Source organism: Paenibacillus dendritiformis (genome assembly GCF_015845845.1).
Taxonomy (GTDB): domain Bacteria; phylum Bacillota; class Bacilli; order Paenibacillales; family Paenibacillaceae; genus Paenibacillus_B; species Paenibacillus_B dendritiformis_C.
This window is the reverse complement of sequence record NZ_LDIG01000151.1, coordinates 1-115343: the sequence shown is the minus strand read 5'-3', so window position 1 is coordinate 115343 and position 115343 is coordinate 1. Positions and strand designations below refer to the sequence as shown.

Here is a 115343-nt window from a genome sequence, read left to right as displayed (position 1 = left end):
GTCAAGCAAATCCGGAATGTCGAGACCTTCCGGATCGTAAAGCGCGCCATTGACGTCGGAGATGCCAACCACCTTCGCTCCCGCTTCGTGCATGAACTTGGACAGATAGCTGCCGGCGTTCCCGAAGCCCTGAACGATAACCCGGGCATCCTTGAGCGGAATCCCGCGCACCTTGAGGGCTTCGAAAATCATCATGACGACGCCCTGCGCCGTCGCGGTCTCGCGCCCCTTCGATCCTCCGAGCACGAGCGGCTTGCCCGTAATAAAGCCCGGGGAGTCGAACTCCCGAATATGGCTATACTCATCGACCATCCATGCCATCACTTGCGAGTTCGTCATGACGTCCGGCGCCGGGATATCCTTGTTCGGACCGACCATCTGGCTGATCGCGCGAACATACCCGCGGCTCAACCGCTCCAATTCGCCGAATGACATCCGGCGCGGGTCGCAAATAATTCCGCCTTTGCCGCCGCCGTACGGCAAATCGGCAATTCCGCATTTCAAGCTCATCCAAATGGACAGGGCCTTGACCTCTTCCTCTGTCACATCCGGATGAAAGCGCACGCCTCCCTTGGTTGGACCGACTGCATCGTTATGCTGGGCGCGGAAGCCGGTGAACACCTGAACCGTGCCGTCATCCATGCGCACTGGTATCCGCACCGTCAGCATGCGAAGCGGCTCCTTCATCAGGTCCACCATATCTTGTCCATAACCCAGACGCTGCAAAGCCTGTTCAATTACGAGCTGAGTGGAAGCAAGCAGGGAGTTGTGATCATTAGCGGTCATCATTATTCACCTCATAGGTTTATAGTAGATAGACTCATTGAACCCGGGTGTCTGGACATTGATGTGTCCAATGAGAGCAAGCTTGAATATACTGACTGACATATGATGACAAATGAAAACAGGGGACTCGCTCCGTTTCAGAAGCGGGCGCTCCCTGTTAATCAACAGAAACCATTTAAGCGTGCCGAGGAGGGAAATGATTGCATATGACGGCAATCGCATTCTCCGGGAGAATGCAGGTTCCGTACTCCTCCAGAACCGCGGCAGTTACGGATGCGGCTTCCCCATATTCAGCAAGAATAGAGACTAGACCTTGCAGACGGTGAGAGTCGAGATCCGCCGGTTCCGCATAGAATATCCACTGATTATTATATTGGTATAGCGCGCCAGAGACGGAGTAATTCGTATTCACCGTATGGGCGGCCTCAATGAAATGCTCAAAATCGCGGAAAGCGAAAACGATGGTGTCGCTCTCTTCGAGCGTCACTTCCATTTCATACACATCATCCAGCTCGTCTTCATCCGCGCCGCTCGCATGATGCCCCGCGCTATCCCAGCGGGTCCGGGTTACAATGACGACCATGCCTTGGGCAGGCATTGCGAACACTTCTACGGCAAGCGGTCCCGTCGCGTCGAATCCGAGTTCAGTGTAAGCCTGGTCCATCATTTCCGCGAACAGCTCCTGCAGCTTCGTCATCTCGCGCCAGAGATCTTCGCGTTGGATCCCGCGCTCCGACAAATCGTCGAACGTAAGGAAAACACGGATTTTGTCTTGGCTCAGACGTTCGATTTTCATGGACAGGACCCTCCTTTGCAACTTCGGTTATAACAGATTATGAAGCAACATATAATATGTGCTGAAAATGGTTCCTTGTAACCTCATGTTATCATTAATTCAAATGTTTTGCACTACATAAAATGGCCTGTCCGGATCTTCTCAGGTATGTATGGAAAATACCCAAAAAAGCCGTCGATGAACGCTCGACGGCTCTTGTTGCCGGTTGCTCGATCAAGACGGCCCAAATCGGCTGCATGATCTGGCAGCCTTTCCTAGCTATTTCATTAGTGGCGGGCTGGCTGCTGCATGTCCGCTTTGGTCTCCAGCGACTGAACCGCAGTCTTCAATGCGTCCTGGGCGCTCGTGGCAGCAGCCGAAGAATTCATGGATGAAGGCAGCGGAGCCAGTCCGTTCTCGCGCAAAATCGCATCAACCTTGCGTTTGACTTCCGGATCGCTATCGATGAGCTGCTTTACTTTGTCCAGGCTGAACTCGTTCGCGTTCGCTTGGCTGGCCGCTTTGGACAACGCGTTGCCCACATTGGCCAGATTCGTCATCGCAGTGTCCATCACTTTGTTTTTCGCTTGGCCCATTACGTCCTGCATCACGTTGCCAGCCACCTGAAGCTTGGACTGCAGGTTCGCAAGCGATCGGCGATCGGCCATATACATGCCGGCGATTACACCGAGAGCCGTACCGGTAAAAAACGCCCTCATATTCACTGCTGATCCCTCCTTGGTTATTCGGATTCAGTAGTTAGTGTGGTCGCCGTTCACCTGAACCATGCGCAATAAATTCAGGAAACAATGGGGCATGCATCGCAGGAACTGGAAACCCCGGTATTTGTTTTTTAGCGTGCCCGGAGCGTAATGAAATGAACCTCAGGCGGGCTGCACAGGCGAAAAGGGGCGTGCGAGGTCCCATATCCCCTGCTGATGAACAGCCGCGTGCAATGTCCGTTCTTGTCGGCGAACGGATACCAGCCTGCCAGGTATTGGCGGTAAAACTTTCCTGTGCGGACAGGTCCGAGGCCAGGCAAGCAAATTTGGCCGCCATGCGTATGCCCCGACAAGACCAAATCGATGCCCTCCAAACTCTCGCCCCGCAGGGACAACGGATCATGCGTGACGACGATGGTGCAGCCCGGCTGCTCCCTGACGTCAAGCATGCTGATCTTGGCGTTCGTTCTTCCCGTGCTGAAGTCATCCCAGCCGACCAGCCATATCGCGGTTCCGTCCCGCTCCAGCCGCACGGCTTCATTGTCCAGCACCTTCACGCCCAGTTGCCTCAGCATATCGTCAAGCCTGCGGATATCGGCCTTGTAATCATGATTGCCATGGACGGCCATGACCGGGCCAAGCCGCGACAGCATCCGCATGTTATGCCTGCACCGTTCTAGCGGAACGCCGGCTTCCGTCATATCGCCGCCCACAATGACGAGATCCGCCTTGTCATGCTTCAGCAGAGCGGAGAGCTCCCGCTCGGTAATGGTCCGCCGATGAATATCGGAAATAAAAAACAAGCGGGTGCCGTCGAATGATGACGGCAGCCGCCTTAACGACACTTCCTCCTCCACAACGTTACATCCGCTCGCTTCCCGCAGCATGTAGCCCGTAACGGCACAGAAGCCCAATACAACAAGACCGATAACAGCAATCATGGCGAATTATCCTCCCAACGCCATCTTATGCCGCCCCCACAAGAAGAGAGCGATTAACAGCCCGATAAACAGCAAAAACAATATATTGTAAAACCATTGCGTAAGTTTTGCGTAATTGGAAGGATACAATTCTTTGCGAGGCGGCAAATAACGATCTTCATCCTCTTCCTCATCAAGGAGAGCCGCCGCCTGTTCCCGCGGCTCCTCTCCCTGGCGCTTCGATGCTGTTGTCTTGGTGTCTGGATGGGACCCGGCCGCTTCCTTCCCATCGGCCGAAGCCTTGGACGCCGAATCTTCCCGCAGCCGGCGCAGCGCAGCGAGCGCCGGGCTGTCTTCCATGTCGGGGGCCGCGGTTCTGCGTGTGAACCCGCGAAATGACGGGTCAGGCCGCTTCTCGCTCATAATTCCCTCCGAAAGCGTAAAATAAGTCCCATAATCAAATCAATGATAAAGTGAGCCGCAATCGGCGCCCACAATGTGCCCGTCCATTCGTAGACGGTTCCGAGCGCATAGCTGATGAGAAAAACCATCAGTGTCGGCAGCCAATGGCGCAAATAGCGGACATGGATCGCGGCGAACAGAATGCTGGTCCAGTACGAACCGAAAGCATGCTGGACTGCCCCCCGGAACAGCAGTTCTTCGCAGATGCCAACAATCAGGCAAATCACGACAATATGCCACACCGGCCGCTTGCCGAACAGCTTCTCGTTCATGCCCCCGTCGTCGGTCATTTCCTCCGGCACGAATTGCGATACGGCGATGTCGACGAGCACGACGACGACGGCCAATCCGGCGCTCCACCACAGCCACTGCCATCCTTCCGGCAAGGCCAGAAGAGCGAACGGATTTCTGCCCTGCAGCCATATCCATATCAATCCCGCCAGCAGGGTAAGGCCCTGCGTCAGGTACAGGTTAAGAAGCAGGAGGCGATCGTCCAGTTCGTGAACACGAACCTGCCGTTCTTTAAATTGATTCCATTTCTGTTTCATTCAATCCCTGCCTTACCGATATATACACGAACATGCAAGTAAAGTTGCGATGAACCAACAGATGAATCATATCAGAAAAAATGGCTCCGATACAACCTCGGCCAGCGCAATTAGACCGGCGCTCCCTATACGATTAGGTCTTTTTTCTCCCTATTGACACCGATCATGAAGCGTGATACATTAAATGCAATTTCATGATGTAATACGGTGAAGGAAAAGAACAGATGCGAAGGCCTACAGAGAGCCGATGGCAGGTGGGAATCGGCGGCGGACCATCATGTTCCAGCGTTCCGGAGTTGTTGTGCTGAAGCTTGCCGGCGGCAGGTGCGTAGGTCCAACCGGCTAGAGCCCGTTACCGCTCGGCATCTCATTGCGAGATGGTCAAGGTCTGGCGTGCGAGCGCCGGGCGAATAAGGGTGGCACCACGGAAGAAGACTCTCGTCCCTTACTACGGTCGTAGTATGCGGACGGGAGTTTTTTTATAGATAACTATGAGTTAGATATTGGGAGGAGATATCCATGTTCAAAGTACTCGTATCGGATCCGATCAGCGATTTCGGCATCCAGCAGCTCGTCGACGCGCAGGATGTGACCGTCCTGAAAAAAACCGGATTGTCGGAAGACGAGCTGATCGGCATCATCGGCGATGTCGACGCCCTGCTGGTCCGCAGCCAGACGCGGGTGACGGCGCGCATCATGGAAGCAGCCAAGCAGCTCAAGGTCATCGGACGCGCGGGTGTCGGCGTGGACAACATCGATCTGGAAGCGGCGACGAAGCGGGGAATCATCGTTATCAACGCGCCGGACGGCAACACGATTACGACCTGCGAGCATGCCTTCGCCATGATGATGGCCCTGTCGCGCCACATTCCGCAAGCGTATGTAAAGACGATAAGCGGCGTATGGGACCGCAAGTCGTTCCTTGGCGTCGAATTGATGAACAAGACGCTCGGCGTCCTCGGCATGGGCCGAATCGGGAGCGAGGTCGCTAAGCGCGCCAAGGCGTTCGGCATGGAAGTCATCGGCTACGATCCGTTCATGACGGACGAGCGGGCGGAGAAGCTCGGCGTCAAGCTTGGAACAGTGGACGAAATTATCCGCGCCGCCGATTTCATCACCGTCCATACACCGCTTACGGACGAGACGCGCCATATGATCTCCCGCCCGCAGTTCGAAGTGATGAAGCGGGGAATGCGCATCATCAACTGCGCCCGCGGGGGCATTATCGATGAACGGGCGCTTATCGAGGCGATTGACGAGGGCATCGTTGCCGGAGCGGCCTTCGACGTGTTCGAGGCGGAACCGCCGGCTGCGGATCATCCGTTCTTGAAGCATCCGAAAATCATTGTCACCCCTCACCTTGGCGCATCGACGGTAGAAGCGCAAGAGAACGTGGCGGTCGACGTCTCCGAGCAGGTGCTGCATATTTTGCGGAACGAACCGTTCAAAAATGCCGTGAATATGCCGCCGGTTGCGCCAAGCGTGCTGAAAAAGATTCAGCCTTACTTCAAGCTCGCCGAGAAGCTCGGGCAATTCGCCGGCCAAATGGCCAAAAGTCCCGTCCTGGAGATCGTCGTCAATTATTGCGGCGATCTGGCCGAGGTGGATACCCAGCCGATTACGCGCTACATCGTCAAAGGCGTGCTGTCCCGCTATCTTGGCTCCGATGTGAACGAGGTAAATTCGATGCATCTGGCCAAGGTTCGCGACATTAATATTTTGGTCGAAAAATCCCATATCGCCAAAGGCTTCACCAACCTGCTGACGGTCAAGCTGCGCACGAGCACCGAAGAACGGCTCGTGGCCGGCACGCTGCTGAACGGATACGGAGAACGGATCGTTCAGATCGACAAATATACCGTGGATTTGGTGCCGGAAGGCTATCTCCTTCTGATCTCGCATCATGACAAGCCGGGCGTTATCGGGCTGGTCGGCTCCCTGCTTGGCAACAACGGCGTGAATATCGCGACGATGCAGGTGGGACGCAAAATCGCCGGCGGAGACGCGATTATGGTGCTGTCCGTGGACAAGTCGGTGCCTCAGGATGTGCTCGCGGAGCTGAAGGCCCATGCGGATATCAATAAAGCGAAAGTCATCGTATTATAACGAAAAGATACCCGGAGCAAGCAAAGCCCTGCGCCTTGTTCCACGGGCAACAAGATTTTGGTAAAAAATCCGTCTTGCTCTGACATCATTAGCGAATCGCCGCACGACACAAAACTCCCTTCTCCGCCAAGCGGAAAAGGGAGTTTTCTCGTTTCGTCATCCGTTCTCTTTTTGTGACACCGGGATCGGGAGTTGAATGGTGAATGTCGTCCCCTCTCCCTGGACGCTGTGAACCTGGATAGAGCCCTTGTGGGCCTCCACAATATTTTTGACGATGGCCAGACCCAATCCGGTCCCGCCGGTCGCTTCCCGCTTGCGGGCCTTGTCGGCCTTGTAGAAGCGGTCGAAAATATAGGGGAGATCCTCAGACGGTATGCCCTGGCCGTGGTCCTGAACGACGATGCTCAGCGTCTCGCCGCCATCGGCGGAAGGGCCGCGGCTCGTGCCGATGCATATTTCCTCCCCGGCCGACGAATGCCGCATGGCATTGTCCAGCAGATTGGTCAGCACCTGCTCCAGCCGATCCTCGTCGGCGGCGGGCAGCACCGGATCATGCGCTTCGAGCTTCAGCACGATCGGAATCTGCTGCTCCTTCGCGAGCACCGTATATTTGCGGTATACGCGGTGAATCAGTTCATCCACGTCGGTCTCGTTCCAATGCATCTGCATATGGCCCGATTCCATCTTCGCCAGATCAAGCAGATCTTTGACGAGACGCCCCATACGGAGCGATTCGTCATGGATGACCTGGACCAGTTCCTGCCGTTCCTCGGGAGAGGCGGCGATATCGTCCATCAGCGCTTCGCTGTACCCTTGCAGCATCGAGAGCGGAGTGCGAATCTCATGGGACACATTGGCGACGAAGTCCGTCCGCAGCTTCTCCAGCTTGACTTCCTCCGTAATATCCCGCAGCACGGCGACCGCCCCGCGGACGCGGCTGTCGGCATGGAGCGGGCCCATCACGACCGACCACACTTCCTTCTGGACGTGAACCCGCGCCGTCACTTCCTTCCCTTCCTTCACGACCGTGTCGAAATATGGCTTCAACGGATCGGGAACCGCCGAAGATTCGGCTCCCTCCTCTTGAATGTTCCATTCCATCTGATTCCAGGTGTTCAGAATCGCTTCGCCCTGCGGATTCGTCAGCAGCATTTGACCGGCCGCGTCGAACGTAATCACCGCGTCGGTCATGCTCCGCAGCACGCTGGCAAGGTGCTCCTTCTCATGCTGCAAATCCTGAATCGTCAGCTTCAGCTCCTCCGCCATATGGTTGAACGTGCGGGACAGCTCGCCGATCTCGTCGGAGGAGCGTATCGTCACCTTCGTGGAATAATCTCCTTGCCGTATCGTGTCGGCGGCCTCCTTCAGCTTGCGGAGCGGCTGCGTAATCTTCGTGAACAGGAACAGCGCAAAGAATGTCGTCAGCGAGAATCCGGTAATGGCGGTATAGACGAACAATTGCTTAATGTCATTCGGATGCGCGAAGTTGCTGTCAATGTAAGGCAGCAGGTATACGCCCAAGGTCGCCATGACGAAGGCGACAAGGCCGATGATGGTCATCCATAGCTTTCCGACAATGCTTCGCCAAAATTTCACGTTATTTAGGCACCTCTAACTTGTAACCGACGCCCCATACGGTCGTAATCATGGCCGCCGCCTCCGGCGACACCTTGTTCAGCTTTTCGCGCAGACGCTTCACATGGGTATCCACAGTCCGCAGATCTCCGAAAAATTCGTAGTTCCATACATCCTTCAACAACTCTTCGCGCGAGAACACTTTGTCCGGAGATATCGCCAAATAGTGAAGCAGCTCATACTCCTTCGGCGTCAGACTCACTTCCTGGCCTCCGGCCGTGACGCGGTGGGCATCATGCTCGATAACCAAATGCGGGAATACGATATTGTTGCTCGTCTTCGGATCGTTGGTCAAGAACGCCGTCGCCGACGACCGGCGAAGCACCGCCTTGACCCGGTAGATCACTTCGCGCGGACTGAACGGCTTGACGACATAGTCGTCCGCCCCCACCTCGAACCCTTGCACCCGGTTCATTTCTTCGCCTTTCGCGGTAAGCATAATAATCGGCGTCGCCTTGACCTGCCGCAGCCGCGTGCACACTTCGATGCCGTCCATCCCCGGCAGCATCACGTCGAGCAGGATCAAATCATAATCCTCGCTTACCGCTTTGCGGAGCGCGATTTCTCCATCTTCCGCCTCATCAATCGCGTATCCCTCTTTTTCCAGATACATTTTGAGCAGGCGGCGAATGCGTTCTTCATCATCTACCACCAGTATGCGATTCACATGTTCAGACATATACGACTCCCCTTCCAATGGTTATACGCGTAACTGGACAGAACATGGTCCTGTCCAGTCGCATGCGCAGCTGCCCGGATTATACTCCGGCATAGGAATGCAGCCCGGAGATAATGAGATTGACTCCGACCAAAGTAAACATAACGATCAAAAAGCCAATGACGGCCAGCCAGGACGATTTCGTCCCGATCCAGCTTCGCGACAGGCGCAAATGCAGGTAGGCGCTGTAAAACAGCCACGTAATGAGCGCCCAGACCTCCTTCGGATCCCATGCCCAGAAGCGGGACCAGGCAATCTGTGCCCAGATCATCGCGAAGATCAGGCCGCCCAGCGTAAACACCGGGAAGCCCAGCGCGATGGACCGGTAGCTGATCTCATCGGCCAGCTCCGGATCGACGCCGCGTACAAGCGGTTGAATCGACTTCGCGATCGGCTTGCGGATAATCAAGCGGATAAGACCATACAGCACCAGTCCGGTAAGCAGCGACCAGATGACGGTGTTCAGCTTCCGCCCCGCCTGGACGCCCTTCATCCAGCTTGGCGCTTCCATCAGCGGAAGCGATAAGCCGATGAAGCTCGGCACCATCTCCAAGGAAGCCGAATCGCTGTTGTACGGAGCGACCAGAGGCGGCATTTGATACGTAACCTTTTCGAGCCTCGTCTCGATTTGACCGTTCTTGACGCTCTCCACTTTCTGGTCGATGATGACCTCATATCCGGCTCCGCGGAAAATAAACACGATCGAAATGAAGCCTACGACGATTACGATGCTGGCCATCGTGAACTCGAGCCATCGCTGCGGCCGGCGCGGCGCCCCGGCATCCCAACGGATCGATCTCAGCAGATGAAGCAGGCCGGCCAGAAACCCGACCGCGAAGAACGCGTAACCGAGCGCGACCATCGTAACATGGATATAGAGCCAGATCGAGTCCAACTGCGGGATGAGCGGCTGAACTTCGCTCGGAAATACAGAGGCATAGCCCATAATGATAACGGCCAGCGGCACTCCGAACACCCCGAGCACCGTCGAACGGTATATCAGATAGACCACGACGAAAGCGGCAATAATCATCATTGCCAGGAAGGACATAAATTCGTACATATTGCTGACCGGAATATGCCCCGCGCCAATCCAGCGCGTGAAGAAGTAGGCGGCCTGCGCCAAAAAGCCGATAATCGTCACGGCGAACGCAATCTTTCCCCATTTCCGTTCCCGGCGTCCGGAATCCTGGGATTTGCCGCCCCCGAGGGCAAACACGAACAGAATGAACGCGATACAGAACAAGAAAAACGCGACTAAATAGGCGTCCTGGCTAAATTGCAGCAAATTCAAGCCTTATTCCCCCCACGATCTATCATTTTGGAATCCACCTGCACATCGGCGGCCGCCAATGCACGCGCCACTTCATTGCGCAAGCCGAACCAGTTTTTGTTCGTATGCGCTCCCAAAGCCAGATTTTGTCCGTCCAGCCGCAGCCATACGCGGCGGTGCTGCCAGTAGAAGCCCATGACAAGGCCGATCATGCTGATGGCGGCCCCGATCCAGATGAAGGGCATCGCCGTGTCCTTGCGAACCGTCAGGTAGCTCGTGGATTCGGACATCGTCACATCATCCATCGAGGGCACGCGCAGCTCGAACCGCTCCGCCATCTTGCCGTTGATGACATCCTGCTGGAAGCGGACCTTGTCTTTTTGCAGCGGGAAATAGAGATAGGGCTCTCCTTCCTCCGATAAGCCAGGTCCCTTAATCAGGAAAATAAAAGCGGGTGCATTCGGCTCCTGCGACAGATTCGTCGGCTCGCCTTTGCTGTTCAAGCCAAAGTCCATGAATTTGCTCGTTAATTCCAGCGTATACGGGCCTACCTTATACTCGCGTTCCGTCCGGTTCACTTTCAGCTCGAATTGCCCGTATATTTCGCCCGTAGCCGGATTCCGCAGCTCAGGCTTGACCGCCACGAGCTTCGGCGTCAGATCGAAATCGAATTGATACGCCGAGATGCCGTCGTATTCCAACGGCTCGTTCACCCGGATATCATGCTGGTGAACCTTCTCCAGCACCGGCTCCGCCACCGGATCGTCGCACTTGTCGACACAGCGGAACAGGGTCGCCTTCGTCTCGAACAGCTTCGCGAATACCCGGCCTTCCTTGACGAATTGCTCCGGCATCTCGTCTTCCGAATAATACTCCACCGTAAAATGATCATTTTGCAAATAGTACGGCGTATTCGGAATCTCCCGCGGCTCTCCCTGCGGAAATCCGGCGTAATACTCCATATGCCATCCCGGAATGCTTCTTGCCAGCACCGCCAGCAGGAAGACGATAAGCCCGATATGGTTGATATAAGGCCCCCAGCGGCTGAAGCGGTTCTTCTCCGCGAGCAGCGCCCCGTCGTCACGGACGATGCGGTAGCCGCGCTTCTTGAGGGCGTCCGACATTTTGTCCAGCCACGCCTCCGGCTCCTCCTTGATGTCGCCCTGATAGACGACGCGCTGCCGCGTAATGAACTGCTCATGCTTGCGAACCTTTTGCTTATGTAAGGCGCGGTACAGCGGAAGGACCCGGTCCAGACTGCATATGACGAGCGAGGCCCCGATCATGACGAGCAGCGTAATGAACCACCATGATTCATACGTATGGGACAAGCCAAGCAAATAATAGATATGCCCGAGCGTGCCATAGGTCTGCTTGTAGTACGTCGCGGCATCGATCGAGATGAAATTGCTTTCCTGCGGATAAATCGTTCCGAGAGAAGCCCCGATCAGCGTAATGATAATGATGATGATCGCGATTTTGACCGAAGAGAAGAAGTTCCAGATGCGGTCAATCCATGAAGGATTCGCTTTTTGCGATTTGCGGGCGACGCCGTCATATCTCATTTCGAGCACCGCGTCGGACCCGGGCTCCTCGTTCTGCGGTTTGCCGCACGCTTCGCACAGCACCGTTCCTACGGCGTTCTGGTGCCCGCATTCACATTTCGTGTTGACAAACGCCACGTCATTGCCCTCCTTCCATCCGGTTAGGTGCCAGTAATCTGCTGAAGATAAGCATTCAGCTGATCACGGGATAATTCTCCGATATGGATGGCGTGGACCTTGCCGTTCGGCTTAATGAAGAACGTGGTCGGCATCGGCCCGATCCCGAACGCCTTAATCGCCTTCTTCTTCTGATCGAGCAGCATCGTGAAACCCACGTTCACTTTTTTCATATAGTTCTCGACGACCAGCGCATCTTCCCCCGCATTGATGCCGACAACCTCGACCCCCCGTTCCTTCCAGTCATCCGCCGTGCTCTGCAAGGCAGGCATTTCCCGCTCGCACGGCTCGCACCAGGATCCCCAGAAATTCAGCACGACCGTCTTGTCCCGGTAATCGCTTAACTGAACCAGATCGCCCTGCACGCTCTGCAAGGTCAGGTTCGGTATCGCATCCCCGGCTTTTGGCGTCTCCGACTTCTTGAAAGCGGAACTGACAGCGAAGCCGCCGAGCAGAAGGATGCCCGCTAAAATAATGATTTGGACTGTCTTATTGCGTTTCCCCATCATCTACGCCCCTTCCAGAGGTTGTTCAAAAATCCGGTGTTGCTCACGAAACGCCGGACTTTTTTGAACACTCGTTTCTATGACATTTTTCACAATTAGGCAGAGGAGTTGCTACAATTTCCGTACACCATCCACGATCATTATAATTCATTGGTTGAGCGCCCCCTCTTCCTTAATATGAAAATTATGTGTCATAGCAACGGGAAACAAACCCCACTCCTGCCGGGTTCGTTCCGACCGATTCGGGAATCGGTTCAGGCCTCCGTGCGGTTCTCCTTGATTGCCATCTTCAATTCGTTGACCTCGGATTTGGTCAGGTGCCGGAATTTGCCCCGTGGAATCCCTTGCAGGAAGATGTTGCCGAATTGAACGCGCTTCAGCTTCACGACGGGATGCCCGATCGCTTCGAACATCCGGCGCACCTGGCGGTTGCGCCCTTCGTAGATCGTAATGCTGATCGTGGCCGATTTGCGCTCCATATCGACATCATGGTATTCCACCTCAGCCGGCTGCGTCATGCCGTCCTCAAGCTGAATGCCCTCTCTCAGCTTTTCCAGCAGATCGCCGTGCGGAATGCCCTTGACGGTCGCATGATACGTCTTCGCCACATGATGGCGCGGATGCATGAGCATGTTCGCCAGATCGCCGTCATTGGTCAGAAGCAGCAGCCCTTCCGTATCGTAATCGAGCCGCCCTACCGGATAGACCCGCGCCCCGATCCCCTTGATAAAATCAAGCACCGTCTTGCGCCCTTCCGGGTCCGACATGCTCGTAATGACCCCTTTCGGCTTGTGGAAGGCGGCATATACTTTGTTGGCATTCGCGGTAATCGGCTTGCCGTTCACGGTAATGATGTCGGTCGCGGGATCCGCCTTGACCCCCAGCGCGGTCACGACCTCTCCGTTCACCTCCACCTTCCCGTCCAGTATCAATTGTTCACATTTGCGGCGCGACGCAACCCCTGCGTTTGCCATTATTTTTTGCAATCGTTCTTCCATCGATGTCTGTCACCTCAAACCTATGATATCCTTTTGTGAACAAGACCACAAGCCGGAGGTTCAAAATATTGTCGAAATCCATGACAAAGGGGGTGTCCCAAAAGTAGCATTCAACTACATTTGAGACAGCCCCTGATTCTCAAAGCTCGACTCGCCGAAAACCTGCAAAAATACACCTTTCCTTTATGAAGTGTACTCCATTACAGGGATTCCTGCAAAACTGCATCAATTTCAGACTATCCAATTAGTTAAAAGAAAAAATCGATAAAAATAATGTACTATTGCAGGAACTTCATCAAAATCCGGCATAAAGAGCAGAAATTGCTGCATCCACGCAGGATATCACTGCTCCATCCATCTTCCAACGTTTTGCGCGCCCCGGTTTTTCCGAACTGTACATTCTCTTTCCGAGCGTTTCTGTTTTTCCCGCATCCACATTCTCTGTTTACTCGTCACCTCAATCATTTTGGCAATGCCTATGAGACACTCCCTTCCCATGATTCGATTCCGTCATCTCACCCGAATACGAGCAGACAGACGATAATGGCGGCCACAAATCCGACCAAATCGGAGAACAGCCCCACCTTGAGCGCATAGCGCCCCTTGCGGATGCCGATCGCTCCGAAATAGACCATCAGCACATACAGCGTCGTATCGGTGCTGCCCTGAATGGTGGAAGCCATTCGTCCGATCATGGAATCGGCGCCGTATGTCTTAATGAGATCGGTCGTGAATGCGAGCGAACCCGCACCGGTTATCGGCCGCAGGAAGGCAAGCGGAAGCACCTCGCTCGGCACCCCGAACCAGCTAAGCAGCGGAGCGAACCAGCCGACAATCCACTCCATGGCCCCGGAGGCCCGGAAGACGCTGATGGCCACCATCATCCCCACGAGTGTCGGAATGATGTTGATCGAGGTCTGGAAGCCGTCCTTCGCTCCTTCCACGAACGATTCATAGACCGGGATGCGCTTGAAATACGCATATAAAGGGATGAAGACGATAATGGCCGGGATGGCCCATGCAGAAATAAGCGACACTACAGCGTACATGAGCAGCCGTCCTTTCCGAACGAGTGATGAGGTCCCTCTTCAGCCAATGGCGCTTGACCGCATGACCGGCTGCCCGGTCTTAGTCGGGCATCGGCGGCACGCCAGGCCCTGCCTGGCCGGTACCGGCCGTCCGGCTCGGCGGACGGGCCGAGGCCCGATTGCGGTACCACCGATCGGCCGCAATCGCGGCGAGCGTCGCCACCATCGTGGCGAGCAGCGTCGTGCCGACGATCTCGGCCGGATTGGCCGAACCGAAATTCATCCGAATCGCGATGAGCGTCGTCGGAATCAGCGTGATGCTGGACGTATTGATCGCGAGCAGGGTGCACATCGCAGGCGTCGCCGTGTCCTTGTCCGGATTCAGCTTCTGCAGCTCCTGCATCGCCCGTATCCCCATCGGCGTCGCCGCGTTCCCCAGGCCAAGAAGATTCGCGCTCATATTGGACATGATGTACCCGAGCGCCGGATGATTGGGCGGCACGTCCGGGAACAAGAAGCGGACGATCGGGCCAAGCGCCTTCGCGACTTTATTCAGCAGGCCGCCGTCTTCCGCGATGCGCATCATTCCCAGCCAGAACACCATCACGCTTATCAGGCCGAAGCTGACCGTGACTCCGGTCTTCGCTCCGTCAAAAACCGCTTCCGTCACCGCTTCAATCCGCCCTTGGGCGGCCGCCGCGATAAATCCGACCAGCAGCATGAACATCCAGATTGCATTGACCATCGTTCTCCCCCCTTATGACTTCCGGCGCTCCCTTCCCGCTCGGATTAGCGCGCATGGAATAACGCGCCCGCCGCGGTCCGCAGCCCGTGGAACCATCTGGCGGCGGCGGAAGCCTCCTTGCCCGTTCCAGCCCCGTCGCCGCCTGCCGCGGCCTCCTCCAACTGGACTGCGATCAGCGGCTTGCCGTCCAGTTCATAGCGAAGCGTCCCGCGGTAGCCTAACCGGTAATCGAGACTTCCCGCCGGAATAAGCCGGACGGACGCCTTCACCCGGCCGCGCTCATCCTCCCCGAGCGGGTAGGCGACCGAGGCCGAAGCTTGCAGATGCTCATAGCCTTGGATCGGGTCTCCCTGGGCGATGAGCGGAACCGCAGGATAGGCCGAAAACCCGTAATCAAGCAAGCGGGAATGATCGAGCCAGTCGTTGCCGTCGTTGAGCGTCACGACCGCAAGCTGCTGGCCGTGTCTCGTCGCCGAGCTGACAAGACAGCGAAGCGCTTTGGACGTATAGCCGGTCTTCACCCCGTCGGCTCCCTCGTATAACTGCAGCATCTTGTTTTTATTGGTCCATTTATAATCCCAATTCGCATACGGATTCGGCACGGTTTTCACCTTCGTGCGCACGATCTCCTGAAAGGTCGGATTGTGGAGCGCGTACGCCGACAGCCGGGCCAGATCGTTCGCCGTCGTATAGTGCCCGTCGGCATCCAGCCCATGCGGGTTGCGGAACTGCGTCTTTTCCAAGCCAAGCATCTCCGCTTTCTTGTTCATCATGTATACGAATCCTTCCTCAGACCCGCCGACATGCTCCGCGATCGCGACCGCGGCATCATTGCCGGAGCGCAGCATCAGCCCATAGAGCAGATGATGGAGGCTCATTTCTTCGCCTCTGCGCAGGTACAAGGAGGAACCTTCCTTGGCGAATGCCCGCTTGCTCGTCTTCACGACATCGCTCAGCTTGCCGGCTTCAATCGCCACGATGGCGGTCATAATCTTCGTGGTGCTGGCCATTGGAAGCGGCTCCTCGCCGTTCAGGCTGTACAGAATCCGGCCGCTGGCGACGTCGATCAGCGCCGCCGCCTTGGCATGGATGGCCGGGGGCTTTAACCGTTCGGCAAGGCGTTCGGGAGCGTGTTCGGGTTCCGCCTGCGCCACCGTGCCGGAGCTATCGGAAAAGCCCGCGCTTCCGTTGCTTGCCCCGCTGAACGGGCTGAGGACAAGAAGCACGGAGCTAATAAGCAGCAGCTTTTTGGTGAATCCCGCATTGGTGAATCGGATCATAGGGTCCTCCTTTTGGTGATGCCAGTCCAATTGTTACCATGTGTATGCTTGTCTTCTCCCAGGTATGCGGAAGGAAACGAGAAATAACGGAAGCAGACGAGAAAACATGCGAAAGAAGACGCCGTCGCCCCTGCACGACAAACAGCGCCAAGCCCGCTCTCCTTCACACATCGCTAAGCGATGGGGAAGGCAGGTGAACTTGACGCTTCTGCATGGAAGAGCGCATCGCGATATCACGCCTCTTCTTCATTCAGCCCGTCGTGCCGGTCGCGGGTGAACATCGCTTCGATTCGGTCAAGCACGCTCGGGGTGACGTCGATAATCCGTTCGAGCAGATGAGTCTGATTATCGAGCGATACGACATTGATGCCTTGCTGGCCAACGACAAGGAATGCTATCGGGGTCAAACAGACGCCGCCGCCGCTTCCGCCGCCAAACGGCAGTGCATGAGACGCCTTCCGATCCTCATGCCCGTTCCCGGACCCGGCTCGACGCGGATCAATCCGGAAGTCGCTCCCTCCCGCAGCGAAGCCGAAAGCGACGCGGCTGATCGGAAGAATAACGCTGCCGTCCGGGGTCTGAACCGGATCGCCTACGATCGCGTTCACATCGACCATAGCTTTTATGTTCTCGAACGCAGCTTGCATCAATCCTGCGACAGGATGTTCTGCCATTGCCTTAAGTCCTCCTCCGCATATATAAAATAGTGCCGTTCCAATGCGAAAATCGGTTTTACCACACCTATCCCCACATGAGGTATTCCCTGCACGTGCATAGCTTGCGCACAAATAATGCGTAGTATGTATAGCCTACCCCTGCACCTTCCGTGCGTTGGCTTCCGCCATCGTCCGCCGCCACATGCCGATGCCGCCCTCGGCACGCACAATCCGGAAGGCAAGCCGGATCACCGAGCGAACGATATGGCCGAATCGGATCTCCGCAATACCGACGATGCGGGTGGAGAAGTAAGGATAATGGAATTGAGGGGTAATTTCCAGTATCGGATAATCCTGAAAGCGAAGCGAATAGCTTAGCTTCCCGACTAGCCATGACTTGAGGGACCAGGTCGTTCCCGTGGCGATCGCGGTTCCGGCCGGATCGCCGATCCCGATTTCCGTCTCCCAAATGAACAGGCTGCACTTCATATGGTCCATCGTCTCCTCGACCCATTCGACGATGCCTTTTGTATGCCTGGCCAGGCGCTTGATCCGATTGGCGTTCCTGGACACCGCCTCCCGGTTTACCTTCCGCCTCGATTTATCCTGGCTGGCACCGCCGAAGTTCTCCTTCTTCTTCTGCTTCAGATTGAAGCCTTCTTCCATATTAATGAAGCGGATAGAGCGCCATTCATACCGCCAGCGTATCCATCCGTAGAAGGCCCGGATAATAAGGGATACCCGCTCATGCTTCTCCACCTTGTGAATGACCAGCTTGCATTCGACGGTCGAGAAAAGAATCAGGAAGAGCAGCATGGCGATAACCGCTGCGACGCCTGCCATAATCCACATCCCCATAGTCTGCCTCCGATCGGAATAATTTCCTGAACTATCCGTATTATGGCCTTTTATCCAATCAGACATGCAGCGAAGTACCATCGCGGCATTGACGAGGGGGACAGCCGAGCACGGCAAAGCCCGCCGCAGATCGATTGGCGTCGTCCGCTGGCGGGCTTGTGCATGGCCGCTGATTTCCATTTTTATCCATGTCATTATTCCATCTGCTGCTCTACGGACTTTTTCCCGCTATGCCAGCGCAGGTCAGCCCAGTTCCAATTCATCGGTGTCAAGCGATTCTCCCGGCGCCAGTTCGACGCCCTGAATCCCGATCACCTTCAGTTGGGACACGAAGGCCGCGCCGTCCTGTTCAATCGGCGGGAACGTATTGTAATGAATCGGGATGACGACCTTCGCCTTAATCCACTGCGCGGCCAGGAGCGCGTCCTCCGGATCCATCGTGAAGAAGCTGCCGATAGGCAAAAAGGCGATATCCGGCTTATACCGCTCTCCAACCAGCTTCATATCGCTGAACAGGGCGGTATCTCCCGCGTGATACACGGTCAATCCATCCATCTGAAGCACGATTCCCGCCGGGTTGCCCAAATATTGGGCCTGACCGTTCACCGTAACCGAAGAGCTGTGGAGCGCATTGACCCATTTGATCGAGCCGAAGTCGAACGTGCCTCCCCCGCCCAGATTCATGCCGATGGCCCGCGCTCCCTGCTGCTCCATATAGTCGGCCAGTTCCACGATGGCCAGTATGGTGGCGTCATTCCGCTTCGCAATATCTGCCGCGTCGGCGATATGATCGCCATGGCCGTGGGTAAGCAGCACATAATCCGCCTGAATTTGATCCGCCGTGGTCTTGGCCGCCGGATTGCCCGTCAAGAATGGATCGATGATAAGCCGATGCTTCCCGGTATCGATTTCGATGCAGGCATGCCCATGAAACTGAATTCGCATTTAACGATCTCCTCCTTCATCATTCACATCTTCAATCGTCAGTTGCCGTCCTTCTAATTTCTCGAACAACAGCTGCGTCTCTTCCTCCAAGCCTTCACTTTGTTCGAAGGCCGAGGCATCCGGCAGTTCGGACAAGCTGGCGAGCCCGAAATAATCAAGAAACGCGCGGGTCGTGCCGTACAGTATCGGCCTTCCGATCGCTTCGGCCCGGCCCGTTTCTTCGATGAGGTCCTTGTTCACGAGCGTCTGAATGGCCCGATCGGACTTGACCCCGCGAATCTCTTCAATCTCCACGCGAGTGATCGGCTGGCGGTAGGCCACGATGGCCAGCGTCTCGAGCGCTGCCTGGGACAAAGACGAGCGGGAAGGCGAATAGGCCATCCGTTCAAAATAAGGCGCATGATCCGGCAAGGTCGCCAATTGATACATGCCCGCGATGGCCACGATCTGGATCCCCCGCTTCGACCGCTCCATGTCCGCCTGCAAATCTTGGAGCGCCTCCATGACGATTTCCTGCCTCTGATCCGTAATTTCTGCGATTTGCTTACTATTTAAACCTTCATCTCCCGCCATAAACAGGAGTCCCTCAATAATCGACTTCAACGTCTGAAAGTCCATCGTCTTCCACATCCCCTTGCCACTGAATCACGATTTCATCGAATACCCGATCTTGAAAACATCGAATCTGCTTCATTTTCATTAATTCCAGCACCGCTAGGAACGTGACAACGACCTCGTGGCGGGTCAATTGCTCGCTCAGCAGCTTGGAGAACATCAGCTTGCCTCCTCTTCCCACCGGCCGCAGCACCGTGACGATATCGCGAATCCGATCCTTCACCGAAATCTCGTCGCGGTGAATCGTGGCGACCATCGTGCGGCGGGATGCTTTGCGCAGCGCCTTCTGAAAAGCCGCAATCAAATCCGACACATGGAGTCCTTCCACCGGATTCGACGGCTTCGATGGCATGAACGGAGTCAGATCCTCCGGCTCCTTCGTGAACAGCAGGCTTCGTTCCGATTCCTTTCCCCGTAAATGCTCGGCGATTCCTTTATATTTCCGGTATTCTACCAGCTTGCGGATCAGCTCCGCTCGCGGATCCAGTTCCTCTTCTTCGTAGTCCATCAGGTCGTCGTCCCATTCCATGACAGGCGGCTTCGGCAAGAGCTGCTGGGACTTCATCGCTAACAAGGTCGCTGCCATAACGAGAAATTCGCTCGTAATATCCAATTCCAATTCCTTCATGCTATGTAAATAATCCATATATTGATCGGTGATCTCGCTGATCGAGATATCCTGAATGGCAATTTCCGCTTGATCGATAAGGTGAAGCAGCAGATCAAGCGGCCCTTCGAACAGCTCCAGCTTGTAAGTGACGGACACGAACGTTCCTCCCGTAAAAAACAAATGTAGCGCCCGATATAAAGGGTGTACCTCTATAAAGGGCACTACATTAAATAAGCACTATTTCAGCTGATTCGTCAAGTTGGCCATCTCAATTGCCGTTGCGGCCGCTTCCCAGCCCTTGTTCCCGGCCTTCGTGCCCGCGCGCTCGATTGCCTGCTCGATCGAGTCCGTCGTCAGCACGCCGAACACGGTCGGCACGCCTGTTTTCATATTGACTTGAGCGACCCCTTTGGCCGTCTCGCTGCACACATAATCGAAATGGGGCGTTGATCCGCGAATGACGGCGCCCAACGTGATCACCGCGTCATACTTGCCGCTTTCCGCCATTTTCTGGGCGATAAGCGGAATCTCGAATGCGCCGGGAACCCAGGCGATGGAGATCTCCTCATCCTTCACGCCGTGGCGCTTCAAGGCGTCCAGCGCGCCGGACACCAGCTTGGAGACGATGAATTCATTGAAGCGTCCGGCAACGATGCCATATTTTAATCCTTCCGATACTAAATGACCCTCAAATACATGTGGCATAGGTAAAACCTCCCGATGGAATATAGTTTGCTCAGCGAACGGCTAGTTGCCAGTCTTGTGATTCAGGATTCGATTCGTTCGTTCTGCTCGATATCGTCGAATACGAGCATATGACCGAGCTTCGCCGCCTTCGTATGCAGATAACGGGTATTGTCTTCGTTTTCCTGCATCTGAATCGGCACCCGCTCGACAATTTCCAGGCCGTAGCCCTCCAGTCCTTTGATTTTGCGGGGATTGTTCGTCATCAGCCGGATCTGGCGGACCCCGAGATCCTTCAAAATCTGCGCGCCGATGCCGTAATCCCGCAGATCCGCCGGAAAACCGAGCTTCAGGTTCGCGTCGACCGTATCCAGCCCCTGCTCCTGAAGCTTGTACGCCTTCAGCTTGTTAATGAGGCCGATTCCCCGGCCTTCCTGCCGCATATACAGGAGCACGCCGTTCCCTTCCCGCTCAATGGCGCGCAAGGCGGCCGCGAACTGAGGCCCGCAGTCGCAGCGGTGCGAATGGAAGACATCTCCGGTCAAGCATTCGGAATGGACCCGGACCAGCACCGGCTTCGCGCTGTCGATCTCGCCCTTCACCAAGGCGACATGCTCCTTGTTATCGACCTCGTTCGTGTAGGCGATCGCCCGGAACACGCCGAAGTCGGTCGGCATGTTGACTTCGACTTCTCGCCGGACCAGATTCTCCTTCTCGTTCCGATAATGAATCAGATCTTTGATGCAGATGAGCTTCAAGCCGTGCTTCTGCTTAATCTCGATCAGATCGGGCAGCCGCGCCATCGTTCCGTCTTCCTTGATGACTTCGCAGATGACCCCCGCCGGAGACGCCCCGCACAGGCGGGCGAGGTCGACGGCCGCTTCGGTGTGGCCTGCGCGGCGCAGCACGCCGCCCCGCTTCGCGATCAGCGGGAAGATGTGGCCCGGACGGCGGAAGTCCGCCGCTTGCGCCTTCGGATCAAGCATCTTCCGAATCGTCAGCGAGCGCTCATGCGCCGAGATGCCCGTCGACGTCTCGACGTGGTCGATCGACACCGTGAACGCCGTCCCGTGATTGTCGGTGTTATGCGTAACCATCGGCGGCAGATCCAGTTCTTCTGCCCGCTCGGGCGTAATCGGCACGCAGACGAGCCCGCGGCCCTCGGTAATCATGAAGTTGATCGCATCCGGCGTCGCCTTGTCGGCCAACGCCAGGAAGTCGCCTTCGTTCTCGCGATCCTCGTCATCGACGACGATGATCACTTTGCCTTCCATTAAATCTCGGATGGCATCCTCTATCGTATCGAACTGAAATTGTTCACTCATCGCTCTTCCCCCTTTGCATGATGTCACATAAAGCCGTGTTCCGCCAAAAAGGCGCTGTCGATGCGGGAGCTTCCGCTCGTGGCGGAGCGGCTGCCGAAGGCCAGCAAGTGATCGACATATTTGGCCAGCACGTCGCATTCAATATTGACCGTATCTCCCGGCTGTTTGCCCTGGAGCGCCGTCTCGGCAAGCGTATGCGGAATGATCGATACAGCGAACATCCCCTCCTCCGCCCGGATCAGGGTGAGGCTAATGCCATCCACGGTTACCGATCCGCGCGGAATCATATACTTGGCCATGCCCGGATCCTCGGCAAGGAACTCGAACACGACCGCATTCGCCTGCGCCGTCCGGCGCATAATGCGAGCCAGCCCGTCGACATGACCCTGGACGATATGTCCGCCGAAGCGGCCGTCCGCCGCCATCGCCCGTTCCAGATTGACCGGAGCGCCAGGCTGCAAATCTTTCAGGTTCGTATGCCGGAACGTCTCGGGCATAACATCCGCCATGAAGGAACCGGAGTCGCGGGAGACTGCAGTCAGGCATACTCCGTTCACGGCAATGCTGTCGCCGATCTTCATTCCTTCCAGCACTTTCGCGGCCCGGATATGCAGCACCATCGCTTCTCCGCGCTTCGTCACGGCCTGCAGCCGGCCGACTTCTTCAACGAGTCCCGTGAACATCGTCGCTTCCTCCCTTCTCATCCAGCGTTCCGGCAATCCGTTCAAATACGGTGCCGAACGGATAGCCGCTGATGCAAATATTATCTCCCAGCGTTTCCACTCGCGTATGCCGGAGCCGGTAAGCGTCGTTCATCCGGCTTACGCCGTCGAAGGCGAAGTTGGCCGGGGCCGCCGTGCCTCCGACAATCGTCGGCGCATAGAACAGCACGACCCGATCCACCCAGCGCCCTTCCAGCATCGCCCCGTTCAGGCGGCCGCCGCCCTCCAGGAGGATAGATCCGATTTCCTGGCTTCCGCACCATTCCATCATGCGCCCCAGATCGACCTGCGGCCCGTCGCCCGCGGCGATAACCTGCACGCCGCGCGCCTCCAGCGCTTCCCGCTTCCCGGCATCCGCCCGGGAAGTCGTGAAAACGATCGTCGGCGCGGAGCGGTCGGCGATGACCTTCGCCTCCAGCGGCAGCCGCAGCCGTGAATCGACGATAAGCCTTGTCGGATGAAGGCCCGGCACGGCCAGCCGTGTCGTCAGGGACGGATTATCGGCCAGCACCGTGCCGATTCCGGCCATTATCGCCTGATGGCGGTGGCGCATCGCATGCACCCGTTCCCGGGCCTGCTCGTTGGAAATCCACCGGCTGTCGCCCGTATGCGTCGCGATGCGTCCATCCAGCGTGCTTGCCGTCTTGAGCGTGACATATGGCAAGCCGGTCGTGATGTACTTGGCGAACATCTCGATGAGCGCCTCGGCCGCGGGCTGGAGCACGCCCGCCGCCACTTCGACGCCATGCTCGCGCAGCAGCTTGGCTCCCCGGCCGCTGACCGCCGGGTTCGGATCGAGGCAGCCGATGACGACGCGCTTGATTCCGGCTTCCAAGAGCCGGAGGCTGCAGGGCGGCGTCTTGCCGTAATGGCTGCATGGTTCGAGCGTCACATAGGCGGTAGCGCCGCGGGCGGCTTCGCCGGCCATCTGGAGCGCATGCACCTCCGCATGGCCTTCGCCGCGCCGCAGGTGGGCGCCCAGGCCGACGACCCGGCCTTCGCGGACAATGACGCAGCCGACAGCCGGATTGATGTCGGTCTGTCCCATGGCCCGTTCCGCCATATCAAGCGCCAGCTGCATGTAGAACTCATCATTGATTACCGGATGCACCAGAACGTCCCTCCTTCTTTTTACAGCTTGCCCCATCGCAGCAAAAAACCCTTCGGAATCCTCCGAAGGGCTAGGTTGTTGAGCTTACAGGTATGTACTCTTTTTCATCATAGGCACAGTCAAATAAACAGTCCGGAATCGTTGGCGAAAAAAGAGACGGAACGCAACCGCCTTCCCGCGTACGACAAATAAACCGGCTGAATATCGGCAACTGAAAAAAACTATGTGAAAAAAAGAACTAAAAAGAGTTAAAAAGAAAACTCTTCTCCTGACGCCCTTCTCCCATCCAGACTATACTGTCGGCTCTGGAGTTGCACCAGATCCACCGTGCGAACGAAATTCGCCCGGGTCACGGACTAAGGAACCGATAGCCGTCAACAGCGTTATCGTTCCATCACCGCCGGTCGGGAATTGCACCCTGCCCTGAAGGTTCAGCAGATATCCTATTGAGTAATCGACAAAGCGATTACGTAACGGATCTTATCACTTCAAGCGGAAAAAGGCAAGGCTATACCTCACCTTCTCCGCCGGGCCGCAATGACGATTGCATAGGCGGCCAATACGAGCGCCACTCCGATAGAGTCGACCGCAACGTCGGCGAGATGTCCTGTTCGCCCGGGCACGAAGGTCTGGTGCCACTCATCGGAGCAGGCGTATAAGACGGCAATCCCTCCGCTCCACGCCGCTGCCACGCCCTTTGAACGGACGCGGGCTGACAGCGTCAAGATAAGCAGCAGCGTCAGCAAGGCGAACTCGGCGACATGCCCGCATTTGCGAATAAAAAATTCGACAAAATGGTAGGGTTCCCGCCATGACACAAGGCTTCCGTCATAGAGAAATTCCCAACGCGGAAGATAGCCAAGCAGCCGATCTTCCGGGATGAAAGAGCCGAGCGCCGGCTTCATATCCTGAACCGAATACGGTTCGGCCGATTTCATGAATATAAATGCCATCCAGGCGACGGTTAATATGAACCATAGGAGGCCTAATCGGCGTTTCTTGCGCATAGATTCGCGTCCCCCTTTCTCCAGAGAGCGTACAGCCTGCTCAATTCGCCTGTCTCGTGCGCTGAATTCTCATCGTATGAGCCGGCTTCTGCAGCTTCGGGGAAGCCATCTTCGCCCCCGGCTTCTTGCGGGCCGTCTTGACGGCTTGCGCGGCCTCTGCCGCTTCGCGCTTATACAGGGCCTTCGCTTTCAGCACTCTTTTCGTATAGGCGCTGTCAAGCGTGCCTTTGTTCTGAATCCAGCGCTTGGAGCCGTATCTGCCACGATTATAAGCGAGCAGCATCGCTTTTTCCAGTTCATCGCCCTTGTACTTGTCCTTCCAATAAGCTCGGCATTCGAGCAGTTCGGCCAAGCCGAGCAAAATATTGTCTTTCGGCTCGAACATATCGAGATTCGAACGCCCGATCGCTTTGGACAGCCGCGATACGTTGACGGAATTCATTTGCACAAGCCCGTAATCCTTGGTCCCGTTCGGATTGCTGTGCACCAGGTCTGTATCGAAGTTGCTTTCGACTTTGATCAAGGCCAAAAAGGTCATATAATCAATATTCTTTTTGCGCGTTTCCTTCCAGATCAAATCAAGCACCTCATCCGGCAGCTTAATTGACGGAATGTGCGGGCGAACGGGCGCTTCGCTCTTCGCCGCCGATTGGATGCGAACCTCTCTTTCTTTTCCGCTGCTCTTATGCAAATCTGCTTGCCGGGCCTGACGTTCCATTTCCAGCTCGAAGACGAGCGGCACCCGATCCAAATATTCCTGATACGTCGCCGTCTCTCTGTTCAATCCGTCCAGGCTGCAGGATGTGAGAACGATTGCCGCGCCTACGACGGTTATGACACCTTTCCTCATGTTCATCTCCTCTTAATGACCCTACCCCGACACCGCCGGTAGCGATAACCGGTTGCGTTTCTCTCTATCTCTACTTATTCAATCATGGTCAGCTTGAAACAAATCATGGTATTTCCGATTCTCATAGGGGCGAGGTGAGATATACGGGAGAGCGGAAATGATAGAAGCGATGTACTCCGGATGCAATGGATGGGATGGATAAAAGAGGCGTTCATAATGCGGTATCAGTGCAAAATAATCGTCGCTTGCCCGGGATCGAACGATTCCGGGAGCTGATTACCTGTTCGCTTCAACCTGATTTGTTATCAATAGCTTCGGGTCTGTTCTGATTTGGCATAGGCCGCCTGCTTGCGTTGCCGTTTCCGGCCGGCTGCCACAATTTCCAGGGAACGCACGTTCGTTCTTCCCTAGCATTTTATCATCTTCTATGATTATACGCAATATTTTTATCTTGTCTAATGTTTCTGAATGTAAAAAAAACCTGCTCCGCAGTGAGCGGGAGCAGGGAGGCGAATTTTAGCCTTCTACGACGCGTACTTCCTTCATTTTATCGCCTTGCTTGATTTGGTCGACAACTTCCATGCCTTCCACAACTTTACCAAAAACCGTATGCACGCCATCCAAATGCGGGAAAGCGTCATACGTGATGTAAAATTGGGAGCCGCCGGTATCTTTGCCGGCATGCGCCATCGCCAGCACGCCGCGAACATGCTTGTGCGGATTGCCTTGCGTCTCGCACTTGATGGTATACCCCGGTCCGCCCATTCCCGTTCCTTGCGGGCATCCGCCTTGGGCGACGAATCCCGGAATGACGCGGTGGAAGGTCAGCCCGTTGTAAAAGCCCTCATTCGCCAGCTTCTCGAAGTTGGCTACCGTTCCCGGCGCTTCTTTCTCGTGCAATTCGATTTTGACGGTGCCGCCCTTTTCCATCTCAATTTGTGCAAATTTGCTCATTATGTATGAACTCCTCTCTTATGTCGTTGTGGGATGACTATCGTTAACGATTATACGTTATTTGGGCGCAAAAAGAAAACCGCCCCGCTCCGCCAGGTTGCAGGCGAAAAGCGGGGCGCGGAATTTACCGGCCAAGCGGCTGCGATTCGCGTTTTTCCAATCGTGCCGGAATCAGATCGCAGCGGACAATATCTTCATGGGTTTCGCGGCGGACGACCAGATCGGCTTTGCCCTCCCGGACAAACACAACCGCCGGGCGCGGAATCCGGTTATAATTGCTTGCCATCGAATAGTTATAAGCTCCCGTGCAAGAGACGGCCAGCAGATCTCCAGCCGTGACGGATGGCAGCGCCACATCCCAGATGAGCATATCGCCGCTCTCGCAGCATTTGCCCGCAATCGAGACCACTTCATCGGCCGCATCCTTTGCACGGTTGGCCACGATCGCCTCATATTTCGATTCATACAGCGCCGGACGCGGATTATCAGTCATGCCCCCGTCGACGGCAACATACTTCCGAACCCCGGGGATATCCTTAACCGAACCGATGGTGTACAGCGTCGTGCCGGCTTCCCCGACGATGCTGCGGCCCGGCTCGACCCAGATCTCCGGCAATTCGCTGTAGATCGGCCCGAAGTGCGTGCGCACCGCTTCCGTAATCGCCATCACGTAATCCCGGACAGCCAGCGGTGTATCGCCTTCAACATAGCGAATGCCGAAGCCGCCGCCCAAATTCACGACGCGGAAGACGACATTCATCTGGCTGAGCACGTGGGCCGCGAACTCCGCGACGCGCTGTACCGCCATCTGGAATCCTTCCGTCTCGAAAATCTGCGATCCGATATGGGAGTGAATTCCGAGCAGATGCAAGCCTTCCGCATCGGATGCTTGCGCGACGGCCTGGAACGCCGTTCCGTTCCCGATATCGAAGCCGAACTTGGAATCCGTCTGCCCGGTCGAGATATATTCATGGGTATGCGCTTCGACGCCGGGCGTAACGCGCAGGAGCACCGATACTTGCTGACGCCGCATTTTGGCGAGCGCATTCAGCAAGTGCAGCTCTGCGAAGCTGTCAACGACGAAGCATCCGATGCCGGCATCAAGCGCCATCTCGATCTCGGCCGGGGTCTTGTTATTGCCATGGAAATGGATCCGTTCGGCAGGAAAGCCTGCCTGCAGCGCCGTATGCAGTTCCCCTTCCGATACGACATCAAGAGACAAGCCCTCCTCGTCCGCGATGCGGCACATTGCCATCACGCAGAACGCCTTGCTCGCGTAAGCAACCTGGAAGTTCAGCCCCGATTCGCGAAACGCTTCCATATATTCGCGGGAGCGGGTACGAATGAGCGCCTCATCCATGATGTACAGCGGTGTTCCGAACTGGTTTTTCAAGGTGGTTACATCGCAGCCGCCGATTTCGAGGTGGCCGGATTCATTGATTGTGCTTGTTCCATGTAAGTGCATCGTTCTCTTCTCCCCATTTCCTCATCCATACACTGGATCTCCCAGCACCATGAAAAATATTACATCGAGTATACCAGTCCATTCTATATGGAAGAATGGACTTTTGTACATAACGTTTGCATTATATCTTTATCGCGACACCGTGCTACGTCTGCAGCTCGCCATCATTCCGACCGGAAGAGCGATCCGGGGGCATCTTCGTGTTATCGCGGGTCTTGTTGAAGCTCGGCCGGGTTTTCATGTTCAGGACCGGCTGACGGAACAGAATGTTGAACATCGCCTTCGCATTGAATGGAATGAACGGCCACAGATATGACGAATTGTAGGAGCGGTGCAGCGACAGCCAGAGAATGAACACCGTAACGCCGAATACCATTCCCGGCACTTTGAACAAGGCAACCGCCACCAGCAAAAGGAGCCGGACAATCCGATTGGCGAGCGACAGCTCATAGCTAGGCGTAGCGAACATTCCGACCGCCGTTACGGCCAAATACAAAATGACTTCATTGACGAAGACGCCGGTCTTCACCGCGATGTCGCCAATCAAGACCGCCGCCACGAGACCAAGGGCGATCGCCAGCGGGGACGGCGTATGGACAGCCGCCATGCGCATCAGGTCGATGCCGATTTCAGCCAGCAAAAACTGCAGAAAGATAGGCAGCTTCGCCATGGTATGCGGACCGATAATTTGCAGGGCCGGCGGCTTAATCCCGGGCTCGATCACCATCAGCATCCAGAGCGGCAGCAGGAACAAGGACGCAAATATGCCGATGAAGCGAATCCATCGCATATAGGTCCCCATGAACGGCGTCTGGCGGTTCTCTTCGGCATGCTGGCACAGATCGAAGAACGTCGTCGGCAGTATCATGACGGAAGGCGACGTATCGACGAAAATGACGACATTCCCGTCAAGCAACTGGGCCGCCACCACGTCGGGCCTTTCGGAATACCGCACGAGCGGATACGGATTCCAGCCTTTGTTGATAATGACTTCTTCCAGCTGCTTATCGGCGAGCGGCAGTCCTTCCAGATTGGCAGCCTTAATCTTTTTGCGGACGGCTTCCACTTGGGTCATGTCGACGATATCATCAATATATGCAATGCAGACGTCGGTTCGCGTCCGTCTTCCGACCTGTATGATCTCATATTTCAAGCCCGGATCGCGAAGCCGCCGCCGCACCAGCGTAACGTTCGTGAGCAGCGTCTCGGTGAACCCGTCGCGAGCCCCGCGCACAACCTTTTCCAGGGAAGGCTCCTCTGGCCCCCGAGACGGGAACGTCTTCACATCCGTAACAATCGCTTCCGACTCATGCTCGATGAAGAAGGCGCTGCCGCCAGCGAGCACCTTATTGATTACTTCGCTGAGCCTGTCTACCTTTTCCACCTGAATATGCGGGATATAGCAATCAAAAAATGCCTTAAGCGCGTTCGGGGTCAGCGATTTTTTATCCAGGAAGGTAAGACGCGTCAAAATAATCGTCATAACCTCATCCTTGGCAAATCCATTCAAATAAAAGAGGCCGACATGCCGCCCGCCGAATGTCATTTCACGAAAAATCACATCGAACGAATCGGTAAGTCCGACGACCTCCTTCAATGTCTTTTTCGTATCCTCCAGCCTCTTCGGAATATGATCATCATCATTCCAGAACGCGATGGCCTCTTCAATCGTATTCGAGACTTCTACCGGTCCCTGAATGCTATTGACTGCCCCCGCTTTTGCTTTCCCGCGCTTATTGCCTTTTCCTTTCTGTCCGGGTCCGCTCTGCTGGCCTGCATTCCCCATGTCGCGCTGCTGGCCTGCATTCGCCATGCCGTGCTGCTGCTTATGATCCTGAGCTTCGCATTCATTCGAACCGTCCGCGGAAAGCGGAGGCTGCAACTCCCCTTCCGTCTGAGCCGACTCATGCGTCTGCTGCTCCTTCATCGCAAAAACCTCCTGTCGCCATGTTGATATGTACTCTTTAGTATGGTTGAGTTCCTTTGCATTATGAGGAAAGAACCGGGTAGGAAACATTTGCATCGGTTCGAGGGCTTGCTCCTCCCTGCCCCCACCCTCCAATCGGACTATTCATTGGCTAGCCGTTATCCTATCCGAAGCCTTTTCGCCCCTTCGGTCAGTAAGGATGGTTGTAGAGTATGTTGATGTGCGGACAGCCTTATGAGCATTATCCCATTCCGTCAGTACGGGTCGGCATGCAATTTAGTCCTTACGTGCGTTATCCCGTTCAGTCAGAGCGGATCGGCTTGCAAACTAGTTCCTACGTGCATTATCCCGATAAGTCAGGCTGATCATCGGGCAGGCCCTTTTGAAGATATGTAGCCGGTCTTTACGGAGGGCAGTATGCGGACTCTGAGTTAACGGGATAATGGTGTAAAGGGCTGCTCAGCACTTCACTCCCCATTCGACAAATGTACGAGCATCTAACGTTTCGAACTTACGGCAGCAACAGCGCATCCGACGAGACAATCGGCATCAGCGAGTGTCGGCGCATATCGGCGGGCGTCAGTTTATCAGTTGCCGCCACGGACATCGGACGCAACAATTCATACTTAATACGACCTTATTTTCGTTGACCATGAAACAGGCCCTGTCGGAACTCCCCACGCAATCTTGCGAACGGCTCCATTTTTACCCCTGACCTAATGGGATAATGCTGGCAAGGGCTTACCCCGCCCCGATACTTCACCCTCTTTCCCATATAAAGAAGAACATCTGACGTTCTCCCAACACGCCAACAAACAAATAAAAGACACCGCAGGAATATTCCTTGCGGTGTCCGCTTTATTGTGCAATTTGCGCCTTGATGGACTGCAATATTTTTTTCTCCAGCCTGGAGACCTGCACCTGGGAGATGCCGAGCCGGCCAGCTACCTCCGACTGCGTCTGGTCGCGGAAGTAGCGCAAATAGACGATGAGCCGTTCCCGTTCGCTCAAGCCTTCAATCGCTTCATTCAGCGCGAGCTTGTCGAACCAGCGGTCCTGGGAATCATCCGCGATCTGATCCATCAAGGTGATCGGATCCCCGTCGTTCTCGAAGACGGTCTCGTGAATCGAGCTCGGCGGCTTGTTCGCCTCTTGGGCGAAGACAACATCTTCCGGCGTGATGCCCAATTCGTCCGCCACTTCCTTAATGGTAGGCAGACGATCGAGCCGCTTGGACAGCTCGTCCTTCATTTTGCGGACCTTGTTCGCCATTTCCTTCAAGGAACGGCTCACTTTGATCGTCCCGTCATCGCGCAGGAAGCGCTGAATTTCTCCGATAATCATCGGCACGGCATAGGTGGAAAATTTGACATCATAGGTCAAATCGAATTTGTCGACCGATTTGAGCAAGCCGATGCAGCCGATTTGGAACAAATCATCCGGTTCGTACCCGCGGTTAATAAAGCGCTGCACGACCGACCATACAAGCCGGATGTTGCAATTGACCAGCGTTTCGCGAGCCACGGCATCACCCGCTTGGCTCAGCGCTATCAGACGTTTCACTTCTGCGTCGTCCAAATAACTTTGCGACGATTGCTTCACATCAGCTTTCATGGCTTCAACCCCTAATTGTAGAGCGCTTTTTTGGATTCGATCCGCTTTTTCATGCGGATGGTGGTACCGGCGCCCAATTCGGTTGTCACTTCAAATTCATCCATGAAGTTCTCCATGATGGTGAAGCCCATCCCCGAGCGTTCCATGTCCGGCTTGGATGTAAACAGCGGCTGCCTGGCCAGTTCGACGTCTTCAATGCCGCGCCCCCGGTCGGAGACCGTCAGCATAATCTGGTCGCCCTCAATCTCCGCCGTAATCGATACGATGCCTTCCGGATTGCTGTCATATCCATGAATGATGCTGTTCGTGACCGCCTCGGAAATCACGGTTTTCAAATCCGTCAGCTCTTCCAGGGTCGGATCAAGCTGCGCAACGAAGGCCGCCACGGCGACGCGGGCGAAGGCTTCATTTTCCGAGCGGCTGGAAAATTCCAATGACATTTTGTTCGAATGTCCACTCATGATACGTCCTCCAATCCAAGGAGCGCCTGGCGCTCGTTATCGTAGACATGCATGATTTTGAACAAGCCCGACAGCTCGAATAACCGCCGTACGGCAGGGTTCAGGTCGCAGACGGCCATCTTTCCGCCTCTGCCCTTAATCTGCTTGTATCTGCCGAGAATGACCCCCAGACCGGAACTGTCCATGAAGGTCAATTCGCTCAAGCTCAACACCACATGGTTCACCTGTCCGCGCTGAATCGCCTCATCCAACTGCATGCGTACAATTTCCGATGTATGATGATCCAGCTCTCCCCTCAGACGGGTGATCAGTACATTGCGCCGGTGTTCCAATTCCACCTGCAAGTTCATGCGAATCACTCTCCTCCCACGTTGCCGATACCATTCGTCACCGCCAAACCCAATTCCTGCCTGGCGACAAAACTAGAAGAAGCATGCTGTTATTTGACAAAAAACAACTTTCCGCACGTCCGTTTGAACAGCGTCCACCAGCCAGCTTTCGCTATAGACTCGGTTGCTTCGACAGGGTATTCGCGGATCGCTTTATCCCCTTGGTACACGATAATCTTGCCAAGCGACTGGCCCTTCTCAATCGGGGCCTTAATCGATTCCGGCGACTCCAGCTTGAAATGGACGTTATCCTTGGACCCGTCCTTTTTGAGCAACACATGGTAAGGGCGCTGGGCCACCAGATCAAGCGACTCGACCATGCCTTTTTCTACCCGAATGCTGCCAATGGCATCGCCCTTTTTCAGAATCGGGACGTTCATGTATTGGGCAAATGTGTAATCGAACATTTGCGTCACTTCCGCATTGCGCGTCTTCGTATTCGGCTCGCCAAGCACGACCGCGATGACGCGCAGATTGTCCCGCTTGGCCGTGGCTGACAGGCAGAACTTCGCTTCCGAGGTGTATCCCGTTTTGAGCCCATCCGCACCCTGGTAGAACCGGACCAGCTTGTTCGTGTTGACAAGCCAGAACTTTTTGGCCGTGTTTTGGCGCAAGTAATCTTCGTAAGCACCCGTATATTTCGTGACGCCCGGGTATTGAAGCAAGGCTTGAGACATCAGAGCGATGTCATACGCGGATGTATAATGATTGTCCGAAGGAAGACCGTTGCTGTTCTCGAAGTGGGTATCCTTCATGCCGAGTTCTTTGGCCTTCTCATTCATCATCTGCACGAATGCTTTTTCCGATCCCGCAACCTTCTCCGCCATGGCGACCGAAGCATCGTTGCCTGAAGCCATTGCAATGCCTTTCATCATTTCATCGACCGTCATTTCTTCCCCCGGCTCGAGGAAGATTTGAGAGCCACCCATGGATGCCGCATACTCGCTGGTCGTAACTTTATCCGTCGGCTTCAGCTTGCCTTCATCTATCGCTTCCATCACAAGCAGCATCGTCATGATTTTCGTAATGCTGGCCGGCGGGAGCCGATCATGGCTGTTTTTCTCGAAAATGATGGTACCCGTATCCGCATCCATCAGTATGGCCGAGCGTGCATGTTCCGCTAGCTGCACTTCTGCTGCACCCGTTGATGAAGTGGCCTGACTAGGCTCTTCCGTTCCGGTCCATGGCGGCACGTCGGCGAACGCTGCAGCGGCGCCGGTTGTCATCAGGCTGGCGCTCAGCAATGCGGAACATGCCACTCTATATAGCCTATTCTTCAAAGCAGTTCCCCTCCTACAAGAGTTGTGCACAACAGAATGGACGGGTCAAACCTCCGCCAGATGTGCTTAGTTTCAGTCTTGTCTGAATGCAAGCAAAATATTCCACCTATTTCCGGACATAAAAAAGTTTCTAGCAAAACCAAAGGTTTCGCTAGAAACGGTATCCCTCATTGGACTGCCGTTGAGGGAACAAACGGCTTCGTATGGAATTGCGCAGCATGTCACTGTCAGACGAATCTCTCTACGCCGTCCTTCGTGACGATGGCGTATACGAGCGGGGCCGCCGCTTGCGCTTCGGAAGTAATCCGGTACGCTTGGATAATTTTCTGCGCCGCTTCCTGCAGACGCGAAGCGTCGTTGACATGAAGCACGGCCAGCACATCGCCTGCATTCACGGCATCCCCCACCTTGGCGCGGAGATCGATGCCGACGCTCAGATCGATAACGGACTCCTTCGTCTCCCTTCCGGCTCCGAGCAGCATTGCGGCTATGCCGATCTCTTCGGCTTGAATGGCCGCTACCGTGCCGCCGGATTCCGCCTTCACCTCGAAGCGCTCCCGGGCATGCGGCAGCCGCTCCGGATGGTCCACGACCGACGGGTCTCCGCCCTGGGCCGCAATGAGCTCCTTCAGCTTCCCAAGCGCCGACCCGTCCGCAATCAATTGCTCCAGACGGGCTTCCGCTTCGGCCGCATCGCGGGCGACCCCGCCCAGCACGAGCATATGGGCGCCCAGCACGATGCAGAGACGATGCAGGTCGCGCGGACCTTCGCCGCGCAGCGTCTGTATCGCTTCCTCCACTTCGAGCGAATTGCCGATAAGGTGGCCGAGCGGCTGATCCATATCCGAGATGACCGCAATCGTCTGCCGTCCCGTATCCGTGCCGATATCGACCATGGCCTGCGCGAGGGCAATCGAGTCATCCAGCGTCTTCATGAATGCGCCGCTTCCCGTCTTCACATCGAGCACGATGGCATCGGCTCCGGCCGCAATCTTCTTGCTCATGACCGAGCTGGCGATGAGCGGGATCGATTCGACCGTGGCCGTCACGTCGCGCAGAGCGTACAGCTTTTTGTCCGCCGGGGTAATATTGCCCGTCTGCCCGATCAGAGAGACGCCAATCTCGTTCACCTGCTTGAAAAATTGCTCCCGGTCCAATTCGACCTGGAAGCCTGGAATCGACTCCAGCTTGTCAATCGTTCCGCCCGTATGGCCCAGACCGCGCCCGGACATCTTCGCGACGGGCACCCCTGCCGCGGCGACGAGCGGCGCGAGAATTAAAGAGGTCTTGTCCCCGACGCCGCCTGTGGAATGCTTGTCCACCTTGATGCCGCTAATCGAGCTCAGATCGATTTGATCGCCCGAGCGAGCCATCTCCAGCGTAAGGCTCGCCGTCTCGCTCGCCGTCATGCCCTGGAAATAAACCGCCATCGCCCAAGCGGCGATCTGGTAATCCGGCACCTCGCCGCTGCTGTAGCCCTGAATGAGAAAACGAATTTCTTCGGCGGTCAGCTCGTGACCTTCCCGTTTTTTGTGAATGATGTCGACTGCCCTCATCTTCGCTCCTCCTAACCGGATGCTGTGATCAAGCTTACATTTTCGGAATCAGTGCCAGTACCAGCTTCAAGAAGGCGTCCTTCACTTTATCCGCCGTCTCCATCACCTCGTCATGGGACAATGGCTGATCGAGAATTCCCGCCGCCATATTGCTGATGCAGGAGATGCCCAGCACCTCAAGGCCCGCATGACTGGCGACAATGACTTCCGAGACGGTGGACATGCCTACCGCGTCCGCGCCCATCGTGCGAAGCATGCGGATCTCGGCCGGCGTCTCATAATTCGGGCCTAGCAGTCCGGCATAGACCCCTTCGCGAAGCGAGAAGCCCTGCTCCTCCGCCATGGCCTTCGCCAACTGGCGCAGCCGCGGGCTGTAGGCCTGGGACATGTCCGGGAAGCGGACGCCCAGACGGCTGTCGTTCGCCCCGATGAGCGGGTTGCGGCCTGTCAAGTTAAGATGGTCGCTAATGACCATCAGATCGCCCGGTTCATAGCTCGTATTGATGCCGCCGGCCGCATTCGTGACGAGGAGCTTCTCCGCCCCGATCGCCTTCATGACCCGCACCGGGAACGCCGTCACTTCCGGTCCGTAGCCTTCATACATATGAAATCGCCCTTTCATCATGACGACCGTGCGTCCTTCAATCGTGCCGATTAGCAGATCACCCGCATGGCCTTCGACAGTGGATACCGGAAAATGGGGAATCTCACGGTACGGAATCGTGACGGGATTCTCGACAAGATCGGCCAGCACGCCGAGACCCGAACCGAGAATCAGCCCGATCTCCGGACGAGCGCTGGTACGGCTCTGAATATAGGATGCCGCTTCTTGGATGTGTTCATAAGCTTGACTCATTATTTTTCCTCCCCGAATGATGATGTTCTGGCGCGCGGATGCGCGTGCGTGTATACGTCCTTCATGCTCGTTCTTGACATTTGCGCGATATACCGCTGCGTCGTCGCTAATTCGGTATGGCCAAGCATCTCCTGCACCGCGCGGACGTCGGCTCCGTTCTGCAGCAGATGCACCGCGAACGAGTGGCGCAGCGTATGCGGCGTAAGCGGAAACGGTAGTTCCATACGCTCCGCATATTTCTTCATGGTCTTCCAAAACCCTTGGCGGGACATGCGCTGTCCGCGCACATTGAGAAATAACGCCTCTTCCCGCATCTCCGCTCTGGCGCCGTTCCGTGACGTATCGTCTCCGCTGGCGGGCTCTTTGCCGAGCAGTCGGGGCCGCGCTTCCTCCAAGTACCGCTGAATCGCCTCAGCCGCAGCCTGTCCGAGCGGGATGACCCGCTCCCGGTTCGCGGAAGCGCAGCGCACGAAGCCCAATTTGGGCTGAACGTCCCCGACATTGATCGCCATCAGCTCGGACACGCGCATGCCGGTCGCATACAGCGTCTCCAGCATGGCGCGATCGCGGATTCCTTGCTCTGTCGCCAGATCCGGAAGGCGGAGCAGCCGTTCGGTATCCTCCGGCGACAAAATCTCGGGAGGCTTTGCTTCCGGCTTCGGCCGCTCCAGCCCGAGCGTCGGATCCAGGTCCAGCCATCCTTCGCGGATGCAGTAATGGCAGAAGGAGCGAATCGAAGCGACGTGGCGGGAAATGCTCGACGCAGCCCGCCCCTCCCGCTTCAACTGAAAGACATATTGATTTACGTGAAAAGGCCGGATCGACGCAATCGAATCCAACCCGCTCATCGTATCCGCTCCCATGAACGCGCGAATATCCCGCAGGTACGCGGCTCGGGTATGGGCAGACATTCGCCGCTCCTGTGTTAGATGCTGTTCATAACGTTCGATGCACTCTTCTATCGGATGCTCCATGTTAAATCTCCTTGCTGCGTCTTTCTCCCGCTATAGAGGCGGCAGACATGAATAGGTTCCTTTATACTTTCCACGCGGATTCGGCACTTTCCTGCTTCGTGCCGTGTGTCTGATACGTGAACGCAGCGGTTTATTCCCCCAGCCAATAAAACAGACGAAGCCGTTCCTTGAACGTGCGGGGCTCCATGTCCGCCACTCCCTCTGTCTGGAACACCTTCACCGCTTTGCCCTGCGGCTCTCTATATTTGTCGACAGGAGATATCCAGTCGGATACGCTTCCGAGCAGATGGGCCATCGCATACGTCAAGAGCAAAAAAAGCGCCACGAACTTGAGCCGGTCCAATACTTTGCGAAGCGATACGATCATTCTCTCACGTCTCCCTTATCCGAATCGTCCCCTTACTCGTAACGTATGAGACGAGCGGACAGGATATGCCACCGGCATGACGGGAGCTAGGCGGACGGGAACGGCTCCGGACGCGCTTCGTAGCCAAGCGCTTCCGCGACGACGCGGTGAACGATGCCGCCTTCGTACGTCGTGAGGCCGCCTCTCAGCTCAGGGGCGCGCTGAATCGCTCCCTCGAGCCCCAAGGACGCCAGCTTCCGCACATACGGGAGCGTGGCATGCGCCAGAGCCAGCGTCGACGTGCGCGGCACGGCGCCCGGCATATTGGCGACCGCATAGTGGATGACGCCATGCTTGACGAAGGTCGGATGCTCGTGTGTCGTGACGCGATCCATCGTCGCGATCGAGCCGCCCTGATCAATGGCGACATCGACGATAACGGCGCCGGGCTTCATCTGCTTCACCATATCCTCGGACACGATGCGAGGCGCCTTCGCGCCCGGCACGAGAACCGCTCCGACCAGCAGATCCGCGTGGCGGACCGCTTCTTCCACATAGAACGGCTGGGAGACCACGGTCGTGACTCGCCCTTCGAACAAATCGTCCAGCTCGCGCAGCCGGTCGATGTTCAGGTCGAGAATCGTTACCCGGGCACCCATGCCTAGGGCGATTTTGGCCGCGTTCGTGCCGACGGCCCCGCCGCCGATAATCACGACTTCTCCTGGCGGAACGCCCGGCACGCCGCCAAGCAGCACGCCCCGTCCCCCTACATACGATTCGAGCAGATGACTGCCGATCTGGACCGACATTTTGCCGGCGATCTCGCTCATCGGAGTGAGCAGCGGCAGCTTGCCGTTCGGAAGCTGCACGGTCTCATAAGCGAGCGAGCACATCCCGGATTGGATCAGCGCCTCCGCCAGGTAAGGAGCGGCGGCCAGATGCAGATACGTGAAAAGCGTCTGATTGGACCGGAAAAAGGCCGTCTCCTCCGGCAGCGGTTCCTTGACCTTGACAATCAGATCCGATTCTCCCCATGCCGCGGCAGCATCCGGCGCAATCGCCGCGCCGACCCGCACATATTCCTCATCCTCAAATCCGCTGCCAACCCCGGCTCCCCGTTCCACGATGACCTGATGACCATCCTGCACAAGCGCGTGGGCTCCCGAAGGGGTCAAGGCGACGCGGCGCTCATTCGTTTTGATTTCTTTAGGCACTCCAATTTTCATACAGAATCCTCCCTAATGAACAATAATTGGTCTTATCCGGGCAGGCGCTCCATTCGCCCTTGATACAGCAAATGTATCGAGGAGGCTCACCGTCTCTCCTTCGTTCCCATACTCTAATCGTGTGCCCTTATATGAAGGCACAACATAACCTATCCTGAACGGAACGGGAGGGCGGTACGGCATGCGCAAGTTAACCCGCATGTTACAAGCCGTCGTGCACGGGAAGCCTGCCCGGCACACGGTACGGAAAATCATCGTGCTGAAAGATCGAAAAAGCTTCAATGCGTGCGTTCGCGAGTTGAAAAAGCAGGGCATCGTTCCCGTGAAGCAGGTGAAATCGGCCTGCATGCTATGCTGTCATGTTCATCTCCATGCCAAGCTGGCCGATTTAATGAAGCATCCCAGCGTCCGCCGAATCGAAAACGATGCCCGCGTGCGGGCTCATGCGGTTGGTCGGGGTCGGCGTTCTTCTTGCACTAGAGTGCGTTCCATAAAGCGGAACCATTCCACAGCCAAAACTGAAGCGGCTCCTATGCAGCAAATTCCATGGGGTATCAAACGGATTCAGGCGCCCAAAGTCTGGCCGGCAACCCGGGGCAAGGGCATTCGGATTGCGATTGTCGATACAGGTATCTCGCCCCATCCGGATCTTCGGATCTCCGGCGGGATCAACACGATTCGCCCAGGGGCATCCTATGACGACGACAACGGCCACGGCACCCATGTGGCAGGCACCGCCGCAGCGCTCGGCAGAGGGAATCTCCTGTATGGCACAGCTCCTGAAGCGGAGCTGTATGCAGTCAAGGCTCTGGATGAAAATGGCGAAGGTTATGTATCCGATATCGTAGAAGGTGTGGAATGGTGTATTCGGAACCGGATGGATGTCATCAATCTGAGTCTGGGTCTGAACGGTCCCAGCAAGCTGCTGCGCAACATGATCCGCCGTGCCCGCCGCCAAGGCATCGCAATCGTCGCTTCCGCCGGCAATAACGGCAAAGATGCCGAAGCCATCGATGAGCCGGCCAGTTATCCGGAAGTAATCGCGGTCGCGGCGACCGACAGGGTGAACCGCATTGCCGGCTTCAGCAGCCGGGGCAAAGGAATCGATGTCGCTGCCCCGGGCACAGACATTGTCTCAACGAGCGATAAGGGCGGCTTCGCCGCAGATTCAGGAACCTCGATGGCGGCCCCGCATGTCTCGGGCACGGCGGCATTGATGCTGGCGGCTTGTCCCGGCATACAGCCGGAGCAGATTCGCTCCGCCTTGGTTCATACTTCCCACCGGTTGAGCGGGGAGCCGGTGACGGCCCAAGGCGCGGGACTTATCAATGCGCACAGGGCGGTCGCGTATACGGCGAAGGCTAAACACCACATGAAGAAAGCGTGCAGCCCCGGCCTGCCGGCAGCGCTCACAGCAAGCCTGGCGAGCAAGAAGCAGACACCTTCGCGTTCGCGGCGATCCGCTCCATCCGCAGCCGCCGCAGGCGTGCCGGGCGCATGCCAGATGGCGCAAAGACCGTCTCGCACAAGCAACGCTCGGCAAATCTGTCAAGATACTCCATCCAACACAGATTAAATAAGCCTCGACGTCATTGACATCGAGGCTGTATGTTATGATTCATCGTTCGATGAAGATTCCTTGCGAAGGCGCTCCTTCTCCTGGCACTCCCGGCATATGCCCTGGAAGTCAAGCCGATGGTCGACGACGTGGAATTGAAATTCCTTCTCCAGTCGCTCCTCCAGCGGGCCCAGCCAGTCTTCCTGTATCTCTTGCATCGAACCGCATTGGACGCAGATCAAATGATGATGGTGATGCTTGTTGTTGTCGCCGCGCAAATCATAACGGGCTACACCATCCCCGAAGTTCAATTTTTCCACCACGTGCAGCTCATTCAGCAGCTCCAATGTCCGGTACACGGTGGCAAGACCGATTTCAGGGGCCTTTTCCTTCACTAGCATGAATACATCTTCCGCGCTGAGGTGATCCTCTTCATTCTCGAGAAGAACGCGAACGGTTGCTTCACGCTGGGGTGTCAGCTTGTACCCTTGGGATTGCAGTTGTTGTTTGATCTTCTCAATACGCGCTTCCATGATCTCCCCCCTTGCCCGCCAATCCGCAATTCTATTCGCTTCTATCATTATAGGGGGAGAATGCAATAAGTGTCAAATCATTTACGCAAATGAAAAAGGGTCTCATCCTCCGGATACCGCTCCGGCAAGCAGCGGGGCGGCCAGCTTCATCAAGGAGGGGGATACCCAGGTCATGACGGCGGCCACGACGGCCATCCCGGCGGCTGCCGACGTCTGAACGAGCACGAAGCGCCCTAGCGGCTCGCGCAGCGACTGAACCTTGGGCATGAAGACCCGGTTCTTCAATATATACGTCGCGAACGTAATCGATGCGACGCTGGCGATCAGGATAAGCGGTATGGCCAGCAGATTATGCGGGGCGACCGAAGCGAAGGCGAAGAGCATCCCCTTCCAGCCGTACTGGCCAATCAGCGTGCCCACCGTGAAGCCGATGAAGATCCCTTTGGCAAAGACAAGCGCAAGGACAAGCGGAAATCCGACAATCGAAAAGCCAAGCAGCGCGATCAGCCCGATCCATTTGCCGTACAGCATGGCGGATTCGGCGAACATCCCCGCCCGGTCCGGCGCGGGACTGTCGCCGTCCAGCATGACGAAGAAGTGGCCAAGATGGCTGCCAAGATCCTGCTGCTGCTCCAGCGTCAGCGCATTGACCAGCAGCGCCCCGAACACGACGCCAACCAAGAATAATATCGAGACAAAAAGATACAGATGAAGTTGCGCGCGAATCGAATGTGATGCCGGCTTCATGCAGGGAACGGCTCCTTTCCGGTACGATGGACTCACAGCGGCTCTGTGTCATTCCATTGTATGCGGCGGCTCGTCCGAATATGAACGCCGAAGCCGTCCCTTCTTCGCCGCAGGCTTCGCCGTTAAGCGAGGACTTTGCCGTAAGTTCCTCCCCCGCCGCTCGCCAACACCAATTCTCCGCTTCGCGCCTTGACGATATATTCCGCCGTCTTCTCGCCGACCGTCTCCGCGAGCTGCTCGGGGGTCGCCTGATGCAGCACCGCCATCTCGGTGCCGAACCGATCAAGCAGCTTGTTCAGCGTGCGGGGCCCGACGCCAGGAATGAACTCCAGCGGAACCTGCATAATATACGGCGGCCGATGTCCGGGAACCTGGCTGCAATCCCGATCCGAGATGGCGTGAATGCGGTCGAGCACGCCCTGCACCATTTTGCCGCTGCCGCAGGCGGGGCATACGGCGGGAGGCTGCGCCGTCTCGGGCACGGCTCCGCAATCCGCGCAGCGCGAGCGATGATACTTGCCCAGGCTCGGATTCAGCCCGTAATTGGCATTGACGCAGCGGCCGTCCCGGTTCTGAAGCGCCAACGCCCACTCCTTGAAGCTGGGCTCGGCAACCGTCAATTGGTTGTACTCCCGGGCAATCTTGCGCAGCGAATGGGCATCCGAATTCGTCAGCAGCGGATACCGGTCCAATTCGGAGATGAGACCGGCCATCTCGGTGTCGGCGCTAAGGCCCAGCTCCACTGCATCGATAAGCTCCATGTCCAGCACATCCGCCATGCGCTCGGAACAGTTGCCGTAGATGCTCTTGAACGGCGTGAAGACATGCGCCGGAATGAATATGCCGCCGTGCGCCGCCGTCTGCTCCTGCAGGGCCCGTGCCGAGACGTATACCCGCTGGGAGGACAGATTCATGTTGGTCACGTAAGGCGACAGCCAGGCCGAGAAATGGCGCATCGCATCGAAGCTGGGAAGATAGCATAGCACATGCGCCATCCCGAGGCCTTCCGCCCGAATTTCAAGCTCGGCGCCAAGGAGCAGCGTCGTGTTCCGGTAGCGGATGCCGCCGTCGGCCAGCTCCTCCATCTCTCCACTCTCCAGCAAGGCGGCAATATCCTCCTGTACGCCCGGCGCGTGCGCGTCGATAATCCCAATCAGCTGCAAGCCCTTGCGCTCCGACGCTTCCTTCGCGATCGCTTCGAACGTCAGATCCCGGCTTGCGCTCATCTTGCACGGTGCGCCGCGGGACGTGCTGCCGATATGGATATGGAAATCTCCGAAGACGCGCATGCCGGTGAACTTCGAGCCATCCACGGGCGTGATTATACCGGCCATGAGCCCGTCATCTCGTATATTTTCCATGCATAAAGCGCTTGTATGGTCTTCGCATCGCCGATTCGGCCCTGGCGCATCGCTTCGAACGCTTCGTCCATCGTCAGCGCGCTCACCTCGAGGAACTCGTCCTCGTCCGGCTTCATCGTGCCTTCTTCCAATTCCTCCGCCGCATACAGATAGATAATCTCGTCCGCGAACCCGGGAGAGGTCGAGAACGCCCCCAGCGGAATCAAGGAAGCCGCCCGGCAGCCCGTCTCCTCCTCCAGCTCCCGCTTGGCCGCATCCTCCGGACGCTCGCCCGCGTCCAGCTTGCCTGCCGGAATCTCGACCTGCGTCCGCTCGAGCGGCTTGCGGTACTGCTCGACGACGAGCATGCGCCCGTCCTTGATCGCCAGCACCGCGACCGCGCCCGGATGGCGGACAATTTCGCGAGTTGCTTTTGTCCCATCGGGTAAAGTAACAGTAACGACCTGAAGATCGATAATTTTTCCTTCGAAAATGGTGGACGTATCGACCGTCACTTCTTCGAGCGACGGGCGTTTTTTGCCTTGATTGACATCATCGTGCACGCTCATCTCGTGGCCACTCCCTTATTCCAAATGGTTGGCTCGTCCTTCCGGAGCCGTCCGGCACCGGAGCGAGCCATCGCTATGCATACATAATTCCGGTCGATGCAACATACCCATTATACCAAAACGGCTCGTCCGAACGAAATGAGGGTACTGACATGAAACAATATTATTCCAAGCAGGATATGCTGTTCGTAGGAAAAAGCTATGAAATTCGCGCCGAGCTGAGAAGGCTCATGATTCGGGAAGGACGCACCGCCACGTTGTCCATGACGCTCCAAAAGCAGCAGAGCCGGGCCAAAAAGTAGAGGCGCATTGCGTTGCGGCCGGCCCGGGCTTGCCGCAAACCCAAAAAGGGTACGGTCCAAGGCGTTCATGGCCTTATCCGTACCCTTGTCTTACTTGGCGGGATGATGCGCCCGCCCCGCTTCCGAGCACTTCGTCACCGCTTCCCAAATGCCGTTCAAGTAGACGGCGCCGAGCGCCCGATCATACAGCCCGTAGCCGGGACGCCCCTGTTCTCCCCAGATCATGCGTCCGTGATCCGAGCGCAGCGGGCCGGTGTAGCCGATGTCCGCCAGCGCGCGCATCACCGCGGTCATGTCGACGGATCCGGCGGAGGACAGATGGGCCGTTTCCTGGAACGAGCGGTGTCCGGTCACCCGCACGTTGCGCGCGTGAACGAAATGAATCCGCCCCGCGCTGCCGAATTGCCGGATCATATGCGGCAAATCATTGGCCGGATCGGAGCCGAGCGAGCCGGTGCAGAAGCATATGCCGTGGGCGGGATGAACGAACAGCGACAAATAGCGGGCGAACTGCTCCTCGCGGCCCAGGATTCGCGGCAAGCCGAATATCGGCCAAGGCGGATCGTCCGGATGGACCGCCATCCGCATCCCCAGCTTCGCCGCCTCCGGCATGACCCGCTGCACGAAATAAGCGATGTTCTCCCAATACTGCTCCTCCCCGATCGAACGGTACCGTTCGAACAGACGTCCGACTTCCCCGTCAAGATAGCTCGTGTCCCACCCGGGAAGGCGCAGCGTTCCGTCCGCCGGATCCATCCGTTGAATGACGTCATCCTCATAGATAAGCGTCGTGGAGCCGTCCGGCAGGACATGATCAAGCTTCGATCGGGTCCAATCGAACACCGGCATGACGTTGTAGCATACCGTCCGGATGCCTTCCGCCGCCAGATTCCGAAGCGTCGCGATGTAATTGTCGATATGCCGGTCCCGCCCGGCCAGCGCCAGCTTGATATCTTCATGCACCGGGACGCTTTCGATCACGGCGAGCCGCAAGCCGTGTGCCTCCACCGTATCCTTCAGGCCGCGAATTCGTTCGCGGCTCCACACTTCGCCGACCGGAACGTCATAGACGGCCGAGACGATGCCCCGCATCCCCGGAATCTGGCGAATATAGTCAAGCCGGACCGGGTCATCCGCGCCGTACCAGCGGAACGTTAATTCCAAGTTCTCCGCCTCCTTTTTCGAATGGATTCGGAATGACGACTGCATTCGCCTGCGCCGTCAGCGCCAGCTCGGCCGCCTTGAACGCATGCCGCTGCGTCATGGCCCGCTCCGTGCGATGAATGCAATCGGTAATCAGCTCCCCGAAGAAGGGGAATCCGACCTTGCCGGACACCGGAATATAGCGTTCGCCCTCATGGTTGACGAGATAAACATGATCCGGCGTGTTGGAACGGGCGACATCGATATATTTGCGCAGCTCGATATAACCGTCCGTTCCAAGGATGACGGTGCGTCCGTCCCCCCATGTGCCGAGTCCGTCCGGCGTGAACCAGTCGACGCGGAAATAATTGGTGGCGCCGTTGTCTCCCAGCAGCATGGCGTCTCCGAAGTCCTCGAGCTCCGGATATTCGGGATGCGCGTAATTCGCCACTTTGCTGTGCAGCACTTGCGCATCGCGGCAGCCCGCATAGTACAGAAATTGCTCGGCCTGATGACTGCCGATGTCGCATAATATCCCGCCGTAGCGCTCCTTCTCGAAAAACCAGGCCGGACGCTGCTGCGCCTGCAGCCGATGCGGTCCCGTTCCCATCACCTGGAGCACTCTGCCGATGGCGCCATCCTGAATCAACTGCCCGGCATACACCGCGCTTTCCGAATGCAGCCGTTCGCTGTAGTAGACCATATACTTCCGCTTCGTCCCGGCCACGGTGCGGCGCGCCGCTTCCAACTGCCCGAACGACGTGAACGGCGTCTTGTCCGTAAAGTAATCTTTGCCGTGCTCCATCGCCCGGAGCCCGAGCGCGCACCGGTCCGCCGGGACGGCTGCCGCGGCGATCAGCCGCACCTCGGGATCCTCCAAGACCTCCGCCTCCGAACGGGCTGCCCGCACCCCGGGATAGCGGGCCTGGAACGCCTCCACCTTGGCGGGGTCGGGATCGTAGACCCATTTCAAGCTCGCTCCCGCTTCCAACAGGCCGTTGCACATGCCGTAAATATGCCCATGCTCCAGCGCCATCGCCGCAAACACGAATTCCCCCGGCCCGCATACCGGGTTCGGCTTGCCTTCCGGAGCGTAACGCATGCCGTCAGCGCGGTTCATCGCGAGCTCCCCCCGGCGCTTCCGGCTTCCTGACGGGCTGCGGCGCCATGCGCAAGCTCCTTCATCAGGGAGACAAAGCCGCGCAGCATGTCGCCTGAGGAATGGACGCCGCTGAAGTCTTCCACCCCGCAATAGCCGTCGTAGCCGACAGCGGTCAAGTCCTCCATCACCTGCTGCCAGCGGACGAATCCCCGCTCCAGCGGCGACCATTCCAGCTTCGGGCCGTTATTTTCCCGCGCTGCCGCGACATCCGCATTTTTGACATGGACATGCGCCAGGTACGGCCCCAGCATTTCCAGGCCCATGCGGTGGTTCTCATACCCCTCGAACGCCATATTGCCCGGGTCGAACAGCACGCCGATATGCTCCGGGTCGAAGGAAGACGCGATCCGGTATGCCGCGCTTGCGCTTGGCGCGATCGTCATATGATGCGTCTCGATCAGCCCCCGGATGCCGTACTGCTTCAGCAGCGGCACAAGCTTCGCCACATATTCCATCTGCTCGTCATACAGCTCGTTGTAAGGCCGGCTCCGGTTATAGCCATGGACGCCGATCCGCATCATCGGCGCGCCCAGCGTCCGGGCCATGCGCATTACTTCTTCCGCCGCCTCCATATCTCCGACCTTCAAGTAGGGCATGACGGCGGCGCTGTCGAGGCCATGCTCGCGCATCTGCTCGCGCAGGCCCTGAAGCACTTCCGGGGAGGTTCCGGGCTCGATGGTGCACCGATTATTGCCCCAGAAGGATGGCGGCTGGCTCTTCGCTTCCGCCGGCCTCGGGGCGCAGCGCCATTCGATTCCGTGAAGCCCGGCAGCGGCTGCTTCCGGAATGACTTGTTCCACCGACAGATCGGGAACGGCTACGGTAAAGACAGACCATTTCATAGATGCGTCCTCCTTTATACAGAGACAGTTATTTAAGGTTCAGTGACAGTTGTTTAAAGGGCTTGCGGTCCTCTAAATCGTCATCGCTCCGAAGCCTCCATCGACGCGGATCAATGCGCCGGTCACAAAGCCCGAAGCCCGCTCGGACGCCAGCCAGACGGCAGTCCCTTGCAGCTCCTCGGGGCTGCCGAACCTTCCCATCGGCGTATGCCGCATAATCGCTTCCACCCGCTCCGGGGACAGAATCGCCCGGTTCTGCTCCGCCGGGAAGAAGCCGGGGATGATCGCGTTGACCCTGACGCCGTGCGGAGCGAACTCCCGGGCCAAATATTTGGTCATGCTGTTCAGGGCCGCCTTCGACATGGAGTAGGAAAACACGCGGGATAACGGCGGATCCGAGGAGACGGAGGAGATAAGAATAACGGAGCCTCCGCTGCCGCCTTCGATCATGGACTTCCCGAAATGCTGGCACATCCGGATGGCGCCCTTCACATTGACGTTCATAATATGATCCCACTCTTCCATCTCCAGCTCGAAAAACGGCGTCGCGCTGTTCACTCCAGGGCAGTACAGCAGTACATCGGCTTTTCCGCAGCGCTGCATCACTTCGGCGTGAACGCGCTCGATATCGCGCTCGTCCGTCATATCGCCCAGGAACGCCTCGGCGTCCCCTCCCGCCGCGGCCAGCCGCTTAACCACTTCGGCGGCGGCATCCGGGTTGCGCCCGATGATGGCGACCTTAGCGCCATGCGCGGCCAGCGCCTCGGCCATCGCTCGGCCCAGCGTGCTCGTTCCTCCGGCAATGACCGCTGTCTTGCCGTGCAAATCAAACCACTGCGACATATTCAACCTCCTTGCCCATCCTCAAGCTCCGGCCGGCGCGATGCCGGCGAACGTCCGGAATTGACGGTTGAACCATTCATCCGCATCCCGTTCCATCTCATCCCGCGATACCTTCCATCCGGCCCGTGCGAGGCGGATATACTGGTGGGCCAGCACTTCGGCAATCGTGCTGCGCGAATAGTCCCATTTCGTAATCAACTGCTCCAGCACCCGGCAATCCGAATGCTGCGGAATGAAGGAGGTGCCAAGCAGCTCGGTCCGCATCCGGGTCATCTCCGCGATCATCGATTCGGTATGCAGGAACCACCAGCAGCCGAAAGGGAGCAGATTGCGAAATTTACGGGCCAGCACCGCCAGTTCGTGCTGATTCTCGCGGGCGAGCAGGGTTACCATGAACCGCTGGGACGGATGGCGGACAAGCAGCCGCTCCAGCATGCCGACGTCGGTCCGCTCCCCGCGGTCTCCCGCCAGCCGCAAGGCCGGATTGACCTGGCGCTTGACGCCAATCATGAGCGCCAGCGGCAGGTTCAGCTCCTGACAGACGGGGATAACCGCCTCGTCCAGCATGCGGCTGCGCCATCCGTGATCCGGGTACCGGAACGTTCCGGGCAAGGAAGCGGCAATATAGACCGCCTTCATCCGCACCGCCCATTCCTTCAGGAACCGTCTCGCTTCGCGGACATTTTGCTCGCCGCCCGGCCCGTCCCATTCCGCCGTCGCCGCAAAGCCTTCCGCCTGCAGCTTCGGACAGGCCGATTCCCAGTCCAGCAGCAAGGAATCGATCCGAAGCGCCGCCAGGAACCGGGAATCCCGCACGCCGCCGCTGTGCCAGACCGCACGCTCCAACGGATCGAACGGGTCGTTGGTCATCACGACCTGCTTCACATTCGCCAAGCGGAAAATATGATCGATATGCCCCGATAATCTGACCGTCGCCCACGCTTCCCGCAGCGCCTCGATGCTGCGGCTTGCGATTGGCATGCCGAGCCGCTGGCATATGCCGACGACCGCGATCGCCGCTTCGTTGACGGGAGAACGTTCGACGAATAAGGTCTGGAACACGTGATTCGCCTGCCGCTCCTTGCTCCACCCCCAGAACGTTTCCTCCGGAACGGAGGAATGCCGGAACATTTCCGCAATCAGATAATGGTAAGTCAACAGCTCGTCGATCCCCCAGAGCAGCAGGGGACCGAAGTTCTCCGCATACAGATGGGTATGCATATCGGTGACGGCGCACTGCTTCACGACCTCGTGCGCCATCTGCCGAATCGCCTGTTCTTCCTGGTTCATCGCAGTCAACCTCCTTCTCCCTGTTTTTCAGCCGCCGTAACCGGTTCCGCCTGCCCCAGCCTGCTGACCGGCTGCCGGCGGCTACGAGCCGAATGAACGGCTCATATCCGCCGGAGCCCGCGCCTCTTCCGGCGCATCGGGCGAATAACGGGACTGGGCAATCCGTTTCTGCAGCTCCGCATGGAACCGCTCCTCATCCAGCGGGAACGTCACCCAGTCGTCCGTCCAGGTCGACAGCAGCATCGCATTCGACAGCGTCAGGCCGTGGATGCCTTCCTCGCCCGGCGCAAGCAGCGGCGCCCCTGTCCGGATGGCGTCGGTCCAATTCTGAATAATGAAGCGGTGCTCGCCGCCCTGTCCATGGACCGGGATGTCGCATTTCCAGCATTCAGGCTGACCGAACATGCCGTCATATTCCCGGTTGAACTCCGGCTCCGGCACCCTCAGCCGCCAAAACGTCAGCTTTCCGTGCTCAATAACGACCTTGCCCCGATCCCCGGTGATCTCGAAGCGGTTCGTGCCCGGCGCCTCGCCGGTCGTCGTGACGAATACGCCGCTCGCTCCATTTTCATATTCCACATAAGCGGTAACATCGTCCTCGACCTCGATGTCCCGGTAATGCCCGAAGCGGCAAAACGCCCGCATCCGCTTCGGCACAAGGCCGGTCGTCCACTGCCACAGATCTAGCTGGTGCGGATCCTGATTGATGAGCACGCCGCCGCCTTCGCCCGCCCAGGTCGCGCGCCAGCCGCCTGAATTGTAGTAGCTCTGCGGCCGGTACCAGTTCGTAATAATCCAGTTCGTCCGCCGAATCTCGCCCAGCTCTCCCGATTGAATGAGATCGCGGAGCTTCTGATAGATCGGCTGGCTGCGCTGATTGTACATAATGCCGAACACTTTGCCGCTTCGCGCCGCCCGCTCGTTCATCTCCCGGACCTGCTTCGTATAGACCCCGGCCGGCTTTTCGATCAGGACATGCAGCCCATGCCCGAAGGCGTTGATCGCCGATTGCGGGTGATGGTAATGAGGGGTCGCGATCAGTACGGCATCAATTTTCCCGGAAGCCAGCATCTCCTCCTCTGTCGAATAAAACGGGATATGCTCCCCCAATTCGGACTTCGCCCACTCCCGGCGGCCGGGAACGCTGTCGCAGACAGCAGCCAATACCGCCCCGATTATCTCGCCGCGCGCGATGCACTTCGCATGCGCGCTCCCCATATTTCCTAATCCGATAACGCCGATTCGTACGGTATCCACTCGCGTTTCCTCCTTAACTGACGAATAATGAGCTGGAACGCAGCCGGAACGGTTGCATTTGTACGTAGCGTATCACAAGACGGGCTGACTGCGCTTTCATCGGATTAAGCGTTTCCGGGACGCATTTAACTGTGGTTGGCATTCGGAAGAACGAGCAGCCGCATCCGCCGGAAAAAACCTTGCCTTGTTCCGTCCGTTCAGCCAAAAAAAGCTTCCGGTCAGGTTACCCTGACTCGGAAGCTTGAAGCTGCTTGCGGTATTGATCCGGCGAACACCCGACCATTTGCTTGAACAGGCGGGAGAAATGCGATAGATGCTTGAACCCCGCCCGCATCGCCACCTCGGTTACCGACCAATCCGGTTCGGTTAAAAACCAAATCTTCGCCTGATTGATGCGGCGGTGGTACAGATACGTAAAGACCGTGGTACCGGTCACTTCTTTGAACACTTTGCTGAGATAATGCTTGTTCATATGCAGGCGGCTGGCGATGTCCTCCAGCGTAATCTCCTCTTGATAGCAGCCTTCGATGACCTGTATCGCTTCCTGCACCCGGATCTCGGGCTCACCTTCCGCCGACCGTTCCGCTAGCGGCTCCTGGCACCAATCATAGATACAGTACAGCAATTCGAGAAATGCAAGGCGCTGCCGCTGAATGCCGACGAAGTCCCCGCGTTCCCCCATCAGGCTCATGCGGCCGAGCAGCCGCATCGCTTCGTCGACCTGGCCTTCGGACAGCCGCAAGCGGGCGTACTTCAAGGACCGGAACGGGCGCAGCAGCTCCCGCGCGGCATCGCCTGCCGCATGGATCGCCTCTACATAGCGCGGATCGAAGTGAATGATGGAGCGAATATACGGATAACGGGTGTCAATATTCGGCCGGTGCAGCGTCAAGCCGTGCATCAAAATCAAATCTCCCCGCTGAAGGAGATAGATCTGATCGCCGATCAAATAATGAACATGGCCGGAATGGAACAGATAGATCTCATAATTGGCATGAGAATGGAAATACGGCGTCTCGTAAGGCGCCGTATTGCGATATTGAAAATCGAACATCGAGGAATGATGAATGAAGGACAATCGTCTCTCCTCCTTCAGGTGGCCGGGAGCGGCCCGAAGCCTGCCTAACCAGCGCGGCACGGATCGATCCCGGCGCGGTCCGCACGTACAGGCTTCCATCGAACCGCCCGGCCCGGCCGCTTACGCCTTCGCCGCTTCTTCGATCAAGGCTACGACCAGTTCGCTCGTGCGTACCAGATCGGACACGTGAATGCGTTCGCTCGTCGTATGAATATCTTCATAGCCTACGGCCAGATTGACCGTCGGCACGCCCATGCCGTTAAAGATATTGGCGTCGCTGCCGCCGCCGGAATGGAACAGACGGGAGACGGATCCGATTCGCTCGATGGCGCGCTGCGCCAGCTTCACGACCTCATCCTTTTCCGTGAAATTGAACGCCGGATAGACGATCTCGCTCTTGAATTCCGCGCGGGCGCCGTATTCGGCTGCCGCGCTCTCCAGGGCTTCCTTCATCTTCTTCACCTGGGCTTCGACCTTGCTCTGCACGATGCTGCGCGCTTCGGCGTCCAGCTTCACATAGTCGCAGACGATATTCGTGGCGCCGCCGCCCTCGAAGCGGCCGATGTTGGCCGTCGTCTCGTGATCGATGCGTCCCAGCGGCATGCGCGCAATCGCCTTGCTGGCAACCTGAATCGCGCTGATGCCATCCTCCGGATTCACGCCGGCATGGGCCGACTTCCCGAAAATCTCCATCGAAATCTTCGCTTGCGTCGGCGCCGCCACCGCGATAGCGCCGACCTCTCCGTTCGAGTCGAGCGCGTAGCCGAGATCGGCTTGCAGATGATCGGCCGACATGGCGCGGGCGCCGACGAGTCCCGATTCTTCGCCGACCGTAATCACGAATTGAACCTGGCCATGCGGGCGATTCGTCTCCGTGATGACGCGAATGGCTTCGAACATGGCCGCCAGACCGGCCTTGTCGTCCGATCCGAGAATCGTGGTGCCATCGCTGCGTATGTATCCGTCGTCTCCGAGCTGCGGACGGATGCCGTTGCCTGGCTTTACGGTATCCATATGGGAAGTGAAGAACAGGCGGGTGCTGCCTTCCTGTCCCGGCGTTGCCGGCCAGTTCACGATCAGGTTGCCTGCCCCATGCCCCGTCGTCTGAGCCGTATCGTCCTCGGTCACCTGCAGACCGAGCGCTTCGAACTGCTGCTTGAGCACGTCGCAGATCGCGCGCTCGTTTTTCGTCTCGCTGTCCACCTGCACCAATTCCATGAAATGCTTCACTACTCTATCCTGTTGAACCATATTCGCTTTCCTCCTGACGAATTGTTCGTTACAATAGGGGTAATGATCTGAAATTCAGCGTTCGCTGAAGAAAGGAGCTTACCCGTTACATGCAATCCAAAAAGTGGTTCAAAATCATCGTCTATCTGATGCTGGCGGCCATGCTCGTATCCACCGCGCTCGTGCTGATCGAGCCATTGTTGTACGGCTGACAGCCCGCATCCGGAATGGGAGGGACAAGCTGTTCCCCGCAGGACGCCTGCCCTCCCGCTATTCCCGCGCGCCTTTGTTCCGCCGCTCCGTACATGGCCTTTCCGCCTATGCAGAGGCGGGAACCCCTGCGGCTGAAACCGCTGCTATCTGCTCAACGCTTCCAATGGCTCGACGATCGCCTGATCGTACTCCAGCACCTCGGCCAAGTAAGGCAGCAGCAGCCTGCCGACGTCCTCTACCGTAAATTCCATGCCTGTGCAGTCCTCCAGGGAAGTGACTCCATACTCGCTGATTCCGCATGGCACAATGCCGCTGAAGCCGCCTGCCTGGATGCCGCTCTTGACGTTCAGGGCGAAGCCGTGGCTCGTCACGAAGCCCCGGTGCCGGCGGCATTTATTGAACTTGACGCCGATAGCCGCCAGCTTCACGTCGCCGACCCAGACGCCCGTATATTCCGGCTTGCGGCTTCCTGTGATCCCGAACGAAGCGAGGAGCCGAATGATCGCTTCCTCCAGGGAACGCAAGTAGCCGTGAAGGTCGATCCGCTTCCCTTCGAGCAGCAGAAGCGGATAGCCGACAAGCTGCCCCGGACCGTGGTAAGTGATATCCCCGCCGCGGTCAATCTGATAGACGGCGATGCCTCGCTCCTTCAATTGCTCGGGAGAGAGGAGCAAATGCTCCGGATGCCGCTGCGATCCGATCGTATAGGTCGGCGGATGCTCCAGCAGCAGCAGCGTATCGTCGCGCTCGCCGCTATCGACCTGCTTCACGATGCTTTTTTGCAGCTCCCACGCTTCGCCGTAGTCGGTGAAGCCCAGATGATGAACACGAAGTCTTCTCCCGCCTTGTGCAGATTCTGCCGTTCCATTCATCCTGATATCGCCTTCTTCTATAAAAAGTCTTCTCTCGTTCCGCTCATGCCGCGTTTATCTCTCAATACACTTTCGTATCGAGCGTGTAACCTTCCAAATTCTCCTTCACCCGCTGCAGGAAACGCCCGCAAATGACGCCGTCCAAAATGCGGTGATCCAGCGACAAGCACATGTTCGCCATCGAGCGGACCGCGATCATGTCGTTGATGACGACCGGCTTCTTGACGATCGACTCGAACGTCAGAATCGCCGCCTGCGGGTAGTTGATAATCGGGTAGGACAGAATCGAGCCGAACGAGCCCGTATTGTTCACGGTGAAGGTTCCGCCCTGCATATCATCGGGTCTGAGACGTCCTTCTCGCGTTTTGCGCGCCAGCTCGTCGATTTCCCGGGCGAGGCCCGCAATGTTCTTCTGATCCGCGTGCTTGATGACCGGCGTCAGCACCGAGTCCTCCGTGCCGACCGCCAGCGACAGGTTAATGTCCCGCTTGACGATAATCTTGTCGACGGCCCAGACCGAGTTCATGATCGGGTAATCCTTGATCGCGTTGACGACCGCCTTCAGCACGAACGCGAGATAGGTCAGGTTGAAGCCTTCCTTGCGCATAAATTCGTCCTTGACCTTGTTGCGCAGCAGCACGAGATTCGTCACGTCGACTTCAATCATCGTCCACGCATGCGGAATCTCGGAGACGCTTTGCCGCATCCGGCTGGCGATCGTATGGCGGATGGGCGTCACGTCAATGAACGTCTCCCCGCGGCCGGCCTCCTCTACTTCGATGGTTGGTATGCGCGGCGAATCCGCCAGATGGAGCCCTGAATGGCGCACCGGCACTTGAGCCGCATCCGGCAGTGCATCCGATGAAGCCGCCGAGGCTGCCGTGCCGGACGGAGCCGACGGCTCTGCTTGGCGAGGCGTCTGCGCGCCCGCACCGGCTCCTCCAGCAGAGGCGGAAGCGCCCGACTCGACGGCGGCCAGCACGTCCTTCCGCGTAATCCGGCCGCCTAAGCCGGAACCCTTCAAGCGGGTCAAATCGACGCCATGCTCGTACGCCAGGCGTTGGACGGCAGGCGAGTAGCGCCCGCTCATATCTTGCCCGGCGGAAGCTGGCGCCTGGCCGCCGCCCTGCGCGGCGGATGGCTTGTTCGCCTGTCCCGCGTCCGCCGGAACGGCGGAGCCTTCCGTGCGGACGCGGCAGATGACGGCGCCGACGGCGACGGTCTCGCCCTCTTGCGCGATAATCTGTTCCATGACGCCCGCTTCGGTAGCCGGCAATTCGGCGACGACTTTATCGGTAATGACTTCACAGATAGGCTCATAGGCCTCGAACGAATCCCCGGGCTGCATCAGCCATTTGCCGATCGTGGCCTGCACGAGCGATTCGGCCAACTGCGGCATGGTGATTTCTTTCCCATTAACATCAGACATTGAATCTCACTCCCGTTCTTGACAACCGGCCGGATCCGGCGAATTTGCGCTGGCGTGCATGAGCGCATGCCGGCGTTCCGCCAGTCCGGCCGCTTCCCGTCCTTAGAACAACGCCAGCTCGCGCATGGCATCCTTGACCTTATCCTTGTTCAGCATAAAGAATTTCTCCAGCGGAGGGCTGTACGGGCCCGCCGGAATATCCGGGCCGCACAATCTCTTGATCGGCGCGTCCAGATCGAACAGCAGCTCTTCCGCAATAATGGCGGAGACCTCCGCGCCGACGCCTCCCGACTTGTTGTCTTCATGAATGATCAACACTTTGCCCGTCTTCGCCGCCGCTTCGAGAATCGCTTCCCGATCCAGCGGCTGAATCGTGCGCAGATCAAGAATATGCGCGCTGATTCCTTCCTTGGCCAGTTCATCCGCAGCCTGCATCGCCATATGGACCGGCAGGCTGTAAGAGATGACGGTAATATCGCTTCCTTCCCTCACGACATTCGCTTTTCCGATGGGAACGACATAATCGCCTTCCGGCACTTCCCCGCTAATCATGCGGTAACATTTTTTATTTTCGAAGTATAATACCGGATCCGGGTCGCGAATGGCCGCGATGAGCAGTCCCTTCGCGTCATAAGGCGTAGCCGGAGCGACGATCTTCAAGCCGGGAGTTCCGAAAAAGACCGATTCGGGACATTGCGAATGGTACAGTCCGCCGGCCACTCCGCCGCCGATCGGAGCGCGAATGACAACCGGACAGGACCAGTCATTGTTGGAGCGGTAGCGGATTCTCGCCGCTTCGCTGATGATCTGGTTCGTAGCCGGGAACATGAAGTCCGAGTACTGCATTTCCGCGATCGGCTTCATCCCGACCATCGCGGCGCCGATCGCGACGCCCGCGATTGCGGATTCGGCCAGCGGCGTATCGAGCGAGCGCATTTCGCCGAATTGCTCATACAGCCCCTTCGTCGTCGTGAACACGCCGCCCTTGACGCCGACATCCTCGCCCAGCACAAATACGTCGGCATCCCGTTCCATCTCTTCCTTCATTGCCGTTCGTATTGCGTCAATATAATCGATTACCGCCATGTGCCAGCTTCCTCCTCCGCATAGACGTGCCGCAGCGCCTCTTCGCCAGCCGGGAAGGCCGCCTGCTCGGCGTAGGCGAGCTCGCGATCCATCAACGATTTGATGTCCGCGGCGAGCTTCGCGTCCTCTTCCTCCGACCAGAGGCCGCATTCCATCAAATACGCCTTATAACGAGGCAGCGCGTCATTCTTCCAGTTCTTCTCCACTTCTTCCTTCGTCCGGTAGACCATATCGTTGTCCGAAGTCGAATGCGGAGTCAGCCGGTACATGACCGCTTCGATAAGGGTAGGACCTTCGCCCCGAAGCGCCCGATCGCGCGCCTCCTTGACGGCGCGGTACACCTCCAGCACGTCGCAGCCGTCGATGCGCACGCCCGGGAAGCCGTAGCCCAATGCCCGATCGCTGATGCGGCCCGCCACCTGCTTGTCCAGGGGAACGGAGATAGCATACTGGTTGTTCTCCACCATCACGATCATCGGCAGCTTATGCACGCCCGCGAAGTTGCAGCCCTCGTGGAAATCCCCCTGGTTGCTCGAGCCGTCGCCCAGCGTGACGAAGGAGACCGCTTCTTCGTTGCGCATCTTCGCCGCCAGCGCAATGCCTACGGCATGCGGAACTTGCGTCGCCACCGGACTCGATCCGGTTACGATGCGAAGACGCTTGCTGCCGAAATGGCCCGGCAGCTGCCGGCCGCCGCTGTTCGGATCCTCGGCCTTGGCAAAAATGGCCAGCATCAATTCTCGTATCGTCATACCGACGGACAGGACGAAGCCGTAATCGCGGTAGTAGGGCAAAAAATAGTCTTTTTCTTTATCCAATGCAAATGCCGCGCCGATCTGGGCAGCTTCCTGACCGATGCCGGACACGTGAAAATTGATTTTTCCCGCCCGCTGCAGCAGCAGCGCCCGTTCATCATACATGCGGGCAAGCCGCATCTTCCGGTACATGTCAATCGCCTGTTCATCCGAGAGCCCGAGGGACTCATGCCTCGTCTTCTGACGAGTATTCGCTTCCGGCGTCATGAAGCAGACCTCCTTCTACATTCAAGTCTGTCGCGAGTATAATACCTGGTACTAAGACTTGACTCTAAACATATTATACTCTCATCGTTCTGAAAAAGAAAACGTCAGCTATGGTCAAGCTTCCGCGCCCGGATGTGTCAGATATGAATCGCTTTGCCTTCTATGCCAAGCATCGCTTCGGTCATTATCTCGGAAAGCGACGGATGCGGCCGGTTCACCTGCCCCATCTCCCATGCGGTCGCGTTCAGCAGCATGGCTGCCGAAGCTTCCCCGATCAGCTCGGTCGCATGCGGCCCGACAATATGGACGCCGAGCAGATCGCGGGACCGTGCATCCGCAATCACCTTCGCGAACCCTTCCGGCTCTCCGTGCACCAATGACTTGCCGACCGCATGCAGCGGCACGCGGCTTACCTTCACGTCATGGCCGGCGGCTCTCGCTTCACGCTCCGTCCAGCCGATCGAGGCCGCTTCCGGACGCGAGTAGATCGCGCGCGGAATGTTCCGCGAGTCATAACCAACCGACGTATCGCCGCATAGATGGCGCACGGCGGTCAGCCCTTCGGCCGCCGCGGCATGGGCGAGCTGCAGGCCGCCGATCACGTCGCCAATCGCATAAATATGGGACTCGTTCGTCTGCATCCACTCGTTGACGCGGATGAACCCTTCCTCCGTCTCCAGGCCGACATTTTCCAAACCGATATTCTCGATATTGGCCTGTCTTCCTATAGATACGAGCAGCTTGTCCGCTTTTATGCTTACGCTCTCCCCGTTTTCTTCAAGGATGAGATGAACTTCTCCCCGCTCTTCATCTTTATGTATTGCCTCCGGCTGAAGCGCCGCCTTCGTATGGAAGCGGACGCCCCGCTTCGCCAATTGCCGCTGGAGCTCGCGCGCCGTATCTTCCTCTTCCATCGGGACAATCCGTTCTCCCGCTTCGATCACATCGACCTCCACGCCGAAGTCGGTCAGCATCGATGCCCATTCGACGCCGATGACGCCGCCTCCCAAAATGGCGACGCGCTCCGGAAGCCGCTCCCATTCGAGCGCCTGATCCGTCGTAACGATGAGTTCTCCGTCGGCTTCCAGTCCCGGCAGCATCCGCGGACGGGATCCGGTCGCGATAATGAGATGCTTCGGCACAATCGTATCGGCCTCCTTGTCCGGGTACTCGACCGCCACCGAGCCGCTCTTCGGCGAAAAAATCGACGGCCCCATGACCCGCCCGGTGCCGTAAATCACTTCAATCGCATGCTTCCGCATCAGCAGCGAGACCCCTTGATGCAGCTTCTCGACGACGTCCCGCTTGCGGGCCTGGACACGGTCGAAGCGAAGCTTCACGCCCTCGACCTCGATGCCGTAGGCCGAGCCGTTCACCGCCTCCCGATACACTTCCGCGCTGCGCAGCAGCGCCTTGCTCGGAATGCACCCGCGGTGCAGGCAGGTTCCGCCCAGCTTCTCCCGTTCAATGACGACGACCGATTTGCCGGCTTGCGCCGCGGCGATGGCCGCGATATACCCGCCCGTTCCTCCGCCCAAAATGGCTACATCGACTTGCTTTGTCATACCAAGCACTCCTTTATCGTCCGAATCCAATGGTTCTATTGTACTCCCTTTTTCCGGCGCCGCCAAACCTGAATCTGTCAGGCGCCCGCGTTCCAGGGCGCGATCCGAATAGACAATCCCCCGTTTTCCAGGTAAGATGAAATGTAGGTAATAATGAACATATTCCGACAGGTGATCAATTCATGAGACAGGATACGCATGTGATAACCCGCTTTATTGCCATATTGCTGCTCGTCATTCCGGGCCTGCTAGCGACCTTCGGCTTTCTGACGATGAAGAACGTCATCTTCGATTACATCGCCGACCATGGGAATGACTGCCTCGCCGCTCCATCCTTCGGCTGGCTTCCTTTCCTTGGAGGCTTCGCCATGTTCGCCATCGGAGTCGCCTTTATCGGCGGCTGGGTATTCTACCGCGACCGCAAGCGGAATTATGTCGCTCCCCGCTTCCGCAAAAAGAAGGGTCCGCGGCCGGCCTCGTTCAAGCCGATGATCCAGCAGCAGGCCGATGCCCGCGACAATTCATCTTCCGACCCGCCTGCCTCTTCATAGCACAAAACGGTCTCCCCGCCCTTCCGGACGGTCGGAGACCGTTTTTGCTTTTCCTCTATTTATCATCGGACCGGTCTTGATTCAGCTTGGCGCGAAGCCGCGCCAATTCCTTCTCTACCTGCTCCTGCCGGCTCCATTCCTTCGCTTCGCCTTCGGCTGCCGCCTCTTCCCGCTGCGCCCCTCCATCGGGCTCGCCCGAGTCAGCATCCCGAGGCGCCGCGCGTTCTTCGGATGACTGCTCCTTCTCCGGCTCCGCCACGGCATCCGCCCGAATGATCAACTGCGATCCGTCCTGGAACTCCATCGTGCGGCAAACGGGCGGATTCTCTTCCGCATCCTCCTTCGTCTCCTTCGGGTCAGCCGTTCCCGCGTAAGGCAGCATGCGCTCCGGGATCGTGATGACGTTGCGGGTGCCGCTTATTTTCTCATAAAAAAGACGCTTATCCCGGCGGAAAATATGCAGCAGCACATGCAGGCCGACGAATGCATTGAAGACGAGCCATAAAATGATGACGATCGGCGCGAAGCCGCCCAGTTCGACGAGATAGCCGGAATTCAGCACGTAGAAAAACACATAATTGATCCCGCCAATGCCGAAATACAGCAAGCCGTACCGGATGAGCAGACCTTTGAAAGAAAGTTTGTTCGTCCGCACCGGATCCGCCGCCAAGCGGTCCTCGATCAGATGAATGCGCGTCACCCATTTGCCAAATGTCTTCCCTTCCGTCCACAGCGGCATCAGCATGAAATAAACAAAAATCGTGGCCGCCAGCACCCATCCGTTGGACTGCAAATAATTCAGGAAGCGATCCACGTCATTGCCGTTGGCCGCGACCATAAATATGGCGATAATCCAGTAAATAAAGCCGATGCACAAATAGTCGAGCCACAGCGCGATGGCCCGGCGAATGAAGCCGACCGGCCTGCGCGTCAGATCCACGTCCGCATCCAGTTGGCTGCTGTGCGGCAGGAAATACGTAATCAAGGGAGCCAGCAAAAATCCAAGCATCCCGCCGACCGTATTGAGAAGCAAATCATCGACATCGAACAGCCGGTATGGGCATGCATACAGCCCGTACAAGCCCGTGCGCTGCGTCGTCTCGAAGAAGAGGGACACGATAAAGGCAATGAGCGTCGTCCCGAGGAACGATTTCCGGAAATAATAACGCAAATATACCCCGAGCGGCAGCGTTAGAGCGACGTTGAAGGCCGCCTGCCAAAATGCCCGCTCCCCTAATATCTGCACATAGGTCGAAGGCTGTGACCAGACGACATTCGTCTCCTTCATAATGTCACGGATGAATGTAAATGGAATCCACTGCGAAAATACCCCGCTGCCGCCAGGCACGCAGTTGTCGCGATTGGCCGGCAGCGGCAGAATGACGAGATAGTATGCGGAAATAAAATACAGCAGCATCGAGTACAGCACCACTGACCGTACCTTATTCACATAGCCGTATTTGCGGTACTGCACGATTAAAAACGGGAGCGTCAGAAAAAACGCCGCGATCGGAAACGTAATCAACGCGATTTTGATCGGAAATAAATAAGCATTCATCGTTGCTGGCTACCCCTTTATTGCACAGTCATGTTTTGTATGTATATAGCGGATGGCTGCCGCACACGGAAGTCTTATTTTCGACGCAGACGTATACGGCTATTCCTTCAACGCTCGTCTATTTTACCGTATTTCGCCGAATTCTCCAATAAAAATCGTGCAGCGCACATCCCATCCCGGCGAACCGGATTGATTTCCAAAACCTGGCCATTCAAAATTTATTCTTATTTTATAGCCCTTTATCGTCATGCTTTTCCGTGAACAGCCTGATAAAATGGCAGCATGCAACAGCCAAATGGGATAAAGGAGGAATCAAAGAGCCGTGATTCATGTAGGAATTTTGCTGTATAACGACGTAGAGGTACTTGATTTTGCAGGGCCATTTGAAGTATTCGCCGTAACGGAGCATTCGACTAACCCTGCAGCCAGACCTTTTCTCGTCCAAACCGTGTCAGAAGACGGCAAGCTGGTAATCGCGCGGAACGGCTTGAAAGTACAGCCCGATTACAGCTATGACAATGCGCCTCGCTTCGATATTCTCATCGTGCCCGGCGGACCGGGAAGCCGGACGGAAATGTACAACAAGACGACGACTCAATGGGTGAAGAGCCGCATGGATGAAGTAAACATCATGGCCTCCGTCTGCACCGGAGCCTTAATCTTGGCCGAAGCCGGATTGCTCGACGGCAAGACCGTAACCACCCATTGTAATTCCTACGATCGCTTGGAAAAGGACTACCCTAACCTGACGGTAAAGCGGGACGTGAAATATGTCGATGAAGGCAATATCGTCACATCCCGCGGCATCTCGGCGGGCATCAATATGTCCTTCCATCTCGTCAGCCGGCTGCTGGACCGGGACGTTGCCGAACGCACGGCCAAAAGAATGGAATATGACATCGATTTATCGAATGAGCCGGAAAAAACATCGTAAAGCAGCTCTAACTTGATGAGGTTAAAACAGAGACATGCCAGAATCACCCCTGCTCATCGCTCGCATTGAAATGGGGTCAACACCGCACGACTTTTGGATTTCGGTTACATAATGGAAAAAGCCCCCGGCGGGATATTCCGCTTGTGGGGCTTTGCCTTCACAGCATGCTTATATTCATGAAGCGCAACTCCCTGGAGGCCAAATAAGGTCATCCCCCCTCACCTTATTCGCACTCTCCCCATCAGTCAGGACAGACGCATATGGGTTTATCCCGCCTTATAATCATTCTCCCCATGCTTCAGGAGCGCAGATACGTATGAGAGGCGACGAATATCAGTTAAATCCCGTATTATTCAACAGGGCCTTTTTCGTATGACTTGCGGTCGGTTACGCCAAGATACGATTTCAATCCATCTTGAAGTATTCGCGAGAAATTAACATTCGCCTCTTCCGCAGCGTCGTTAAGTGATTATATATTTAATCCAGTACAGCCGGAATAATGCCTTCCTTAATCAGTGTCCAACGATCACGCGGATTCATGCTGAATTCGGATGCAATGGCAACGACCAGTTCCTTTTCCGGAATGCAGCAAATGACATTACCGCCATCGCCTAGTGCCGAGTAGGCAAAAACTCCGTCCTCTTCGCGCAACCACCATAGATAACCGTAATGATTGGGGTTCATCTCCGTTGACTGGTCAATCCATGTCCCGGAAATCACCTGATGATGGTCCCACATGCCACGGTTCAGATACAAAACGCCAAACCGTGCCATATCCCGGGGAGTTAACGTAAGTCCCCACCCTCCCGTGGAGTTGCCATGAGGATCCGTAACCCATCCTTTCACGTTTTTCCCGAATAAGTCGTCAAAGCCGAATGATTTCATTTCGAAATTCGGGATTTCTCTCATGCCGATCGGCTTAAATAAACGCTCGTTGGCAAACTCGCGGGCGCTTTTTCCTGTGCTGCGAGTGATAATGGCTGACAGCAGGTGCGCCCCGGCGGTAGAATATTTGAAAGCTCCGATACTCCCTTTTTGGCCCAGCATATCCAGTGTGTACTTTACCCAATCGGGCTGCATGCACAGCTTGTCAGCGTCCATTTCCAAAGCTGCAAGGTCTGCGGCTTGCCATTCTGTCGTTGGCCAGTAACTTCTTTGCATGATAGGTACCTCTCTACAAGACGTTATTTTTTCTTTACAGGAAAATATACCTCGGTAACGATGTCTTCAGGAACGGCCGCTTGATTGGGGTCGGTTATATACACTTCATAGGGTGACTTCACCAATTCATAGCCTTCATTTTCTATCCATTCCCTCAGTCTGGCATATACCGATGTCAATTCGGAATATGAACCGTGCAGCACAGATTTCGCACAGAGGCCTCCGGGCACATGCCTCGTTCCCTTTACCGCTTCCGCTACCGGGATGGCAAACTCTGTGTCGTTGCCGGCCGGATTGTATTCCGGGCTGTGATAAATCGTCATCGGCGCACCAAGCAGGGTGAGTGTTTCAGTAGCAATCTTTGCATAGAGCACGCTAAAATACGTTCCATAGCCTGCAGCATAATCATCACTGCTCATCAACTGCCGGATAGAAAGGATATTCATTGGCGGCGTTTCAACAAGCTGCACCTCTATATGGTCAAGATGTGCCATCATTGGCATGCCCTTCTCCAAATTCGAAATATCACGGTTCATTTGATTTAGGGCATACGCGAAAGCATCTATCTTTTCCTGTACTTCCCTTCGCTTGCGGTTCAGGGCAGGACGAAGCTTCTCTTCGGATTGATCCTCTTCCCAATCCAAAATGTCTTTAATTTCTTCCAGAGAAAAATAATAAGATTTCAAACGGTTAATCAGGGGCATCTTTTTGAGCTGCTTGATCGAATAATACCGATAACCGTTTTCCGGATTAATCTCATCAGGATGGATGAGTCCGATCTCATCATAATAGCGAAGCGTTTTTGTAGACACGCCACATATCTTTGAGAATTCTCCAATCGATAACACGAGGTCACCTCCATTCTTCGATTTTTACGGACGAAATATTTTACATATCAATCTTTGTTCCATTTCACTGTACGCTTTACCCTACGGGCAAAGTAAACGACAAAATAAAAAAAGTTAAGTCAGGCCCTCTTCGGAAGACATTGCAAAGACTCATAAAAATGCACCCCCTAGAATTCATCGGACCTAGGGGGTCCAATGTCTACTCTAAGAAGTGCATTTGATCAACTTCGGGTTCTTTAATACGCGATTATTATTTTATCATCCATTGAATATACCTAGAATCGCAGCGCCGTATTTCTCCATTTTCGCTTTTCCAAAGCCTTTAACAGCGAGTAATTCTTCCTCTGTTCTTGGATATTTAGCTATCATATCTTCCATCTCATTATTATTGAAGATGTAGTATGCCTTGATGTTCTCTGCTCTTGAAGTTTGGAGTCTATATGTTGTTAATTCCTCACGGAGCTGAGCTTCATCCTTTTTTTGAAAATCATCATTTGCAAGCTGATACTTCTCGACTAAATCTATATTCAATGGTGTGTTCAACTTGACTAGCAAATTTGCAATATTATACAGGTCCTTTTCAGGTAAGCTATATGTATTTGCTTTATCATTCAGATATCTTCCCAGTGTTACTTTGATTTGGTCGTATTTGATGATGGATTTTTCTATTTCTTCAGGGCATCTATACTTGTTGATTATGGTTTTGGGATTAGCCATTACGACGAGCGATAAGATTGGCATATTATTAATTTTCAGTTCTTTTGCCAAAACATATTTGATGATATCGATGTGCCTCGCATTTTGAGTAATAGGACTATAAATTCCCTCTTTGTATTCTTTTCCAAACCTATTCTTCAATGTTCTTACAAAGTTACCATCCTGGTCGATAGTGATATTCCCGCTTAACTTCTTGGTTTCTAAAATACATGTGAACTTATTGGAAATGACGACGAAATCAAGCTGAGCAACATAATCTTCATACACTACCCTAACATCATGTAAACATAATATGGGCAGGAACGAATTTTTTAGTTCGAAGTAAACATTATTTTCACCATCAAGTCCATATTTAAGATATTTAATATCCCTCTCAATGTTATCTTTCTTTTCCCCATCTACAACCTTAGTAAGGAGTTCATTAAGGGCGGACAGTTGATGATTATCTTTTGAAAAGTCCTTGATGAAAATCGGGTTTTGGATTGTCCTTTTTTGTCCGAATAATTGTTTGAAAATAGACATGTACAATTCCCCTTGACAATTTTGTTATTTAATTAGGAGATTAGTAGAAGCGTCGGGACTGGATAGTAAGATTATACCATAGACCCACTTAATTTGGTTAGCATTTCTATATTACATAAGCCTGAGGTACTATATTTTCCTCACTTTTCGATCAAAGCCATCTTTGGAGAAAAATAGTGAAACCGAAGCTTTTTCATTACCCATTACGTGCGGGTATTAAGGGAACCAACCTGAGTTATTTGGATTGGCTGGGGACTAAAAACAACAAAATACCACTCCTTTATTGGTTTGTAGGAACCCAATAAACAAGTGGTATTTGTTGTAGCTATCCATTAAATATTTGCTAAATCAAATCAGCCATTTTCGGATAGTTATGGCCATTCCTGCCATAGGCCTTGGCATGGTATAACTCACACCGCTAATCCTTTCACGACACCTTATGCTCAATCCGCAGCTTATCTGCGACCATCGCGATGAACTCGCTGTTCGTCGGCTTCGACTTGCTGATATTGATGGTGTAGCCGAACAGGCGGCTGATGCTGTCGATGTTGCCGCGGGTCCAGGCCACCTCGATGGCATGGCGAATCGCGCGCTCGACGCGGCTCGGCGTCGTTTTGTATTTCTCGGCAATGGCCGGATAGAGCGTTTTCGTGATCGAGCCGAGAATTTCGATGTTGTTATACACCATCGTAATCGCTTCGCGCAAGTACTGATATCCTTTAATATGCGCCGGAACGCCGATTTCATGTATGATGGACGTAATATTTGCATCCAAATTCTTGGTCTTGCCCAATTGGACGACATTCGACTTGGAGGAGGTCATGTAGCTGCCGGCACTGGAGCTGCCGACGGACGGAGTCGAAGCGACGCCAGCCAACTGCCGGATGCGGTTCGCCAGGATATCCATGTCGAACGGCTTCAGGATATAATAGGACGCGCCGAGCTGCACGGCACGCTGCGTAATGCTCTCCTGGCCGAATGCGGTCAGCATGATGATCTTCGGTTGCGGGGACAGATTCATACTGCGTAAACGTTCTAACACGCCCAGACCGTCCAGGTGAGGCATAATAATATCGAGAATGAGCACATCAGGCACCGCTCTCGTCTGTTCCAGGAATTGAAGCACCTCTTCGCCATTGTAGGCGACACCGGTGACAACCATGTCTTCCTGTTCTGATAAAAAATCAGCTAATAAGTTCGTGAATTCTCGGTTGTCATCCGCTAACAGTATTTCGATCTTTTGCAACTTCTGATCCTCCCTTGTCAAAGTTTAGCATTCCCGAGCATTGATGTCGTTGGCTTTCCTCTACAAGAATAACTTATTCGACACCAATAATGAAATTCCTTCTGTCGAAAACTTTTTTTCTTTATTTTTTTAGGAACATGATTTATAATGTATAGTTATTCATTTTTTCTACATCATTCGCATTCCTTCGACACGCAAAAGGCGAATCAGCGCAGAAAAAAGAAGGCTCACGCAGCGTGTGAGCCTTCTCTGCTGGAGGTCGGGGGCGGCGAGAGCACCACGCCCGCATCCTGCAGCATCCATTCAATGAAGCAACCGTAGCCGGAGCTCGGATCATTGACGAACACGTGAGTAACCGCGCCAATGAGCTTGCCATTCTGTATGATGGGACTTCCGCTCATCCCTTGGACAATGCCCCCGGTCTTTTGCAGCAATCTAGGGTCTGTAATGCGGATGACCATCCCTTTGGTGGCCGGTGACGTCTGCTTCGTCACATGAACCACTTCCAGCTTGAATCGTTCCACCTGCTGGCCGTTGACGACCGTAAGCATTTCGGCGGGGCCCTCCTGCACTTCCTCGCTGAAAGCGACAGGAATCGGCTCCTTGTACAGACTGTGCTCCGGTTGATTCGTCATTTTGCCAAAAATGCCAAACGGTGTATTGCGTTCAATGTTTCCCAAGACGCGGCCTTCCTTGAGGAAATGAGCCCGCTTCTCGCCAGGCTCCCCATTCTGGCTTTTGGAGATGGAAGTTACATTGGACTGAACAATTTCGCCCTGGCCTACCGTGATGGGGGTCTGGGTATCCATGTCGGTAATCACATGGCCCAGCGCGCCATACACCCCTTGATCGGGAGCATAAAACGTAAGCGTCCCTACGCCCGCGGCGGAATCCCGGATATATAACCCGAGCCGCCAGGTCTTGTCCTCCACATCATAGGCCGGCTTCAGCTTCGTCTTAATCTCGGTATCGCCCCGCTGAATGACCAATTCAATCGCCTGCTTCTTCTCGCCGGCTTCGCGAACGATATCCGCCACCTTGGTCACATCGTTAAGGCGGGTCCCGTTCATGCTCATAATCATGTCGCCTAACCGGACGCCTGCTTCTTCACCCGGCGATATTTTGCGCTCAGGTCCGACATGAACAAGATGGTGCCCGACGACGAGAATCCCGGACGATTTGACCTTGACGCCGATCGTTTGTCCCCCGGGGACGACCCGCAGGTTAGGAACGACATTCACCTTCAACGTCTTCAACGGAATGCCGCCGAACAGCTTCAGCTTCAATTCAGCCTGCCCGGTCTGGGAGGACTGGAGCGAGATCGGCTTCTGCAGCGATAAGCGGAAAGAGGGCTCGCTCTGCCCGTTCACCTTCAGAATATCGGGCCGATCCACGGTGGCCTGCGCTTGCACAGGCATGACCAGATTCAGTTCCTTGTGTTCTCCTTCAAAAAGGCGCAGATGATTCGGCAAAGCCGCGTAGGTGCGGAAAGGGGCTATGGTGCAGCATAAACAAACAATAATGGCTAGCATAAGACCGAGCAGCCGTTTTGCGTTGGGGTTCAAAGGTGTCACACTCCTTTGTTGACGGAAGCTTTGACGAAAAAGGGCGTGCCCGTTTCGTAACATTAAGGTAACCTTGACCCCAGCGTTTTATGAGTGAAAATCATTCCTCAAGCCCTTGAATTACGCACCTTTTTGACGTTCAGCCAACTTCAGCATTTCTTGAGCATGATGCAGGGTTCTTTCCGTTACTTCCACGCCGCCAAGCATGCGCGCCAGTTCGGCAACACGTCCTTGTTCCTGCAATTCCGTTACCTGGGTCGATGTGCGCTCGTCCCGAACGAGCTTCTCTATGTAGTAATGATGATCCGCCATGCAGGCCACTTGCGGGAGATGGGTAATCGCGAACACTTGCCCGCTCCGGGACACTTCGGCCAGCTTCTCCGCAATCGCTTGTGCCGCCCGGCCGCTTACTCCGGTATCCACTTCATCGAACACGAGCACCGGAATGCGATCCATCTCGGCAAATATTGTCTTCAATGCGAGCATAATCCGCGACAACTCCCCGCCGGATGCGATCTTGTGCAATGGCCGCAGCGGTTCGCCCGGATTCGGCGAAATCAAAAATTCCGCATCGTCCCAACCGTTCTTTGTGAACCGGACGTTCACTCCGTTCACGTCGAAGCCTTGTCCGTCCTGTAGCCGTTCGAGACGGACATCGAGACGGGTTCGTTCCATATGAAGATGCTGAAGCTGCTTCTCGATCCGCTTCGTCAGCTTATCGGCCAATTCCCGTCTGGCATCGCTTAATGCCTGCGCCCGCTTGGCCAGCTTCGCCAGCCGTTCTTCGCTTTCCTTCTCCAGCGCGGCAATCCGCTCATCCTTGTGCTCGATTTTGTCCGCCTCGGCCTGTATCCGTTCGCCATAAGCGATCATTTCTTCCACGGTCGCCCCATATTTCCGCTTCAATCCATTCAACTGCTCCAGCCGATCCTCGATCTGTTCCAGCCGCTCCGGATTGAATTCGATGTTCTCCCGGTAGTCGCGCAGCTGGTATGCCGCATCCTCCAATTGATAGTAGGCGGTCTGAAGCTGTTCCACCATCGGCTGGAACTTGGCCGGATCATACGGCATCACGTCTTCCAGCTTCGCGATAGCCACGCTGACCGCATCCATCGCGCCTTGTCCATACAACCGCTCATATGCGTGATTGACGTGATCCATCAGCTTCTCGGCATTTGCTAGTTTGCGCTTTTCTTCCGCCAATAATTCATCCTCGCCTACCTGGAGGCCGGCATTGTGAAGCTCTTCAATCTGAAAACGGTACAGATCAAGCATCTGATAAGCTTGCTGGCTCGTCTGCTTCAACTGACTCAGCTCATGCTGCAGCGCCATGAAGCAGCCGAATTCTTCGCGGTACCGCTTTTTGAGCGCAGCCAGCTCTTCCCCGCCGTATGCATCAAGCCAGTCCAGATGCCGTTCTACCTTGAGAAGGGATTGATGCTCGTGCTGGCCGTGGATATTGATAAGCAGCTCCCCCACTTCGCGCAGCATCGTCAGATTGACCATCTGGCCGTTGATGCGGCACATGCTCTTGCCGTTGGCCGTTAATTCCCGGCGGATAATCAGCAATTCTTCCGCATCCGCCTGAATGCCCAGCTTCGCGATCGCTTCCCAGGCCGGATGGTCGGCGGGCAGATCGAAGGATGCCTCCACTTCCGCCCGATCGCAGCCATAGCGCACGAATTCCGAGGAACCGCGGGCTCCCCCGATCAATCCGAGCGCATCGATAATGATCGATTTACCGGCGCCCGTCTCCCCGGTCAGCACATGAAAGCCTTGATGAAACTGGAGCTGAACGGATTCAATGACCGCCAGATTCGTTATGGATAATGCGATTAACATGGACTCCCCTCCCAGGATGCCGTTTACGAAATATACTCTTCAATTTGCGCTACGACTTGATCGCTTTCCTTCTTGGTCCGGCAAATGATAAGTATTGTGTCGTCTCCGCAGACGGTGCCCATAATCTCCGGCCACTCGATGTTATCCATCAGTACGGCAATGGCATTCGCCGTGCCCGGCAGACATTTAATTACGACCAGATTTTCCGTGCTGTCGATGCTGATGAAGTTATCGAGCAGCGACCGTTTCAGTTTTTGGGCCGGATTGAAGCGCTGATCGACCGGCAGCGAGTATTTATACCGCCCGTCTTTCATCGGAACTTTGATTAAATGCAGCTCCTTCATGTCCCTGGATACGGTAGCCTGCGTCACGTGGTAGCCTGCGCTCCGTAAGGCATCGACTAATTCATCCTGGGTTTCGATCTCGTTGTTCATTATGATTTCCCTAATTTTGATATGTCGTTGACCTTTCATGTGAGCCCTCCGTTTTTGTTCCTTCTACTCTTGGCCTTTGGCCGCAGCAAGCGAGCCGGTTGTTGCTATTGTTAGGGTTGTTCCTATTGTTAGTATTGCCTTAATCGCCGTGGACATAGGCTTCCCCCCAGTCCATCCGAATCAGCCGGACCCGGCGTTCCAACATATCGACGACGAGCAGGCCGGCGCTGTCGGGATAGGCGGCGAAGTAAGGCATCCACTGCCGCTTCATGCCGCTGCCGTCCCAATCGAGCTGCATCCGTTCGCGTGCGATACGAACAATATACCATTGATTGTCGCGTTTCGCGATCATATCGATCCAGATGCGGGCATCGATGTCCTCTCCGTCCATCGTGAAGTGAAGGGGCATGCAGAACTTGCCGCCGATCAGCTCATACCCGGCATCCTCGACGAGCTGTATCGCCTCCTCATCTTCCGGAAACCGGTCGCTCAGGCAGACATCCTCCATCGGCTCGGGAGAATGGGCGTACCTCCGCACGCCGGAGCCGATCCAGATCAATATACCGATGAAAATCAATCCCATTACCCAGATATCGCTCAATGGAATCACCACCCCGCCATGATGGAAAGCGCACCGCCGGTGCCTGCCAATACATAAAGAAAGCTCATCCGTCGGATGTCTGTCCCGGATGAGCTTCAGCGGATGGAATCGAACTAAGAGGTCGAGCGGAACGCCGAATTGGCTTCCTGGACGACCGCGTGAATCTGCTCGCGGGAGGCCGCAGGTTCCGGCGAGCCGCCTTCCGGCACGCTCCAATAAGCCAAAAACTCGATATTGCCTTCTCCTCCCGTAATGGGGGAATAGGTCAATCCTTCCAGGCGGAAGCCCAACGATGCGGCAAAGTCCAATATCTCCCTAAGCACCTGTTCATGCGTCCCCGGATCGCGGACGACGCCGGATTTGCCGACCTTCTCTCTTCCCGCCTCGAATTGAGGCTTGATCAGCGCGATGACCCGGCCCGGCTTGCCGATAAGCGCCTGAAGCGGCGGCAAAATCAGCTTCAGCGAGATAAAGGATACATCGATGGTCGCTGTATCCGGAACCGGTCCTTGCAGATGATCCGGCTCCGTATACCGGAAGTTGGTCCGCTCCATGACATGCACCCGCTCGTCATTGCGAAGCGACCAATCAAGCTGGTTATATCCGACATCGATGGCATATACGTAGCGCGCGCCATGCTGAAGGGCGCAATCGGTAAAACCGCCTGTCGAAGCGCCGATATCCAGCATGACGGCATCCGTCATCGAGAGGCCGAAGTGGCGAATCGCCTTCTCCAGCTTCAAGCCGCCCCGGCTTACATAAGGATGGACCGCGCCCTTCACCGTAATCGTTCCGTCCCGGGGAACCTTCGTCCCCGCCTTCTCAATCCGTTCCTCGTTCACATATACCAAGCCGGCCATAATGGCGGCTTTCGCTTTTTCACGACTGTCGTAATAGGCCTGCTCCACGAGCAGAACATCTATCCGTTCCTTCGGTATGGACATGCTGTACTCCTGTCTGTCAATGGGTACTCGGGCTAGGCCCGGCTCATCCGGTTATCGCCATGGGCGAAGAGCATTGTATGCACTTCCTTTACCAGTTGTTCGGCCGTCAGGCCCGCCTCCTGGCGCTGCTCCTTGATGCTGCCGTGCTCCACGAAGCAATCCGGAACCCCGATAGGCTTCACCTTGACGCCGAATACATGATGCTGGGCATAATGCTCCATGATGGCGCTGCCCAGGCCGCCTGCCACGGATCCCTCCTCCAGCACGATCATCGGAAGCTGCTCTCTGGCGAGCATGGTCAGCATCGCCTCGTCGAGCGGCTTCATGAAGCGCGCGTTGATGACGCGCAATTGAATGCCTTCGCGCCGCAGCTGCTCCGCCGCTTCCTCGGCCACCTGAACCATCGGGCCGATCGCGAGCACGGCGGCATGATCGCCGGGGCGAACCACTTCCCATGTCCCGATCGGAATCGGAATCAGCTCGGCGTCCAGTTCGACGCCGACCCCGTTTACGCGGGGGTACCGCACCGCGATCGGTCCTTCGTCGTATTCGAGCGCGGTCTTCAGCATATGGCGCAGCTCGTTTTCATCCTTCGGCATCATCAGCACGATATTCGGAATATGGCGCATAAAAGCGATATCGTATACGCCTTGATGCGTCTCCCCGTCCGGTCCGACGAACCCTGCGCGATCGATGGCGAATATCACGTTCGCGCTCTGGCGGCAAATGTCATGCACCACCTGGTCGTACGCCCGCTGCAGGAAGGTGGAATAGACCGCAAATACCGGCTTCATCCCTTCCATAGCCAATGCGGCGCACATGGTGGCGGCATGCTGTTCGGCGATGCCGACATCGATCATGCGGCCCGGGAAGCGCTCCGCGAACCCGAGCAGTCCGGAACCTCCCGGCATGGCCGGCGTCACGGCCACGACGCGATCGTCCTGCTCCGCCAGCTCCACTAGCGTCTTGCCGAATACCTCGGTGTACATCGGATTGCCTACCGCCTTCAGCACTTGCCCGGATTCAATCTTGTACGGCGAGATGCCGTGCCATTTATGCGAATCGGCTTCCGCCGGCGTATATCCTTTGCCTTTGCGGGTAACGACATGAATAAGCACCGGGCCGTTCACTCGGCTCGCTTGCTGGAAAATATCGATCAGCTTGTCAATGTCATGCCCGTCGACAGGTCCGAAATATTTCAGCCCGAACTCTTCGAACAGCATGCCGGACACGACCAAATATTTGAAGCCGTCCTTCACCCGCTCCGCCGTCTTGGCCAGCTTGCCGCCAATCGCCGGAATCTTTTTGAGCAGCTGCTCCACTTCTTCTTTCGCTTTTAAATAGTTCCGATCGGAGCGTATTTTGCACAAATAATTATGTAGCGCTCCGACATTCGGGGCAATCGACATTTCGTTGTCGTTCAGCACGACCATCAGATTCTTCTTCTCATGCCCGATATGGTTGAGCGCCTCGAGCGCCATGCCTCCAGTCAGCGCGCCGTCGCCGATGACCGCGATGACTTTGTTGCTCTCGCCCTTGAAATCGCGGGAGAGCGCCATTCCCATCGCCGCGGACAGCGAGGTGCTGCTGTGCCCGGCTTCCCATACGTCATGCTCGCTCTCCGCGCGCTTGACGAAGCCGCACAGCCCCTTGTATTGGCGCAGCGTATCGAACCGGTCCTTGCGGCCGGTTAATATTTTATGAACGTATGCCTGATGGCCGACGTCGAATATCATTTTGTCCCGGGGACTGTCATATAAATAATGCAAGACAAGCGTAAGCTCGACGACGCCCAGGTTCGATGCCAGATGTCCTCCGGTCACCGCCAGCTTTTCAATGAGAAATTGTCGAATTTCTTCCGCCAGGATCGGCAGTTCTTCCTTCGTCAACCGCTTCAGATCGCTAGGTTGGTTAATCTGTTCGAGCAGCACGGGAATTCCCTCGCTTTCGTTGTTTCGATTTGCCGCGTTTTTTGGCGAACAGGCGGATATGCAGCTTGCTCTCCAAAAAATAGAAGCATTTGCCGATCAGCAACACAATCGGTGTGGAGTAATGAATCGCAAATGACTTCCCCAACGCTTTGCCTCCGACGGTTAATGCGGATACGAGGCCGGTGAAGGCAACGCTTACCGCCGTCGTCATCCATACGTTCTCCGCATTCATGGACCATAGCAAATTCGTCACTACGATCGCCGTGGCCGAACCGCTGATAACCCCTGTCATGTCACCAATCACGTCATTGCAGAAGTTCGAGAAACGATCCGCGTTGCGCACGATATAGATCGCTTGCTTGGCTCCGCGCACTCTCTCCGCCGCCATCGCGTGGAACGGAGTCTCTTTCGCGGCAGCCGCAGCTAAGCCCATAATATCAAAAAACACTCCAATAAGCACGAGCATCAACACGATCACCATACCGACGCCCCAGCCCGCTTTCCCCAGCATTGACGTGGAGGCAACAGACAATATGACGGCCATCGCGAAGGTGACGAAAAAAATGAATATGCTCCACTTGACGGAATGTTTGAATGAAAACTTCATTATCGTTGTCAACTCATCCTTTTATGAGATGTTCCCGCGAACGAACTCATTCTTATGTGTCTTGATAACCAAAGATGGTTGGAGTGGCAGCTTTCTGGATAAACGCTGTGGCTTAGGTCCAGTAGGTTTTCCCAGACGCCCGCCTCCCCGTCGCCGGACAGGCCGTTTCCAATTAAGGGCGTCTTGACGCCGTCGCCGGACATCAGACTGGATTACCACTTAGACCACACTATAATCCCCACAAAGCCTCACATTGTGAACAGTCTAGGAGTTTTCCTCGAGCAGCCCTGAACCGACCCTTAGCCTCTTTTGCAAATCAGATTTCAAGCGGCATCCGATAGGCAGGTCTTTGGCCGAAGACCGTCATATCTACACATCCGCTATCCCTGCAGACTCACTCAAGGCAGGCTACGCTACATACAAGCCACCTTGACGGAACGATCCGGCAAGCCGGAGAGCGTTCCGCGTGACTCGCAATATAGGTTCATACCCCAAGCCGTAATGCGGCGCGCGAGGACGCCGTACCACGCACTTGGGCCTCCGCGGAAGCGGGGTCAACGCCCACATGCCATTGTGGATCGCCCCACAACCTTAACTCCCAGCATCAGCCCACGACTGGGCGTCGCAAGCCAACACCAGGAACTTCATCGATGTGCCCTTTGGCGAATTTTTAGGCCCGCCTTCGGTGTCGGGAGGCCGACTAGAATACTGCACCACTCTATGTACGCTCTATTATATCACAAATCGGGAAAGCGAATCATGAAATATCATTTCCATGGAAGCCCCGCCCTGAAATGCCGCGGGTAACGTACCGGCGGCCGGATCAGAATTGGCGCTCCATTAAATAATCCGCCAGCTCGTACAGGCGCGCCGGATAAGGGAATCCGGCCTGCCGCACCGCTTGCTTCGCTTCCTCCGTCAGCCGGACGACCTCCCGCTTCGAAGCCTCGAGACCGATAAAATACGGATACGTTACCTTCCCGCTCTTCTCATCGCTCCCCTTCGGCTTGCCGAGCAGCGCTTCTTCGCCGGTGATATCCAGAATATCGTCCTGAATCTGGAAGGCGAGGCCAAGCTTCGTGCCGAATTCGGTCAACGCGTTCAACTGCGCTTCATTCGCCCCCGCCAGATGGGCGCCTGAGCGAAGCGCGAACACGATCAGATCGCTCGTCTTGTGAAAATGAATATATTCGAGCTGTTCCAGCGTCGTTATCCCCTGTTCTCCCAGCATATCTGCTGTCTGGCCCCCCACCATGCCCCGCATGCCGGCATAAACGGACAGCTCTTCGGTGATGGTCAGGGCGATCTCGGCCGGGATGCAGTGACGGCGCGCGCACTGCGCGACCGTGTAGAAGGCGTGCGTGAGGAGCGCATCCCCCGCCAATATGGCAAGGGCTTCCCCGAACACCTTATGGTTGGTCGGCTTGCCCCGGCGATAATCATCGTTATCCATCGCCGGGAGATCGTCATGAACGAGGGAGTAGGTATGTATCATCTCGATGGCGCAGGCCACCGGATCGGCGGCTTCCAGCGGGCCGCCCAGGCTCTCGCATGCGATGACAACACAGAGCGGCCGCAGGCGCTTGCCCCCGGCCATAAGCGAGTACAGCATCGATTCCTTCAATTCGGCAGGGACCTGCCAGCCGGCGGGGAATTGAGCCGGCAACAGCCGCTCAATCCGCGCGACGTGACGCTCGAGATAAGAAGCGAACGTTTCTTCCGCTCCGGCGCTATTCAATCCGATCACCCGCTTCTTCCGACGGGAACGGCTGCCGCTTCAGCTCGCCATTCTGCTCCGACAAGACCTCGATCTTGCGCTCAACCTGCTCCAATTTGCGGGCGCACAGACCGGACAGGCCCATCCCTTCCTGGAAAAGCTCGATTGCCTGCTCCAGCGGCACATCTCCGCTCTCCAACTGCTCGACGATATACTCCAGCTTCTCCATTGCGGTTTCGAAGCTCATTTCCTGATTGGTAGCTTTTTCTTGATTATCCATCGATCAATCGCTGTCTCCTTTCATCGACCAGACGTGGCAATCGAGCTGGCCGTCGTTCAGCTTCACGCGCACGACGTCTCCGAGCTGCACATCTTGAATCGTGCGGATTATGTTCTCTTCCCGCTCATCATACACGAGGCTGTAGCCGCGCGCCATAATCTTCAGCGGGCTCAGGGCGTCCAGATGCTTCAGATGCGCCCCTAGCTTCAGCCGCCGCTCATTCATCTGCATCGCCATCGCGCGGTGAAGCTGGCGTTCGATGCCGTTCAGCCGCTCCCGCGCGGAACGCACCTGATGCACCGGCGTCTGCTCCCGCAGGCGTCCGCGCAGCTCCCTCCACCGCTCGTCCGCTTCCTTGAAGCGGCTGCGCGACCGGTATGCGAGGCGCTCCCTCAGCCGTTCATACCGCTCCTGATGCTTCGCCGTCAGCAGTTCGGGCTTGCGAATCACGGGCGAGCGCTGGGCGCGCAGCAGCCGCTCCTGGCCCTGCTGCACCGTTCGCCGCATGCCGTGCCTCATCCGCTCCGCCAGATGCTGAAGATGCTGGCGCAGCTCCTCCTGATGCGTCACCGCCAATTCGGCGGCCGCCGTCGGCGTCGGCGCGCGCAGGTCGGCGACGAAGTCCGCAATCGTGAAATCCGTCTCATGCCCGACGGCTGAAATAATCGGAATGGCCGATTGAGCGATAGCGCGCGCCACGATTTCTTCGTTGAAGGCCCACAGCTCCTCTAGCGATCCGCCCCCGCGCCCCACGATCAGCACATCGGCTTCCCGGTGGCGATTCATCGCTTCAATGGCCGCCGCGATCGAGGCGGCCGCCTGGTTGCCCTGCACCAGCACTGGATAGAGAACCACATGGACGCCGGGCTGGCGCCGCCGCAGCGTAATGATAATATCGCGCACCGCGGCGCCCGTCTGCGACGTGATGACCCCGATTTTCTTCGGATAGCGGGGCAGCGGCCGCTTCCGCTCCGCCGCGAACAGCCCTTCCGCTCCCAAGCGCTCCTTCAACTGCTCGAACGCCACATACAAGCTTCCGATCCCGTCCGGCTGCATATGCTGCGCATAGAATTGATACTGGCCGTCGCGCTCATACACCGTTACGTTGCCGTGGGCGATGACGCGCGCCCCTTCCTTCGGCCGGAAGGGGAGACGTTGATTGTAGGATGCGAACATAATCGTCCGCAGGCGGCTGTCCGCATCCTTCAGCGTGAAATACATATGGCCGCTGGAATGGTGGGTGAAGTTCGAGATTTCGCCCCGCACCCAGACATCCTGCAGCCGGGCATCCCCATCCAGCTTCATTCGTATATAACGGTTCAGATCCTTAACGGACAGAACCCGTGTCTGATTCGCCATTCCGGCAGCCTCCTCCCCCCGAGACATCCTGCCATGTGAACGTTAACGGCTGCGGCCCGTGCGGCGGCTCCTGCCGCGACTCGTCCTCCGGTTCGCACCGCGACCCGCCGCACGGCTCCCGCCCTGCCGCCGGCTACGCCTGGGCCGAAGCCTTCGCCAAGCGGTGGAACCGTTCCGCCGACTTGAGCGTATTGGACATCAGCATCGTAATCGTCATCGGACCGACGCCGCGCGGCACCGGAGTAATCCAGGAGCACAGCTCCTTGACGTCGTCGGTATCGACATCGCCGACGAGCTTGCCGTTCTCCAGCCGGTTCATGCCGACATCGATCACAACGGCTCCCGGCTTAATAAAGGAACGGTTGACGAAATGCGCCTTGCCGATGGCGACGACGAGAATATCCGCCATTCGGGAGAGCTCTTCGATGTGCTGCGTGCGGGAATGGCACATCGTCACCGTCGCATGCTCGCGCTGCAGCAGCAGCGAGATCGGCTTGCCGACGATATTGCTGCGGCCGATGACGACGGCATGCTTGCCAGCAATCGGAATGTCGTTGCGCTTGAGCATTTCCATAATGCCCGCCGGCGTGCAGGGCAGAAGAGACTCGTCGCCAAGCACCATGTTCCCGACGCTGACCGGATGGAAGCCGTCGACATCCTTCTCGACCTCAATCGCGTCAATGACGGCCTTCTCGTCGATATGAGACGGCAGCGGGAGCTGGACGAGAATGCCGTGAATCGACGCTTGCCCGTTCAGACGGCCTACCAGCTCCAGAAGCTCTTCCTGGGAGGTCTGTTCCGCCAGACGGTGCACTTCCGAATAGAACCCCAATTCGAGACAGGCTTTATGCTTGCTGTTCACGTATACATGGGAAGCCGGGTCGTCGCCCACGATGATGACCGCCAATCCGGGGCGGGTTCCTTCCTCAATCAGCCGTGCCGCCTGCTGCTTGATTTCTTCGCGTATTGTCTGTGATAATGCTTGTCCATTCAAAAGTTGCGCTGTCATGGTCTCTCCTCCATTCGTTCATATAAGCTCGCCTAAGTTCGCCGGTTAGCCCCGCAATTCGCTCTCCATCGCGGTTCCACCCGCCGGATCATCGTCCTTGCGATGAGCGCTGTCGCCCGCGCTCACGCCCGCGTCCGCGTCCGTTCCGTCCTGCTGGCCGCTGCGATCGCGCAGCATCTGGCCGAGCACGCCGTTCACGAATTTGCCCGACTCCTCGGTTCCGAAATGCTTGGCCAAAATGATCGCCTCGTTGATGGCCACCTTCGGCGGCACATCGGTACGGAACGCCATCTCATAACAGGCGAGGCGCAGCACCTGGCGATCGACCCGCGACAGCCGGTCGACCTGCCAGCCCTTCAAATATCGGGCCAGGATCGCATCGATCTCATCCCGCTTCTTCCAGGTATCGCGAACCCATTCCAGCACGTGCTCATGCATCGCCCGCGCATGCTCCGGCTTCAGCCCGATTTCATTCTCTTCTTGATTCGATTCCGAAACGATCATGTCCACCGCTTGTTCAGGCGTCACGTCCGTCATTTCCAGCTGATACAAGCTTTGAACTGCCATCTCTCTGGCAATGCGTCTCTTCATGAAAAAAACTCCTCCTGCATCTATATAGCATCCGAATCGCCACTTCGCACTGCCGTCCGAAGATGGCTTACTTCTCTCTAGGCTTGCCAAGGCCCATCCGGAATCATGCCCAGTCCAAAAAATCCTATGACCGCCCCGATTGTTGCTCCGTCGGTAAGAGACCGGCGGTCAAGCAGTCGTTCGGAGCGTCCATAGGACTACTTAAACCTATCAAACCGTTCTGACAGCCATAATCCGATGCGCCGCCACGGGAACATGGGGCCCAGATTCAAATCTTTTTGCCTGCCTACATTGTATCCGATGAAGACGAGCAGCGCAAAAAATAACATATCCCAAAAGCCGGCGATCAAATAAATGACGCCGAAAAAGATTCCAGCCGCGATGCCGATGATGCGATTCCTGTGACTCTCCCACCATTCATTCCACATCCGGAAAGCTCACCACCTATTCAACTCGCGCTTTGAAGGTCTGCGTCTGGACCACATTCGCCACATACACCGATACGTATGAGACCGGAATCCCCGTAATTTGCTGCACATAATCGCGAACCTGGCGCTGGACCTCCTCCGTCAGCTCGGGAATCGACGTCTCGCCGTCTACGACCGTCCGGATCACAATATCCAGACCGGCATCGTTCGTGCGAATCCGGGCCTTCAGGTCCTTGACTCCGCGTACCCGGCCAGCCGCCTTAAGCGCCACATTCTCTATCGTCTCAATCGAGATCTTGATATCTCCAATCTCTGTCCGCTGATCGATCGAAGGCAGCGCCGCACGCTCTCTCCGGATAGACACATAGAAAAAACGGATGCTCAACAAAAACAAGACGGCGGCCGTCGCGATGACCGTCGACTGCAGCCAGAACGGCTCCGTCAGCTGTATCGGTTGGGCGATGAAGCCTGTAGCGGCAAGAATGACAGCTATGGCAATCGTGCCGATCGCGAAGCTGTATATAAACAGGAAGAACCTGTCCACAATTTTGCTCACGCTAGCCTGCCTCCTTTGAACAAATTCGTATTGAATGGCAGTAAACCCCCTCCAAGAGGGGGTTCCATTTCGATCTTATTTAACTCGCGCCGGATCCGTCTCTTCCACCTTCTCTTGCGCCTTGAAATGGACGTCATGCACATGCACGTTCACTTCCACGACATGAAGCCCGGTCATCATCTCGATCGAGCGCTTGACGTTCTGCTGAATCTCGCTGGCTACGGTAGGAATGCGATGACCGTACTCAATGATAATATTGACATCGACAGCCGCTTCGCGCTGCCCTACTTCCACCTTCACGCCTTTGGACAAGTTCTTCCGTCCGAGCATCTCAGCGATGCCGCCGGCGAATCCTCCGCTCATGCCTTCTACGCCTTCAACCTCGATCGTCGCGAGACCGGCGATAACTGCAATGACCTCCGGCGCAATCTGGATGTTGCCCAAATCCGTGCGCTCAAATTCCGATGCGATTGCCTGATTCATCCGTCACACTCTCCTCGTCTTTTTGTACTAGAGGCAGTTCCTGTCCATGATTAACCTAACTATACCATTTGCCCATGCACAAGACAAACGGGGCCGTTCAGACCAGGACTCCTAGACCTCGTGTTCTTCCAAAAACTTAATGTCAAAATCGCCCTTGATGAACTTCGGGTGCTCAAGCAGGCGGATATGGAACGGTATCGTCGTATGAATGCCCTCGATGGCGAATTCGGACAGCGCCCGCTTCATGCGGTCGATCGCCTCTTCGCGCGTCGGCGCCCACACAATGAGCTTGGCAATCATCGAATCATAATGCGGCGAGATCAGGAAGCCTGGATAGGCGGCGCTGTCGACGCGAACGCCAAATCCGCCCGGCGGCAGATAAAACCCGATCTGGCCGGCCGAAGGCATAAAATTGCGTGCCGGATCCTCCGCATTAATGCGGCACTCTATAGCCCATCCGTCAATGACGATATCCTCTTGACGGAAAGATAAAGGTTCGCCTTGAGCGACGCGAATCATCTCTTGAATGAGATCGATTCCCGTAATCATCTCCGTTACCGGATGCTCAACTTGAATCCGGGTATTCATTTCCATAAAGTAAAAGCTGCCGTCCGGCCCGAGCAGAAATTCCAACGTGCCTGCACCGGAATAATCGACAGCCAGCGCGGCGCGAACCGCCGCTTCTCCCATCCGCTCCCGGACTTCGGGCGTCAAGACCGGACACGGCGCTTCCTCGACCAGCTTCTGGCGGCGCCGCTGCACGGAACAGTCGCGCTCGCCCAAATGAACGGCATGGCCGTGCTTGTCGGCAATGATCTGAATCTCCACATGCTTCATTCCGGTTAAATACTTCTCCAGGTACACGCCCGCATTGCCGAACGCTTTCTCGGCTTCCTGCTGAGCGGCCGTCATCTGCTTGATCAAGGCTTCTTCGTCCTCCGCGATGCGGATTCCTTTGCCTCCGCCGCCCGCGGTAGCCTTGATAATGACAGGATATCCGATATCACGCGCTATCATAAGCGCCTGTTCCAAATCCTCGACCAGTCCGTCCGATCCGGGAATAACCGGAACGCCGGCGTCCTTCATCGTCTGCTTGGCGACGGATTTGTCGCCCATGCGCTCGATGGCGTCCGCGGACGGACCGATGAACGTAATGCCGCACGATTCGCAGATCTCCGCGAAGTCCGCGTTCTCCGCCAAGAACCCGTACCCCGGGTGCACGGCGTCGCATTCCGTCAACGTGGCGACACTCATCAGATTCGTAAAGTTCAAATAACTGTCCTTGGACGCGGTGGGCCCGATGCAATAAGCTTCGTCGGCAAGACGCACATGCAGCGCTTCCCTGTCCGCCTCCGAATAGACGGCGACCGTCGCGATACCAAGCTCGCGGCAGGCGCGAATGATGCGAACGGCTATCTCGCCGCGGTTAGCGATTAAAATCTTATGGAACTTCATCCTTGGACCTCCTTGGCTGGGCATCGTAATGGAATGACGGAATACGTCATTCTGGCTTCACCAGGAATAAAGGCTGGCCGAATTCGACCAATTGGCCGTTCGTTGCTAGCACCTCGACAATCTCGCCCTTGACCTCGGCTTCCAGCTCGTTCATCAATTTCATCGCTTCCAGAATGCACACAACCGTTTTCTCGTTGATCTTGTCGCCCACCTTCACATACGGCGGCGATTCCGGCGAAGGCGCGCTGTAGAAGGTGCCGACCATCGGAGACACGATGCGGATCAAGCCCGCCTGCTCTTCCTTCTTCTCCGGCTGAGGCTCGGCCGCCGGGGCAGCCGCTTCCGACGGAACAGCAGCCGCTGCCGGGGCAGGCGCTGGATATGTAAGAGGCGCGGCCGATGTCTGCACATTGAACACCTCAGTCTTGCCGGGCTTCCGGATCGCGATGCGGCAGCCTTCGTTCTCTATTTCCAGTTCATGTACGGATGTCTGGTCCAGGAGCTTGATCAGTTCCTTGATTTCGCTAATTTTGAACAACTTGAATCACTCCTTGAGACGATATGTATGAGCAAGTAGATTATGTTAACAGGCGGACAATCTACGACGTATGTATTATATCATAATCGTCTCAAATGGAAAGAGCCCAGTTTTTAACCGGGCCTGTTCCGACAACGCCGCATTATTCCGTGACATACTGCACGCTTACCTTATCCTGCGTGATGTTCAGTTCTTTCATCATTTTCGAAATGATGTCCACCGCTTCGGACACTTCCATCTTGTCGCTCTGCACGACGACCGTGAACCGATCGTCTTCCTGGGTAATGACCGCGTTGTTGTAATCTTTCTGCAGCTCGGTTTCCAGATTGGAGATTTTGACCTCGCGTTCTTCCAACTGGTTCATATCTTCGTAGGCTTGCGCCAGCTTGTCGCCCGTCGTTTTGTCGTCGTTGATCATGCCCATCAGCTTTTCCAGCTCCTGCTGGTACTGCTCGTTGCGCTCCATCTGCTTCTGCTCGATCGTGCTGCGCTTCATGACGCCTTCGGCCACGACTTGATCCAGCATCGCCTGCTCCTTGGCCTCCGGAGTCGCCTCTGGCGCCGCCGCATCCTGACCCTGTCCGCCCTCGACGTTGCCCGTAGGGTCGGCCCCTTGCTCTCCTTGCATGCCTTGCTCTCCTTGCATACCTTGCTCCGAAGCGGGCTTTCCGTTCTCCGCCGCCTTGGCCTGCGCGTCCTTTCCGACGGACACCTCGGTGACTTCCACTTGCGGAAGCTGGGCGGCTTCCGTCGCATCGCCCTTCAACTGCTGCTGCTCGGCCGCCATTTCCGGGGCTTTCGGCGTGTCCTCCGTGAACAAATAATAAGCGGACAGCACCACCATCAAGCTAAGCATCGATACCAGCCATATCGTTTGTCTTTTCGTATTCATCGTCTTTTTCTCCTCCTTCACGATTCATGCATTATGCAGGTTGATTTGCTACTCGGCGATTTTGCGCGGCACGACGGAGATTCGATAGGCCGGCACATTCAGCCCTTTCTCGACCGCATCGACGATGAGCGACTTGACGACGGCGTTTTCCGCTCCTTTGGCGACGACGACAACGCCCCGAACCTTTGGCTTGATGCGCTTGGTCACAATCGGCGTCTTGCCGTCGGAAGACTCGTACATCACAATCTCGCCGTCCCGGGTATGCTGCGTCGTATGCCGCTTGCCCCCGTTCGCATCGCTTTCGTCCGTCAACTGCTGATTGTCCTTGAAGTTGCGCTGGACGACAATCTCTTCCGTCGAGTCGATCGTGACCAACACATCGACTTGTCCCACCCCGACAATTTCCTCCAAAATCGACTTGACCCGGGCTTCGAATGTCATTTCCACCGACTCGAAGGAGCCCGGCGCGGCCGGTGTGCCGGACGCGTTCTGATCCGCGCCGTCAAAGACGCCTACCGCCGGCGGCTCACGGCCGACATTGCTTGTGCCCTTCGGCCATCCGCCGCCCCCGGACTGGAACGTGCCGTACAAGAGGAGCGCCGCGCCGGTCAAGCCGAGAAGAAGCAGCCAGCGGAACGCTTTGATCCGTTTGGAACCGTTCGAGCCCTTGCCGATCCACTGTTCAATCTGCTGCAACCATTTCGCCAACGCTATCGACCGCCTTTGCGTAGTATGGACCTGCTCTCACTTGTCCTATTTTCACCTATACGCGCGTGCGGCGATTTTATGACGGTTTGTCCGCATTTTTTTTTATGGCGGCGAGCTGCGTCTATCTTGCGGTTATCTTTTATAGGAGCCGGCCGGGAAGGCGTTCTCCGGCGACCACGACACCGCAATCTGCTCGGGCTTCACGAGCCAGGCGGAGGTCAGGGCCCCGACGGCGGCCGCCTCCATGCGCAGAAGCTCGCCGCTGCCCGCGCCGGAGACCGGCGCGTCTTCCGGCGTTTCCGGCAGCGAGCTGAGGCCCGCCTCGACTGGCTCGATTCGAACCGGCTCGATAGCCGCGACCGGGTTCGGCCCGGGCGGGCTGCCGCTGGCCGGGGCCCCCTCCCCGGCGGCCGGGACCTCCTCCAAGGTCAGCGCAATCCGCTGAATCGCCGGCTGCCCTTGCCTGGCGTCTTGCGTCAGCGTAACCTGCACGGCCGCCACCTGAACGGCCGTTCCCTCGCCGGAACCGGCAGCCCCCGCCTGGAGCAGCGCCCGGTTAATCTGCTCCTTCATGCTCGCTTCCATCTGCGCGCCGGCCAACCGGAGCGCCTCCTGCTCGCGAGCGCGGGCCAGGCGCTCCCCTTCCCGCCGGATCTGCTCCAGCGTCTTCCCTTCGGGACTGTCGGCGGGGGAAGTGGCCAGCAGCGTATCCCATTCGCGGGCAAGCTCTGCCGTCACATTGGAGTCGAACAGGCGCAGCACCGGAGAGAGCAGCGTGAGCAGAATAATCAGGCTGAGCATCAGCTTGACGTAGCGCTGCATCGAACGGTTCGGGAGCAGCAGGTCGATGAAGGCGGCCAGCAAAATCACCATGATGATTTCTTTGAGCCATTGACTGAACCATTGCATACTTCTGCCTCCCTTCTATCACGACTACCTCATCATGACCGCAACATTGCCTGCCGTCAGCAGTATCGTAATGGCCAGGAAGAACATCAGGCCGACGGCCGCGAGCGCCGCGAAGACGTAGATCATGCTTTTGCCGACCGTCTTGAGGCATTCGGCTGCCGGCGTGTCGCCAAGAGGCTGCATGATGGCGGAGGAGACGTTGTAGATGAGCGCCAGCGTCACGATTTTCAACGCCGGGAACGCGCAGATAAACAGCAGGATGATGACCCCGGTCAATCCGACCGCGTTCTTGACAAGCAGCGAGGCGGATATGACCGTATCGGCGGCATCCGAGAAGACGCGGCCGACGACAGGCACGAAATTGCCCGTAATATACTTCGCCGTCCGAACCGTCACCCCGTCGGTCACCGAGCTTGTGGCGCCCTGCACGGAGATGACGCCCAGGAAGACGGTCAGCAGCACGCCCAGCAGGCCGATGCTGATATTGCGCAGCAGATTGGCCAGTTGGGTGACTTTGTACTTGTCCGACAAGGCGCTGACAATGTGCAGCAGCGTCGAGAAGAACAGCAGCGGAAAGACGCCGGTATAGATTAGCGTTCCGATAAGATGCACCATGAAGACGATGAGCGGGTGCATGACCGAGACGGTAACGAGATTGCCCATCGAAGCAAGCAGCGTGAACAGAAGCGGCACCATCGCCATCATGAAATGAATCATGCTCGATATCGCTTCCTTCGCATACCCGATCGCCACATGGAAGCTGTTGATGGCCAAAATAATGATGACCATATAAGAGACGGCATAGGCGATCTTGCTGACGGCATTTCGTTCGAACGCCGATTGCAGCGTCTCCAGAACCATGCTGAAGACGGCTAAAATGACGATAGTCAGAATCAGCTTGCCGTTCAGGATCACTTCCTGCAGCAGGAACTTGCCGAGCGCCTGCAGCACCGCCCCGGTTGTGAGCTTCTCTCCCCCGGGCAGCAGCAGATCGGCAAAGTCGGGAAGCGAGTCTCTCGGAAAAAAGCCGCTGTATTTGCCCAGCAGTTCGTTCCAATAGCGCTCGACATCCCCTGTATCGAGCTTGTCCGCCTGCTCGCGGCCCCACTGTTCGGTCACCGCCTGTACGCGGGAATTCCCCGTGTCCCCCTGAGGGGACTCGGGGGAAGCATGCCCGGACCCGATGAAGGCGAACAGGAAGCACAGCAGTGCCGAGATCCAGATGCGCATCCTCTTCAGCGGCGGCTTGTCTATCCGTCGTAATCGATTCATTCCCTCTCCACCTTATGTTGGCAGCAATCTCATTACGGTCTCGATAATGACGCTGATGATCGGTACCGCCAGCACCATGATAAGGACCTTGCCCGCAAGCTCGATCTTCGAGGCGATGCCTTCCTGGCCGGCGTCCCGCACCACCTGGGCGCCGAATTCGGCGATATAGGCGATTCCGATAATCTTGAGAATCGTCTTCAGATACACCGGCTGAATCCCGGATCGATCCGCCAGATCCTCCAGCACGTGAATGACGATATCGATTTTGCCGATGAGAAAAATAAATATAATAACTCCGGTCACGGCCGAGATCAGAAAGGCGAACATCGGCTTCTGTTCTTTGACCACCAGCACAAGGATGGCGGCAATCAATCCGAGACCGACCACCTGTATGATTTCCACGGAAACCACCTACCCGGATACTGCGGCCGCGCCGCGCTAGTCAACTTCAGTCATTGGAACAAAAATATAGTCCGAATCTCTTGAAAAAGATGATCCAGCAGACGGACGACCATGAACAGGACAACGACGAAGCCGATGACCGTCACCCAGTGCGCCATGTCCTCTTTGCCCATTTGCTTGAGCACGGTATGTATCATGGCCACGATAATGCCGATCCCGGCGATTTGGAAAATGGCGCTGACATCCACATTCATTTCCTGGCACCTCAATACATCAAGATAACGGCCAACAAGCCGCTCAAAACGCCGAGACTGCGGCACATCGTGCCATACCGCTGGTATTCCTCGCGGGCCACGAATTCTTCCTGCTCCAGCTGCTTGATCGCATGGCGGATATGCTTGCGCTGATCGTCGCGATCGCTGATGCCGAGGCTATAGCCCAATTCGAGCAAAATGCGCAGGTCTTCGTTCGCCAGCGCCGTACTTCCGCGATGCCGCTCCCAGGACAACTGCCACGCTTCGCGTGCGGTGAGCGGGAGCGCATCCGCGGCGTCCATCGACTGCGCCGCATCGGCGAAGACGGCGCGCAGCGGAAGCGGCAGCTGACGGCTAATCTCGGCGAAGGCCGCAGCAAGCGGCGTATGACCGTACATGATGGCCGTCTCCAGCCGCTGAAGCGCATGGTTGAGCAGGCGGAGCTGCTTCGGCCGCGCTGCGTAGGAAGCGGACTTGAGCCAGCCGATGCTGGCTGCGGCGGCGATCAAGAGGGCCGATCCGAGGAGCTTGATAATTCCGGACGCCTCCCTTCCATCGGCAGCACGGGCTTCTGCAGCACTCTCCCTTTCTCGTCGTATACTTTGCGCTGCCATTCCCTTTTGGCCCGGCGGAGCGTGACAATGCGGCGGAAAGCCCCTTCCTCAAGCATCTGCCGGATGCCGGGGCGGCGCAGCAGGTCGTCCATATCCTCCGCATGGGCGGTGGCGATCAAGCGCACGCCCGCATGCATCGCCTCCCTCATCGCCAGCATGTCCTCCTCCCGTCCCATTTCATCGACGGCAAGCACGTCAGGCGACATCGAACGGATGAACATCATCATCCCTTCCGCCTTTGGGCACCCGTCCATCACATCGGTCCGATAGCCGAGATCATAGCTCGGCACCCCCTTGATGCACCCGGCAATCTCGGACCGCTCGTCGACGACCCCTACCTTGAGCGCCTTCCACCTCGCTTCGGGATGATGCCAGTTCCCGCTGCCGATCGCCCGCACCAGGTCGCGCAGCAGTGTCGTCTTGCCTTGCTGCGGAGGCGACACGATCAGCGTATGGTGAACATGCGCATGCTTGAAATCAAGCAGCAGCGGCATGACCGAAGCCGCGATGCCGTGCACCTCGCGCGCAATCCTCAGATTGAAGCCGGTAATCTCCCGCAGATGGCTTACCCGGCCTTGCGCGAGCACCGTGCGGCCAGCGAGGCCAATCCGGTGTCCGCCCGGAATCGTGACGAATCCGCGACGCAATTCTTCCTCCATCGTGTACAATGAATGATTCGTTATCAGATCGAGCAGCTGATGCCCATCCTCCCGGCTTGGGCGATAGGCAGCGTTCGGATTATCCGTACGCTCCCCCCGCTCCGTCACGAGCTGGAAGTCACCCATGACGCCGATTTCCAGCGGGCGTCCTACGCGGATACGAATCTCCTCCAGCTCCCGATATGTGCCGGCGGGCAGCCGCATCAGGATTGACTTGAGCATCGGCGGCAGCACCGCCGACCAGCTTAGCGCTTCCATTTGCATTCCCTCCCGTGTCATCATTCGACAGCCGGACAACCTGGGCTTGTATCCCTATATGTATGGCGCCGCGCCGCTTTTTATGCCCCCGCCGGGCCTGGCGCCCCGAATTGCCCGGTTCTTATTTCTTCAAAATGCCGATAAGCAGACAAGACACCCCGGCCGCAATCCAGGCCATTTTGCTCCAGTTCAGCTTGTCTGCGATGCCGATGAGACCGATGGTCGTCGTCGCGATGAGAACGAGCGGACCGACAAGCGCAAGCAGAGAATTGACGGCCAGCGCCTTCTCCGGCTCATTCAGCTTCAGCATAATGAGTGCCGCGGTAATTTCCAGGCAACCCGATATTATGCGGAGCCCTGACATGCTGGCGACAAATTTATCGACGGACAACTTCGCACCTCCTTTCGCTGCAAGGGAAACGTATGGCGGATACATACTTTCCTCTATCTCCGGACCCGCAGGCGTAATCCGTGCGGCCTGTCCTTTTCCGTATATTGACCATTGTATGCGCGGAGCCTTACCATTCATGCTCGTCCCTTCGATTCTTCGATCTTCGATTCCTTCGCCATCTTCTCCCCAAGCGCGGCCTTCCCGTCCCGGTAGGCACCTGTCAGCAGGCGGGAGCATATATTGCTTGCATGATTCGACTAATCTGGGGACATGAAGGGGATTATGTGATGAGTCTTTCCGAACCTCAAATCGAACAATGGCCTGGAGCCATGGTGGATCCGAGCGGAGTACGAACCCACAAGCCAAGAATAACCGGATTGACGATGGTAATGGATAAAGGCTTGGGAGCAAACGCATTTTCCGATCTGCTCTCTTCGGCTCATGAGCATATCGATATCATTAAGCTGGGCTTCGGCACGGCTGCGGTTACGCCGGCCCCGCTGTTGTTATGGAAGCTGGATATGGCGCGGCAGTATGGGATTACGGTGATGCCCGGGGGGACATTTCTCGAATACGCCGTCGCCAAAGGCATGGTCGAACCATTTTTTCATATGATGAAGGAAATGGGCTTTACTGGAATCGAAGTATCCGATGGAACGATTTCGATGCCTCGGGAGCGGCGCAATAACCTCATCCAGCGCGCTCGCGAGGAAGGATTCTTCGTCTGCTCCGAATACGGGAAGAAGGCGGCCGGCTCTACTTTCATTTGGGACGACGTTTTGGAAGCGTTCAATGAAGATATTGCCCATGGCGCCGAGTGGATGACGCTTGAAGGCAGAGAGTCGGGCGCAGGCGTTGGCGTATTCGACGAACGCGGAGGCTGCGATACGGAGATGGTGTCGATGATCGCCGAGGCGGTGCATTCCCCGCACCGGCTCATGTGGGAGGCTCCGCGGAAGGATCAGCAGACCGCCATTCTCCGTACGCTCGGTCCGCAAGCCAATCTCGGCAATATCGCGCCGGACGACATTATCGCTTGCGAGGCGCTGCGGCGGGGATTGCGTTCCGATACGATGGGCCATTTGCTGGACACGGTGAAGTAGAGCCGAATTCTAACGGCATCGCCAACGCGAAGCCGGAGGAAGAGTAAGGGGGGAGCAACTATGCAGGTCGATGTCATAGCTAGCGTCAATGAGGCAAGATCGGTTGAACTGGCGAACCGGACGGTCATCGTCATCGACGTGCTTCGGGCGACGAGCACCATCATTACGGCGCTGGCGCACGGGGCATCCGGCATCCTGCCGGTCGAGACGGTGCAGCAGGCCAAGCAGGCTGCCCGTGACGGGGACATTATGGGAGGCGAGCGCAATTGCAAAAAAATACCAGGCTTCGATGCCGGCAATTCTCCGTTCGAATATATGGGCGAGAGCGTATACGGGAAGCGCGTCGTGCTGACGACGTCGAACGGGACGCGGGCGATCCACAAGGCGTCGAAGGCCGACGTCATTTTGGCCGGCGCCTTCCTGAATGCGTCGGAATGCGCGCGCACCGCCTACCAGCTCCGGAAGGACATTGCGTTATTATGCGCCGGCATTCAGGATGAGTTCGCCTTCGAGGACGGCCTGTGCGCCGGTTTCATCCTCGCCGAGCTGTTCCGGCTTGCCAGCCAGGAACAGGATATGCGAACGAATGACCTCGGAAGCATTCTTGTCAGCGCCTATCGTCACCATGCGGGAGACATTACGGCCGCGCTGCTCGGCTGCTCCGGCGGGATGCGCCTTGCCAAGCTAGGATACGAGAAGGATGTCGAATATTGCGCCGGCATCGACACGGTGTCGGTCGTTCCGGTGTGGGTTCAGCAGATGATGCTCCCGTTCGCGACCTAGATCACGGCTGTTCATGGATGATAAGCAATAATCGTTGTTCTAAACGGAGAAGGCTTGTTCATACAGTAAATAGAGGATGTTCAATACGTCCCCTTTTGATCAATCGGACGGACAAACTTTCTTGTCGAGGAGCAATAATCATGAATGGCGAGTTGGTACTGGTTATACTCATTGTTGTCGGACTGGTCAGCCGTTCCCCGATCATTACGACGGCTGCATGCATCCTACTTATCGTCAAGCTTGTGCATCTGGAACGGTATCTGCCTGCCATCGAGCGGAGAGGGCTGGAACTGGGGCTGTTGTTCCTGACGATAGCCGTGCTTGTCCCCTTCGCCGCCGAGCGGATTACGGCCGAACATCTGTGGAGCACGCTCACATCCTGGCCGGGAATCATCGCGCTGGCCGGCGGGGCCATAGCCACGTCCATGAACGGCCGGGGCCTGGAACTGCTGAAAAACGATCCTCAGATGATCGTCGGCCTAGTTGCCGGCTCTCTGATCGGGATCGTTCTCTTGCGAGGCGTGCCCGTGGGACCGCTGATGGCGGCCGGAATAACGGCCTTGCTGTTGACCATTAGCCGTTGGATTATCGATAAGTTCTAGCCGCTTCCCCCGCCTCTTACTACACCCGCCTCTTACGACACATGACAACAAAGCCGGCCCTTGCGGACCGGCTTATCTTGTTCATATCTTCCTTTATGATCTTCTATTATCTTCGTTCTTTCGGTCCGCCGACGAACGCTTCCTCGATAGCATCCAGGCCGTATGAAGTATGAAGCGCAGTAATAATATCATTCAGCTTGGCGCTGGACACGACGCAGGAGACTTTGATCTCGGACGTGCTTACCATTTTTATGCTGACGCCCGTCTCCGAGATGACGCGGAACATTTGGGCCGCAACGCCAGGATGGCTGACCATGCCGGCGCCGACGATCGAGATTTTGACCAGGTCGGCTTCAGAGGTCACTTCGCGGTAAGGAACTTCGCTCCGGATGTTCTCGAGCACCTGAACAGCCCGGTCACGGTCATGCAGCGCCGTCGTGAACGAGAAATCGGCTTCCCCGTTCGTTACCCCGCTCTGAACGATGATGTCGACATCGATTTGCTCATCGGCGAGCGCGCCGAACATGCGGGCGAGCACCCCCGGAAGATCGGCTACGCCGAGAACACTGATGCGTGCCACATTTTTGTCATAGGCGATGCCGCTAACGACCACCCCTTGCTCCATCTTCGCTTCCTCCTTCACATAGGTCCCTTCATTGTAATTGAAGCTTGATCGCACGACGAGACAGACCTTATTATGCTTCGCATATTCTACAGCCCGGGGGTGAAGAACCGCCGCGCCAAGATTGGCGAGCTCCAGCATTTCATCGTAGGAGATCTCCTTCAGCTTGCGCGCACGGCGCACAATTCTCGGATCGGTAGAATAGATTCCGTCAACATCCGTATAGATTTCGCACACATCGGCTTCAATTGCCGCAGCGAGCGCGACCGCCGTCGTGTCGGATCCGCCGCGGCCGAGGGTCGTGATCTCTCCGTCATCGGTCATGCCTTGGAATCCGGCGACGATGACAATGTTCCCCGCTTGCAGCGCGGCATGCACACGCTCCGGAACAATGTCCCTGATTCGCGCCTTTCCATGCGAGGCGTCCGTTCGAAAGCCGGCTTGCCACCCGGTCATCGACATGGACGCATGGCCCAGCTTTTGAATCGCCATCGCTAGCAAGGACACCGAGATTTGCTCGCCCGTAGTCAGCAGCATATCCATTTCACGGGCTGGCAATTGATCGTTTATACTTTTCGCTTGATCAATCAAATCATCCGTCGTATCCCCCATTGCAGACACAACGACAACACACTGGTGGCCTTCTAATTTTTTCTCTACGATCCGTTCGGCAACCCGCTTCATCCGTTCGACCGTGCCGACGGAGCTGCCTCCGAACTTCATAACGTATAGTGCCACGCTGCCTCACTCCCACCCTCAATGGACTGTATCAATCATTAATTGCATATTATAGCACGTTTTTGGGCCGATGGAAGAAAAAAATACAACAATCACGGACGACTTGAACCCCTATATCCCAATTCGTTCGGATTGAGCCAAATGGTAGAAACTTGTGTCCATGACCTTATGAAGACGATCCCTCTCGCTCAGGAGCTTCTCTGCTTTTATTGGCTCTTCCTTCCGGGCCCCTGCAATCATGATTCCCTTCATTCCCCAGCGCTGTTGTTGAGTCAATTCATGTTTATCACTTAAGCCTTATACTCAAATTCCCCGCCACTCAAGCAACTCAATTGCCTTACAACGAATCTCCCACCCGCTCAGGCGTCTCAATTGCCATACAACGAATCTCCCAAGCATTCCGACGTCTCAATTGCCATACAACGAATCTCCAGTGCCCTCAGGTATCTAAATTGCCTTAAAACGAAGCTCCCATGGGCTCAGGTTGAGTTCATATTAAAAAATCGTTTCCTTATAATGCAATGATCATCCCACAGTCAAATAAGAAGTCATTAGAATTCTTTAGGACCCCATATCCCACTTTCATACTTGATATGGAAACATATGTTTGGTATAATCAAAACAAGAACATTTGTTTGTGTTAGTTTTGTTAGGAGGAGGTTACCGGGATGAATGGCTGGTCGAATGTTGGTACATTAGAAGAGTTAATGGAGCAATTCCCTACAGAAGAATCATGCATTCCTGACCTGTTTACGTTGAAATGGCCCCACGGGTTTCGTTGTCCGAACTGCCGTCATGTCCGCGCGTATGAGATCCGGACACGGCGGCTTCCTCTGTATGAATGTACCGACTGCCATCATCAGACGTCTCTGACTGCCGGAACGATCCTGGAAGGAAGCCGGACCTCTCTGCGGAAATGGATAGCTGCGATATGGCTCGTCTCTCAACCTTCATCTGGAATCAATGCAGTTCGGCTGAGCTCCATCATTAAGGTAACCTACAAAACGGCATGGGCTATGCTGCATAAAATTCGTATTGCGATTAGCTGTGCCGATGAACAAGAAAGGCTTGATCATCGTGTTCTTGGCTTCATTGCCTTTAATGGGCCGCGCCAATATCCCAATATCGATCTCGGTCCGCGCGAACAGCCGTTAATTGTAGCTGCTTCTCACGATTCGAATGGAGGGGAACGGCAATATAAAATGAAGCAGGTTAACCGGAAGCATATTTCTGGCAAGCTGCTGCTTCCGTGCGGCCGCGATCACTTTATCACAGAACATGTCTCTGCACCGGAGTCCATGATCTCCATTATCCGCCAGCGTTTTCAGGTTAAACATAACACTCCTCTCTATGCTGTGTTCCGGCGAGCACAGCGTTGGTTATGCGATACATTCTGCGGGATAGGCGGTAAGTATTTGCAGAATTATCTGGATGAATTTTGCTACCGTGAAAATGCTATCGCCCGCCAGACGACAGGATGGGAACCATTGGCGGCGATTTGCTGTGCCGACAACGGGGCAAGACGTCAATACTTATGGAGAGCAGCCTCCTCTATAAGCCGCAACGGCTATTTCATGGCTGCCTAAATAAATCGGCACGGGAAATTGAGAGGTTACGTGCCAGTTGGACTGATCCCCGCACTCCGTTTTTGCTACATTGTTTAGAGGAGCCGAAGCTGGTTGTTCCATTTCGGGTTGATCGGTTCTTAGGAGTATCAAAACATCTAGGCTTCTAGAAAGGTAGCTTTCCTGAGTTGTTGGGATAACGAGACAAAGGAGAGTGAGTTCGGCCCCTCTAAGAACCCTTCTAAGAACGTAGCTTCTGAGGGACGGGGATATTGAGCATAAGGGAAAGATGGAAAGATCCAAGCCTCGGGAGATGGCCATAGTTTATCCTTCTCATCTCGGCAAAGTTAATGGAAACTGCAGACCGACTTTTTGCGTATTGCAGGCCTAGTTACCGGGCACGTCAGACATATTTTCGGGTCGTCTCAGTTGAAGTCACAATCATGTCAGGCAGAAGCCTGACCTAGCTTCTAGCTTCCTGAGCTACCGGGAGACTCATCATAAGAGTGCCAAGATATGTACCAATGCGAACGGTATTCCCAAGACAACGGTACTTCCAAGGCAAGGGTACTCCCAGGGCAACGGTACTTCGAGGGCAACGGTAAACCTGAGGCATATAAATAGCCCCGGAAGCGGCCTGCTTCCGGGGCTTTGCGGATTCGATGCGCATATCCGCTAATTAGGCGCGGGAAATGTACTTGCCTTCGCGCGTGTCGATCAGAAGGACGTCGCCTTCGTTGATGAACAGCGGCACTTGAACGTTGAGGCCGGTTTCCAGGGTCGCGTTTTTAGTTGCGCCCGTTGCTGTGTTGCCTTTAACGCCTGGCTCGGTCTCGACGACTTTCAGCTCCACGCTGTTCGGGAGATTGATGCCGATAATCTCGCCTTGGTAGCTGACGATATGAACGATCATGTTGTCTTTGAGGAAGTTCAGCTCCCATTCGAGCTGCTCCTTCGTCAGGTTGAACTGATCATAGGTTTCATTATCCATGAACGTATATTCGTCGCCGCTGTTGTACAGGTACTGTACTTCGCGGTTATCGATTTGCGCCCTCGAGAGCGTCTCGCCCGCACGGAATGTTTTTTCGACTGTGTTGCCGTTACGAAGGTTTTTCAGCTTGGAACGCACAAAAGCGGCGCCCTTACCCGGCTTCACATGCTGGAAATCGAGGACCGTAAAAATATCTCCGTCCACTTCAACTGTCAATCCTGTCTTAAAATCGTTAACTGATATCATTCGCTTGATTCCCTCCTACAATTATGCAACCCAGATTCCTTGGACGGAGCAGATCCTTGCAGCTAGCTCTCAATCCTGTCCGACTACATGTCCAATACGAGCAGTTCCTTGGTCGATTGAGTAATAATCTCAATTCCGCTGTCCGTAATGACAATATCATCCTCAATGCGCACCCCGCCGAAGCCCGGCAAATAGATGCCCGGCTCGACCGTTACGGTCATGCCCGGGGCGAGCACATCATCGGACGAAGAGGCAAGACGAGGCATTTCATGGATTTCCATGCCTACGCCGTGCCCGGTGCTGTGCCCGAACTGATCGCCATATCCATGGCGCTTGATAATATCGCGCGCCAACGCGTCGGCTTCCCGTCCCGTCATCCCCGGACGGATGTGAGCCAGCGCATTCAGCTGCGCTTCCAGTACAATATTATAAATGTCCCGGTGTTTATCCGACGGAGTGCCGAGAACGACAGTCCGTGTCAGATCGGAACAGTAGCCGTTGTACAATGCGCCGAAATCAAATTTGATGAATTCGTTTCCTTGAATGACCCGTTCGCTCGCCACGCCGTGCGGAAGCGCCGAACGCTCTCCGGAAGCGACAATCGTATCGAACGAGCTGGACGTGGCCCCATGCTTGCGCATGAAGAATTCCATTTCCAACGCGAGATCCTTCTCACGCACGCCCGGCTTGATGAAGCCAAGGATGTGACTGAAGGTTTTGTCGGCCAGTTGGGCCGCTTCCCTCATTACCGCCAGTTCCTCCGCATCCTTGATCATCCGCAGATCTTCGACGAGTCTGCCGACCGGAACCATCTCGATCCCTTGCAGCTGTTCGCTGTAGGCGGCATAGGTGGAATAGGTCACATGCTCCTGCTCGAAGCCGATTCGAGTCAAGCCCGCCTCCGACAGCAGCTGCTTCAGCGTGTCGGTCATTGACGGCGCGTGCTCCACCACTTGCATATGCTTCGCCTGATCCGATGCTTGCGTCGTGTAGCGGAAATCCGTCATTAAAACCGCCTGATCGGCTGTAATGAAGACGTAGCCTGAAGATCCGGTAAATCCGGTCAAATAGCGCCGGTTCACGGCACTGGTCACAAGCAGTGCTTCCAAGCCGCGAGCTTCCATCGCTTCTCTCAATCGAGTAATGCGGTGTTGACTCATTCTCATCATCTCCTGACATGGACTATTGTCAATCCGTTATTCGGGCCCGCCCGATTATTCCCGCTTCGAATCGCTTACGGCCTGATGAAGCGCCATGAGGCCCAACTCGTAGGACCTCGATCCGAATCCCGCAATCTGACCGAGGACAACCGGCGCAGTTACCGACACATGCCGGAAGGCTTCCCTTTTATGTATGTTCGACATATGGACTTCAACTGCCGGGATGTTCACGGCGCTAAGCGCGTCGCGCAGCGCATAGCTGTAGTGCGTCAGCGCGCCCGGATTAATCAGAATGCCGTCATGCGTGCCGTAAGCGGCATGGATGCGGTCGATCAGCTCGCCTTCATGATTGCTCTGGAAGGTCTCCAGCCGGACGCCCCATTCTTCCGCCATCCGCGTCAGCCTGCCCTCTATCGCCGCCAGCGATTCGTCTCCATAGACTCCCGGCTCGCGAATGCCGAGCATGTTCAGATTCGGTCCGTTCAATACCAGATAGGAAGCCAAGCTGCACACCTCTTTCCCCGTACACGATTACATGAGAATCCTCACGTATTTTAACATACGAAGCGGCAAATGAGAAGCGTAAGCGCAAAGGAGAAGCTTACTTTCCCCCCGCTCGCGGACTACATGACAGGCTGAGGCTGCGAGCGATCGTCGGATGCGTCCCCGCCGCCGTCATTTTCTCCATTCTCCGTCGAATCGTGCGGTTCTCCTGACGCACCGAATTGATTGGTATCTTCCGGCTCGCGCTCCCGCTCTTCATTGAATTCCGTCGCCACGGTGTAGCCAATGAACAGCCCCCACAGCAGCATCGTGCATGATTCCGTCCATATCGTGTTCCAAGTCGTGTGCCGTACCGGCGGAACCAGGCCCAGCAGCGGTCCGGGAGCGACGAACAAGATAACCCACCACGCCAGGCCAAAGATGATGCCCGCCCAAGGCCCGGGCACTTTGCGGAGCACAAGCACATACAGCAGCGCCGCCAGAATCGAGAAGACGATGAATGAGCCCAAGCCGAGAAGCTGGCCATCCACCGTAGTCAAATAGGCATGCTTGTAAAACGGCTCGATCAAAAATCCCGGCACGATAATCGTAAAGCTAAAGATATAGCCGAGCCAATGCAGTCCCCCCCATATCAATCCGGCAAAAAAACCGGTCAGCACGCCGAACGTGAACGGATTCGTCCGTTTCTGCATGCGAATCTGGCGTTCGTTCATATCGTTTGCTCTCCTTTCCTCAGACAACATATATGCGGTAGTATACACCAATCGTGGAAGGGAGATTACAGAGTTCCGGAAAATCATGATGTGGAAAACGCTCTTGAAATTCGTTACAATAATATAACATTCCTAATACATTAGTACTTGATTGCACAACTGTTTTTGAATAAATGAGGATGGTGAACGAATTTGTCTGAACAGCAAAACCGGTCAATTTATGGCGGGCAAGCCGTGATCGAAGGCGTCATGTTCGCTGGCAAGCATGTCAATGTGACAGCGGTCCGCCGTAAAAATAAGGAAATTACTTTTTATGAAGTTCCGCGCGAGGACAAGCCATGGCTTACCGCTCTGAAGAAGATTCCCTTTATCCGCGGGTTCGTCAGTCTTCTGGATGCGAGCGGCAAGGGATATCAGCATTTGACTTATGCGGCGGAAAAGTATGCCGAGGACGAGGAAGGCGAGGAAGCGGCCGAACAAGGCAAAGATGACGGCAAATGGAATCTCGTCATGATTATCGGGGTCGCGGCCGTCGGCATACTGTCGCTGATTTTCAGCAAGGTCATCTTTACCGCCGTTCCCGTCGTCATCGAGCAATTTTTATTCGGAAAAGCATTCGATAATCGGGTCATTCATACGCTGATTGAAGGAATTATTAAGATCATTTTCCTGCTTGCCTACTTGTGGCTGATCGCCAAGACGCCGATTATCCGAAGATTATTCCAGTATCATGGGGCGGAACACAAGGTGATCAGCGCCTATGAGGCTGGGCTGGAGCTGACGGTGCAGAACGTGCAGAAGTTCAGCACGCTTCATTACCGCTGCGGAAGCAGCTTTATCATTTTATCGGTCATCGTGGGTGTCGTCATTTACTCCTTCATTCCATATGATAATTTATGGGAACGGATTTACCCCCGGCTCCTGCTTATCCCCGTCGTCATGGGCGTAGCTTATGAGTTCCTCCGCCTGACCAATGCGCTGAGAGATGTTCCCGTGCTGCGCTGGCTCGGTTACCCCGGTTTGTGGCTCCAGCTGCTGACGACGAAGCAGCCGACCGACGATCAAGTAGAAGTATCCATCGCTTCGTTCAACCGAATGCGCGAGTTGGATCAGGAGCTCACGGCGAAGAAAGCGGCCTCCTGAGCAGCATCGGCTTCTGCGGAAGAAGACAACAGGCGAAAGGAATGATAATATGGGCGCATTTCCAAGATGGGCTCTGGCTGTAATCCTGGCGTTGGCCGGGCTCGGCGTATTGTACTCCGCCCTGCAAAGAGGCATCGCATCGTTGCTCATTCCCGCCGTGCTGATTGCAGCGGTATTCCTCCTGTATAAGCTGGGACCGAAGAAATCAGCCGCCCCCAAAATCAAGAAGTCGGCCCAAACGGAAGCCAAGGCGAAGGGCAACGCGAACCGGCAGCCTAAGCGGATCCGGCCGCGGTCGCAGGCCAATCTGCGGGTCATTGAAGGAAGCAAGCCGAAGGATAACAAGAAGAATACGAAGTAGCGGAACGGAAGCGCTCGCCACGGCGCTTCCTTTTTTATTTCTTAACATTTCATTAATATTCCATTAAATAATGTGTCGAATGGATGCATTGCCGTTCGTCTCCCTGTACAATCAGACCGTAACGCTTCTTTTTTCTTCATTCCGCTCGCCCCCCTCCTTCGCTGCACAAGCATCAGTTGATGCGCAACTTTTTTCCTCAATTGTACGTAAAAGGCTCTGGAATAATTATTTGACAATTATCCAACACACATTTACCCCCTAAGAGAGAAGGAGTGTTCTTGATGAACCGCAACAAATCAGGTAGTGTGAAACTTATCGTATTCAGTACGGTTCTGGCTTGGCAGCTATTATTTCCATTCTCCGCCGCACAAGCCTCCGAAGCAAGCCATGTGCTTGCTTTAACAGCCGATAAAGCCAAGATGTCTCATAATGGACAAGAGCTTATCGCCGATCAGCCCGTGGTCGACAAGGACAACCTGGCTTATATTCCGCTGAAGAGCGTCGCGCTCCTCTATGGGTTCTCGGTAACCTACGACGCCGGGACCAAGGAGACGGTAGCCAGCAAAGAAGAGATGACGCTCCGCTTCAAAGCGGGCGCAAAAACGATTAGCGTAAACGGAACAGAAGTGGAAGCTGCAGGAGAGATTTTCAGCCAGAAAGGCAGTCTGATGGTGCCGCTTCGCACATGGGCCGACATCACGGAGAGCGAATTGAAGGTATCCGGCTCGAAATATACGCTGGCCTGGAAGGAGATCGTCGCCGAGCCCTCCCCTCCGGTCGCCAATTTCAAAACGGACAAGTCCGTCTATCGAATGGGCGAAAATATCCGGTATGAGGATTTGAGCGAGGACGAGCACAGCGAGATCGTGAAGCGAACCTGGACAGGCAAAGCGTCCGCCTTCTTCGAACCCGGGGAACATGAAGTCACCCTTCGGGTCGAGAACGAGCACGGCAAGAGCGATACGATAACTCAAAAGATTACCGTAACCAATGAATCCCTGTATACCCCGACAGAGCACGGGCTTCTCTACGCTGAACCCGGTAGCAAATTCCTGGTTGACCGCAACGACGTGCTTGTCTATGATGCGGTCACTTATACGACGACGACCAGTCCAATGACCTTCGTCCGCAGCAATAGCCCCGAGCATCTGTATGGGGAGGAAGGTATCGGTTACCAGGATACACTTTCGGGAAGCTTCCGGATTAACATCCACAATCAGAACCGTTCGCAGCAAGATATCTCCGTATACTTGGTGGCGACGAATCATGGCACCTCCGATGCCAACCTCACGCTCAACGCCTTCGGGATGGGCGGTCCGACCAAATATGTGTCCACCAGCGGCAAAACCGCAGTCTCGCGTTTCCTGGATTCTCTCGCCAAGGCCGAACCGATCCGGACGATGAAGGTGCCGGCCGGCGAGACGGTCGTGGTCCTGCCCGAGATTAGCAAATCTCCGATGAAGGGCGGATTGACGATGACATCCTATTCCGAAATTCATACGGACCAGGAACTTGAATTCTCGGTTGTCATCCTGGATCCGGACAAGGATCCGATCGAAGCGCTGCCGGAGCTTCCCAAGCTGGATCGGGACGGCAAGCATGTGCGCGGAACATTCCCCGAAGGGAACCGCACGTTCCACGTCAATCAGGTGCTTGGCGCCAAGCCGCAGCGGATGATTATCGGGGATAATGATCTCGACACGTTCGTGACAGGCTCCGATCAGGTTACGGGCCTGGAAGAGATCAATATCGGGAACACCGGGGTACTTTATGATATGGAATTGCAGGTTGCCCCGCACACCGTTGTCGGGCTGAACGCGCGCGGCGGACACTATGCAGGGGCATTCCTCGTGAACGGCAAAGTCGTCAATATGGTGGACGGAAGCATACTTATCAATCCGGAGGAAGTCGGCGTTCTGCACCGGACAGGCGATCGGGAAGAGACGGTTCATCTGACCTTCGTCCTGGCCTCCGGAAGCAACCTGCCGATTCACATGCTCTTCCTGCCGATGCCGGAAGCCAAAGAATAGGGTTGCTTTCTTGCGCAGTTACGCGCATCCTATATAGAGAGAAAAAAATTCGGTTGATTGGCGCGATCAAGACGCCGCCGGGCGGCATGCCCGGGGCGTCTTGAAGCATGTCCCGCCGCTTCCCTGCCAGGGGACATGCCGCATCGCACAATCGTACCTACACTGTAAAGGAGTCAGTCTGATGCCGAAAGAGACCATTCTATTGGTAGACGATGAAAAAGAAATCATTGAGCTAATGGAAATCTATCTAAAAAACGAAGGATATGAGCTGCTGAAAGCGCCAAACGGTCTGGTCGCGCTCGAATTGCTGCAGAACAATAAAGTCGATCTGATTATATTGGATGTCATGATGCCGAAGATGGACGGGATTCAGGCCTGCATGAAAATCCGGGAGCAGAACAACACCCCGATTATTATGCTGTCGGCCAAGAGCCAGGATATCGACAAAATCGCAGGCCTCAGCATCGGAGCCGACGATTACGTCACGAAGCCGTTCAATCCGCTCGTCCTCATTGCGCGTGTCAAATCCCAGCTCCGACGTTACAAGCAGTTCAATACGGCGCGCCCGGCGGACGAGAATGAGATCCAGATTGACGATCTCGTGATTAATTTTGCCACTCACTCGGTGACCGTGGATGATGTTCCCGTGAAGCTGACTCCGCGGGAGTTCGCGATCCTGAAGCTGCTGGCGGTGAATCGGGGAATTGTGCTGAGCATGGAGAAAATATATCAGGAAGTATGGAACGAGCCGTTCATGGAATCCAAAAACACCGTCATGGTCCATATTCGTAAAATTCGCGAGAAAATCGAAAAAGACAGTCAAAATCCGAGATTTATCAAGACCGTATGGGGCATTGGCTACAAGATGGAGTCCCTATAAAACTGGAGCCGATAGGAGTGTCTTGAATGGGAAAACCGAAAAGCGCCAACCTCATCCGTACCGTCCGCTGGAAGTTCCTGCTCGTGTTCCTGGGGAGCGTGAGCCTGACCGCATTCATCATGCTGCTTGGCCGCTTGCTGGCCGGCTATTTGCTGTCGGAGCCGCCCTATAACGGACTGCTCATCTGGACGGTGAACAATATCGGCTCCAAGCCGATTATGATCGTTACCGGAATCGTGTCGTTCATTTTGTTTTATTTTCTGTTCAGCCGTCCCATCATCCGTTATCTGAACGAGATAACAGACGGGCTTCAGGAGATCGCCAAGGGACAATTCGATTATGTCATTCCGGTCAAGTCGTCGGATGAAATCGGCTCTATCGCCTATCGGGTCAACGCGTTGTCAGAAGAATTGAACAGCTATTTGCAAGAGATTACGTTCGGACTGCAGGAGATTGCCAAGGGGCAATTCGAGCATGTCATTCCGGTTAAGCCTGCGAACGATCTCGGTCTGGTAGCCGAGAGCATCAATCATATGAGCGCCCAACTGTACCACTCGATCCAGGAAGAGCGCAATGCCGAGAAGACGAAGAATGACCTCATTACGGGCGTCTCGCATGACCTCCGCACCCCGCTGACGTCGATTCTCGGCTTCCTTGAGCTGATCGAGAACGACCGGTATCACGATGAAGTGGAGCTGCGGTACTATGTCAATATCGCCTATGAGAAAGCGTTAAGCTTAAAGTATTTGATCGACGATCTGTTCGAATTTACGCGCATCAACAACGGACTTCCTCTCGAATTGACCGAGCTGGACATGACCAACTTCATCCGGCAGCTGGCGGAGGAATTCGTGCCGAGTCTGGAGAAAGCCGGCATGATGTGCCGCATCAACGCCCCTTCCGAGCCGCTGTACATTATGGCGGATGGAGACCGACTCGTCCGATCGTATGAGAATCTGATCTCGAATGCGATCCAGTACGGGAAATCCGGCAAGTATGTCGATATCGAGCTCGGCAAAGAAGAGGATCAGATTTATGTGAAAGTAACAAATTACGGCGAGCCGATCTCCGAGAGAGATCTGCCGTATATTTTCGACCGCTTCTATCGGGCGGAGCAGTCCCGTTCCAAGGAAACCGGCGGAACCGGCTTGGGGCTGGCGATTACGAAGAGCATTATTGAAGTTCACGGCGGGAAGATCTCGGCCGCAAGCGATCGCAACAAGACGACATTTACGACTCGCTTCCCAAGCGCCTGACCCGCCGGCGCTTTCTCTTAAGAAAATAATAAGGGTTTCCGCTCCCTTTTCATAAGATACATATTTTATAGTCGGTAATAGGGAATGTTCCACAGCATCTGATACATGGGACTGCTTGAACATCTTCTTATAGATATTTCGCATGGGAGGTATGACATCATGGCAACCGGACGTGAAAAGCTGTCCGAAGTGCAGTTGGTACGCGCGATGGCGATCATCGGAGTCCTGTCCGTTCACTCGACGTCATTTGCGACGCTGCAGATGAAGGATTCCAACTTTTACTGGATGTACAGCTTCATGAATATATTTATGAAGATTGGCACACCAACCTTTTTATTTTTGAGCAGCTTCGTGCTGTTCTACAATTACTTTTCGAGGCCTTTGGACTCGCAGCTCATCGGCAATTTCTACAAAAAACGGCTGAAGTACATTATCATTCCGTATTGTTTATTTTCGGTATTTTACTTTGTCATCTTGCATTTTACTCATTACCGGGACCGTGCCTTGGATGAAACGCTAATCAAATTTTTCACCCAGTTGGCTACGGGCAAGGCGTATACGCATCTATACTTCGTCTTCATCAGCATCCAATTCTATCTGCTGTTCCCGATCTGCCTGTGGCTGTTCAAGCGGAAGCCATCCATCGTCAAGTGGAGCATTCCACTCGGGTTGGCCATTCAATGGGGCTTTATCCTGCTTAATAAATACGCGCTTCAGGTTCCTAACAAAGGGAGCTGGTCGCTCGCGTATATGTCCTACTTCATGCTGGGAGCCTTTCTGGGCATCTACTATCCAAAGCTGAAGAACTGGCTCATCATCAGCCGGGAAAACGCGACCGCGCCGCGTGTCGTATCCTGGATTGCCCTGTGGACGGTCGGGCTATGCGCCGGACTCGGACATGTGTACATCTGGCACACGACACGGCTGTATGGCGCCAACTACAATTCGCTCTTGTATGAATTGATGTGGAATGTCCACACCTATACTTTCGCGATTATGGCATTTCAGATCGCGTTTCTGCTTCGGCGCCATGCTTGGCCGTGGCTCGTTAACGGAATGCATCGGCTTGGGGAAATCTCATTCGGCATTTATTTGATTCATCCCTTCTTTTTATTCATCTATCGCAATTTCCCGCCGCATACATCGAAATCGCCGCTCTTGCATATGTGGTATGCCGGCGGATTCTTGTCGGCGCTTATCTTGTCCTGGATTACGGTCTCCCTGACGGTGCGCTTCGTGCCCCAATCCTGGGTTATCTTCGGGAGCACGCCTCCGCGGAAAAAGAGCAAGCCTGCGCAGGGAGTGGCTGCGAGCGGCTGACCTTGATACTCCGTCCCGATCTTATGCGGGACGGAGTTTTTGCTTCCTTATTAAGGAATCCTTAAGGAAGATGGCAATTACTTTGCGATTGATAAGCATTCGTTAAGCTTTAACGAACAAGATCATTAAGATCCTCCCTCTACAATCTCGATATGAGATGAACGAAGGAGGATTTTTTGATGAAAGCCCGCTTATTATACCCTGCCAAAATCGCACTTGCGCTTCTGTCTTTGTTCGTGGTGCTGGAAGGCTGCGGCTTGAACCGAACCGTGAAGGAGGTTGCGTTCATTATAAATGAACAAAAGCTGGAGAAACCCGTCTCCGTTGTCGTGGACGACGGAACGCTGATGGTTCGGGCTTCCTCAGATCAGATCTGGAAGGAATTAGGGATGACAATCGAGGAATATTCCCCGCCGGCCTCATCTTCCGTCTACTATTCGAACCAGGTTGCCGTATTGATGTACCACCAGCTCGTCGATCAACCGGATAAGAAAAAGCCTCACTTGCTGCCGGTCGATCAGTTCGAGGAGCAGATGAAGCTGCTTAAGGAACGGGGATTTCATGTCATCAGCATGGATGAATACGTTGATTTTATGACGGCGGGATCCGCGATTCCGGATAATGCCGTGCTGCTTACCTTCGATGACGGCTATGAGACGTTCTATACGCACGCCTTTCCAATATTGCAGAAATTCGGCTACACCGCCACGAACTTCGTCATTGTCGCCAGCATAGACAACCAGACCGGCAAGCCGAAGCTGACGTGGGATCAGATGCGTGAAATGAAGAAAGCCGGCATGAGCTTCTACAGTCATACATACAACTCCCACCGCCATGGCCCAATTAATGCCACAGGCAAGGAGAAGCCGATGCTGAGCCGCCATCTGTACTTGAAGGACCGGGATCGAGTCGAGACCGACGAGGAATATATCGGCCGCATTACCGGCGACCTGGCCACTGCCGAGAAGCGGCTCCGGGAAGAGCTGGGCAACACGCGCAGCATCGTCGCGTTCCCGTACGGAGCTTTTAACCAGGATGTGCTTGGCGTTCTCAAGACGCTGAATATTGAGCTCTCCTTCACCATCAAGCCGGGAATGACCGGCCGGGAAGACCGCAACGCCTTCCGTTTCAATGCGGGAACGATCAAGCAGACGCCCGAAGAGCTGATTCAACTGCTTAGCGAAGGCGGGTATGCGAAGAAGAAGAAAAAAAATGAGATTTATGTCCAGATCAACGGCAAAAATGTCAATTTTAAAAAAAAACAGCCCTTGTTAGAGGATGGGGACATCTTGATTCCTTTGCGGGAACTGTGCCAAATGTATAACATTGAGCTCAACTGGAACGGCTCGCAAAATACCGTTTCATTGAAAACCGATCCCGGGCCGGATGAGACCTCTGCCGATCCCGGCAGCGATGGCGTCACTTCCCCATGACGCGTTCCTTTCTTCGCGAACCTGACTTTTCGCCCGCGCCTTTCCTGCCCGAATTCAAGACCGAACCGAAATAGCGCTCCGCGGTTTAGGCGGCAGCGCTATTTGCTTATATTTTATGAACCAGGCTATGAAAAGCCTTGAACATCTCTTTGTACTTTCCGAAATCCCAGCTCTTAAAGAACTCGGTGCCCGCATCCAGACCGGAGGCGAACAACGCCATGCTTTGCTCCAGCGTGAGATCGAAATCGGTCGTGCCGATGCCAAGCGTCGGAATTTTGATGGTCCGGTACTGGTTGTGCTTCTCGATATACCGCTGATCATGAGCGGACATCATCGTGCCGAAAATCGCTTGCAGCATCGACAGCAGGCCGCAGATCCGGTGCGGGTGATTCTCCTTCTTCCCCACCATTTGGAATCCGATCGTCGGAATGCAGTTTTTGCCCCCGCCCGCCGCGTCCTCATCGAACAGCCATAGCGGAAAATTGCTCAATAAGCCTCCATCGACGATATAGGAGAACTGTTTGTTGAACGGCTTGCTTTTGCGGACGGCCGACTGGAAGGATTGACGGATGATGACCGGATCAAAAAAATACGGAATGCTGGTGCTCATCCGGACGGCCCGGCTTACGGGAAACCGGTTCGGATCGATTCCGTACTGCTTAATATCGTCGGGAAGCACGAGCAGCCGTCCGTTGGAAATATCGGAGGCAATGATGCGCAGCCGGCCGGGCTTGACGTCCCCGAAGGTGCGTACCCCTTTTTCCAGCAGCCGCTGGTGGATCCAGTATTCAAGCCGTTCTCCGGAGTATAAACCTTTTTTGAGCAGCAGCCGCATCGCCGGTCCAATCCACTTGATTTGAAAAATCGGAGTGCGCTGCAAGAAGGAGGAGAATGGCATCTCTAACATGAGCTGGCGCATCTCTTCCGCCGAGTAGCCTGCCGCGATGAGCGCGGCCACCACGGAACCCGATGAAGTTCCGGCCACGCGATGGAAGGAAAAACCGTAGTTCTCGGCGGCCTGCACCGCTCCGGCCAACGAAATGCCTTTGACGCCGCCGCCTTCAAAAACAGCATTGATTTTCATAAAGGGAATACCCCCTTCCGGCGCATATGCGGATCGTATTACTGTTATGTATGCGCGGAAGAGGGCGGTTATGATGGGTTATACAAGTGCGGTGTTGTTATTGCTCATAATACTGCTTCAGCCGCGCAGCCACGTCCTTCGTGTTGTTCAGCAGATCCTTGGCGCTGAAGAAAATGCTGCCGGCTACGCTGTTATATTGCTTGTTGTAGTCCAGTTGGCGGATAAGCACATCGGCGCTGGACCAATCCTTCTCCTTCGCGTCCGCCAGCTTGTAGGCGGCATGTCCGATATACAGATCGACGCCGGTGCCTGCCGTCTCCTTCACCCACCAGTCGACCAGCGTATCATAAGAAGCCGCTTTGTGGCCGATATGCCAATAGACTTGCGGTGCGATGTAATCGATCCAGCCGTTCTTGATCCAGGTGCGCACATCGGCGTACAGATCGTCGTAGCTGTTGTAGCCCGCCTGGGTCAACGAGCCCGTCGGATCGAGCGTCGAGTTGCGCCATACCCCGAATGGGCTGACCCCGAAGCGGATATCCGCCTTGCTCGACTTAATCTCTCCATTCAATTGCTGTATGAATTGATTGACATTGTTGCGCCGCCAATCGCCTTTGTTGCTGAACACTTTGTTATACGCTTTATAGGAAGCGTCGTCACGGAATGGCTCGGCAGCTTGTCCGTACGGATAGAAGTAGTCATCCAGGTGGACCCCGTCGATATCGTATCCGTTCACCACTTCCATAATCGTATCGATAATGAACTGGCGCGCTTCCGGCACGCCCGGATCATACATCAGCTTGCCGCCGTGCTTGACGACCCAATCCGGATGCTGCTTCGCCGGATGATCGGCGGCCAGCTTGGCGATGTCTCCCTGGACGCTGATCCGGAACGGATTGAACCAGGCATGGAACTCCATTCCCCGCCGGTGCGTCTCTTCGATCATATAAGCGAGCGGATCATACCCCGGGTCCTGCCCCTGCTTCCCCGTCAGCCATTCCGACCACGGAAGTAGCTTCGAAGGGAAGAAGGCGTCCGATGTCGGTCTTACCTGAACGAAGACCGCGTTTAACCCCATACCCTGCAGCTTGTCCAGCATATCGGAATATTGCTTCTTCTGCTGCTCCGGGTTGGCCCCTTTGCGGGGATCGGCCGGCCAGTCAATGTTATATACGGTGGAAATCCAAGTGCCTCTCAAGCCCTCGGTATGTATTTCTTCTTCCGCTCCAGCATTGCCTAGCGAACCTGTATTTCCTTGTGAGCCTGTATTGCCTTGGGGACCTGTATTGCCTTGTGATCCTGCCTCGCTCGTGAACAGATTCACCCTGCGCTCCTCCTGATTCCACTTGACGGTCAGGCCCGTGTTCTCCCCGATGAACCGCAGCGGCACCATCGTTCGGCTGTCCCGCATCTGCGCTCCGGCGTCCAGTTCCACCTTCTCCCCGTTGACGAGCGCCGTATCACTGCCGATTGTGAGCTGGATGACGGTGCCATCCTTGCGGAACTCCACTTCCTGCTTGCTTTTGTTCCAGCCTACCGTCGCGCCGACCGCTTCCCCGACGGCCCGGAACGGAAGCATCGTTACGTTCTTCCCCGGCACCAGATAAGGCGCCACGTCCGTGACCAGCCTCTTCTGATCGAGATAAATGGTAATGTCGTTCGCCGCTGCCTGCGCAGGCGCCGCCAATCCGGCCCCGAACAGGAGCGCCGCCATCGTTCCCGACAGAAGGCGTCTCCAGATTGTCATGAATCCTCTCTCTCCCTTGCATCTGATATTCCAGGCTTGGTCAATTATTCAAGTATTCAAGCCCTACTATATTAGACGCACAAAACAAAACATCTGTTTCTCTCGAAACAGATGTTTTTACGAAGATTCGTTCTCCAATTCGCCGCGCACGCCGGCGAGATCCTTGATACGCTCGGGGTCACGCTTGAAATATTCGACAAGCGCCTCGATGCACGTAATGGAATCCCAGCTCAAATGATGCTCGATTCCTTCCACATCCGTGTAGATGTTCTCATGCTGCACGCCGATCATCTCCAGGAATTCCTCCAGCAGATGGTGGCGGTCCACAAGCCGTTTGCCGATTTTTTTGCCCTTGCTCGTCAGCACGAGCCCGCGGTATTTCTCATAGATCAGATATTGATCCTTATCCAGCTTCTGAATCATCTTCGTAACGGAAGACGGATGTACCTCCAGCCCTTCCGCAATATCCGATACACGGGCGTACCCTTTCTCATCAATCAGCTTATAAATACGTTCCAAATAATCTTCCATGCTTGGCGTAGGCATCAAGCGTCCCTCATTTCATCCACGATCGCTAACAATATCCATAAGATAGTGTACCATGTTCATGTAAGCAAGTTCAACCATTGCAGGGAAATACGGCTTTTTCCAAGCGATTCTGCCTGAAAATGACGCATACTAACCGGGCAGGAATGCCTGCCGGGGCCATCCAGCCCATCGCAGGCCGGCGGTAACCGATTATGGAGGAGGGATAGGCGCAAAATGGCGTCACAGTCCGCAACACAGCAGGAGAAGCGGCGGGAGACGCGGCTTTTTGTCCCTGATCTCGTCTATTTCGAGCCGGGGGCGCTTGAATATCCGAAGGGCCGTCAGATTATGAAATGGGTCAAGTCAAAGGGAATAGAATACCGGATGACGACTTCGCATAACCGGATTCTGGACTTGCCGGGGGATACCGATGCGGAGAAATACCGGATGGCAAAGCGCACTCTTGTCGTCGGCGTCCGCAAAACCTTGACCTTCGATCAATCAAAGCCTTCCGCCGAATACGCGATTCCGATCGGAACCGGGTGCATCGGCCATTGCCATTATTGCTATCTCCAGACAACGCTCGGGGCCAAGCCCTATATCCGGGTATATGTCAACACGGATGACATATGGGCGGCGGCCGTGCGCTACATCGAAGAGCGGAAGCCGGAGATTACGCGCTTCGAAGCGTCCTGCACCTCGGATCCGCTGAGCATCGAGCATATCACCGGCAGTCTGTCCGACCTGATCGAGCGGATGGCCGACGAGCCCTTCGCCAAGCTCCGCTTCGTCACGAAGTACCATCATGTCGATCCGCTCCTCCCGCTCCGGCACGGCGGCCGCACCGATGTCCGCTTCAGCATCAACAGCGACTATGTCATTCGCCACTTCGAGCCCGCCACCTCGCGCTTCGAGGAGCGGATCGAGGCGGCCCGGCGCATCGCCGCAGCCGGTTATCCGCTTGGCTTCATCATCGCGCCGATTATGTGGCATGACGGGTGGGAGGAAGGGTATGACAAGCTGCTCATGACGTTGGCCGGAGCCTTGCCGCGGGAAGCAAGCGAGGGAATCACGTTCGAGCTGATTCAGCACCGCTTCACGAAGACGGCCAAAGCCGTCATCGAAAAGCGCTATCCGAAAAGCAAGCTGGAGATGAATATCGCGGAGCGCAAATATAAGTGGGGCCGCTGGGGACAAGGGAAATATGTCTATCCGGATGAGCGGGCGAACCGGTTGAAGGAATTCATCGCCGGGCGAATCGGCGACTACTTCCCGGCTTCCCGCGTCCTCTATTTCACGTAAGCCGGAGTCCGAGCGCCAACGGCAACAAACCGGGCATGCCGTCTCCATCCGGAGAGATCATGCCCGGTTCACTGGCGCGCAGCATCAAGTTCTGCGAGCCGATGCCGCTCCTATGTAAGCCGCTTGAGCCAATCCGGCGTGATCTGCTGCAGCCATATATTGATCTGGTTCAAATGATCCGTAAACAGCAGCACCCCCATAATAATCATCACCGCGCCGCCGAACTTCATCATCGCATTCGAATAACGAAGCAGCCAACGCGCCGATCCGATAAAAAACGACAAGATGAAAAACGGCAGCCCGAAGCCGATGCAGTAGGCCGTCGTCATCACGATGCCAAGGCTCGGCTGAGAAGCCGACAAGGTGAAGATAGCCCCGAGAATCGGCCCGACGCACGGAGACCATCCCGCCGAGAAGCCCATTCCGAACAAAAACGATCCGAAGTAGCCTCCCTTGCGCGCCACGTCGAACTTCCATTCCTTCATCAGCAGTTGGGGGCGGAAGACGCCCATGATGACAAGGCCCATCGCGATGATGATAATCGCTGACATTTGACGGACCGTATCCCGGTATTCAGCCAGGAACGATCCGAGGAAGGTCGCGCTCAACCCCAGCGTATAAAAAACGACGCTGACCCCAAGAATGAAAAACAGTGTATGCGTCATCGTCTTCCAGCGAACGACCCGCTTGTTGCGCTCTTCCTTCAATTGATTGACGGACATGCCCGTTATAATTGAAAGAAACGTGGGATACAACGGCAAGCAGCACGGGGAAATAAATGATATGACTCCTGCCCAAAAGGCAACCCAGACCGTTACATCCGACATGTTGACCGCCTCCTCCCTGGTTCGCGCGCCGGGGCGGCTTGCATGGAGCGGAAGACCGCCATTCCGACAGACCTATACCTTTACCCCCCGGCGTATCACTAAGGTTAATATTAACATGGCAATCAATAGTAATACAATCGTCGCTCCGGGCGCCAGATTCCACACGCCTGCCATGAGCAGCCCGGCAATGACGGCGGATTCCGAGACGAGCACGGAGACGATGACCGCCCTTTTGAAGCTCTTGGCGAGGAGCAGGCTGGTCGCGACCGGAATCGTCAAGAGCGCCGATACGAGCAAGGCGCCGACGATTTTAATCGCCACGCTGATGACAAGCGCCGTCAGCACGGTCACGGCAATATTCAACCAGCGAACCGGTAGCCCGTTCACCGCGGCCGCATCCTCATCGAAGGTCAGCATGAACATTTCCTTGAAAAAAATCAGCATAAACACAACGACGATGACCGTAACGGCTCCGACCACCGTTAAATCGGTACCGTTCAGCGTGTAGATGCTGCCGAATAAATAATTGGTCACGTTCGCGTTGAAGCTTCGTCCCAGCGTGAAAAAGAGCGAGGCCAACGCAACGCCGCCAGACATGATAACGGCTATCGACAGCTCCGCATACGTCTTATACGCCTTGCGGAGCCGCTCAATCGCCACCGCCCCCAGCAGGGCGAAGACGACTCCCATCGCGAGCGGATAAATGCCGAGCAAAAAGCCAAGCGCCACCCCGGCAATCGTGACATGGGCCAAGGTGTCCCCGATCATGGACAGCCGGCGCAGCACGAGAAACATCCCCATCAGCGGTCCGGTAATCCCGATGAACAGACCGCCGATAAGGGCTCTCTGGAAAAATTCCGAAAATATAATATCCAATCTATACCGACCCCTTCACATCATTTGCTAGCCGCATCCCGCAGCGGCATTCAGACATTGACGCCATGCGTCAAACCCGGCTCCAGACATTCCGCCTCATGAGAGTGCTTCACATAGAAGTGGAACTTCCCGCAGGTGCCGGCCGGCTCGTCGCCAAGCCAAGAATTCACCAGGTCCAGATCGTGGGAGACCATGACGAAGGTCATCCGGTGATGCTCATGCAAATGCTGCAGCAGGCTGAAAAATTCCTTCTGGGTGCCGGCATCGATGCCGACGGTCGGTTCGTCCAAAATCATCAGCTCCGGCTTGTTCACCATCGCCCGGGCCAAAAAGACGCGCTGCTGCTGTCCCCCGGACAGCTGCCCGATTTTTTTGTGAGCCAGATCCTCGATCCGCATCGCGGCCATCGCATCGATGCATTGGCTGATTTCCTGCTTCGACAGCCTGCGGAACATGCGTCTCCGATTATACATCCCGGACTGCACCACCTCCATGACCGTGGCGGGGAACAGCGGATTGAACGAATTTTTTTGCGGAACATAACCTACGCGTTCCCACTGCTTGAACCGCTGAATCGGCGTGCCGAACAGCCTTACTTCCCCGGCGGTAGGCCGGAGCAGGCCTACCATCAAGCGCAGCAGCGTCGTCTTGCCTGCCCCGTTCGCCCCGATGACCCCGACGAAGTCCCGCTCTCGCACCGTGAAGTTCACATTCTCGAAGACCTTCTGCCCTTCGTAGTCAAAACCGACATGATCCAACGTGATGACCTGCCCGTGGCAGGGATCGGTTACGTGCATTGTTCTAGTCATCTCTCTTCCTTATCCTCCCGGCCGGCTCGCCGCCCGCGCCGGAATGTATCCTTCTTATTGTAACGCGAGAAGGAGATTTTGCAAGTTGCGTTCCATCAGCGTCAAATAATTATCGCCCGCCGCTTCCTGCTCCTGCGTCAAGCCTTCCAGCGGATTCAAGACGAGCGTGTCGACCTTCGCTTCGGATGCCAGCGTCTGGGCCAGTTGATCAGATACCAGTTCCTCGAAAAATACATATTTCAACTGCTTCTCCTGCACCAGCTTCGCCAGATTCAGCAAATCCTGGGCGCGCGGCTCCGCATCCGGGGAAATGCCCATGATCGCATGCTGGCGAAGATCATAATCCCGCGCCAAGTAACCGAAGGCTTGGTGCGACACGACGATATCGCGCTTTGTCACGTTCTTCAGCTTCGACGTGTATTCCTCATCGATCGAAGCCAGCTTCGCTTTCAATTGATCATAGTTCTTCTCATAGTCGGCGCGATGCTCCGGATCGGCATCCACTAGCGCGTTCTTCACATTCTCAACCATAACGAGCGCAGACTTGGGACTGATCCACGTATGCGGATCGATATCGCCATGGTTATGCCCATGTTCGTCCTCGTGAGCATGCTCGCCCTCGTGATGCGCTTCTTCTCCGTGCTCCTCTTCCTCTTCGCTCGCCTTTATCAGCGTGATTCCATCGCTGACCTCGACGGTCTTCACCTTCGAGTCCGCATCAAGCCCCTTTTGGAAATCCGGCAGCCAGCCTTCGAATCCGGCTCCGTTCACGAGCAGCAGCTGCGCATTGGACGCATTCTGCAAATCCCGGCTCTTCGGCGTCCAGTCATGCGGCTCGACTCCCGTCGGGATCAGATTGGTTACCTGAGCATGCTCCCCTCCAATCTCGCTCGCCATGAAATAAATCGGATAGAAGCTTGTTATCACATTGACCTTCCCGTCGGCCGCTCCTTCCGCAGCCGAATCGTTATTGCCGCATGCATTGAGCAGCACAAGAGCGCAAGCGAGCAGCGCCAGCATCATGAACCGCAGCGACAGACGTCGTTTCCGAAGATTCATATTCCAACTCCCTTTCCTGTCCTTGTTCTTTCTATTTCGTAATTATTACTATTAAGATTATAGCAGGGTCAAAACACATGTCAATCCCCTCTTTACGGAAAAATAACAGTTTCATGTTTTGACATCCCTCGACACCGATCATAAGATGATAGAGGGCCATCTGACGTCTGCATCCCGCGGCGAACCTATTTTTATAAGTCCAGCGGTATGATGTCAAGTCCCTGATTTATGAGAATTGGAAAATTTCCTTGGCGTGCAGCAGGATCAATCCCAAAAAGGGCATCGCCAAACTAGACCCAGTCGAAAATTAAGTAAAATACCATAATTTAACTGGGACCATGTCAGACCCGCATACTTGGCCAAGGCGGCTTGATCCGTGAAGCGGTCGATGTCGCCAATCTCGGCCAGGATACCAGCGGCGTAAACCCGATCAATGCCCGGAATGGAACGGAGGCACTGGCTGCCGGAAATGCCGTCTAAAATGCGCTCAATCGCCTTGTCAAGCTCTTTAAGCTGACTCTGGATGCTCCGGATCGACTGAATCGAGGTGCCCAGCACCAAATCAATGGAATCCTCGACAACCTTCGAGAGACGGTACGAGGTCCGAGCCGCCTTTTGAATACAGCGGGCGACGTGTTCGGGATCGGGGAAACGATTTCTCCCCTTGTCCTTGAGATAGTCAGCCAAATG

115 protein-coding genes, 2 pseudogenes and 1 riboswitch (1 of these 118 running past the window's edge) are annotated in these 115343 nt (G+C 55.8%); of the genes and pseudogenes, 18 read left to right on the top strand and 99 right to left on the bottom strand.

Annotated elements, in window-relative coordinates; translation table 11 throughout:
• The 6 genes from ABD76_RS14635 to ABD76_RS14610 form a co-directional block, all read right to left on the bottom strand.
• On the bottom strand, positions 1-786 hold the 5' portion of the coding sequence (locus ABD76_RS14635) for a Glu/Leu/Phe/Val family dehydrogenase (RefSeq protein WP_197258045.1). Its footprint begins 465 nt before the window's first position; the window shows 786 of its 1251 coding nt (coding positions 1-786); the start codon lies at positions 784-786; the stop codon falls past the left edge of the window.
• 175 nt (positions 787-961) lie between these two features.
• Complete coding sequence (locus ABD76_RS14630) at positions 962-1582, bottom strand: genetic competence negative regulator (protein WP_197257985.1); 621 nt, start codon at positions 1580-1582, stop codon at positions 962-964.
• Positions 1583-1848: 266 nt separating this feature from the next.
• Positions 1849-2280, bottom strand: a complete 432-nt coding sequence (locus ABD76_RS14625; RefSeq protein WP_197258044.1) for a DNA-directed RNA polymerase — start codon at positions 2278-2280, stop codon at positions 1849-1851.
• A gap of 134 nt (positions 2281-2414) precedes the next feature.
• Positions 2415-3224, bottom strand: a complete 810-nt coding sequence (locus tag ABD76_RS14620; protein WP_197257984.1) for a metallophosphoesterase — start codon at positions 3222-3224, stop codon at positions 2415-2417.
• A 6-nt stretch (positions 3225-3230) separates the two neighbouring features.
• Positions 3231-3626 (bottom strand): hypothetical protein, encoded by a 396-nt coding sequence (locus ABD76_RS14615; protein WP_197257983.1) that lies wholly within the window; start codon positions 3624-3626, stop codon positions 3231-3233.
• A complete protein-coding gene (locus tag ABD76_RS14610; RefSeq protein WP_197257982.1) occupies positions 3623-4213 on the bottom strand; it encodes a CPBP family intramembrane glutamic endopeptidase in 591 nt (196 codons plus the stop codon). The genes ABD76_RS14615 and ABD76_RS14610 overlap by 4 nt, the downstream gene beginning before the upstream one ends.
• Positions 4214-4732: 519 nt before the next feature.
• On the opposite strand from ABD76_RS14610, the gene serA reads away from it, so the two are divergent.
• Positions 4733-6319, top strand: a complete 1587-nt coding sequence (serA, locus tag ABD76_RS14605; protein ID WP_197257980.1) for a phosphoglycerate dehydrogenase — start codon at positions 4733-4735, stop codon at positions 6317-6319.
• A 156-nt stretch (positions 6320-6475) separates the two neighbouring features.
• Here serA and ABD76_RS14600 read toward each other — a convergent pair whose 3' ends face one another.
• The 32 genes from ABD76_RS14600 to ald form a co-directional block, all read right to left on the bottom strand.
• Positions 6476-7915 (bottom strand): ATP-binding protein, encoded by a 1440-nt coding sequence (locus tag ABD76_RS14600; RefSeq protein ID WP_197257979.1) that lies wholly within the window; start codon positions 7913-7915, stop codon positions 6476-6478.
• A 1-nt stretch (position 7916) separates the two neighbouring features.
• Positions 7917-8633, bottom strand: a complete 717-nt coding sequence (locus tag ABD76_RS14595; RefSeq protein WP_197257978.1) for a response regulator transcription factor — start codon at positions 8631-8633, stop codon at positions 7917-7919.
• Positions 8634-8712: 79 nt separating this feature from the next.
• Positions 8713-9966, bottom strand: a complete 1254-nt coding sequence (gene ccsA, locus ABD76_RS14590) for a cytochrome c biogenesis protein CcsA (RefSeq protein WP_197257977.1) — start codon at positions 9964-9966, stop codon at positions 8713-8715.
• The gene (gene resB, locus ABD76_RS14585) at positions 9963-11627 is read right to left on the bottom strand and encodes a cytochrome c biogenesis ResB family protein (RefSeq protein ID WP_197257975.1); all 1665 of its coding nucleotides are present in this window, start codon (positions 11625-11627) and stop codon (positions 9963-9965) included. The genes ccsA and resB overlap by 4 nt, the downstream gene beginning before the upstream one ends.
• Positions 11628-11650: 23 nt before the next feature.
• A complete protein-coding gene (locus tag ABD76_RS14580; protein ID WP_242069578.1) occupies positions 11651-12172 on the bottom strand; it encodes a redoxin domain-containing protein in 522 nt (173 codons plus the stop codon).
• A 254-nt stretch (positions 12173-12426) separates the two neighbouring features.
• Positions 12427-13170, bottom strand: coding sequence for a pseudouridine synthase (locus ABD76_RS14575; protein ID WP_197257973.1), 744 nt, complete (start codon positions 13168-13170; stop codon positions 12427-12429).
• 515 nt (positions 13171-13685) lie between these two features.
• Positions 13686-14219, bottom strand: a complete 534-nt coding sequence (locus tag ABD76_RS14570; protein ID WP_168178073.1) for a spore maturation protein — start codon at positions 14217-14219, stop codon at positions 13686-13688.
• A 79-nt stretch (positions 14220-14298) separates the two neighbouring features.
• Complete coding sequence (locus ABD76_RS14565; RefSeq protein ID WP_197257972.1) at positions 14299-14943, bottom strand: nucleoside recognition domain-containing protein; 645 nt, start codon at positions 14941-14943, stop codon at positions 14299-14301.
• Positions 14944-14987: 44 nt separating this feature from the next.
• The gene (locus ABD76_RS14560) at positions 14988-16223 is read right to left on the bottom strand and encodes a D-alanyl-D-alanine carboxypeptidase family protein (RefSeq protein ID WP_197257971.1); all 1236 of its coding nucleotides are present in this window, start codon (positions 16221-16223) and stop codon (positions 14988-14990) included.
• Between the two features lie 233 nt (positions 16224-16456).
• Positions 16457-16897, bottom strand: coding sequence for a GerW family sporulation protein (gene ytfJ, locus ABD76_RS14555; RefSeq protein ID WP_197257969.1), 441 nt, complete (start codon positions 16895-16897; stop codon positions 16457-16459).
• A gap of 135 nt (positions 16898-17032) precedes the next feature.
• Positions 17033-17932 carry a DUF2953 domain-containing protein gene (locus tag ABD76_RS14550; protein ID WP_242069577.1) on the bottom strand — a complete coding sequence of 300 codons (900 nt, stop codon included), beginning with the start codon at positions 17930-17932 and terminating at the stop codon, positions 17033-17035.
• A 48-nt stretch (positions 17933-17980) separates the two neighbouring features.
• Positions 17981-18682, bottom strand: coding sequence for a metal-dependent hydrolase (locus ABD76_RS14545; RefSeq protein ID WP_197257967.1), 702 nt, complete (start codon positions 18680-18682; stop codon positions 17981-17983).
• Positions 18683-19300, bottom strand: coding sequence for an SMC-Scp complex subunit ScpB (gene scpB / locus ABD76_RS14540; protein ID WP_197257965.1), 618 nt, complete (start codon positions 19298-19300; stop codon positions 18683-18685).
• Entirely contained in the window at positions 19269-20063 is a 795-nt protein-coding gene (locus tag ABD76_RS14535; protein ID WP_197257963.1) for a segregation/condensation protein A, read from the bottom strand. Before ABD76_RS14535 ends, scpB begins: the two co-directional genes overlap by 32 nt.
• 81 nt (positions 20064-20144) lie before the next feature.
• Entirely contained in the window at positions 20145-20612 is a 468-nt protein-coding gene (gene ribH, locus ABD76_RS14530) for a 6,7-dimethyl-8-ribityllumazine synthase (RefSeq protein WP_197257961.1), read from the bottom strand.
• Between the two features lie 62 nt (positions 20613-20674).
• A complete protein-coding gene (locus tag ABD76_RS14525; RefSeq protein ID WP_197257959.1) occupies positions 20675-21916 on the bottom strand; it encodes a bifunctional 3,4-dihydroxy-2-butanone-4-phosphate synthase/GTP cyclohydrolase II in 1242 nt (413 codons plus the stop codon).
• A 23-nt stretch (positions 21917-21939) separates the two neighbouring features.
• Complete coding sequence (ribE, locus tag ABD76_RS14520) at positions 21940-22599, bottom strand: riboflavin synthase (protein WP_197257957.1); 660 nt, start codon at positions 22597-22599, stop codon at positions 21940-21942.
• Positions 22580-23749 (bottom strand): bifunctional diaminohydroxyphosphoribosylaminopyrimidine deaminase/5-amino-6-(5-phosphoribosylamino)uracil reductase RibD, encoded by a 1170-nt coding sequence (gene ribD, locus ABD76_RS14515; RefSeq protein ID WP_197257955.1) that lies wholly within the window; start codon positions 23747-23749, stop codon positions 22580-22582. Before ribD ends, ribE begins: the two co-directional genes overlap by 20 nt.
• 270 nt (positions 23750-24019) lie before the next feature.
• Positions 24020-24184, bottom strand: a riboswitch (FMN riboswitch).
• A gap of 80 nt (positions 24185-24264) precedes the next feature.
• Positions 24265-24756 (bottom strand): VanZ family protein, encoded by a 492-nt coding sequence (locus ABD76_RS14510; protein WP_197257953.1) that lies wholly within the window; start codon positions 24754-24756, stop codon positions 24265-24267.
• A 40-nt stretch (positions 24757-24796) separates the two neighbouring features.
• Positions 24797-25606 (bottom strand): transglycosylase SLT domain-containing protein, encoded by an 810-nt coding sequence (locus ABD76_RS14505; RefSeq protein ID WP_197257951.1) that lies wholly within the window; start codon positions 25604-25606, stop codon positions 24797-24799.
• Positions 25607-26122: 516 nt separating this feature from the next.
• On the bottom strand, positions 26123-26560 hold the full coding sequence (locus tag ABD76_RS14500; protein WP_197257949.1) for a peptidylprolyl isomerase: 438 nt from the start codon (positions 26558-26560) through the stop codon (positions 26123-26125).
• Between the two features lie 124 nt (positions 26561-26684).
• On the bottom strand, positions 26685-28025 hold the full coding sequence (gene lysA, locus ABD76_RS14495; protein WP_197257947.1) for a diaminopimelate decarboxylase: 1341 nt from the start codon (positions 28023-28025) through the stop codon (positions 26685-26687).
• Between the two features lie 145 nt (positions 28026-28170).
• Positions 28171-29952, bottom strand: a complete 1782-nt coding sequence (locus tag ABD76_RS14490) for a spore germination protein (protein ID WP_197257945.1) — start codon at positions 29950-29952, stop codon at positions 28171-28173.
• Between the two features lie 858 nt (positions 29953-30810).
• Positions 30811-31566, bottom strand: a complete 756-nt coding sequence (sigF, locus tag ABD76_RS14485) for an RNA polymerase sporulation sigma factor SigF (protein ID WP_006676806.1) — start codon at positions 31564-31566, stop codon at positions 30811-30813.
• A gap of 11 nt (positions 31567-31577) precedes the next feature.
• Entirely contained in the window at positions 31578-32027 is a 450-nt protein-coding gene (gene spoIIAB, locus ABD76_RS14480) for an anti-sigma F factor (RefSeq protein ID WP_197257943.1), read from the bottom strand.
• Positions 32024-32377, bottom strand: a complete 354-nt coding sequence (gene spoIIAA / locus ABD76_RS14475; RefSeq protein WP_006676804.1) for an anti-sigma F factor antagonist — start codon at positions 32375-32377, stop codon at positions 32024-32026. The genes spoIIAB and spoIIAA overlap by 4 nt, the downstream gene beginning before the upstream one ends.
• A gap of 89 nt (positions 32378-32466) precedes the next feature.
• Complete coding sequence (locus ABD76_RS14470) at positions 32467-33696, bottom strand: D-alanyl-D-alanine carboxypeptidase family protein (protein WP_197257941.1); 1230 nt, start codon at positions 33694-33696, stop codon at positions 32467-32469.
• A gap of 227 nt (positions 33697-33923) precedes the next feature.
• Entirely contained in the window at positions 33924-35252 is a 1329-nt protein-coding gene (locus ABD76_RS14465; protein WP_197257939.1) for a pyrimidine-nucleoside phosphorylase, read from the bottom strand.
• Positions 35253-35286: 34 nt separating this feature from the next.
• Complete coding sequence (locus ABD76_RS14460) at positions 35287-36108, bottom strand: purine-nucleoside phosphorylase (RefSeq protein WP_197257937.1); 822 nt, start codon at positions 36106-36108, stop codon at positions 35287-35289.
• On the bottom strand, positions 36108-37082 hold the full coding sequence (locus ABD76_RS14455) for a tyrosine recombinase (protein WP_197257935.1): 975 nt from the start codon (positions 37080-37082) through the stop codon (positions 36108-36110). The genes ABD76_RS14460 and ABD76_RS14455 overlap by 1 nt, the downstream gene beginning before the upstream one ends.
• A gap of 130 nt (positions 37083-37212) precedes the next feature.
• Positions 37213-37449, bottom strand: coding sequence for a DUF4227 family protein (locus ABD76_RS14450; protein WP_197257933.1), 237 nt, complete (start codon positions 37447-37449; stop codon positions 37213-37215).
• Between the two features lie 86 nt (positions 37450-37535).
• Positions 37536-38654, bottom strand: coding sequence for an alanine dehydrogenase (gene ald, locus ABD76_RS14445; protein ID WP_197257931.1), 1119 nt, complete (start codon positions 38652-38654; stop codon positions 37536-37538).
• Positions 38655-38835: 181 nt separating this feature from the next.
• Here ald and ABD76_RS14440 point away from each other — a divergent pair, with 181 nt between their 5' ends.
• Positions 38836-40230, top strand: coding sequence for a S8 family peptidase (locus tag ABD76_RS14440; protein WP_197257929.1), 1395 nt, complete (start codon positions 38836-38838; stop codon positions 40228-40230).
• A gap of 35 nt (positions 40231-40265) precedes the next feature.
• On the opposite strand, the gene fur is transcribed toward ABD76_RS14440, so the two are convergent.
• From fur to ABD76_RS14420, 4 genes are all read right to left on the bottom strand, one after another.
• Positions 40266-40745, bottom strand: a complete 480-nt coding sequence (gene fur / locus ABD76_RS14435; protein ID WP_133381271.1) for a ferric iron uptake transcriptional regulator — start codon at positions 40743-40745, stop codon at positions 40266-40268.
• A 102-nt stretch (positions 40746-40847) separates the two neighbouring features.
• A complete protein-coding gene (gene spoIIM / locus ABD76_RS14430; RefSeq protein ID WP_197257927.1) occupies positions 40848-41492 on the bottom strand; it encodes a stage II sporulation protein M in 645 nt (214 codons plus the stop codon).
• Positions 41493-41614: 122 nt separating this feature from the next.
• On the bottom strand, positions 41615-42826 hold the full coding sequence (locus tag ABD76_RS14425) for an endonuclease Q family protein (RefSeq protein WP_197257925.1): 1212 nt from the start codon (positions 42824-42826) through the stop codon (positions 41615-41617).
• Positions 42814-43401, bottom strand: coding sequence for an NUDIX hydrolase (locus ABD76_RS14420; protein WP_197257923.1), 588 nt, complete (start codon positions 43399-43401; stop codon positions 42814-42816). The genes ABD76_RS14425 and ABD76_RS14420 overlap by 13 nt, the downstream gene beginning before the upstream one ends.
• A 152-nt stretch (positions 43402-43553) precedes the next feature.
• Between ABD76_RS14420 and ABD76_RS14415 the strand changes: the two genes are divergently transcribed.
• Positions 43554-43703: a hypothetical protein gene (locus ABD76_RS14415; protein WP_158000447.1), complete on the top strand. Its 150-nt coding sequence runs from the start codon at positions 43554-43556 to the stop codon at positions 43701-43703.
• 90 nt (positions 43704-43793) lie between these two features.
• Here the strand turns inward: ABD76_RS14415 and ABD76_RS14410 are convergent, their stop codons facing one another.
• The 8 genes from ABD76_RS14410 to ABD76_RS14375 all read right to left on the bottom strand — a co-directional run bounded on the left by ABD76_RS14410 (position 43794) and on the right by ABD76_RS14375 (position 52569).
• Positions 43794-44867 carry a mannonate dehydratase gene (locus ABD76_RS14410; RefSeq protein ID WP_197257921.1) on the bottom strand — a complete coding sequence of 358 codons (1074 nt, stop codon included), beginning with the start codon at positions 44865-44867 and terminating at the stop codon, positions 43794-43796.
• Positions 44833-45966 carry a Gfo/Idh/MocA family protein gene (locus ABD76_RS14405; protein WP_197257919.1) on the bottom strand — a complete coding sequence of 378 codons (1134 nt, stop codon included), beginning with the start codon at positions 45964-45966 and terminating at the stop codon, positions 44833-44835. Before ABD76_RS14405 ends, ABD76_RS14410 begins: the two co-directional genes overlap by 35 nt.
• The gene (locus tag ABD76_RS14400) at positions 45963-46850 is read right to left on the bottom strand and encodes a sugar phosphate isomerase/epimerase family protein (RefSeq protein ID WP_197257917.1); all 888 of its coding nucleotides are present in this window, start codon (positions 46848-46850) and stop codon (positions 45963-45965) included. Before ABD76_RS14400 ends, ABD76_RS14405 begins: the two co-directional genes overlap by 4 nt.
• 72 nt (positions 46851-46922) lie before the next feature.
• Positions 46923-47693, bottom strand: coding sequence for an SDR family oxidoreductase (locus tag ABD76_RS14395; RefSeq protein ID WP_197257915.1), 771 nt, complete (start codon positions 47691-47693; stop codon positions 46923-46925).
• A 21-nt stretch (positions 47694-47714) separates the two neighbouring features.
• On the bottom strand, positions 47715-48983 hold the full coding sequence (locus ABD76_RS14390) for a glucuronate isomerase (RefSeq protein ID WP_197257913.1): 1269 nt from the start codon (positions 48981-48983) through the stop codon (positions 47715-47717).
• Between the two features lie 81 nt (positions 48984-49064).
• Positions 49065-50240 carry a Gfo/Idh/MocA family protein gene (locus tag ABD76_RS14385; RefSeq protein WP_197257911.1) on the bottom strand — a complete coding sequence of 392 codons (1176 nt, stop codon included), beginning with the start codon at positions 50238-50240 and terminating at the stop codon, positions 49065-49067.
• 223 nt (positions 50241-50463) lie between these two features.
• Positions 50464-51318, bottom strand: coding sequence for a helix-turn-helix transcriptional regulator (locus ABD76_RS14380; RefSeq protein WP_197257909.1), 855 nt, complete (start codon positions 51316-51318; stop codon positions 50464-50466).
• Positions 51319-51438: 120 nt separating this feature from the next.
• Positions 51439-52569, bottom strand: coding sequence for a M20/M25/M40 family metallo-hydrolase (locus ABD76_RS14375; protein WP_197257907.1), 1131 nt, complete (start codon positions 52567-52569; stop codon positions 51439-51441).
• Positions 52570-52658: 89 nt separating this feature from the next.
• Between ABD76_RS14375 and prli42 the strand changes: the two genes are divergently transcribed.
• Complete coding sequence (gene prli42 / locus ABD76_RS14370; RefSeq protein ID WP_087442602.1) at positions 52659-52760, top strand: stressosome-associated protein Prli42; 102 nt, start codon at positions 52659-52661, stop codon at positions 52758-52760.
• A gap of 144 nt (positions 52761-52904) precedes the next feature.
• On the opposite strand, the gene lipB is transcribed toward prli42, so the two are convergent.
• From lipB to lpdA, 5 genes are all read right to left on the bottom strand, one after another.
• Positions 52905-53633, bottom strand: coding sequence for a lipoyl(octanoyl) transferase LipB (gene lipB, locus ABD76_RS14365; protein ID WP_197257905.1), 729 nt, complete (start codon positions 53631-53633; stop codon positions 52905-52907).
• Positions 53634-53694: 61 nt separating this feature from the next.
• Positions 53695-55062 (bottom strand): dihydrolipoamide acetyltransferase family protein, encoded by a 1368-nt coding sequence (locus tag ABD76_RS14360; protein WP_197257903.1) that lies wholly within the window; start codon positions 55060-55062, stop codon positions 53695-53697.
• A gap of 102 nt (positions 55063-55164) precedes the next feature.
• Entirely contained in the window at positions 55165-56148 is a 984-nt protein-coding gene (locus ABD76_RS14355; RefSeq protein ID WP_197257901.1) for an alpha-ketoacid dehydrogenase subunit beta, read from the bottom strand.
• Positions 56139-57170 (bottom strand): thiamine pyrophosphate-dependent dehydrogenase E1 component subunit alpha, encoded by a 1032-nt coding sequence (locus ABD76_RS14350; RefSeq protein WP_197257899.1) that lies wholly within the window; start codon positions 57168-57170, stop codon positions 56139-56141. Before ABD76_RS14350 ends, ABD76_RS14355 begins: the two co-directional genes overlap by 10 nt.
• Before the next feature lie 137 nt (positions 57171-57307).
• Positions 57308-58735: a dihydrolipoyl dehydrogenase gene (lpdA, locus tag ABD76_RS14345; protein ID WP_197257897.1), complete on the bottom strand. Its 1428-nt coding sequence runs from the start codon at positions 58733-58735 to the stop codon at positions 57308-57310.
• 182 nt (positions 58736-58917) lie between these two features.
• Between lpdA and ABD76_RS14340 the strand changes: the two genes are divergently transcribed.
• Positions 58918-59286 carry a DUF2627 domain-containing protein gene (locus ABD76_RS14340; RefSeq protein ID WP_197257895.1) on the top strand — a complete coding sequence of 123 codons (369 nt, stop codon included), beginning with the start codon at positions 58918-58920 and terminating at the stop codon, positions 59284-59286.
• A 55-nt stretch (positions 59287-59341) separates the two neighbouring features.
• Here ABD76_RS14340 and ABD76_RS14335 read toward each other — a convergent pair whose 3' ends face one another.
• A complete protein-coding gene (locus tag ABD76_RS14335; protein WP_197257893.1) occupies positions 59342-60844 on the bottom strand; it encodes a VanZ family protein in 1503 nt (500 codons plus the stop codon).
• 322 nt (positions 60845-61166) lie between these two features.
• Here ABD76_RS14335 and ABD76_RS14330 point away from each other — a divergent pair, with 322 nt between their 5' ends.
• Positions 61167-61778, top strand: coding sequence for a DJ-1/PfpI family protein (locus ABD76_RS14330; RefSeq protein ID WP_197257891.1), 612 nt, complete (start codon positions 61167-61169; stop codon positions 61776-61778).
• A 477-nt stretch (positions 61779-62255) separates the two neighbouring features.
• Here the strand turns inward: ABD76_RS14330 and ABD76_RS14325 are convergent.
• The 30 genes and pseudogenes from ABD76_RS14325 to ABD76_RS14180 all read right to left on the bottom strand — a co-directional run.
• Positions 62256-62870 (bottom strand): annotated as a pseudogene (locus ABD76_RS14325) (serine hydrolase domain-containing protein); the annotation flags it as partial.
• Positions 62871-62962: 92 nt separating this feature from the next.
• Positions 62963-63787, bottom strand: coding sequence for a MerR family transcriptional regulator (locus ABD76_RS14320; protein ID WP_197257887.1), 825 nt, complete (start codon positions 63785-63787; stop codon positions 62963-62965).
• Between the two features lie 258 nt (positions 63788-64045).
• A complete protein-coding gene (locus ABD76_RS14315; RefSeq protein WP_197257885.1) occupies positions 64046-65026 on the bottom strand; it encodes an NERD domain-containing protein in 981 nt (326 codons plus the stop codon).
• Between the two features lie 427 nt (positions 65027-65453).
• Positions 65454-66272, bottom strand: a complete 819-nt coding sequence (spo0A, locus tag ABD76_RS14310; RefSeq protein ID WP_197257883.1) for a sporulation transcription factor Spo0A — start codon at positions 66270-66272, stop codon at positions 65454-65456.
• 227 nt (positions 66273-66499) lie between these two features.
• Positions 66500-67837, bottom strand: coding sequence for a SpoIVB peptidase (gene spoIVB, locus ABD76_RS14305; protein ID WP_197257881.1), 1338 nt, complete (start codon positions 67835-67837; stop codon positions 66500-66502).
• A gap of 120 nt (positions 67838-67957) precedes the next feature.
• On the bottom strand, positions 67958-69679 hold the full coding sequence (gene recN / locus ABD76_RS14300) for a DNA repair protein RecN (RefSeq protein ID WP_197257879.1): 1722 nt from the start codon (positions 69677-69679) through the stop codon (positions 67958-67960).
• A gap of 23 nt (positions 69680-69702) precedes the next feature.
• On the bottom strand, positions 69703-70152 hold the full coding sequence (gene ahrC, locus ABD76_RS14295) for a transcriptional regulator AhrC/ArgR (protein WP_197257877.1): 450 nt from the start codon (positions 70150-70152) through the stop codon (positions 69703-69705).
• A gap of 100 nt (positions 70153-70252) precedes the next feature.
• Positions 70253-70723 carry a LolA-like protein gene (locus tag ABD76_RS14290; RefSeq protein ID WP_338125125.1) on the bottom strand — a complete coding sequence of 157 codons (471 nt, stop codon included), beginning with the start codon at positions 70721-70723 and terminating at the stop codon, positions 70253-70255.
• 104 nt (positions 70724-70827) lie between these two features.
• Entirely contained in the window at positions 70828-71658 is an 831-nt protein-coding gene (locus ABD76_RS14285; RefSeq protein WP_197257875.1) for a TlyA family RNA methyltransferase, read from the bottom strand.
• Positions 71659-71690: 32 nt separating this feature from the next.
• A complete protein-coding gene (dxs, locus tag ABD76_RS14280; RefSeq protein WP_197257873.1) occupies positions 71691-73589 on the bottom strand; it encodes a 1-deoxy-D-xylulose-5-phosphate synthase in 1899 nt (632 codons plus the stop codon).
• Positions 73570-74196 carry a CNNM metal transporter family protein gene (locus ABD76_RS14275; RefSeq protein WP_197257871.1) on the bottom strand — a complete coding sequence of 209 codons (627 nt, stop codon included), beginning with the start codon at positions 74194-74196 and terminating at the stop codon, positions 73570-73572. The genes dxs and ABD76_RS14275 overlap by 20 nt, the downstream gene beginning before the upstream one ends.
• An 823-nt stretch (positions 74197-75019) precedes the next feature.
• Entirely contained in the window at positions 75020-75934 is a 915-nt protein-coding gene (locus ABD76_RS14270) for a polyprenyl synthetase family protein (protein WP_197258041.1), read from the bottom strand.
• Entirely contained in the window at positions 75927-76193 is a 267-nt protein-coding gene (gene xseB, locus ABD76_RS14265; protein ID WP_197257869.1) for an exodeoxyribonuclease VII small subunit, read from the bottom strand. The genes ABD76_RS14270 and xseB overlap by 8 nt, the downstream gene beginning before the upstream one ends.
• 3 nt (positions 76194-76196) lie before the next feature.
• Positions 76197-77552, bottom strand: coding sequence for an exodeoxyribonuclease VII large subunit (gene xseA, locus ABD76_RS14260; protein WP_197257867.1), 1356 nt, complete (start codon positions 77550-77552; stop codon positions 76197-76199).
• A 133-nt stretch (positions 77553-77685) separates the two neighbouring features.
• Positions 77686-78561: a bifunctional methylenetetrahydrofolate dehydrogenase/methenyltetrahydrofolate cyclohydrolase FolD gene (folD, locus tag ABD76_RS14255; protein ID WP_197257865.1), complete on the bottom strand. Its 876-nt coding sequence runs from the start codon at positions 78559-78561 to the stop codon at positions 77686-77688.
• A 45-nt stretch (positions 78562-78606) separates the two neighbouring features.
• Positions 78607-79152: a transcription antitermination factor NusB gene (nusB, locus tag ABD76_RS14250; RefSeq protein ID WP_197257863.1), complete on the bottom strand. Its 546-nt coding sequence runs from the start codon at positions 79150-79152 to the stop codon at positions 78607-78609.
• Between the two features lie 197 nt (positions 79153-79349).
• Positions 79350-79580, bottom strand: a complete 231-nt coding sequence (locus tag ABD76_RS14245; RefSeq protein WP_197257861.1) for a DUF2273 domain-containing protein — start codon at positions 79578-79580, stop codon at positions 79350-79352.
• A 16-nt stretch (positions 79581-79596) separates the two neighbouring features.
• Complete coding sequence (gene amaP / locus ABD76_RS14240) at positions 79597-80136, bottom strand: alkaline shock response membrane anchor protein AmaP (RefSeq protein WP_197257859.1); 540 nt, start codon at positions 80134-80136, stop codon at positions 79597-79599.
• A 75-nt stretch (positions 80137-80211) separates the two neighbouring features.
• The gene (locus ABD76_RS14235) at positions 80212-80619 is read right to left on the bottom strand and encodes an Asp23/Gls24 family envelope stress response protein (RefSeq protein ID WP_168178007.1); all 408 of its coding nucleotides are present in this window, start codon (positions 80617-80619) and stop codon (positions 80212-80214) included.
• A gap of 111 nt (positions 80620-80730) precedes the next feature.
• Entirely contained in the window at positions 80731-82074 is a 1344-nt protein-coding gene (accC, locus tag ABD76_RS14230; protein WP_197257857.1) for an acetyl-CoA carboxylase biotin carboxylase subunit, read from the bottom strand.
• A gap of 46 nt (positions 82075-82120) precedes the next feature.
• Positions 82121-82612, bottom strand: coding sequence for an acetyl-CoA carboxylase biotin carboxyl carrier protein (gene accB / locus ABD76_RS14225; protein WP_197257855.1), 492 nt, complete (start codon positions 82610-82612; stop codon positions 82121-82123).
• A gap of 142 nt (positions 82613-82754) precedes the next feature.
• On the bottom strand, positions 82755-83504 hold the full coding sequence (locus ABD76_RS14220) for a SpoIIIAH-like family protein (RefSeq protein WP_197257853.1): 750 nt from the start codon (positions 83502-83504) through the stop codon (positions 82755-82757).
• 48 nt (positions 83505-83552) lie between these two features.
• Positions 83553-84212, bottom strand: coding sequence for a stage III sporulation protein AG (gene spoIIIAG / locus ABD76_RS14215; protein WP_197257851.1), 660 nt, complete (start codon positions 84210-84212; stop codon positions 83553-83555).
• Positions 84213-84344: 132 nt separating this feature from the next.
• Positions 84345-85121 carry a stage III sporulation protein AF gene (spoIIIAF, locus tag ABD76_RS14210; protein ID WP_197257849.1) on the bottom strand — a complete coding sequence of 259 codons (777 nt, stop codon included), beginning with the start codon at positions 85119-85121 and terminating at the stop codon, positions 84345-84347.
• Positions 85122-85145: 24 nt separating this feature from the next.
• Positions 85146-86393, bottom strand: a complete 1248-nt coding sequence (spoIIIAE, locus tag ABD76_RS14205) for a stage III sporulation protein AE (RefSeq protein ID WP_197257847.1) — start codon at positions 86391-86393, stop codon at positions 85146-85148.
• A gap of 12 nt (positions 86394-86405) precedes the next feature.
• Positions 86406-86795 (bottom strand): stage III sporulation protein AD, encoded by a 390-nt coding sequence (gene spoIIIAD, locus ABD76_RS14200; protein WP_006676748.1) that lies wholly within the window; start codon positions 86793-86795, stop codon positions 86406-86408.
• Positions 86796-86845: 50 nt separating this feature from the next.
• Positions 86846-87049 (bottom strand): stage III sporulation protein AC, encoded by a 204-nt coding sequence (gene spoIIIAC, locus ABD76_RS14195; protein ID WP_006676747.1) that lies wholly within the window; start codon positions 87047-87049, stop codon positions 86846-86848.
• An 11-nt stretch (positions 87050-87060) separates the two neighbouring features.
• Complete coding sequence (spoIIIAB, locus tag ABD76_RS14190; protein ID WP_206765659.1) at positions 87061-87558, bottom strand: stage III sporulation protein SpoIIIAB; 498 nt, start codon at positions 87556-87558, stop codon at positions 87061-87063.
• Complete coding sequence (gene spoIIIAA, locus ABD76_RS14185) at positions 87555-88580, bottom strand: stage III sporulation protein AA (RefSeq protein ID WP_197257845.1); 1026 nt, start codon at positions 88578-88580, stop codon at positions 87555-87557. Before spoIIIAA ends, spoIIIAB begins: the two co-directional genes overlap by 4 nt.
• A 121-nt stretch (positions 88581-88701) precedes the next feature.
• Positions 88702-88971 carry a YqhV family protein gene (locus tag ABD76_RS14180; protein WP_181454649.1) on the bottom strand — a complete coding sequence of 90 codons (270 nt, stop codon included), beginning with the start codon at positions 88969-88971 and terminating at the stop codon, positions 88702-88704.
• A gap of 287 nt (positions 88972-89258) precedes the next feature.
• On the opposite strand from ABD76_RS14180, the gene comA reads away from it, so the two are divergent.
• The 3 genes from comA to ABD76_RS14165 all read left to right on the top strand — a co-directional run bounded on the left by comA (position 89259) and on the right by ABD76_RS14165 (position 91459).
• Positions 89259-90074, top strand: a complete 816-nt coding sequence (comA, locus tag ABD76_RS14175) for a phosphosulfolactate synthase (protein WP_197257843.1) — start codon at positions 89259-89261, stop codon at positions 90072-90074.
• 60 nt (positions 90075-90134) lie between these two features.
• Positions 90135-90857 carry a 2-phosphosulfolactate phosphatase gene (locus ABD76_RS14170; RefSeq protein WP_197257841.1) on the top strand — a complete coding sequence of 241 codons (723 nt, stop codon included), beginning with the start codon at positions 90135-90137 and terminating at the stop codon, positions 90855-90857.
• Between the two features lie 140 nt (positions 90858-90997).
• Entirely contained in the window at positions 90998-91459 is a 462-nt protein-coding gene (locus tag ABD76_RS14165) for a DUF441 domain-containing protein (RefSeq protein WP_197257839.1), read from the top strand.
• 106 nt (positions 91460-91565) lie between these two features.
• Here the strand turns inward: ABD76_RS14165 and ABD76_RS14160 are convergent, their stop codons facing one another.
• Positions 91566-92819, bottom strand: a complete 1254-nt coding sequence (locus ABD76_RS14160; protein WP_197257837.1) for an aspartate kinase — start codon at positions 92817-92819, stop codon at positions 91566-91568.
• 668 nt (positions 92820-93487) lie between these two features.
• On the opposite strand from ABD76_RS14160, the gene ABD76_RS14155 reads away from it, so the two are divergent.
• The gene (locus ABD76_RS14155) at positions 93488-94405 is read left to right on the top strand and encodes a transposase (RefSeq protein ID WP_197257835.1); all 918 of its coding nucleotides are present in this window, start codon (positions 93488-93490) and stop codon (positions 94403-94405) included.
• A gap of 658 nt (positions 94406-95063) precedes the next feature.
• Here ABD76_RS14155 and efp read toward each other — a convergent pair.
• The 4 genes from efp to ABD76_RS14135 all read right to left on the bottom strand — a co-directional run bounded on the left by efp (position 95064) and on the right by ABD76_RS14135 (position 97998).
• Entirely contained in the window at positions 95064-95621 is a 558-nt protein-coding gene (efp, locus tag ABD76_RS14150) for an elongation factor P (protein WP_168181745.1), read from the bottom strand.
• Positions 95622-95704: 83 nt separating this feature from the next.
• On the bottom strand, positions 95705-96781 hold the full coding sequence (locus tag ABD76_RS14145) for a M24 family metallopeptidase (protein ID WP_197257833.1): 1077 nt from the start codon (positions 96779-96781) through the stop codon (positions 95705-95707).
• A 54-nt stretch (positions 96782-96835) separates the two neighbouring features.
• The gene (aroQ, locus tag ABD76_RS14140; RefSeq protein WP_197257831.1) at positions 96836-97285 is read right to left on the bottom strand and encodes a type II 3-dehydroquinate dehydratase; all 450 of its coding nucleotides are present in this window, start codon (positions 97283-97285) and stop codon (positions 96836-96838) included.
• A 119-nt stretch (positions 97286-97404) separates the two neighbouring features.
• Positions 97405-97998, bottom strand: a complete 594-nt coding sequence (locus ABD76_RS14135; RefSeq protein ID WP_197257830.1) for a YqhR family membrane protein — start codon at positions 97996-97998, stop codon at positions 97405-97407.
• 192 nt (positions 97999-98190) lie between these two features.
• On the opposite strand from ABD76_RS14135, the gene ABD76_RS14130 reads away from it, so the two are divergent.
• From ABD76_RS14130 to ABD76_RS14100, 7 genes are all read left to right on the top strand, one after another.
• Positions 98191-99141 carry a DUF1385 domain-containing protein gene (locus tag ABD76_RS14130; protein WP_197257829.1) on the top strand — a complete coding sequence of 317 codons (951 nt, stop codon included), beginning with the start codon at positions 98191-98193 and terminating at the stop codon, positions 99139-99141.
• A 49-nt stretch (positions 99142-99190) separates the two neighbouring features.
• Positions 99191-99502, top strand: a complete 312-nt coding sequence (locus tag ABD76_RS14125) for a hypothetical protein (protein WP_197257828.1) — start codon at positions 99191-99193, stop codon at positions 99500-99502.
• Between the two features lie 281 nt (positions 99503-99783).
• Positions 99784-101532 carry a stalk domain-containing protein gene (locus tag ABD76_RS14120; RefSeq protein ID WP_197257827.1) on the top strand — a complete coding sequence of 583 codons (1749 nt, stop codon included), beginning with the start codon at positions 99784-99786 and terminating at the stop codon, positions 101530-101532.
• A 181-nt stretch (positions 101533-101713) separates the two neighbouring features.
• A complete protein-coding gene (locus ABD76_RS14115; RefSeq protein WP_197257826.1) occupies positions 101714-102412 on the top strand; it encodes a response regulator transcription factor in 699 nt (232 codons plus the stop codon).
• 26 nt (positions 102413-102438) lie between these two features.
• On the top strand, positions 102439-103668 hold the full coding sequence (locus tag ABD76_RS14110) for a sensor histidine kinase (protein WP_197257825.1): 1230 nt from the start codon (positions 102439-102441) through the stop codon (positions 103666-103668).
• A gap of 159 nt (positions 103669-103827) precedes the next feature.
• Positions 103828-104988 carry an acyltransferase gene (locus tag ABD76_RS14105; protein WP_197257822.1) on the top strand — a complete coding sequence of 387 codons (1161 nt, stop codon included), beginning with the start codon at positions 103828-103830 and terminating at the stop codon, positions 104986-104988.
• 179 nt (positions 104989-105167) lie between these two features.
• Positions 105168-106421, top strand: a complete 1254-nt coding sequence (locus tag ABD76_RS14100) for a polysaccharide deacetylase family protein (protein ID WP_197257820.1) — start codon at positions 105168-105170, stop codon at positions 106419-106421.
• A 106-nt stretch (positions 106422-106527) separates the two neighbouring features.
• Here the strand turns inward: ABD76_RS14100 and ABD76_RS14095 are convergent, their stop codons facing one another.
• The 3 genes from ABD76_RS14095 to mntR all read right to left on the bottom strand — a co-directional run bounded on the left by ABD76_RS14095 (position 106528) and on the right by mntR (position 109798).
• Complete coding sequence (locus tag ABD76_RS14095; RefSeq protein WP_197257818.1) at positions 106528-107505, bottom strand: patatin-like phospholipase family protein; 978 nt, start codon at positions 107503-107505, stop codon at positions 106528-106530.
• A 97-nt stretch (positions 107506-107602) separates the two neighbouring features.
• Positions 107603-109252: a family 10 glycosylhydrolase gene (locus ABD76_RS14090; protein WP_197257816.1), complete on the bottom strand. Its 1650-nt coding sequence runs from the start codon at positions 109250-109252 to the stop codon at positions 107603-107605.
• 117 nt (positions 109253-109369) lie between these two features.
• Positions 109370-109798 carry a transcriptional regulator MntR gene (gene mntR, locus ABD76_RS14085; RefSeq protein WP_006676725.1) on the bottom strand — a complete coding sequence of 143 codons (429 nt, stop codon included), beginning with the start codon at positions 109796-109798 and terminating at the stop codon, positions 109370-109372.
• A gap of 216 nt (positions 109799-110014) precedes the next feature.
• Here mntR and splB point away from each other — a divergent pair, with 216 nt between their 5' ends.
• A complete protein-coding gene (gene splB / locus ABD76_RS14080) occupies positions 110015-111082 on the top strand; it encodes a spore photoproduct lyase (RefSeq protein WP_197257814.1) in 1068 nt (355 codons plus the stop codon).
• A 110-nt stretch (positions 111083-111192) separates the two neighbouring features.
• Here splB and ABD76_RS14075 read toward each other — a convergent pair whose 3' ends face one another.
• The 5 genes and pseudogenes from ABD76_RS14075 to ABD76_RS14055 all read right to left on the bottom strand — a co-directional run.
• Positions 111193-111909, bottom strand: a complete 717-nt coding sequence (locus tag ABD76_RS14075) for a cytochrome c biogenesis CcdA family protein (RefSeq protein ID WP_197257812.1) — start codon at positions 111907-111909, stop codon at positions 111193-111195.
• Between the two features lie 72 nt (positions 111910-111981).
• Positions 111982-112785 (bottom strand): metal ABC transporter permease, encoded by an 804-nt coding sequence (locus ABD76_RS14070; protein WP_197257810.1) that lies wholly within the window; start codon positions 112783-112785, stop codon positions 111982-111984.
• Between the two features lie 50 nt (positions 112786-112835).
• The gene (locus ABD76_RS14065) at positions 112836-113594 is read right to left on the bottom strand and encodes a metal ABC transporter ATP-binding protein (protein ID WP_197257808.1); all 759 of its coding nucleotides are present in this window, start codon (positions 113592-113594) and stop codon (positions 112836-112838) included.
• 54 nt (positions 113595-113648) lie between these two features.
• A complete protein-coding gene (locus ABD76_RS14060; protein WP_197257806.1) occupies positions 113649-114653 on the bottom strand; it encodes a metal ABC transporter substrate-binding protein in 1005 nt (334 codons plus the stop codon).
• 336 nt (positions 114654-114989) lie between these two features.
• Positions 114990-115343: pseudogene (locus ABD76_RS14055) on the bottom strand (transposase); the annotation flags it as partial.

Excerpts from the sequence above, each read along its gene's own strand:
- folD (WP_197257865.1), bottom strand. The coding sequence starts at position 78,561 with ATGACAGCGCAACTTTTGAATGGACAAGCATTATCACAGACAATACGC.
- ABD76_RS14315 (WP_197257885.1), bottom strand. The coding sequence starts at position 65,026 with ATGTCTATTTTCAAACAATTATTCGGACAAAAAAGGACAATCCAAAAC.
- lpdA (WP_197257897.1), bottom strand. The coding sequence starts at position 58,735 with ATGACAAAGCAAGTCGATGTAGCCATTTTGGGCGGAGGAACGGGCGGG.
- scpB (WP_197257965.1), bottom strand. The coding sequence starts at position 19,300 with ATGGACTTTCAGACGTTGAAGTCGATTATTGAGGGACTCCTGTTTATG.
- accC (WP_197257857.1), bottom strand. The coding sequence starts at position 82,074 with ATGAAGTTCCATAAGATTTTAATCGCTAACCGCGGCGAGATAGCCGTT.
- ABD76_RS14505 (WP_197257951.1), bottom strand. The coding sequence starts at position 25,606 with ATGAGGAAAGGTGTCATAACCGTCGTAGGCGCGGCAATCGTTCTCACA.
- ABD76_RS14235 (WP_168178007.1), bottom strand. The coding sequence starts at position 80,619 with ATGAATCAGGCAATCGCATCGGAATTTGAGCGCACGGATTTGGGCAAC.
- ABD76_RS14625 (WP_197258044.1), bottom strand. The coding sequence starts at position 2,280 with ATGAGGGCGTTTTTTACCGGTACGGCTCTCGGTGTAATCGCCGGCATG.
- recN (WP_197257879.1), bottom strand. The coding sequence starts at position 69,679 with ATGTTAATCGCATTATCCATAACGAATCTGGCGGTCATTGAATCCGTT.
- ABD76_RS14095 (WP_197257818.1), bottom strand. The coding sequence starts at position 107,505 with ATGAAAATCAATGCTGTTTTTGAAGGCGGCGGCGTCAAAGGCATTTCG.
- ABD76_RS14400 (WP_197257917.1), bottom strand. The coding sequence starts at position 46,850 with ATGAAATGGTCTGTCTTTACCGTAGCCGTTCCCGATCTGTCGGTGGAA.
- ABD76_RS14120 (WP_197257827.1), top strand. The coding sequence starts at position 99,784 with ATGAACCGCAACAAATCAGGTAGTGTGAAACTTATCGTATTCAGTACG.
- ABD76_RS14245 (WP_197257861.1), bottom strand. The coding sequence starts at position 79,580 with ATGTGGAATGAATGGTGGGAGAGTCACAGGAATCGCATCATCGGCATC.
- ABD76_RS14610 (WP_197257982.1), bottom strand. The coding sequence starts at position 4,213 with ATGAAACAGAAATGGAATCAATTTAAAGAACGGCAGGTTCGTGTTCAC.
- ABD76_RS14420 (WP_197257923.1), bottom strand. The coding sequence starts at position 43,401 with ATGAGCGTGCACGATGATGTCAATCAAGGCAAAAAACGCCCGTCGCTC.
- xseA (WP_197257867.1), bottom strand. The coding sequence starts at position 77,552 with ATGGCGAATCAGACACGGGTTCTGTCCGTTAAGGATCTGAACCGTTAT.
- ABD76_RS14075 (WP_197257812.1), bottom strand. The coding sequence starts at position 111,909 with ATGTCGGATGTAACGGTCTGGGTTGCCTTTTGGGCAGGAGTCATATCA.
- ABD76_RS14580 (WP_242069578.1), bottom strand. The coding sequence starts at position 12,172 with ATGGGGAAACGCAATAAGACAGTCCAAATCATTATTTTAGCGGGCATC.
- ABD76_RS14465 (WP_197257939.1), bottom strand. The coding sequence starts at position 35,252 with ATGAGGGCAGTCGACATCATTCACAAAAAACGGGAAGGTCACGAGCTG.
- ABD76_RS14375 (WP_197257907.1), bottom strand. The coding sequence starts at position 52,569 with ATGGTTCAACAGGATAGAGTAGTGAAGCATTTCATGGAATTGGTGCAG.
- ABD76_RS14060 (WP_197257806.1), bottom strand. The coding sequence starts at position 114,653 with ATGAATCTTCGGAAACGACGTCTGTCGCTGCGGTTCATGATGCTGGCG.
- ABD76_RS14395 (WP_197257915.1), bottom strand. The coding sequence starts at position 47,693 with ATGTCGCAGTGGTTTGATTTGCACGGCAAGACAGCGGTCATTGCCGGA.
- ABD76_RS14100 (WP_197257820.1), top strand. The coding sequence starts at position 105,168 with ATGAAAGCCCGCTTATTATACCCTGCCAAAATCGCACTTGCGCTTCTG.
- ABD76_RS14110 (WP_197257825.1), top strand. The coding sequence starts at position 102,439 with ATGGGAAAACCGAAAAGCGCCAACCTCATCCGTACCGTCCGCTGGAAG.
- ABD76_RS14155 (WP_197257835.1), top strand. The coding sequence starts at position 93,488 with ATGAATGGCTGGTCGAATGTTGGTACATTAGAAGAGTTAATGGAGCAA.
- ABD76_RS14170 (WP_197257841.1), top strand. The coding sequence starts at position 90,135 with ATGCAGGTCGATGTCATAGCTAGCGTCAATGAGGCAAGATCGGTTGAA.
- ABD76_RS14500 (WP_197257949.1), bottom strand. The coding sequence starts at position 26,560 with ATGAGCAAATTTGCACAAATTGAGATGGAAAAGGGCGGCACCGTCAAA.
- ABD76_RS14105 (WP_197257822.1), top strand. The coding sequence starts at position 103,828 with ATGGCAACCGGACGTGAAAAGCTGTCCGAAGTGCAGTTGGTACGCGCG.
- spoIIIAE (WP_197257847.1), bottom strand. The coding sequence starts at position 86,393 with ATGAATCGATTACGACGGATAGACAAGCCGCCGCTGAAGAGGATGCGC.
- ABD76_RS14145 (WP_197257833.1), bottom strand. The coding sequence starts at position 96,781 with ATGAGTCAACACCGCATTACTCGATTGAGAGAAGCGATGGAAGCTCGC.
- ABD76_RS14405 (WP_197257919.1), bottom strand. The coding sequence starts at position 45,966 with ATGAACCGCGCTGACGGCATGCGTTACGCTCCGGAAGGCAAGCCGAAC.
- prli42 (WP_087442602.1), top strand. The coding sequence starts at position 52,659 with ATGCAATCCAAAAAGTGGTTCAAAATCATCGTCTATCTGATGCTGGCG.
- ABD76_RS14595 (WP_197257978.1), bottom strand. The coding sequence starts at position 8,633 with ATGTCTGAACATGTGAATCGCATACTGGTGGTAGATGATGAAGAACGC.
- ABD76_RS14165 (WP_197257839.1), top strand. The coding sequence starts at position 90,998 with ATGAATGGCGAGTTGGTACTGGTTATACTCATTGTTGTCGGACTGGTC.
- lipB (WP_197257905.1), bottom strand. The coding sequence starts at position 53,633 with ATGAATGGAACGGCAGAATCTGCACAAGGCGGGAGAAGACTTCGTGTT.
- sigF (WP_006676806.1), bottom strand. The coding sequence starts at position 31,566 with ATGAAAGCTGATGTGAAGCAATCGTCGCAAAGTTATTTGGACGACGCA.
- ABD76_RS14090 (WP_197257816.1), bottom strand. The coding sequence starts at position 109,252 with ATGACAATCTGGAGACGCCTTCTGTCGGGAACGATGGCGGCGCTCCTG.
- ABD76_RS14615 (WP_197257983.1), bottom strand. The coding sequence starts at position 3,626 with ATGAGCGAGAAGCGGCCTGACCCGTCATTTCGCGGGTTCACACGCAGA.
- ABD76_RS14620 (WP_197257984.1), bottom strand. The coding sequence starts at position 3,224 with ATGATTGCTGTTATCGGTCTTGTTGTATTGGGCTTCTGTGCCGTTACG.
- comA (WP_197257843.1), top strand. The coding sequence starts at position 89,259 with ATGAGTCTTTCCGAACCTCAAATCGAACAATGGCCTGGAGCCATGGTG.
- spoIIAA (WP_006676804.1), bottom strand. The coding sequence starts at position 32,377 with ATGAACTTGCAGGTGGAATTGGAACACCGGCGCAATGTACTGATCACC.
- ABD76_RS14425 (WP_197257925.1), bottom strand. The coding sequence starts at position 42,826 with ATGGCCGGTATAATCACGCCCGTGGATGGCTCGAAGTTCACCGGCATG.
- ABD76_RS14335 (WP_197257893.1), bottom strand. The coding sequence starts at position 60,844 with ATGAATGCTTATTTATTTCCGATCAAAATCGCGTTGATTACGTTTCCG.
- ribE (WP_197257957.1), bottom strand. The coding sequence starts at position 22,599 with ATGTTCACGGGACTCGTTGAAGAAGTCGGCCGGCTGCAGGCCGTGACG.
- xseB (WP_197257869.1), bottom strand. The coding sequence starts at position 76,193 with ATGGATAATCAAGAAAAAGCTACCAATCAGGAAATGAGCTTCGAAACC.
- spoIIIAF (WP_197257849.1), bottom strand. The coding sequence starts at position 85,121 with ATGCAATGGTTCAGTCAATGGCTCAAAGAAATCATCATGGTGATTTTG.
- ABD76_RS14440 (WP_197257929.1), top strand. The coding sequence starts at position 38,836 with ATGCGCAAGTTAACCCGCATGTTACAAGCCGTCGTGCACGGGAAGCCT.
- ABD76_RS14355 (WP_197257901.1), bottom strand. The coding sequence starts at position 56,148 with ATGGCGGTAATCGATTATATTGACGCAATACGAACGGCAATGAAGGAA.
- spoIIM (WP_197257927.1), bottom strand. The coding sequence starts at position 41,492 with ATGAAGCCGGCATCACATTCGATTCGCGCGCAACTTCATCTGTATCTT.
- spoIIIAC (WP_006676747.1), bottom strand. The coding sequence starts at position 87,049 with ATGAATGTGGATGTCAGCGCCATTTTCCAAATCGCCGGGATCGGCATT.
- spoIIAB (WP_197257943.1), bottom strand. The coding sequence starts at position 32,027 with ATGAGTGGACATTCGAACAAAATGTCATTGGAATTTTCCAGCCGCTCG.
- ABD76_RS14570 (WP_168178073.1), bottom strand. The coding sequence starts at position 14,219 with ATGTACGCTGTAGTGTCGCTTATTTCTGCATGGGCCATCCCGGCCATT.
- ahrC (WP_197257877.1), bottom strand. The coding sequence starts at position 70,152 with ATGAAAGGTCAACGACATATCAAAATTAGGGAAATCATAATGAACAAC.
- efp (WP_168181745.1), bottom strand. The coding sequence starts at position 95,621 with ATGATATCAGTTAACGATTTTAAGACAGGATTGACAGTTGAAGTGGAC.
- ABD76_RS14560 (WP_197257971.1), bottom strand. The coding sequence starts at position 16,223 with ATGATCCGATTCACCAATGCGGGATTCACCAAAAAGCTGCTGCTTATT.
- fur (WP_133381271.1), bottom strand. The coding sequence starts at position 40,745 with ATGGAAGCGCGTATTGAGAAGATCAAACAACAACTGCAATCCCAAGGG.
- ribH (WP_197257961.1), bottom strand. The coding sequence starts at position 20,612 with ATGCCACATGTATTTGAGGGTCATTTAGTATCGGAAGGATTAAAATAT.
- ABD76_RS14455 (WP_197257935.1), bottom strand. The coding sequence starts at position 37,082 with ATGGAGCATCCGATAGAAGAGTGCATCGAACGTTATGAACAGCATCTA.
- ABD76_RS14350 (WP_197257899.1), bottom strand. The coding sequence starts at position 57,170 with ATGACGCCGGAAGCGAATACTCGTCAGAAGACGAGGCATGAGTCCCTC.
- ABD76_RS14490 (WP_197257945.1), bottom strand. The coding sequence starts at position 29,952 with ATGAAGGAGCAGCAGACGCATGAGTCGGCTCAGACGGAAGGGGAGTTG.
- ABD76_RS14575 (WP_197257973.1), bottom strand. The coding sequence starts at position 13,170 with ATGGAAGAACGATTGCAAAAAATAATGGCAAACGCAGGGGTTGCGTCG.
- ABD76_RS14450 (WP_197257933.1), bottom strand. The coding sequence starts at position 37,449 with ATGATCGTATCGCTTCGCAAAGTATTGGACCGGCTCAAGTTCGTGGCG.
- nusB (WP_197257863.1), bottom strand. The coding sequence starts at position 79,152 with ATGAAGAGACGCATTGCCAGAGAGATGGCAGTTCAAAGCTTGTATCAG.
- ABD76_RS14525 (WP_197257959.1), bottom strand. The coding sequence starts at position 21,916 with ATGAGTGAACAATTTCAGTTCGATACGATAGAGGATGCCATCCGAGAT.
- ABD76_RS14565 (WP_197257972.1), bottom strand. The coding sequence starts at position 14,943 with ATGGTCAATGCAATCTGGATGTTCATGCTGCTGGTCGGATTTATCGCG.
- ABD76_RS14125 (WP_197257828.1), top strand. The coding sequence starts at position 99,191 with ATGGGCGCATTTCCAAGATGGGCTCTGGCTGTAATCCTGGCGTTGGCC.
- ABD76_RS14390 (WP_197257913.1), bottom strand. The coding sequence starts at position 48,983 with ATGAACCAGGAAGAACAGGCGATTCGGCAGATGGCGCACGAGGTCGTG.
- ABD76_RS14415 (WP_158000447.1), top strand. The coding sequence starts at position 43,554 with ATGAAACAATATTATTCCAAGCAGGATATGCTGTTCGTAGGAAAAAGC.
- mntR (WP_006676725.1), bottom strand. The coding sequence starts at position 109,798 with ATGCCTACGCCAAGCATGGAAGATTATTTGGAACGTATTTATAAGCTG.
- spoIIIAA (WP_197257845.1), bottom strand. The coding sequence starts at position 88,580 with ATGGAAGCGCTAAGCTGGTCGGCGGTGCTGCCGCCGATGCTCAAGTCA.
- ABD76_RS14275 (WP_197257871.1), bottom strand. The coding sequence starts at position 74,196 with ATGAAGTTTTCATTCAAACATTCCGTCAAGTGGAGCATATTCATTTTT.
- ABD76_RS14340 (WP_197257895.1), top strand. The coding sequence starts at position 58,918 with ATGAGACAGGATACGCATGTGATAACCCGCTTTATTGCCATATTGCTG.
- ABD76_RS14115 (WP_197257826.1), top strand. The coding sequence starts at position 101,714 with ATGCCGAAAGAGACCATTCTATTGGTAGACGATGAAAAAGAAATCATT.
- ald (WP_197257931.1), bottom strand. The coding sequence starts at position 38,654 with ATGAAAATTGGAGTGCCTAAAGAAATCAAAACGAATGAGCGCCGCGTC.
- lysA (WP_197257947.1), bottom strand. The coding sequence starts at position 28,025 with ATGCACTTACATGGAACAAGCACAATCAATGAATCCGGCCACCTCGAA.
- splB (WP_197257814.1), top strand. The coding sequence starts at position 110,015 with ATGGCGTCACAGTCCGCAACACAGCAGGAGAAGCGGCGGGAGACGCGG.
- ABD76_RS14220 (WP_197257853.1), bottom strand. The coding sequence starts at position 83,504 with ATGAATACGAAAAGACAAACGATATGGCTGGTATCGATGCTTAGCTTG.
- ABD76_RS14630 (WP_197257985.1), bottom strand. The coding sequence starts at position 1,582 with ATGAAAATCGAACGTCTGAGCCAAGACAAAATCCGTGTTTTCCTTACG.
- serA (WP_197257980.1), top strand. The coding sequence starts at position 4,733 with ATGTTCAAAGTACTCGTATCGGATCCGATCAGCGATTTCGGCATCCAG.
- ABD76_RS14285 (WP_197257875.1), bottom strand. The coding sequence starts at position 71,658 with ATGTCCATACCGAAGGAACGGATAGATGTTCTGCTCGTGGAGCAGGCC.
- ABD76_RS14135 (WP_197257830.1), bottom strand. The coding sequence starts at position 97,998 with ATGAACGAACGCCAGATTCGCATGCAGAAACGGACGAATCCGTTCACG.
- ABD76_RS14550 (WP_242069577.1), bottom strand. The coding sequence starts at position 17,932 with ATGACATGGATAAAAATGGAAATCAGCGGCCATGCACAAGCCCGCCAG.
- ytfJ (WP_197257969.1), bottom strand. The coding sequence starts at position 16,897 with ATGGCAGAACATCCTGTCGCAGGATTGATGCAAGCTGCGTTCGAGAAC.
- ABD76_RS14510 (WP_197257953.1), bottom strand. The coding sequence starts at position 24,756 with ATGCGCAAGAAACGCCGATTAGGCCTCCTATGGTTCATATTAACCGTC.
- ABD76_RS14065 (WP_197257808.1), bottom strand. The coding sequence starts at position 113,594 with ATGACTAGAACAATGCACGTAACCGATCCCTGCCACGGGCAGGTCATC.
- ABD76_RS14360 (WP_197257903.1), bottom strand. The coding sequence starts at position 55,062 with ATGTCTGATGTTAATGGGAAAGAAATCACCATGCCGCAGTTGGCCGAA.
- ABD76_RS14545 (WP_197257967.1), bottom strand. The coding sequence starts at position 18,682 with ATGCGAATTCAGTTTCATGGGCATGCCTGCATCGAAATCGATACCGGG.
- ABD76_RS14460 (WP_197257937.1), bottom strand. The coding sequence starts at position 36,108 with ATGAGTCAAGCTTATGAACACATCCAAGAAGCGGCATCCTATATTCAG.